This is a genomic window from Prosthecobacter sp. (genome assembly GCF_044232965.1).
GTDB lineage: Bacteria > Verrucomicrobiota > Verrucomicrobiia > Verrucomicrobiales > Verrucomicrobiaceae > Prosthecobacter.
On sequence record NZ_JBIIKX010000012.1, the window covers coordinates 1 to 112148 of the forward strand.

The 112148-nt window shown below is 60.2% G+C and carries 88 protein-coding genes, 4 tRNA genes and 3 pseudogenes; 41 read left to right on the forward strand and 54 right to left on the reverse strand.

All coding sequences use genetic code 11. The features are described from left to right. The 3 genes from ACILSI_RS07265 to ACILSI_RS07275 form a co-directional block, all read left to right on the forward strand. Positions 1-1745: ATP-dependent RecD-like DNA helicase (locus ACILSI_RS07265; RefSeq protein WP_395721198.1), on the forward strand; the 1745-nt coding region annotated here is incomplete at its 5' end. A gap of 57 nt (positions 1746-1802) precedes the next feature. After that, positions 1803-3164 carry a Gfo/Idh/MocA family protein gene (locus tag ACILSI_RS07270; protein WP_395721199.1) on the forward strand — a complete coding sequence of 454 codons (1362 nt, stop codon included), beginning with the start codon at positions 1803-1805 and terminating at the stop codon, positions 3162-3164. 96 nt (positions 3165-3260) lie between these two features. Next, a complete protein-coding gene (locus tag ACILSI_RS07275) occupies positions 3261-3824 on the forward strand; it encodes a YqgE/AlgH family protein (RefSeq protein WP_395721200.1) in 564 nt (187 codons plus the stop codon). Positions 3825-3930: 106 nt separating this feature from the next. On the opposite strand, the gene ACILSI_RS07280 is transcribed toward ACILSI_RS07275, so the two are convergent. From ACILSI_RS07280 to ACILSI_RS07315, 8 genes are all read right to left on the reverse strand, one after another. After that, positions 3931-6414: a hypothetical protein gene (locus ACILSI_RS07280; protein ID WP_395721201.1), complete on the reverse strand. Its 2484-nt coding sequence runs from the start codon at positions 6412-6414 to the stop codon at positions 3931-3933. After that, positions 6411-6983: a hypothetical protein gene (locus tag ACILSI_RS07285; protein ID WP_395721202.1), complete on the reverse strand. Its 573-nt coding sequence runs from the start codon at positions 6981-6983 to the stop codon at positions 6411-6413. Before ACILSI_RS07285 ends, ACILSI_RS07280 begins: the two co-directional genes overlap by 4 nt. A 33-nt stretch (positions 6984-7016) precedes the next feature. After that, complete coding sequence (locus ACILSI_RS07290; RefSeq protein ID WP_395721203.1) at positions 7017-7322, reverse strand: FmdB family zinc ribbon protein; 306 nt, start codon at positions 7320-7322, stop codon at positions 7017-7019. A gap of 102 nt (positions 7323-7424) precedes the next feature. Further along, positions 7425-9155, reverse strand: coding sequence for a putative manganese-dependent inorganic diphosphatase (locus ACILSI_RS07295; RefSeq protein ID WP_395721204.1), 1731 nt, complete (start codon positions 9153-9155; stop codon positions 7425-7427). Between the two features lie 40 nt (positions 9156-9195). Then, entirely contained in the window at positions 9196-9792 is a 597-nt protein-coding gene (gene leuD / locus ACILSI_RS07300; protein WP_395721205.1) for a 3-isopropylmalate dehydratase small subunit, read from the reverse strand. A gap of 47 nt (positions 9793-9839) precedes the next feature. Next, positions 9840-10628, reverse strand: coding sequence for a cyclic nucleotide-binding domain-containing protein (locus ACILSI_RS07305; protein ID WP_395721206.1), 789 nt, complete (start codon positions 10626-10628; stop codon positions 9840-9842). Positions 10629-10681: 53 nt separating this feature from the next. Beyond that, the gene (locus ACILSI_RS07310) at positions 10682-11329 is read right to left on the reverse strand and encodes a family 16 glycoside hydrolase (protein WP_395721207.1); all 648 of its coding nucleotides are present in this window, start codon (positions 11327-11329) and stop codon (positions 10682-10684) included. Further along, positions 11329-12738, reverse strand: a complete 1410-nt coding sequence (locus ACILSI_RS07315) for a PQQ-binding-like beta-propeller repeat protein (protein ID WP_395721208.1) — start codon at positions 12736-12738, stop codon at positions 11329-11331. Before ACILSI_RS07315 ends, ACILSI_RS07310 begins: the two co-directional genes overlap by 1 nt. 136 nt (positions 12739-12874) lie before the next feature. Between ACILSI_RS07315 and ACILSI_RS07320 the strand changes: the two genes are divergently transcribed. Then, positions 12875-13810: a BPSS1187 family protein gene (locus tag ACILSI_RS07320; RefSeq protein ID WP_395721209.1), complete on the forward strand. Its 936-nt coding sequence runs from the start codon at positions 12875-12877 to the stop codon at positions 13808-13810. Between the two features lie 11 nt (positions 13811-13821). Here the strand turns inward: ACILSI_RS07320 and ACILSI_RS07325 are convergent, their stop codons facing one another. From ACILSI_RS07325 to ACILSI_RS07340, 4 genes are all read right to left on the reverse strand, one after another. Beyond that, positions 13822-15390: a TIGR03790 family protein gene (locus ACILSI_RS07325; RefSeq protein WP_395721210.1), complete on the reverse strand. Its 1569-nt coding sequence runs from the start codon at positions 15388-15390 to the stop codon at positions 13822-13824. Then, positions 15387-16163 carry an MBL fold metallo-hydrolase gene (locus ACILSI_RS07330; RefSeq protein ID WP_395721211.1) on the reverse strand — a complete coding sequence of 259 codons (777 nt, stop codon included), beginning with the start codon at positions 16161-16163 and terminating at the stop codon, positions 15387-15389. The genes ACILSI_RS07325 and ACILSI_RS07330 overlap by 4 nt, the downstream gene beginning before the upstream one ends. A 142-nt stretch (positions 16164-16305) precedes the next feature. Further along, positions 16306-17658, reverse strand: coding sequence for a VWA domain-containing protein (locus ACILSI_RS07335; RefSeq protein ID WP_395721212.1), 1353 nt, complete (start codon positions 17656-17658; stop codon positions 16306-16308). 16 nt (positions 17659-17674) lie between these two features. Further along, positions 17675-18124: a thioredoxin family protein gene (locus ACILSI_RS07340; protein WP_395721213.1), complete on the reverse strand. Its 450-nt coding sequence runs from the start codon at positions 18122-18124 to the stop codon at positions 17675-17677. Positions 18125-18409: 285 nt separating this feature from the next. On the opposite strand from ACILSI_RS07340, the gene ACILSI_RS07345 reads away from it, so the two are divergent. The 13 genes and pseudogenes from ACILSI_RS07345 to ACILSI_RS07405 all read left to right on the forward strand — a co-directional run bounded on the left by ACILSI_RS07345 (position 18410) and on the right by ACILSI_RS07405 (position 32276). Then, positions 18410-18484, forward strand: a tRNA-Thr gene (locus ACILSI_RS07345). Positions 18485-18559: 75 nt separating this feature from the next. After that, the gene (gene tuf / locus ACILSI_RS07350) at positions 18560-19744 is read left to right on the forward strand and encodes an elongation factor Tu (protein ID WP_395721214.1); all 1185 of its coding nucleotides are present in this window, start codon (positions 18560-18562) and stop codon (positions 19742-19744) included. Between the two features lie 151 nt (positions 19745-19895). Then, a tRNA-Trp gene (locus tag ACILSI_RS07355) sits at positions 19896-19971 on the forward strand. Between the two features lie 48 nt (positions 19972-20019). Next, positions 20020-20238 carry a preprotein translocase subunit SecE gene (locus tag ACILSI_RS07360; RefSeq protein ID WP_395721215.1) on the forward strand — a complete coding sequence of 73 codons (219 nt, stop codon included), beginning with the start codon at positions 20020-20022 and terminating at the stop codon, positions 20236-20238. A gap of 38 nt (positions 20239-20276) precedes the next feature. After that, the gene (gene nusG / locus ACILSI_RS07365; RefSeq protein WP_395721216.1) at positions 20277-20846 is read left to right on the forward strand and encodes a transcription termination/antitermination protein NusG; all 570 of its coding nucleotides are present in this window, start codon (positions 20277-20279) and stop codon (positions 20844-20846) included. 48 nt (positions 20847-20894) lie between these two features. Continuing rightward, positions 20895-21320, forward strand: a complete 426-nt coding sequence (rplK, locus tag ACILSI_RS07370; RefSeq protein WP_395721217.1) for a 50S ribosomal protein L11 — start codon at positions 20895-20897, stop codon at positions 21318-21320. 51 nt (positions 21321-21371) lie between these two features. Further along, the gene (rplA, locus tag ACILSI_RS07375) at positions 21372-22070 is read left to right on the forward strand and encodes a 50S ribosomal protein L1 (RefSeq protein WP_395721218.1); all 699 of its coding nucleotides are present in this window, start codon (positions 21372-21374) and stop codon (positions 22068-22070) included. Positions 22071-22088: 18 nt separating this feature from the next. Beyond that, positions 22089-22652 (forward strand): 50S ribosomal protein L10, encoded by a 564-nt coding sequence (gene rplJ, locus ACILSI_RS07380; RefSeq protein WP_395721219.1) that lies wholly within the window; start codon positions 22089-22091, stop codon positions 22650-22652. A 134-nt stretch (positions 22653-22786) separates the two neighbouring features. Continuing rightward, complete coding sequence (gene rplL / locus ACILSI_RS07385; protein WP_395721220.1) at positions 22787-23164, forward strand: 50S ribosomal protein L7/L12; 378 nt, start codon at positions 22787-22789, stop codon at positions 23162-23164. Between the two features lie 386 nt (positions 23165-23550). Continuing rightward, on the forward strand, positions 23551-27411 hold the full coding sequence (rpoB, locus tag ACILSI_RS07390) for a DNA-directed RNA polymerase subunit beta (RefSeq protein WP_395721221.1): 3861 nt from the start codon (positions 23551-23553) through the stop codon (positions 27409-27411). A gap of 54 nt (positions 27412-27465) precedes the next feature. Further along, on the forward strand, positions 27466-31605 hold the full coding sequence (gene rpoC / locus ACILSI_RS07395) for a DNA-directed RNA polymerase subunit beta' (RefSeq protein WP_395721222.1): 4140 nt from the start codon (positions 27466-27468) through the stop codon (positions 31603-31605). A gap of 112 nt (positions 31606-31717) precedes the next feature. Beyond that, a complete protein-coding gene (locus ACILSI_RS07400; protein ID WP_395721223.1) occupies positions 31718-31945 on the forward strand; it encodes a DUF433 domain-containing protein in 228 nt (75 codons plus the stop codon). Next, positions 31942-32276: pseudogene (locus tag ACILSI_RS07405) on the forward strand (DUF5615 family PIN-like protein). Before ACILSI_RS07400 ends, ACILSI_RS07405 begins: the two are co-directional and overlap by 4 nt. A 6-nt stretch (positions 32277-32282) precedes the next feature. On the opposite strand, the gene ACILSI_RS07410 reads toward ACILSI_RS07405, so the two are convergent. Beyond that, entirely contained in the window at positions 32283-33356 is a 1074-nt protein-coding gene (locus ACILSI_RS07410) for a M42 family metallopeptidase (RefSeq protein WP_395721224.1), read from the reverse strand. Positions 33357-33680: 324 nt separating this feature from the next. Between ACILSI_RS07410 and ppk1 the strand changes: the two genes are divergently transcribed. Continuing rightward, positions 33681-35828, forward strand: a complete 2148-nt coding sequence (gene ppk1, locus ACILSI_RS07415) for a polyphosphate kinase 1 (protein WP_395721225.1) — start codon at positions 33681-33683, stop codon at positions 35826-35828. A 12-nt stretch (positions 35829-35840) separates the two neighbouring features. Here the strand turns inward: ppk1 and ACILSI_RS07420 are convergent, their stop codons facing one another. From ACILSI_RS07420 to ACILSI_RS07480, 13 genes are all read right to left on the reverse strand, one after another. Continuing rightward, on the reverse strand, positions 35841-39434 hold the full coding sequence (locus ACILSI_RS07420; RefSeq protein WP_395721226.1) for an FAD-dependent oxidoreductase: 3594 nt from the start codon (positions 39432-39434) through the stop codon (positions 35841-35843). 200 nt (positions 39435-39634) lie between these two features. Continuing rightward, the gene (locus tag ACILSI_RS07425; protein WP_395721227.1) at positions 39635-40930 is read right to left on the reverse strand and encodes a G protein-coupled receptor LGR4; all 1296 of its coding nucleotides are present in this window, start codon (positions 40928-40930) and stop codon (positions 39635-39637) included. A gap of 62 nt (positions 40931-40992) precedes the next feature. Beyond that, positions 40993-42279: a hypothetical protein gene (locus ACILSI_RS07430; protein WP_395721228.1), complete on the reverse strand. Its 1287-nt coding sequence runs from the start codon at positions 42277-42279 to the stop codon at positions 40993-40995. Between the two features lie 37 nt (positions 42280-42316). Then, complete coding sequence (locus ACILSI_RS07435) at positions 42317-43540, reverse strand: hypothetical protein (RefSeq protein ID WP_395721229.1); 1224 nt, start codon at positions 43538-43540, stop codon at positions 42317-42319. Between the two features lie 179 nt (positions 43541-43719). Continuing rightward, the gene (locus tag ACILSI_RS07440; RefSeq protein ID WP_395721230.1) at positions 43720-45024 is read right to left on the reverse strand and encodes a hypothetical protein; all 1305 of its coding nucleotides are present in this window, start codon (positions 45022-45024) and stop codon (positions 43720-43722) included. 105 nt (positions 45025-45129) lie between these two features. Further along, a complete protein-coding gene (locus ACILSI_RS07445) occupies positions 45130-46506 on the reverse strand; it encodes a DUF1552 domain-containing protein (protein WP_395721231.1) in 1377 nt (458 codons plus the stop codon). Between the two features lie 86 nt (positions 46507-46592). Continuing rightward, positions 46593-47084, reverse strand: coding sequence for a four helix bundle protein (locus ACILSI_RS07450; protein WP_395721232.1), 492 nt, complete (start codon positions 47082-47084; stop codon positions 46593-46595). A gap of 49 nt (positions 47085-47133) precedes the next feature. Continuing rightward, positions 47134-49581, reverse strand: a complete 2448-nt coding sequence (locus ACILSI_RS07455; protein ID WP_395721233.1) for a DUF1592 domain-containing protein — start codon at positions 49579-49581, stop codon at positions 47134-47136. A 125-nt stretch (positions 49582-49706) separates the two neighbouring features. Then, positions 49707-50528 (reverse strand): exo-alpha-sialidase, encoded by an 822-nt coding sequence (locus ACILSI_RS07460; protein ID WP_395721234.1) that lies wholly within the window; start codon positions 50526-50528, stop codon positions 49707-49709. A gap of 3 nt (positions 50529-50531) precedes the next feature. Then, the gene (locus tag ACILSI_RS07465) at positions 50532-50861 is read right to left on the reverse strand and encodes a hypothetical protein (RefSeq protein WP_395721235.1); all 330 of its coding nucleotides are present in this window, start codon (positions 50859-50861) and stop codon (positions 50532-50534) included. An 83-nt stretch (positions 50862-50944) separates the two neighbouring features. Further along, positions 50945-54406, reverse strand: coding sequence for an FAD-dependent oxidoreductase (locus ACILSI_RS07470; RefSeq protein ID WP_395721236.1), 3462 nt, complete (start codon positions 54404-54406; stop codon positions 50945-50947). 3 nt (positions 54407-54409) lie between these two features. After that, on the reverse strand, positions 54410-56092 hold the full coding sequence (locus tag ACILSI_RS07475; RefSeq protein WP_395721237.1) for an FAD-dependent oxidoreductase: 1683 nt from the start codon (positions 56090-56092) through the stop codon (positions 54410-54412). A gap of 86 nt (positions 56093-56178) precedes the next feature. Then, positions 56179-56433 carry a DUF1232 domain-containing protein gene (locus tag ACILSI_RS07480; RefSeq protein ID WP_395721238.1) on the reverse strand — a complete coding sequence of 85 codons (255 nt, stop codon included), beginning with the start codon at positions 56431-56433 and terminating at the stop codon, positions 56179-56181. Between the two features lie 179 nt (positions 56434-56612). Between ACILSI_RS07480 and ACILSI_RS07485 the strand changes: the two are divergent. Further along, positions 56613-57174: pseudogene (locus ACILSI_RS07485) on the forward strand (DUF4256 domain-containing protein). 98 nt (positions 57175-57272) lie between these two features. Here ACILSI_RS07485 and ACILSI_RS07490 read toward each other — a convergent pair. Next, the gene (locus ACILSI_RS07490) at positions 57273-58973 is read right to left on the reverse strand and encodes a glutamine--tRNA ligase/YqeY domain fusion protein (RefSeq protein ID WP_395721239.1); all 1701 of its coding nucleotides are present in this window, start codon (positions 58971-58973) and stop codon (positions 57273-57275) included. A gap of 104 nt (positions 58974-59077) precedes the next feature. Between ACILSI_RS07490 and ACILSI_RS07495 the strand changes: the two genes are divergently transcribed. The 3 genes from ACILSI_RS07495 to ACILSI_RS07505 all read left to right on the forward strand — a co-directional run bounded on the left by ACILSI_RS07495 (position 59078) and on the right by ACILSI_RS07505 (position 60631). Next, on the forward strand, positions 59078-60388 hold the full coding sequence (locus ACILSI_RS07495) for a phosphoribosylaminoimidazolesuccinocarboxamide synthase (RefSeq protein WP_395721240.1): 1311 nt from the start codon (positions 59078-59080) through the stop codon (positions 60386-60388). Between the two features lie 87 nt (positions 60389-60475). After that, a tRNA-Asn gene (locus ACILSI_RS07500) sits at positions 60476-60550 on the forward strand. A gap of 6 nt (positions 60551-60556) precedes the next feature. Then, a tRNA-Met gene (locus ACILSI_RS07505) sits at positions 60557-60631 on the forward strand. Positions 60632-60729: 98 nt separating this feature from the next. On the opposite strand, the gene ACILSI_RS07510 is transcribed toward ACILSI_RS07505, so the two are convergent. Then, the gene (locus ACILSI_RS07510; protein ID WP_395721241.1) at positions 60730-61638 is read right to left on the reverse strand and encodes a ThuA domain-containing protein; all 909 of its coding nucleotides are present in this window, start codon (positions 61636-61638) and stop codon (positions 60730-60732) included. A gap of 118 nt (positions 61639-61756) precedes the next feature. On the opposite strand from ACILSI_RS07510, the gene ACILSI_RS07515 reads away from it, so the two are divergent. The 4 genes from ACILSI_RS07515 (at position 61757) to ACILSI_RS07530 (ending at position 65545) form a co-directional block, all read left to right on the forward strand. Further along, positions 61757-63019 carry a CNNM domain-containing protein gene (locus ACILSI_RS07515; RefSeq protein WP_395721242.1) on the forward strand — a complete coding sequence of 421 codons (1263 nt, stop codon included), beginning with the start codon at positions 61757-61759 and terminating at the stop codon, positions 63017-63019. A gap of 15 nt (positions 63020-63034) precedes the next feature. After that, positions 63035-63973, forward strand: coding sequence for a CNNM domain-containing protein (locus ACILSI_RS07520; protein ID WP_395721243.1), 939 nt, complete (start codon positions 63035-63037; stop codon positions 63971-63973). Positions 63974-64037: 64 nt separating this feature from the next. Continuing rightward, positions 64038-64634, forward strand: coding sequence for a non-canonical purine NTP pyrophosphatase (locus ACILSI_RS07525; protein ID WP_395721244.1), 597 nt, complete (start codon positions 64038-64040; stop codon positions 64632-64634). 2 nt (positions 64635-64636) lie between these two features. Next, the gene (locus tag ACILSI_RS07530; RefSeq protein WP_395721245.1) at positions 64637-65545 is read left to right on the forward strand and encodes a phosphodiester glycosidase family protein; all 909 of its coding nucleotides are present in this window, start codon (positions 64637-64639) and stop codon (positions 65543-65545) included. 172 nt (positions 65546-65717) lie between these two features. On the opposite strand, the gene ACILSI_RS07535 is transcribed toward ACILSI_RS07530, so the two are convergent. From ACILSI_RS07535 to ACILSI_RS07545, 3 genes are all read right to left on the reverse strand, one after another. Continuing rightward, on the reverse strand, positions 65718-67271 hold the full coding sequence (locus ACILSI_RS07535; RefSeq protein ID WP_395721246.1) for a hypothetical protein: 1554 nt from the start codon (positions 67269-67271) through the stop codon (positions 65718-65720). Positions 67272-67280: 9 nt separating this feature from the next. Next, complete coding sequence (locus tag ACILSI_RS07540; protein ID WP_395721247.1) at positions 67281-68312, reverse strand: ROK family protein; 1032 nt, start codon at positions 68310-68312, stop codon at positions 67281-67283. A 61-nt stretch (positions 68313-68373) separates the two neighbouring features. Next, positions 68374-69141, reverse strand: a complete 768-nt coding sequence (locus ACILSI_RS07545) for a sigma factor (protein ID WP_395721248.1) — start codon at positions 69139-69141, stop codon at positions 68374-68376. Between the two features lie 122 nt (positions 69142-69263). On the opposite strand from ACILSI_RS07545, the gene ACILSI_RS07550 reads away from it, so the two are divergent. Next, positions 69264-72845 carry a protein kinase domain-containing protein gene (locus ACILSI_RS07550; protein WP_395721249.1) on the forward strand — a complete coding sequence of 1194 codons (3582 nt, stop codon included), beginning with the start codon at positions 69264-69266 and terminating at the stop codon, positions 72843-72845. A gap of 350 nt (positions 72846-73195) precedes the next feature. On the opposite strand, the gene ACILSI_RS07555 is transcribed toward ACILSI_RS07550, so the two are convergent. Then, the gene (locus tag ACILSI_RS07555; RefSeq protein ID WP_395721250.1) at positions 73196-74446 is read right to left on the reverse strand and encodes an acetylxylan esterase; all 1251 of its coding nucleotides are present in this window, start codon (positions 74444-74446) and stop codon (positions 73196-73198) included. Positions 74447-74525: 79 nt separating this feature from the next. On the opposite strand from ACILSI_RS07555, the gene ACILSI_RS07560 reads away from it, so the two are divergent. From ACILSI_RS07560 to ACILSI_RS07570, 3 genes are all read left to right on the forward strand, one after another. Then, positions 74526-75884, forward strand: a complete 1359-nt coding sequence (locus ACILSI_RS07560; RefSeq protein ID WP_395721251.1) for a lysostaphin resistance A-like protein — start codon at positions 74526-74528, stop codon at positions 75882-75884. Positions 75885-76171: 287 nt separating this feature from the next. Beyond that, positions 76172-76681 carry a hypothetical protein gene (locus tag ACILSI_RS07565; RefSeq protein WP_395721252.1) on the forward strand — a complete coding sequence of 170 codons (510 nt, stop codon included), beginning with the start codon at positions 76172-76174 and terminating at the stop codon, positions 76679-76681. A gap of 367 nt (positions 76682-77048) precedes the next feature. Then, positions 77049-77624 (forward strand): hypothetical protein, encoded by a 576-nt coding sequence (locus tag ACILSI_RS07570; RefSeq protein WP_395721253.1) that lies wholly within the window; start codon positions 77049-77051, stop codon positions 77622-77624. 174 nt (positions 77625-77798) lie between these two features. Here ACILSI_RS07570 and ACILSI_RS07575 read toward each other — a convergent pair whose 3' ends face one another. Then, the gene (locus ACILSI_RS07575; RefSeq protein ID WP_395721254.1) at positions 77799-78647 is read right to left on the reverse strand and encodes a hypothetical protein; all 849 of its coding nucleotides are present in this window, start codon (positions 78645-78647) and stop codon (positions 77799-77801) included. Between the two features lie 459 nt (positions 78648-79106). On the opposite strand from ACILSI_RS07575, the gene ACILSI_RS07580 reads away from it, so the two are divergent. Continuing rightward, positions 79107-79304: a type II CAAX prenyl endopeptidase Rce1 family protein gene (locus ACILSI_RS07580; protein WP_395721255.1), complete on the forward strand. Its 198-nt coding sequence runs from the start codon at positions 79107-79109 to the stop codon at positions 79302-79304. Here the strand turns inward: ACILSI_RS07580 and ACILSI_RS07585 are convergent. The 5 genes from ACILSI_RS07585 to ACILSI_RS07605 form a co-directional block, all read right to left on the reverse strand. Further along, entirely contained in the window at positions 79273-80082 is an 810-nt protein-coding gene (locus ACILSI_RS07585) for a heme-dependent oxidative N-demethylase subunit alpha family protein (protein ID WP_395721256.1), read from the reverse strand. The two genes, ACILSI_RS07580 and ACILSI_RS07585, sit on opposite strands and share 32 nt — an antisense overlap. Beyond that, positions 80079-83342, reverse strand: coding sequence for an efflux RND transporter permease subunit (locus ACILSI_RS07590; protein ID WP_395721257.1), 3264 nt, complete (start codon positions 83340-83342; stop codon positions 80079-80081). Before ACILSI_RS07590 ends, ACILSI_RS07585 begins: the two co-directional genes overlap by 4 nt. A gap of 179 nt (positions 83343-83521) precedes the next feature. Next, the gene (locus tag ACILSI_RS07595) at positions 83522-85141 is read right to left on the reverse strand and encodes an ammonium transporter (RefSeq protein WP_395721258.1); all 1620 of its coding nucleotides are present in this window, start codon (positions 85139-85141) and stop codon (positions 83522-83524) included. A gap of 198 nt (positions 85142-85339) precedes the next feature. Then, complete coding sequence (locus ACILSI_RS07600) at positions 85340-85864, reverse strand: hypothetical protein (RefSeq protein ID WP_395721259.1); 525 nt, start codon at positions 85862-85864, stop codon at positions 85340-85342. A gap of 25 nt (positions 85865-85889) precedes the next feature. Then, positions 85890-86357, reverse strand: coding sequence for a plastocyanin/azurin family copper-binding protein (locus tag ACILSI_RS07605; protein ID WP_395721260.1), 468 nt, complete (start codon positions 86355-86357; stop codon positions 85890-85892). 140 nt (positions 86358-86497) lie between these two features. On the opposite strand from ACILSI_RS07605, the gene ACILSI_RS07610 reads away from it, so the two are divergent. Continuing rightward, positions 86498-87862, forward strand: coding sequence for a DUF1552 domain-containing protein (locus ACILSI_RS07610; protein ID WP_395721261.1), 1365 nt, complete (start codon positions 86498-86500; stop codon positions 87860-87862). A gap of 26 nt (positions 87863-87888) precedes the next feature. On the opposite strand, the gene ACILSI_RS07615 is transcribed toward ACILSI_RS07610, so the two are convergent. The 3 genes from ACILSI_RS07615 to ACILSI_RS07625 all read right to left on the reverse strand — a co-directional run bounded on the left by ACILSI_RS07615 (position 87889) and on the right by ACILSI_RS07625 (position 91625). Beyond that, positions 87889-89862, reverse strand: coding sequence for a hypothetical protein (locus ACILSI_RS07615; RefSeq protein ID WP_395721262.1), 1974 nt, complete (start codon positions 89860-89862; stop codon positions 87889-87891). A 112-nt stretch (positions 89863-89974) separates the two neighbouring features. Further along, complete coding sequence (locus ACILSI_RS07620; protein WP_395721263.1) at positions 89975-91081, reverse strand: hypothetical protein; 1107 nt, start codon at positions 91079-91081, stop codon at positions 89975-89977. 31 nt (positions 91082-91112) lie between these two features. After that, positions 91113-91625 (reverse strand): hypothetical protein, encoded by a 513-nt coding sequence (locus tag ACILSI_RS07625; protein WP_395721264.1) that lies wholly within the window; start codon positions 91623-91625, stop codon positions 91113-91115. A 306-nt stretch (positions 91626-91931) separates the two neighbouring features. On the opposite strand from ACILSI_RS07625, the gene ACILSI_RS07630 reads away from it, so the two are divergent. Continuing rightward, positions 91932-93620, forward strand: a complete 1689-nt coding sequence (locus ACILSI_RS07630; protein ID WP_395721265.1) for a hypothetical protein — start codon at positions 91932-91934, stop codon at positions 93618-93620. A 110-nt stretch (positions 93621-93730) separates the two neighbouring features. Here the strand turns inward: ACILSI_RS07630 and ACILSI_RS07635 are convergent, their stop codons facing one another. Genes ACILSI_RS07635 through ACILSI_RS07645 form a run of 3 tightly spaced genes read right to left on the reverse strand, consistent with a single transcriptional unit; the run spans position 93731 to position 96367 of the window. Further along, a complete protein-coding gene (locus tag ACILSI_RS07635) occupies positions 93731-94207 on the reverse strand; it encodes a Fur family transcriptional regulator (RefSeq protein WP_395721266.1) in 477 nt (158 codons plus the stop codon). Beyond that, on the reverse strand, positions 94207-95160 hold the full coding sequence (locus ACILSI_RS07640) for a dienelactone hydrolase family protein (protein WP_395721267.1): 954 nt from the start codon (positions 95158-95160) through the stop codon (positions 94207-94209). The genes ACILSI_RS07635 and ACILSI_RS07640 overlap by 1 nt, the downstream gene beginning before the upstream one ends. 55 nt (positions 95161-95215) lie before the next feature. Next, positions 95216-96367, reverse strand: a complete 1152-nt coding sequence (locus ACILSI_RS07645) for a leucine-rich repeat domain-containing protein (RefSeq protein ID WP_395721268.1) — start codon at positions 96365-96367, stop codon at positions 95216-95218. 75 nt (positions 96368-96442) lie between these two features. On the opposite strand from ACILSI_RS07645, the gene ACILSI_RS07650 reads away from it, so the two are divergent. Next, positions 96443-96724 (forward strand): putative quinol monooxygenase, encoded by a 282-nt coding sequence (locus ACILSI_RS07650; protein WP_395721269.1) that lies wholly within the window; start codon positions 96443-96445, stop codon positions 96722-96724. A 65-nt stretch (positions 96725-96789) separates the two neighbouring features. After that, the gene (locus ACILSI_RS07655; protein ID WP_395721270.1) at positions 96790-98268 is read left to right on the forward strand and encodes a hypothetical protein; all 1479 of its coding nucleotides are present in this window, start codon (positions 96790-96792) and stop codon (positions 98266-98268) included. Positions 98269-98276: 8 nt separating this feature from the next. Here ACILSI_RS07655 and ACILSI_RS07660 read toward each other — a convergent pair whose 3' ends face one another. Then, positions 98277-98624, reverse strand: coding sequence for a VOC family protein (locus tag ACILSI_RS07660; protein ID WP_395721271.1), 348 nt, complete (start codon positions 98622-98624; stop codon positions 98277-98279). A gap of 89 nt (positions 98625-98713) precedes the next feature. Here ACILSI_RS07660 and dacB point away from each other — a divergent pair, with 89 nt between their 5' ends. Further along, positions 98714-100171 carry a D-alanyl-D-alanine carboxypeptidase/D-alanyl-D-alanine-endopeptidase gene (gene dacB / locus ACILSI_RS07665; RefSeq protein WP_395721272.1) on the forward strand — a complete coding sequence of 486 codons (1458 nt, stop codon included), beginning with the start codon at positions 98714-98716 and terminating at the stop codon, positions 100169-100171. A 112-nt stretch (positions 100172-100283) separates the two neighbouring features. Here dacB and ACILSI_RS07670 read toward each other — a convergent pair whose 3' ends face one another. After that, positions 100284-100916: a DUF1080 domain-containing protein gene (locus ACILSI_RS07670; protein WP_395721273.1), complete on the reverse strand. Its 633-nt coding sequence runs from the start codon at positions 100914-100916 to the stop codon at positions 100284-100286. Positions 100917-101000: 84 nt separating this feature from the next. Between ACILSI_RS07670 and ACILSI_RS07675 the strand changes: the two genes are divergently transcribed. Next, complete coding sequence (locus tag ACILSI_RS07675; RefSeq protein WP_395721274.1) at positions 101001-101225, forward strand: AbrB family transcriptional regulator; 225 nt, start codon at positions 101001-101003, stop codon at positions 101223-101225. Continuing rightward, a complete protein-coding gene (locus ACILSI_RS07680; RefSeq protein WP_395721275.1) occupies positions 101222-101611 on the forward strand; it encodes a type II toxin-antitoxin system death-on-curing family toxin in 390 nt (129 codons plus the stop codon). The genes ACILSI_RS07675 and ACILSI_RS07680 overlap by 4 nt, the downstream gene beginning before the upstream one ends. Positions 101612-101617: 6 nt before the next feature. Here ACILSI_RS07680 and ACILSI_RS07685 read toward each other — a convergent pair whose 3' ends face one another. After that, complete coding sequence (locus tag ACILSI_RS07685; protein ID WP_395721276.1) at positions 101618-102607, reverse strand: LacI family DNA-binding transcriptional regulator; 990 nt, start codon at positions 102605-102607, stop codon at positions 101618-101620. Between the two features lie 86 nt (positions 102608-102693). Between ACILSI_RS07685 and ACILSI_RS07690 the strand changes: the two genes are divergently transcribed. Further along, complete coding sequence (locus tag ACILSI_RS07690; protein WP_395721277.1) at positions 102694-105015, forward strand: FAD-dependent oxidoreductase; 2322 nt, start codon at positions 102694-102696, stop codon at positions 105013-105015. A gap of 53 nt (positions 105016-105068) precedes the next feature. Here ACILSI_RS07690 and ACILSI_RS07695 read toward each other — a convergent pair whose 3' ends face one another. The 5 genes from ACILSI_RS07695 to ACILSI_RS07715 all read right to left on the reverse strand — a co-directional run bounded on the left by ACILSI_RS07695 (position 105069) and on the right by ACILSI_RS07715 (position 108567). Further along, a complete protein-coding gene (locus ACILSI_RS07695; RefSeq protein ID WP_395721278.1) occupies positions 105069-105917 on the reverse strand; it encodes a metal ABC transporter permease in 849 nt (282 codons plus the stop codon). Between the two features lie 10 nt (positions 105918-105927). Then, positions 105928-106722: a metal ABC transporter ATP-binding protein gene (locus ACILSI_RS07700; RefSeq protein ID WP_395721279.1), complete on the reverse strand. Its 795-nt coding sequence runs from the start codon at positions 106720-106722 to the stop codon at positions 105928-105930. Beyond that, positions 106719-107144, reverse strand: coding sequence for a hypothetical protein (locus ACILSI_RS07705; RefSeq protein ID WP_395721280.1), 426 nt, complete (start codon positions 107142-107144; stop codon positions 106719-106721). The genes ACILSI_RS07700 and ACILSI_RS07705 overlap by 4 nt, the downstream gene beginning before the upstream one ends. A gap of 2 nt (positions 107145-107146) precedes the next feature. Next, positions 107147-108043, reverse strand: coding sequence for a metal ABC transporter substrate-binding protein (locus tag ACILSI_RS07710; protein ID WP_395721281.1), 897 nt, complete (start codon positions 108041-108043; stop codon positions 107147-107149). Positions 108044-108105: 62 nt separating this feature from the next. Beyond that, positions 108106-108567, reverse strand: a complete 462-nt coding sequence (locus ACILSI_RS07715) for a hypothetical protein (protein ID WP_395721282.1) — start codon at positions 108565-108567, stop codon at positions 108106-108108. Between the two features lie 119 nt (positions 108568-108686). Between ACILSI_RS07715 and ACILSI_RS07720 the strand changes: the two genes are divergently transcribed. Both ACILSI_RS07720 and ACILSI_RS07725 read left to right on the forward strand, forming a co-directional pair. Then, positions 108687-110120 (forward strand): YdiU family protein, encoded by a 1434-nt coding sequence (locus ACILSI_RS07720; protein WP_395721283.1) that lies wholly within the window; start codon positions 108687-108689, stop codon positions 110118-110120. Positions 110121-110187: 67 nt separating this feature from the next. After that, positions 110188-110700, forward strand: coding sequence for a protein-tyrosine phosphatase family protein (locus ACILSI_RS07725; RefSeq protein WP_395721284.1), 513 nt, complete (start codon positions 110188-110190; stop codon positions 110698-110700). Here ACILSI_RS07725 and zigA read toward each other — a convergent pair. Beyond that, on the reverse strand, positions 110688-111905 hold the full coding sequence (gene zigA, locus ACILSI_RS07730; RefSeq protein ID WP_395721285.1) for a zinc metallochaperone GTPase ZigA: 1218 nt from the start codon (positions 111903-111905) through the stop codon (positions 110688-110690). The genes ACILSI_RS07725 and zigA overlap by 13 nt on opposite strands. A 17-nt stretch (positions 111906-111922) precedes the next feature. Further along, a pseudogene (locus tag ACILSI_RS07735) lies at positions 111923-112148 on the reverse strand (cobalamin biosynthesis protein CobW); the annotation flags it as partial.

The following is a 112148-nucleotide window of genomic DNA, read 5'->3' on the forward strand; positions in this document are numbered from 1 at the left end:
GCATCGAGATCCGCGAGTCGTGGATGAAGCAGAAGTCGATTCACGCCATCATGCTGTTCCTGCATCAGCACGGCATCAGCTCCTCGCGGGCGCTGCGCATCTACAAGACGTATGGCGACGAGGCGCAGGCGGTGTTGAAGGAGAATCCGTATCGTCTCGCACAGGACATTCGCGGCATCGGCTTCAAGACGGCGGATGACATCGCCTATCAGCTCGGTGTGGCCGAAGACGCGCCGGAGCGCATCAAAGCCGGCATTTCGCATGTGCTCGAAACCGCCGCGCAAAACGGCCACTGCTGTTTCCCCGAGGTCAAAGCGGTTGAAAAGGCGCTGGAGCTGCTCGGGAGCGCGGATGCCCTCATCCGCACCCAAATCGAAGCCCTCACCACCAGCGACCAAATCGAGCGTCACGGCGAGTTCTTGTATCTGCCTTACCTCCGTGCGGCCGAGCAAAGCATCGCCGCGAGTGTGAAATCTCTCGCGGCGGTTCCCGCTGCCTATCCTCCCATCGACGAAGACGCCGCGCTGGCCTGGGTGATGAAGAAAACAGGCAAGGAACTGGCCGAAAGCCAGCAACGGGCCGTGCGTGAGGCTTTGCGGCAGCGATTGCTCATCATCACCGGTGGTCCTGGCGTGGGGAAAACCACCATTCTGCGCAGCATCCTGCTCATTCTGCAAAGCAAGCAGGTCAAACTCGTGCTCGCAGCACCCACCGGCCGCGCGGCGAAGCGTTTGAGCGAAAGTACCGGCTTGGAGGCCAAAACGCTGCACCGCCTGCTTGAATTCCAAGGTGAAGGCCAGTGGGGTCGGCATCGCGGCAAGCCGCTGGTCGGTGATTTGTTCGTCATCGACGAGGCGTCGATGATCGACGCGCCGTTGATGGCCCAATTGCTCTCCGCACTGCCGGAAGGAGCGCATCTGCTGATCGTGGGCGATGCAGATCAGCTCCCATCGGTCGGCCCTGGCATGGTGCTGCACGATTTGATCGCCAGCGGAGCCGTTCCGTGTGTGAAGCTCACCGAAATCTTCCGCCAGGCCGCCAGCAGTCGCATCATCACGAGTGCGCATGCGATCAATCGCGGCCAGGTGCCGGATTTGAAGCCCGCCCGCGGCAGCGACTTCTTTTTCCTCGAAGCCGCCGATGCGGAGGAGATTCGTGAATTGATCGTGCAGCTCGCCCACACGCGTCTTCCGGCGAAGTATGGCTTTGATCCGATCCGCGACATCCAGGTGCTCACGCCGATGAACCGAAACCTGCTCGGCACCGCCTCGCTCAATCACTCGCTGCAACTCGCGCTGAACCCGCCTAACGAGGTCAAATTCGAGATCGAGCGCTTCAATTCGGTCTTCCGCGTCGGCGACAAGGTCATCCAAACACACAACAACTACGACAAGGAAGTCTTCAACGGCGACATCGGCCACATCACCGCCATCGACGCTGATCCGGTGAAAATCCATGTGCGCTACGATGCGGGGCGCCTCGTCGAATACGAGCCGGGCGAACTCGACGAGTTGCAGCCCGCCTACGCGCTGACCATCCACAAAAGCCAGGGCAGCGAGTTCCCCTGCGTCATCATTCCAGTGAGCACGCAGCATTATGTGCTGCTGGAGCGCAGCCTGATCTACACCGCCATCACGCGGGCGAAGAAGTTGTGCGTGCTCGTCGGCGATGAGCGGGCGCTCTCACTCGCCGTGAGCAAACAGGAGAGCCGCAAGCGCTTCACAGGTTTGCGTGGAATGCTCTGAACAAACAATGATCAAAGTCGCGTAGGTTTGAGGCACTCAACCCAAACTCAGAAGAACATGCCTCATTCACGCCGCTCCTTTTTGAAGAATTCCACGCTCGCCTCCGCCGCTGCCGCCTTTCCGGCGTTCGTTCGTGGTCAAAACCTCAACAGCAAGCTGCAAGTCGCCTGCGTCGGCGTGAACGGCATGGGCTACAGCGATCTCCACAATGTGGGAGCGCATGCGGCGGTGAAGTTTGTGGGCTTCTGCGATGTGGACGCGAATCGTTTCGACAAGGCGGATGCCGAGTTTCCAAATGTGAAGCATTTCTCAGACTACCGCGAGATGTTCAGCGCTCTGGGTGATGGCGTGGATGCCGTGACGGTGGGCATTCCTGATCACATGCATGCGCCGGTGGCGGTGGCGGCGATGCAGAATGGCAAGCATGTCTATTGTCAGAAGCCGCTGGCGCACACGGTGTGGGAAGCGCGGCAGATGCGCCTGTGGGCGGACAAGAAGAACCTCACGACGCAGATGGGCAATCAGATCCATTCGTCCATCGAGTATCGCATGGGTACGCGTTTGATCAAAGAAGGCGCGATTGGCAAGATCAAGGAAGTGTATTCCTGGGTTGGAGTGACGGGTAACGAGCGCACGCGCATGTTCCAGCCGCCGCCATCGTCTCCAGTGCCGTCGAATTTAAACTGGGACCTGTGGATCGGTGCCGCGCCGATGCGCGAGTATGCGCAGGCCTATCATCCCTTCATCTGGCGCGACTGGCAGGACTTTGGCGGCGGCGGCCTGGGTGACTTCGGCTGCCACATCATGGACCCCGTCTTCACCGCGCTTGATTTGACCGCGCCGATCAGCGTCCAGGCGAAGAACAGCGGCATCAACAACCAGATCTGGCCCACCCACGAGACCATCAACTACGTTTTCCCCGGCACGCAGTACACCGCGGGCAAGACGATGAAGCTGACTTGGATGGATGGCGGCCTGAAGCCGAGCCACAAGCTGGCGCAGATGCCCGGTGACATTGATCTGCCGGGCAGCGGCAGCATTTTCATCGGTGAAGGCGGCACGATGGTGCTCGCGCATGTGGCGGGGCCGCGGCTTTACCCTCTCGACAAATTCACCGGCTTCAAATACCCCAAAGAAGAAGGCCGCAGCCACTGGCACACCTGGGTGGACGCCTGCCTCGCCGGCAAGAAGACTAGCGACGGCTTCCACTACGCCGGACCGCTGGCTGAAACCGTGCAGCTTGGCAATGTGGCCACGCGCCTGGCGATTCCGAAGATCGATCCGGTCACCGGACGCATGGAGGAGGCGAACAAGGTGCTGGAGTGGGACGCCGCGAATCTGCGCTTCCCGAATGCACCCGAAGCCGACAAGCTGCTGACGAAAACCTATCGCAAAGGCTTCGAAGTGGCGGCGGCGTAAAACGAAGTTTCCTGTGCGCTGGATTTGTGGGGCAACGAGTTGGAAAACTCGTTGTACAATTGAGTGTCTGGCGTAGTTATTGCGTCAGACATCGACATGAATTCGGAACCCACGAACGAATCATCGCCCTCTCTCAGCGGCCAGCTCCTGCTGGCCTCTCCTGCCCTGCATGACCCCAATTTCTCGCGATCTGTGGTCTTCATGGCTGCTCATAACGCGAAGGATGGTGCCTTTGGCTACATCTTGAACCGCCCGCTCGAGCAGCGCGTCTCCGACCTATTGCCAGACCAGGATCTCGGCTCGTTGGGAGAGGTGCCGGTCTTCATGGGCGGCCCCGTCGCCACGGACAAACTCGCTTTTGCCGCGCTGCACTGGAACAAGCGCCGCCGCACGCTGCGCTGCCAGACGCACCTCTCCGTGGCGGACGCGCTGCATGCGCTGAGCTTGGGGCATGATGTGCGCGGTTTCGTCGGTTACTCCGGTTGGAGCGGCGGCCAGCTCGAAAATGAGCTGGAGCTTCGTTCTTGGATCGCCACCCGTGCCCAGCCCCTCGTGCTCAGCGTCGAAACACCCGCCCAGATGTGGAGCGCGATCTTGGAGGAACTGGGGCCCGTGTACAAAGTGATGGCGAAGATGCCGGAGGACGTGGGGCTGAACTGAGCGAGATCGCAGTGTTTCGCCGCCAGTTCATTTTCGGCCCGTCTGGATCAATTTCAGAGGCCGAGGCGATGAGGGGATTTCATGCGTGGGCGTTGCTCTCTGCAGATTACTTCGAGAACTCCTGGTCGATGGCATCGAGGTATTTGGAGATGGGATCGGAGCGCGGAGGGAGCTCTTTTTCGATGAGCCTGGGCAGGTTGAGGAAGTCATCGAATTTGCCGGAGAGGCCGCTGCCCTGGCTGGCCTCAAACCAGTCGAGGTAGTCGCGCACAGCGATGGACTTTTGGTAGGCAATGAGGGTGAATTCGTGCAGCGCGGCGAGACGTTTGTCCATGTCCTTGGTTTTGCCTGCCTGGATGTCGGTGACGGCGGCGAGGTAGCCGGTGACGACAGGTCGGAAGAGGATGCTGACCCGCAGCTCAAGGGCACGCAGGGTGGCGATGTTGTGGTTGAGGATGGCAACGCGGTCCTCACGCTTGAGGATGTGCTGGTATTCTTCCAAGGGCAATTTGACGAGCACCAGGCCGGTTTTGGTCGGGACGGACGGCGGAGTGGGGGTCGGCTTGCTTTTTTTGGCAGCTTCAGCATCGGACTTTGTGGCGCTGGTGGGAGCTTTGGGTTTGGCGCGGGGCTTGGAGCTCTTCTTGGGTTCCGCCGTTTTCGGAGCTTCTTCTTTTTTGACTTCATCGGGCTCAGGCTTGCGACGGAAGAAATTGAAAAACGGTTCGGCGGTCTGGCGTGGGGCGGCGGGGGCGATCCACTGCCAGGCATCAGCCAAGGCGGGGGAGAGCAGACGCGCCACTTCGATGGGAGCTGCTGGCAGTAGTGAAGACTGGTCGCCTTTGACAGGTTTTTCTTCTTTCTTGATCTCGTCGGGCTTTTTGTCTCCTCGGAACCAATTCAGCGGGTTGAGCAAGGAGGGTTTCTTTTCTTCCACAGGCGCGGGGACATCTTTATCGGCGGTCTTGGGCTGTTCGATGGCCGCAGCCTTGGATTTTTCAGCGGGAGCGGCTTTTTCGTCCGGTTTCTTGTCGTCGCCGCCCAAGCCGAACATGCGGCCGATGAAGCCGGGTTTGTCCTCTTCCTTCGTCCCGTCGGATTTTTCAAGGGCTGCGATTTCAGCGGGCTTGTCCTGGGTTTTGGGGTCTTCCTTTGGCTCTTCTCCGGCAGAATCAGGGGGGCCAAGAAAGAGCAGACGCCGCCAGAGACTGCGTTTCGGCGGTTCCGATGTTTCGGCCGTTTCGGAGGAGGAGGGCGGTGCGTCGGCGACGGTTTGGCTTACGGTGCGCTCCTTGGTCCTGGGTGGAGTCTCTGTGGTGGTGCTGTGAGTGGGAAGTGACTCAGGTTTGGGCAGGCTGGAGGCCACGACGAGCGGCGGCGGGAGCACGAATGGGCGCGGCTTGATGTTCTGCGGCACCTCGTCGGCTTTGGCCTCGTAGTGGATGGTGATGGCGTCCTCAACGGCCTTTAGGCTTTCCGCCGGGGTGTATGGTTCGGCGATGCCGGGTTTGGAGAGGGCGGCGAGCTGGAGAGACCACCATTTGTTCAGGCTGGAGGCGGAGGCGGCGAAGCTGGGGAAGGCGGCGTTGAGCAGATCGCGCTCGGATCGTGGATCGCTGGCCAGGGCATTGAGGAATTTGTTGAAGCGCTTGGCACCGTCCGGCTGGTCCACGAGGGCGAGCACGAGGGCGCAGCAGGAGGTCTCGTAAATGGTGCGGGAGAGGCCGTCCATCTCGACCGGGGAGGCGGCGATGATCTCCTCAATGCCGTAGATTTTGCCACTGCGAAAGATGGTGGCGAAGATGGCACTGGGGCGGGCGCTGGCCTTGTAGTCCATGGCGTGCAGCACGCCGGTCATGACCCAGTCCGGGAGCAGTAGTCGGCCTTCAGGTGTGGTGATTTTCTGCTGGTTGCGCAGGACGCGCTCGGCCAGGAGGGCACGAACGACTTCCTTGCGCAGATCTTCCGTTTTCAGGCCGGGGCGCTCATTCACGGTGACCTGAAGGTGAAAACCTCCGTGGGTCATCTCGGTGATGGCGGTGGAGATGGTCGGGCTTTTCGATTTCAGGGCTTCGTCACCGGTGTTCAACAGCACGACGACGGGCAGCACCCAGGGCTCGCTGTCTTTGAGCACACGGCGCAGCTCCTGGGAGATCTCCTCGCAGCGGGAGGACATGGCGCTGCGCGTCTCGAACACCTTCCCATGAACGATGAACTGGCGACTGGTGCTGGTGGAGCTGGTGATGGGGAGCTTGTCCGAAGGCGCGGCGACGCGAGGAGCCTCCTGGACGGAAGACTGCTGCGTGGCGGCCTCCAGTGCCTGCATTTTACTGGGGGATGGAGCTGCTGACTGAGGCGGAGGTGCTGGGGCCGCTGGTGTGGCGGATTCCACTGGTTTCGCTGGCGCAGTGCTCTGCAACTGGCCTGGGAGCGGCGGGGGAGCGAAAGTCTTCGGAGTCTCGACGGCCGCAGCGGCAGCTTTTTGCTCTTTGGTCAGCGGCGGAGCCGGCGGGGCGGCTGTTTGGGCAGCGGCACACGAGAAGACGGTCAGAAAAATGCCCGCTTGGAAGAAGGAACGATGACGGATCATGCGGGTGGGAAGCGTGGGTCGAGCACGAGTTTGTCCTTGGCGATGGTGATCTTGGTCATTTGAAACAGCGCCCGGATTTCAGGATCGAGCGCCTCTGCAACAGCACGCAACACGGGATACAGCGGACGCATCATGCCGCGCGGCATGTCCAGATGGCCGTAAGAGCCGCGCAGCAGCTCGATGTGAAACTTGTCCTCGTCCCGGCTGATGGCGAGATCGACGCTGACGGTGCGGACATGGCCCTTAAGCTTCCAGACGAGAAACAAGCGGGCGCTGCCTTGCTCCAAGTCGAGGCGCGCGCCGTCAAACGCGGCCCAGTCGCCCAGCGGATTGGCAATCCTGGCCGCGAGCGTGGCGGCGAGATGGCGGTTCACCTCCGCCTCGCTGATTTCCATGATCGCCGCCCGTTTGATGGCCGTCTGGCGCAGCATGTCGAGCATGTCGTCGGCCTTCGCGTTGCTGGCCGACGGAGCGGTTGGCATGATGGCGGGGCGATGCGCGACCCAAGCCGCCCCGGCGAGTGCGCTGATCACGAACAGCCGCAGGATGTTGAGCAGGGGACGGATCACAGCGGTGAGGCGTGGGAGAAGTGGAGAGGCAGATCAGGCGGCAGTGCCGGTCTTGGGCGGCGGGGCGCTGGGCGTGCTACTGGTAGAGGCCGCAGTGCTCGTCGATGCGGACGCGCTTTCGGAATCCTTCTTCTTCGCCGCCTTGTAGGAATCACTGCGGTAGTCGGTGATGTAGAAGCCGGTGCCTTTGAAGATGAAACCGGCGCCCGCGCCGATCTTGCGCTTCACCGGGCCGGCGCAGTCCTGCTGCGGGCAGTCGGTGAGGTGCGGGTCTTTCATGGACTGTTTGGCCTCAAACTGGTGGCCACACGTCTGGCATTCGTAATCGTAAGTGGGCATGGGGGATAAAAGTGCGCGAGGGGTTGCGGAAACGCGCAGCGGGGTGGGAGTATGCCGCGCCGCGCCCTCTGCTGCAAAAGGATTTTCCCAGCCCGGCCGGGATCAGGGTGCCTCAAGCTTCGTGACGACGTGGCTCATGTAAGGGAAGAGCTGCTTTTTACGGCTCACCACCCCCGCCATATCATAGACGTGTTCTTTGGCCTGCGGGTAGTCGATGGCGTCGATGACGCGCTGATCACCGGCCACCAGCAGCACGCTGTGATGACGGGTGATGTCGGTGACCATGAGGCAGGCGAAATGCAGGTTGTGTTTCGTGAGCAGGGACTGAAGCGCGCCCTGCAACTCGGCCTCGCGCTTCCAGAACTCATCCAGGCCGAGTTCCTCGATCTGGGAGATGCTGATGTGCCAGCCGTTTTCCTCGAAGACCTTGCGGTCGCTCTCCAAGGCGCGGTCCGGCGTGTGCTCGCGCAGCATGGAGCCAGCGGCGAAGAAGTCCTTCACAAACTGGGCGCTGTCGATGCCGCCGATGCCCGCCAGCCATTCGAGGATTTCTTTGTCCGTGCTCGTCGTGGTGGGGCTGGTGAGATGCAGCGTGTCGGAAATGATGCCGGCGCAGAGGCAGATGGCCGTGGACTTGTCCGGCGCGGCATCACGCATGCGGTACATGATGCCGACGATGGTGGAGGTGCTGCCTACAGGTTCGTTGATGAAGCGGATGGGCTCCTTGGTGCGCAGATTGCCGCTGAGGCGGTGGTGGTCGATGACCTCGATGATCTCCGCCTCGTCCGCGCCCGCCACGGCCTGGGCGAACTCGTTGTGATCCACAAGCACGAGCTTCATGCGCGGCGGGTCGAGCAGGTCGGACTTGGAAAAGACGCCGAGCAGTTTCTGGGTCTCCTCATCGACGACGGCAAACAACGGCTGGCTGGAATGCTGCGCCGCCGGGACGATCTCCCGCAGCGGCGTGCGTGAGCCGAAGGAGAGAAATTCATGTGTCAGCGCCTCGCCGATGGGACGTGAGAAACGCAGGAGCTGCGAGGTGCTGGCCGTGTCATACGGCGAATAAATGATGGCAACACCCTTCTCAGCCGCCTGCGTGAGGATGCTGGCGGCGGCCTTGAACTTGCCGGTGATGATGAGGCAGCGCACGCCCATCTCGACGGCCAGTTCGTGAATCTCCGGACGGTCACCTGTGACGACCACGAGTCGGCTGGCTGGAAACTGCTGCGCACGTTTGCGTGTCGTCTCCATGCTGGACGCGGCAACGACGAGCACAAGATCCTGGATGGCCTCCAGCTCAGGCGCGGTGCCACCGACGATGCCGTCGAGCGCGTTGACGATGTTGAGCAGGCTCGTGCGCACCTCGCGGTTGGCGGCCACGGTTTTCTCATTCGTCTGCGCCGGCAGGAAAAGCTGCGCCAGTTCCTGGATCGCCGGAAGGCCGAGCAGCCGGCCCTCTTCATCGACGATGGGGATGCTGCGGAAGTTGTGATCCATCATCATCCGGTAAACGGAGAGGAAGGTCTGGTGCGCACTGGCGGTGAAGACATCCCGCCGGCAGATGGTGGAGGCGGTGGGGCGCACATCGAGCAGCAGCTTCGGCGCGGACACGCCGGCGGTCTGCAGCACCCAGTTCGTGCGCACGCTGACCTCGCCACAGCACGCGGCCTCGGCCTTCATGCCACGCACATCACGCAAAAACGCCGCGTAGCCGATGGCGGAGCAGATCGCGTCCGTGTCGGGGTTGCGATGGCCGATCACATGGATCGTGTCCGCCGAGGTGGTCTGCTTGGCGGATGACGAGATGCGGATGGTGTTATCAGAGGTCCGCATTCGTCATTCGGATTGCGTCATTCGGCCGTTTTCATCCGGCTCAGGCAAAGCCCAGCGCGGTGATGCGCGCATGCACGGCGTCCTTGTTCTCCAGAAGCTCGGCGATGGGGTCCCACTTGCCGCTGGTGAGCGCCTCGTGGGCCGTCGTGGGCAGGGTGACAGCGATCTCCTGGTCCTCAAAGAACACCTTTCCAGCGGCGACGTCGATGGTGACCTCAAGCTGCGGGTTGCGCTCGATCTCCTTGGCAAGCACCTGGATGTCCGCGCTGCTGGCGCACACGCAGGGGATGCCCAGCGTGGTGCAGTTGCCGAAAAAGATCTCCGCAAAGCTTTCTGCGATCACCGCCCGGATGCCGAAGCGATACAGAGCCTGCGGCGCATGCTCGCGGGAGCTGCCGCAGCCGAAGTTCGTGCCGGAGAGCAGAATGTTGGCGCCTTTGAAACGCGGATCGTCGAGCGGGTGGCCGGTGGGCTTGCCGTCCTTGTCGAAACGCACGTCGTAGAAGGCGAATTCGCCGAGGCCGTCAAAGGTGACACACTTCATGAAGCGTGCGGGGATGATGCGGTCGGTGTCGATGTCCGAGCCGGGCACATAAACGCCGCGACCGGCCACTTGGGTGATTTTTGCGAGAGCCATGAGGGCGGCGATGCTAGCAGCGAATGCGACGGACGCAAGGACGCGGCTTATTGCAGTTCCTCAATGGTGAGCGTGAAGCGGTGCGGGCTGTCGGCGTTGCCGAGGGTGATCTTGTTCTCACCGGTCTGCAACGCGCTGGAAATACAGCCGGCATCAACGGAAACATGCGTTCCGTTCACCCAGCTGCCCAGCTTGCTGCCACGGTCACGCAGGATGAAACGGCCCTGCTCGAAGTCGATCTCGCAGTGGTTGCGGGAAAGCTGGTAGGGGTGCTGTTCCTCAATGGAAAGATCGTTGCGGGCCAGGGAGGAGACTGCGGTGTCAAAGTAAGCGCGACCGATGCGGAAGGGCAGTTTCGTGATGGTTTTGCTGACCGGCTCGTGATTGAGGCCGGTTCCATCGGCCTCGGAGCGCAGTTTCACACGGAAGACGGGTTCCTTGGGCACCGGAGCCGCCTTCGGCTTCACTTGGAGAGGCACGGTGGCGTTGGTGCTCGTGGTGAGTAGCAGGTCGGTCTTGCGGATGCGTTCGAACAACGTGGCGAGATAGACGTGGAGGCGGTCAGGCCGCTGGACGATTTGGTGCTCGAAATCATCCTCGCTGATGACCTCCGCAGTGGTGTTTTCCAGCGCGGTGGCAGTGGCGCTGCGAGGGCGGTCCATGATCATGCCCATCTCGCCAAATATCTCGCCCGCGCCGATCTTGGCGAGGGGCTGCACGCCGTGGGAGGTGTTGATCGTGATCTCGACCAGACCGTTGACGATGAAATAGGCCTCTTGGGACTTGTCACCCTCACGAAAAATGACCTGACCTCGTTGGAAATGTTCGGTTGCCATGTGAGTGGATGGTACCGGGTGGCATTCGGAGGTCAAGCTCCGCGTCTGCAAGACTACAGACGCCGCACCACGACACCTCGGACACGCGCCCAGGTGGCATAGGTGGTAAAGCCGAAGGGGGTGCATTTTTCGATGTCACCGGCCCGTAGGCCGAGCTTACGGCCCTTGGTGCTCACGTTCACGAAGAGTTTATCGTTGATCCAGGCCCGCAGGTCATCATCCCGCACCTCGACGCGCACCTTGTGCCATGCGTTGTTTTTGAAGAAGGCGTTGCCGGTGGTGGCGTTCTCGCTGGCGTCGAGGTCGTCGATGCTGGAGATGCCCACCAGCGTGCCGCCCCAGCCGCCGATGACGAGCGTGACGTGCGAATCGTTGACTGGAAAAGTCACGCTGCCGAAAAAGTCGTTTCCCTCCACGCGCATGGCCTCGTACTCAATGGCGTAGCGCGAGCGCGGCATCCTGACGCGATGCCAGGCTTCAAACCGTGCTCCCGTCATCGGCTGTCCCGCATCCAGAGTGATCTCACCCGCCTTGATCGTGACCCGGCCTTCCTCCTTGATGCCTGCGGCCTGCCAGGATGATTCAAACTCATCCGAAAGCAGCTTCCACTCACCGCGAGGCGGCGGCCCGCATTGTGTGAGCACAAAAAAGAGGCAGAGCCCTGCGGCCCTGCCTCCGAAGCGCTTGAGAGTCTGAATCATCAGTTTTTCACGTCGTAGCAGGAGATGAACTCCTGGTCGCGCAGGTAGAGCTTGCCGCCGGCGACGACTGGATGCGTCCAGATCTTGCCCTTGGGATTGCGCTGAGAGGAGGTGGCCTCAAGTTTGAAGCTGCTTTTCTGCTCCCAGCCTTTTTTTGAGACTTCCACCAGGGCCACGGTGCCGGTGTCTTCGGACAGGCAGTAAAGCATGCCGTCAGCGGAGGTGACGGCGCCTTTGCCGATGCCTTTGTCCTGCCAGACGATCTCGCCGGTTTTGAAGTCCTGGCAGGTCCAGCCGCCCTTGTCCGAATGACCGTACAGCAGACCGTCGATGAGGATCACGCCGCCGTGGTGATTGACCATGTTGGTGTTTGAGTAAAGATCGGTGGCAGTGTTGCCGTCGAGCTTGATCGACTTGCAGCCGACACCATAACCTGCCGCGACGTACACCTGGCCGTCTTTGAAGATGGGAGTCGGAATGACGGCGGTCTTGCCGGGGAAGTCAGACTTCCAGAGCACTTTGCCCTTGGTGGAAACGCCGACAATGCTGTTCATCAGGAGCTGCACATACTGACGCTCACCGCCGTGGTCGATGGGGATGATGGAGGAATACTGCGCGTTTTCAGCGACATCGCTAGTCTGCCATTCCACCTTGCCGGTTTTCGCGCTGAGCGCGGCGATGGCTCCTTTGCCGCCGCCGGGGGTGACGATGACGAGACCGCCATCGACCAGCGGGGATTCGGTGTAACCCCAGCCCTGGAGCTTGCCGCCGAGATCTTTGACGAGGCTCACGGTCCATGACTGCTTGCCGGTTTCCGCGTTGACGCAAACAACGTCACCATTGCCACCGATGGCATACACCATGCCATTGACGACGGTGGGTGTGGTGCGCGGGCCGTCGCCCCAGCCGTTTTTGTAGATCGCGCCCACAGGAGATTCCCAGACTTTTTTTCCGGTGGAGGCGTCGAGGCAGATCACTTTCTCCTCGGCGTCGAACAGACCCATCGTGTAAATCTTGCCGCCTGAGATGGCGAAGCCGGAATAGCCGAGGCCGGCTTCCTCGCTCACCCACGCGCGCTTCGGTCCGGAGTCAGGCCATTTTTTGAGCAGACCGGTCTCCGTGGAGATGTCATCGCGGTTCGGGCCGCGCCACTGCGGCCACTCACCTGCGGCGGCAGCGCCGCCACCCGAGGCTCCGCCGAGCAGCGCCTGGTCCTCTTTGCTAAGGCTGGCCACGGGCAGGGTGATGATGGTGCCGTTCTCGCGCTTCAGGGTGACTTTGCCCGCCTTGACGCCGACGAGTTCGGCCTTGATCTCATGGGTGCCGGTGGCGTCCTTCCAGGTGCGGATTTCAGCCTGCACGGAGAGCGCGAGGCAAAGGGAAAACAATACAAACGTGGTGTTCTTCATGGTGGTGGTGTGATTTGGCAGCTCCGATCAAACGGGTGATGTCGCCTGGCTTTTAGCATGAACTGCCATTTTAGGATACTCGCCATTTTGAACAGGTGGCATTGACTTGGTGGCGGGCGCTTGCTGGAATGGCCGGATGAAGGCACGAACAGCCATTGTCACCCTGGCATTGATCACGCAGGCCGCATGGGCGCAGCAGCCGAACGCAGGCAAACCCATGGCGGTGCTGCCGAGTCTCACGGACCCGGCCATCCAGCAGTTCAACGGTCCGCATTCATGCATCGAGCCGACGGCCGCCCCACGCGGCGAGCTGCTGCTGTTCTTGCCGGGCACGAATGCGGAGAGCGGCAGCGGTGCGCTCGCTTTCCGCCAGACAGCGGCGGCCTGCGGCTACCATGTCATCTCGCTGATGTATCCGTGCGACATTGCCGCGCAGCAGGCCTGTCGAAATGATGAAGACCCGACGTCGTATGGAAGGTTCCGCCTGGAAATCCTCAGCGGCAGGGATTTGTCCCCGCATGTGCAGGTGTCGGTGACGGATTCCGTCTTCAACCGTCTGACGAAAGTTATCCAGCATCTCGCGAAGAAGCGCCCGAGGCAGGGCTGGGGCCAGTATTTGGATGGCGAGACGATTTTGTGGCAGAAGATCGTCGTTTCCGGGCAGTCGCAAGGCGGCGGGCATGCGGCGATGATCGCCAAACAGCACCTCGTGGCACGCGTGATCATGTTTGGATCGCCGAAGGACTACAGCGTGAAACTGCAAGGTCCGGCGAAGTTTTACGGCCCACCACAGAAGACACCGCTGCTGCGTTATTTCGCCTTCAACCATGCGCAGGACAAACAAGGAGCCTGCACGCCTAATCAGCAGTGGGAAATCCTGCGGCTGCTGGGCTTCGATGACTCGAAAAAAGCGGTGGTGGATGGCGCGCAGCCTCCGTTCGGTGGTGCGCAGGTGCTGCTGACGAACAAGCTGCTGCCGGACATGGCGATGCTTAAAATTCACAATGCGGCGCTCACACAGCGTGAGTTTGAGCCGGTGTGGAAATATCTGCTCACGGCTCCGGTGCCGTGAAATGAGGCGGCTTACCCACCCAGCTCCCTGAGCAGGGATTCAGCGGCGGGAAGGGCGGGCTGATTCCTGAAGACGTCATCTTTGAGTAGTTCGCTCAAGATTCGGCGGGCGGTGTCGGCTTCTCCGGCGCGGCGGAGCATTTCGGCGCGGTACAGACGCAGCCGCAGAATCTCGGTGACATCCCGGGCGACGATCGCGGCGTGTTCGAGGAGCTCGATGGCCTCGTGATGGCGTGACTGGAGCGCGGATAGGAGTCCGGTGAGTTCCAGCAGAAGCGGTCGCTGGCGTTTCACGGCGTAGTCGGACAGCGCGGTCTTGACGTGGGCGTCACTCTCGGCGGCCATGCGCTGCACCATGCCTTGATAGAGGGCATAATCACGCTCAGAGCCTTCACCAAGCTTTGCGCCGAGTCCTTTGCCGTAAGGACGATAGAGAGGATCGCCGAGCATGACGTTCATCCATGAGAGGGCGGGCGTGGCGTTCCATGCGGCCTCGGCCACGGTGAATCCTTCGAGCAGGCGCTTGTTGAACACGTCGAAGTGGATGGTGAGCGAGAGATACGGCTCAAACACATTGCCAAAGGTCACTGCCGCCCCTTTGGCGAGCAGCGGGCCTGCCCAAGCCTGACCTGATGAGCGGAGGACACTGGCGCTGAAGGAATGCAGGTGGCAGGCGATGGCCCCGCGCTTGAATCGAAACGTCGGTGAGGCGACCGCCCCGGAGATGCGGTCTGTGTACCAGCCGAAATACAGAATCGTGTCCGGCAGCGGCCAGTCCTCGCGCAGCACGGCCTCGGCGCGGTCGATGAACACGGGAATGCCGGCGCGTTTGTAAATGTCAGCGCTGCGTTTCAGCCAGTCCTCGCCTTCCTGATACACGCCGTTTTTTTGAGCGAGGTCGATCAAAGCACGGCCGCGCAGCCCGTTTTGTTCGGCAAAAAGAGCGTCATCAATCATCCGCCGCACGGTTTCATCATCAGGACCGTCGAGCCTGCCGATGAGCAGCATGCCGCTGGACTGCTGCGATTGTGGGAAGCGCGAGGGCTGGTCGAAATACGGATTGCGCAGGCCGCCTTTGAGCGGCGGCTGGTTCAAGCCGAGCACGGTGAGCTCGGAATCCACGCTCGCTTCGTCCTCCTCGGATTGTTTGGGTTTCTGGAACTCACGGCGCACTTGAAAAGGCACGCCGCGCATCAGCACGAGCACACGCACACGGGCGGGCTGGGGGGACACAGGAGCGCGGGCGCCGTCCTCGGCGGGCGGCAGCTCCGGCAGGGGAGGTTCGGCGATCCACCAGCCCCTGCCTTTGAATGTCTGGAGCAGAGGTTTGCGCAGGAGCGTGTCAAATTCGGTCCGCGACATCGAATCCTCCTGCGGACAGCGCAGGCCGATGAGGCGGTCTTTGGGGATGCCGCGTTTTTGCGCGTAATACTCCGCCAGCGCGGCGGAACCGGGAAAGTCAGGATTGAAAACGACCGCAGTCTCGGCTGCGGCGTCCCACTCGGCCGGTGCCTGCTGCGCATGCAAGCTGAGACCGAGCGCCGTCAGCAGAAGGGAAAGGCATGCGGCACCGGTTTTCATGACCATTCAAGTTTGAGGCCGTCGTAGGCGATGTTCACGCCGGGCGGCAGCTTGGGATCCTCGATCGCGTGCATGATCTCGCACTGGATGTGCGTGAACCAGGTCTGGCGCGGCTGGATTTCGCGCTGCACGGCCAATGACTCTTCGAAATTCATGTGCGTGGGGTGCGGGGTGTGGCGCAGGGCGTCGATGATGAGCGTGTCCACCCCGCGCAGAGCTTCGAGAGCCTCCGGCTGCAGCGTCTTGCAATCCGGGATGTAGGCGCAGAGTTTTTTGCCGCCGCGTGAAAACAGGTAGCCGATGGTTCTGACCTTGCCATGCAGCACGGGCAGGGGAGTGATCGTGGTTTCGCCGAGATGAAACGGGCCGTGGACCGGCTTGGGGAACGGCTTGAGATAGCCGCGGTAGCGATTTTCCCCGTTGAAAGCGTAATCGAACATGCGCTCAAGCACGGCGATGCATTCATGCGTGGCGTAGATGGGCATGAAATGATCTGTCTCGACGGTGAAACGTCGCAGCTCATCGAATCCGGTGAGGTGGTCCATGTGCGGATGCGTGAAGAGGGCCGCGTCGATCTGCCGGATGTTTTCACGCAGGCATTGTGCGCGGAAATCTGGCCCCGTGTCAACCACCCAGGCGGTTTCCGGCGTGCGAATGTAAACCGAGCAGCGCAGCCGCTTGTCATGCGGGTCCAAACTGCGGCACACGGCGCAGTCACAGCCAATCACCGGAATCCCGACCGATGTGCCGGTTCCAAGAAAGGTGAGCTGCATTTCCATGTGAGGTGATGAGTGAACTCTGGAGTGTTAGCCGCGAATCAAGACTTTCACAGGGGTTCTGCCATTCTGGACAGATTTATCCCGGCTTCCGGCCGCGCTCTCACCAGTGGCCACTTTTTTGTCTATAGGCGCGAATTCACGGCGGGATGGTGAAGACGCCGCCGCAGGCATTGGCGATTTGCTGGAGCAGCGAGGGCTGGTCGAGGGATGCGGCGGGTTCTTCGCCGATGCTGATGGTGTGAATGCGGGTTTGAAATTTTTGATGGATGATGCGGGCGAGGTCGAGCACCTGCTCGGGGGTACCGTCGCTGGGTTCGCCATCACTGAGGAAGTAGATGGCGTCGATGTCACCTGAGGGCAGCATTTTCGTCAGCGCGTAGGTGAGGGCCTCGCACATGGGGGTGCCGCCGTCGGCCTGGATGCGCTCGACGAAACGCACGGCCTGCTTGTGGTTTTTTTCGTCATTGGGCTCGATGCCACGGGCTGGGAAGCAGGAATCGACGGTCTCACCGAAGGTGAGGATGCCGTAGCGCAGTTTGCTGGACTTGGTCTGCATGGCGGTGAGCAGGTTGCCCATCTGCGCCTTGAGCTTGTTGATGCGGTCGTCAATCGTCATGCTGCCGCTGACGTCGAGGATGAAGAGGGCGGCCTTGGCGCGGAACTGCACGCCGTAGAACGAGTCCATGTTCATGGCGGGATCGTCATTGAGCGGCTTGAGCAGTTTTTGCAGCTTCAGATAATCGGCGTAATCGGCGGAAGAATGAGTCTGCCAGGGAATGCGGGCGCCTTGCTGCGTGAACCAAGCCTGCCATTTGGCTGTGTCCTCACCGAAGTCCTGGCCGGTGAGGCGGTAGAGCGAGCGGCGGACGTTCGGGCCGATGGCCTCGTCATTCCAATGAGGAAGCAGCGCGTTGAATGCCATCGCGTGATGCATGCCGCCGAGCGCGTCGGCGGCGCAGGCGCGAATGACGTGGGCGTTGGCGGGATCGAGCATGGAGGCGACGCGGGTGACGACGATCTCGGGATTGTCCCGGAAGGCGCCGAGCGCTTTCGCGGCAAGAGCCGCAGATTCGGCTTTTTTGACCTCGGAGAACGGTCCCTTGACTTGATTGAGGATGTTCCAGAAGAACGCGCGTGCTTCGAGCAGGCCGATGGAGGCAAAAAAATGGAGTTCGTCATCTCCGCAGGTGGGATGTTTCAGCAGCCAGTCGGCGAGCGTTTTGCGTCCTTCTCCTGCCTGCCATGAAGCGACGATCTCGGCCAAGCGAAGCTTGATGCCGAAGCCGATTTTTTTATCGCTGACGAGACTGAGCACGGTGTCTCCGGCCAGTTTGCTGGCGTGGAGATCTTTGAGCGGGGCGAGGGCCTCCTGATTGCCGGCACGGATGTTTTTGACGACGCTTTTGAGCAGTGTTTCCGTCTCATCCACCGCAGGCAAGGGAAGGGCAAGTGTTCCCCAGGCCAGGCAACATGACAGAACGCGGCGCATGGCTGGGGAAGGAGAGTTATTTCGCCGACTCTTTGCCAGGGGTCTTGACCTTGTCCTTCAACTCATCCAGCAGCGTGGCTTTGTAGCCGATCCAGCGGGCGGCTTCTTTGCCATCGCTGTCGAGCAGGATGATGGTGGGATAGCCGCTGATGCCATACTTGCTTTTCAGGCTGTCGTTTTGTTCCTTGGTTTTCTTCGGCAGGTTTTTCCCTCGTGGATAGTCGAGTTCGACCAGCACAAGGTTTTCCTTGGCAAACTTTTTGAAAGAGGGCTTGGAGAAGACCTCCTCGTCCAGCTTGATGCAGTAGCCGCACCAGTCGGAGCCGGTGAAGTCGAGCAGAACCATTTTTTGGTCTTCCTTCGCCTTGGTGAGGGATTTTTCATAATCGTCATCCCAGCCAGTCTTGGCCAGGGAGGCTGAGGTGACCGTGAAGAGGGCGAAAACGGAGAGGATGAATGTTTTCATAGGTGGTTGGGCAGGTGTGAGGCTAAAAGCAGCCCTGAATTAAGCCAAGATCAAAATCGTGTGTTTTGGGTGCAGGGTGTGCGAGGTGGCCGTCTGGCTCAAACCAAGTCTTTCGCAAATATTGGGAATAATCTTTGACAGAACCCCCCACCGTCCTACTATCGCGCACTTTTTCGGTCCAAAAGCCGGGGCGTACTGTCTTCAGACACCAGTCTGTGAGATTTGCATTCCCCGGTTTTCTTGTCGAAAGAGGAGGAGGTTTCTCACGAGGCCGCCGCCGGTTACGCTGTTATAGCTCAGTGGTAGAGCACGTCCTTGGTAAGGACGAGGTCGAGGGTTCAAGTCCCTCTAACAGCTCCAGTGGCAAACTGTGGGGATCTTCGAAACACGACAAACGAACCAGTCCCAAGCGCACCCCCTCAACTAACCTACTCCATGGCTAAAGAAGCATTCCAACGCAACAAGCCGCACGTCAACATCGGCACGATTGGCCACGTTGACCACGGCAAAACCACCCTGACCGCCGCCATCACGACCGTCCTTTCCAAGAAGGGATTCGCCCAGGCGAAGGCATATGATCAAATCGACGCGGCTCCTGAAGAAAAAGAGCGCGGCATCACGATCAACACGGCTCATGTGGAGTATGAAACCGACAAGCGCCACTACGCGCACGTCGATTGTCCCGGACACGCCGACTATGTGAAGAACATGATCACCGGCGCCGCCCAGATGGACGGTGGCATTCTCGTTGTTTCCGCCGCTGACGGTCCGATGCCCCAGACCCGTGAGCATATCCTGCTCGCCCGTCAGGTTGGCGTGCCCGCCCTCGTGGTGTTCATGAACAAGGTGGACATGGTGGACGATCCTGAGCTCCTCGACCTCGTGGAGATGGAAATTCGCGATCTCCTTTCCAAGTATGACTTCCCGGGTGACGACATCCCGATCGTGAAGGGCTCCGCCCTCAAGGCGCTCGAAGGTGACGCCGAGCACGAGGCCAACATTCTGAAGCTCATGGATGCCGTGGACAGCTACATCCCGCTGCCAGAGCGTCCGATCGACAAGGACTTCCTCATGCCTGTGGAAGACGTGTTCGCCATTGAAGGTCGCGGTACCGTCTGCACCGGCCGTGTCGAGCGTGGCATCGTCAAGAAGATGTCCGAAGTAGAGATCGTCGGCATCCGTCCGACCGTCAAGACCACCGTCACCGACATCGAAATGTTCCGCAAGCTGCTCGACGAAGGTCGTGCGGGCGACAACGTGGGCCTCCTCCTGCGTGGCACCAAGAAGACCGACATCGAGCGCGGTCAGGTCATCGCCAAGCCCGGCTCCGTGACTCCTCACAAGAAGTTCACTGCTGAAGTGTACGTCCTTTCCAAGGATGAAGGCGGCCGTCACACGCCGTTCTTCAACAATTACCGCCCGCAGTTCTACTTCCGCACCACGGACGTGACCGGCAGCGTGAAGCTTCCTGAAGGTGTCGAAATGGTGATGCCTGGTGACAACGTCTCGATCGAAGTCGAGCTGATCACCCCGATCGCCATGGAAAAGACCATCCGCTTCGCCATCCGCGAGGGTGGTAAGACCGTCGGTGCTGGCCGTGTCGCCACCATCCTCGACTAAAGTCCGCGCAGTTCGTTTGTCTCGAACCCCGCCGGGTCTGGCGCACAGGCCCGGCGGTGGTTTCGTCTCCCACCCGGGACGAAGCGGGGCCGCGAGCTTGCAAACTGTCACTCATCCGTTATTCATTCCGGGAAGCGTTTTCGCTCAATACAGGTCAGTAGCTCAATTGGTAGAGTAGCGGTCTCCAAAACCGTTGGTTGTGGGTTCGAGTCCCTCCTGGCCTGCCAAGCGAAAAACCCCGGGAATCATCTCCGCAGAAAGTTGAAACGCTTCACATGAGCCGCATCCGCAAATACATCAGCGAAGTCGCCCTGGAACTCAAGAAGGCCACCTGGCCCTGGGATCCGAAAGAAAAGGGCTTCGCCAAATACCGCGAACTGAATGAATCCACCGTGGTGGTCTTCATCGCGATGATCCTGCTCGGAGCCTTTGTGGCCGCTTTCGATGTCAGCTTCAAGTGGGCCTTTGAGGCCGCTCAGAAGATTGGCATGTAATTTTCAGTTTCCCCAACCCCTTTTTCACCCGACCTCCTATGGCAGCCATCCCCGCAGCCCGCGACCAGTGGTTTGTTATCCATGTTCGTTCCGGCCTTGAACAGAAGGTCCGTGACAGCATGCTCCGCCGCATTGAGAAAGAGGAGATGGGGGATTATGTCTTCCAAGTGCTCGTGCCGATGGAGCGCGTGGCCGAGGTCAAAAAAGGCAAGCGCTCCGAGAGCAATCGCAAGTTCTTCCCCGGCTACGTCATCGCCAACTGTTACCTTCTCGACGAGCACAACCGCCTCGTGGACAAGACCTGGTACTTTGTCAAGGAAACCGACGGTGTCCTGAACTTTGCCGGTGCCAAGGATCATCCCATCGCCATGCGCGCTAAAGAGGTCGAGGCCATGCTTTCCCAGGTCCGTGACAAGGACGAGGGCGCAGTGCCAAAAATCGCCTTCAATCTGGGCGACACAGTGCGCGTCGCTGACGGTCCGTTCGAAAGTCAGACCGGCACCGTGGAGGAAATCGACCCCGAACGCGGCGTGCTGCGCGTCTCCGTCAACATTTTCGGCCGCTCCACTCCGGTCGATCTCGAATACTGGCAGGTGGAAAAAGCCTAGAGCCGCCAGACTCACTGATCTTCATCTCAAGCAAGGAACACACACAACATGGCCAAGGAAATCATCAAACAAATCAAGCTCCAGATCAAGGCTGGCGCCGCCAACCCCGCACCGCCCATCGGCCCTGCTCTGGGCCAGGCCGGGGTGAACATCATGGCGTTCTGCAAGGAGTTCAACGCCGCCACCGCGAAAGCCGGTGGTGATGTGCTGCCCACCGTCATCACGGTTTACAAGGATAAGAGCTTCACCTTCATCACCAAGCAGCCGCCTGCTTCCAACCTCCTCAAGAAGGTGGCGAACATCGCCTCCGGCTCTGGCGAGGCGAACAAGAAGAAAGTCGCCAAGATCACCAAGGCCCAGCTTCTCGAAGCCACCAAGATGAAACTGGCCGACCTTAACACCACCGACCTCGAACGCGCCTCCCGCATCATGGCAGGCACCGCGCGCCAGATGGGCATCGAAATCGCCGAATAACATCAACCCCAGCAGGAGAACCCCGTCGTTCGTCACCACTGCACACCCACCATGCAAAAGAGAAGCAAACGTTACAAGAAAGCCGCCGAGATGGTTCCGGCAGGAAAAGTGTTCACGCTTGAAGAAGCCGCTGAGCTCCTGCGCAAACTCCCAGGCACCAAGTTCAACCAGACCGTCACCCTGTCGTTCCGCATGGGTGTCGATCCGAAGAAGAGCGACCAGATGGTTCGCGGCACCTGCCCGCTGCCTCATGGTTCTGGCAAGACCGTCCGTGTCGCCGTGTTCGCCCAAGGGGCCGCCGCTGACGCCGCCAAGGCCGCCGGAGCTGACATCGTCGGCAACGAAGACCTCATCGCCAAGGTGAAGGAAGGCTTCACGGATTTCGACGTCGCCATCGCCACTCCGGCCGCGATGAATGAAGTTCGCAAGCTCGGTAAACAGCTCGGCCCTCGTGGTTTGATGCCCAATCCGCGAACCGGCACCGTTACTGACGACACCGCCGCCGCCGTGAAGGCAGTCAAGGCTGGTCGCGCTGACTTCAAGCTCGATAAGAACGGCAACATCGCCTCCTCCGTCGGCAAAGCCTCTTTCGAAGTGGCCCAGCTCGCTGAAAACGCCACCTCGCTCATCGAAGCGGTGGTGCGAGCCAAGCCTGCCTCCGCCCGCGGTCGTTATGTCGAGACTATGACCCTCGCCGCCACCATGTCGCCTGCGCTTCGCATCGACGTGTCGAAATACATCAAACTTTAATCCTCGCAGCACTGACACATGAAAGCTGAAAAGACATTGCTCATTGATGACCTGCTGCGCCGGGTCAATGCCTCCCCCTTCCTTCTGGTGGTCGATTACACCGGCCTCAAAGTCGATAAGTTCGCCGAACTCCGCAAGCGCCTCACCGGCGTGGGCGCTGAGATCCACGTCTTCAAAAACAATCTGGTGAAGAAGGCCGCTGAAAAGGCCGGCTACCCAGGCGAACTGGGCGCCCATCTCACCGGCCAGAGCGCCTATGTGACGGGTGTGAAGGACATCTGCGCCACGGCGAAGATTCTGAAGAATTTCACCGCCGAGTTTGAAAAGCCGGTGATGAAAGTCGGCGTGCTTGAAGGTAGCCTGCTGGATGCCGCGACCATCAAGACGCTGGCCGACCTGCCTTCCCGCGAGGTGCTCCTCTCGCAGCTCCTCGGCGTGCTCCAGGCTCCGGCCTCGGCCCTCGCCCGCGTGCTCAAGGCCAAGGCTGATTTGGACGGCGCTCCGGCGGAAGCCGAAGCCCCGCCAGCCGCCGAAGTAGAAGCCGCACCCGCTGAAGCTGCGGCTGAACCCGCCGCTGCCTAATCCAACCCAAATTTGACCAGATGGCCCGTCAAACGGCCTGAATAGACAAACACCCAATGGTTCCTCGCCGGAGCGAAAGCTTTCGCTCTTAAACCCTCCGATGCTTCGGCAAGCGGCGACACCGACAAACTAATATGGCTGACCTGAATAAAATCGTTGAAGAACTGAGTGGCTTGACCGTGATGGAAGTCGCTGAACTCGTGAAATCCCTCGAAACCAAGTGGGGCGTGAGCGCCGCCGCTCCTGTGGCCGCCGCCGCCGCTGGCGGTGCCGCTGCTGCTGCTCCTGTGGAAGAGAAGACCGAGTTCGATGTCATCCTGACTGAGGCCGGTGCCAATAAGATTGGCGTCATCAAGGAAGTCCGCGGCGTGGTCCCCGGCCTTGGCCTTGCTGAAGCGAAGAAGCTCGTCGAGAGCGCTCCGCAGACCCTCAAGGAAGGCGTCAAGAAGGAAGAAGCGGAAGAAATCAAGAAGAAGATGGAAGCCGCCGGCGCCAAAGTCACGATCAAGTAATCTCTCCAGTTACTCCTGCTCTTTGCCGCGTGGCGGTTGCGTTTCAAAGCATCGCCACGCGGTCTGGAGTCCGCCAAAGCTAGTGTTTCACAATCCCCCGTCAGTTTCGATCCATCGCATGCCCGCATCCGTCCGTGAACCCCAGAACCTCCGTGGCAGTGGCCTCGGTTCCGGGTTTGCTCGCGGTGAGAGGTCTGCTTCAGACAGTTTTCATGGCCTGAGCCTGGGCGTTCGCCCGGTCTCTGGCTGCTTCGTTTTCGCGTTCAATGCGGCTGATGCACGGCTTTCCGCCGTATATCCGCCGCTTTGACCGCAAATGCGGAGTCCCCCCGGCTCCGCAGCTTGTGCCAACCGCCACCGCCCCCTAACCGCCTCCTCTCTGCCTTATGTCCCAGCGCACCAACTTTGGCAAAATCCACGAAGTCGCCGAGCCGCCAAATCTCATCGAGATCCAGCTCCGCTCCTACGAGGAATTTCTCCAGAAGAACATCCTGCCCTCGAAGCGCAAGGACCTCGGCCTGCAGGCCGTGTTTCGCGAAGTTTTCCCCATCACCAGCTATGATGAGAAGATGACGCTCGATTTCGTTATGTACGAAATTGGTGATCCCAAGCTCTCCTCCCTTGAGGCCATCCGCGAGGCTGAAACCTACAGCGCTCCGCTTTACGTCACCTATGAGCTAAAGGACGAGGCCGGAGCCAAGCAAGAGCGTGTATACATGGGCGAAATCCCGCTCATGACCGTGCGCGGCACTTTCGTCATCAATGGCGCTGAGCGTGTCGTCGTTTCCCAGCTTCATCGTTCCCCTGGTATCTGCTTTGAAACCACGCAGCATCTCAATGGACGCTGGCTGCACGGTTTCCGCATCATTCCTGACCGCGGTACCTGGCTGGAAGTGCAGTTCGACACGAACGATCTCCTTTACGTCTATCTCGACCGCCGCCGTCGTCGTCGCAAATTCCTCGCCACCACGCTCCTGCGCGTGATCGGCTATCCGAACGATGAAGACATCCTCAAGCTCTTCTACGAAATCCAGGACTTGAAGCTCAAGGAGGGCATCTCCGAGGAGGACCTTGCTACCAAGATCCTCTTCAAGGACATCCTTGATGGCGAACTGATCGTCGCGCGTGCTTATGAGCCGCTGACCCAGGGTGTCGTGCGCCAGCTCATCCAGCTCGGTCACAAGACCGCCAAAGTCGTCACCGCCTCCCCAGACGACCTGCTCATCACCTCCCTGCGCAAAGATACCGCGCGTGACGAGGACGAGGCTCTCAAGGAAATCTACCGCCGTCTGCGCCCTGGTGATCCTCCCACCACGCCAAACGCGCGTGCTCTCGTTAAGCGTCTGTTCTTCGATCCGAAGCGCTATGACCTCACCCGTGTCGGTCGCTATAAGATCAATCAGAAGCTTTCGCTGAAGATTGACACTGAAATGCGCATCCTCACCGCCGAGGACGTCGTTTCCGCGCTGCATTATCTCTTCCGCCTCCGCGGAGGTGAAGGCCTGCTCGATGATATTGATCATCTTGGCAGCCGCCGTGTGCGCGCCGTGGGCGAGCTTCTCGCCAACCAGTGCCGCGTGGGTCTTTCCCGCACGGAGCGTCTGGTCAAGGAGCGCATGACCCTGTTTGACGTGAACATGGACACCATGACTCCCGCCAAGCTTGTCAATCCGAAGGCGCTCTCCGCCGTCGTGCGTGACTTCTTCGGCCGCAGCCAGCTCAGCCAGTTCATGGACCAGATCAATCCTCTGGCCGAACTGACCCACAAGCGTCGTCTGTCCGCTCTCGGACCTGGCGGTCTGAATCGTGACCGTGCCGGCTTTGAAGTGCGTGACGTTCATCCGTCCCACTACGGCCGTATCTGCCCGATCGAGACTCCTGAAGGTCCGAACATCGGTCTGATTAACTCCCTCGGCTCCTACGCCCGCATCAACGAGTTCGGCTTCATCGAGACGCCGTATCGTCCGTGCAAGGACGCCCATGTGACGGAAAAGATCGAGTATCTCACCGCCGACCAGGAAGAGAACCACTACATCGCCCAGGCCAACAACCCGATCGATGAAAAAGGCCGCTTCAAGGGCGCCAAGATCACCGTGCGTTATCGCGGTGACTTCATGGAAGTCGAGCCGGCCAAGGCCACGCTCATGGACGTGTCGCCCAAGCAGCTCGTCTCCGTTGCCGCCGCGTTGATTCCGTTCCTAGAGCATGATGATGCCAACCGCGCCCTCATGGGTTCGAACATGCAGCGTCAGGGCGTGCCATTGCTCGAAGCTGAGTCGCCGCTCGTCGGCACCGGCATGGAAGGCAAGACGGCGCGTGATTCGCGCGCTGTGATCGTCTCGGACGGTCCTGGCACCGTCGCCGCCGCTACGGCGGACGTGATCATTGTCACCAAGGACGGTGATCTGCCCATCAAGGACGAAAAATTCCTCGAAAACCCGATCAAGTCGGTGGAGACCGACGAGGACAAGGGCATCTACGTCTATCCGTTGCGCAAGTTTGGCCGCAGCAATGCCGGCACCTGCATCAACCAGAAGCCGCTCGTGAAGCGCGGCCAGAAAATCAAGAAGGGTGATGTTATCGCCGACGGTCCTTGCACCGACCAGGGCGAGCTGGCCCTTGGCAAGAACATGCTCGTCGCGTTCATGCCATGGAACGGCTACAACTTCGAAGACGCCATCGTCATCAGTCGCCGCATCGTAAAGGAGGACATCTACACCTCCATCCACATCGAGGACTTTGAAGTCATCGCTCGTGACACGAAGCTCGGGCCTGAAGAAATCACGCGTGACATCCCGAACGTGGGTGATGAGGCGCTGAAGAACCTCGACGCCCAGGGTGTCGTGCGCATCGGCGCTGAAGTGAAGCCTGGCGACATCCTCGTCGGCAAGATCACGCCGAAGTCTGAGACGGAACTCGCTCCTGAAGAGCGCCTGCTCCGTGCCATCTTCGGTGAGAAAGCCGCTGACGTGAAGGACACCTCCCTGCGTGTGCCTTCTGGCTGCGCCGGCATCGTGATGGATGTGCGCGTCGCCCAGCGCGGCGCTGGAGCTGATTCCGACAAGGAAAAGCTCTCCCCGTCCGAGTACAAGCGTCAGATCAAGCAGATCGAAGAGGACTACCGCAAGAAGAAGGAAGACCTCACCGAGCAGCTCACCGAGCGCCTGTCCGACATCCTCCTCAACGAGAAAATCCCGCTCGACATCGTCAACGGCCAGACCGGCGAACCGCTCGTCGGCGCGAACAAGAAGATCACCAAAACGATGCTCCGTCATGTGGCTGAAAGCTACGACACCATCGAGATCGACCCGAGCCCCATCCGCAACAAGATCTTCGACATCATCCAGACCTTCGAGCAGAAGTTCAGTGATGCAGACATGGAGCGTGAGCGCAACCTCGACAAGATCGAGAGCAGCGAGGAAACCGCCGACACGGGCGTGGTGAAACAGGTCCGCGTGTTTGTCGCCTCCAAGCGCAAGCTCTCCGTCGGTGACAAGATGGCCGGTCGTCACGGCAACAAGGGCGTCGTCGCCACCATCGTTCCTGAAGAGGACATGCCCTTCCTTGAGAACGGCACACCGGTGGACATCTGCCTCAACCCCCTCGGCGTGCCTTCACGCATGAACGTGGGCCAGGTGCTTGAGACGCACCTTGGTATCGCTGCCAAGGCGCTCGGCCTGAAGATCGCCACCCCGGTCTTCGATGGTATCCATGAGTCCAAAATCATGGACTTCATCAAGGACGCCAAAAAGGTGCCAGGTTTCGAATGGATGGGCCTCAACGGCAAATCGAAGCTCTATGACGGTCGCACCGGCGACTCGTTCAATCTCGACGTCGTCGTCGGCTACATCTACATGCTGAAGCTGAACCACCTTGTCGCTGACAAGATTCACGCCCGTGCTGTCGGACCTTACTCGCTCGTCACACAGCAGCCGCTGGGTGGCAAGGCCCAGTATGGCGGCCAGCGCTTCGGCGAAATGGAAGTGTGGGCGCTCGAAGCCTATGGCGCGGCCTTCACGCTGCAGGAGCTTCTCACTGTCAAATCCGATGACGTGCAAGGACGCACGCGCATTTACGAGCAGATCGTCAAGGGTGACCACGCCCTTGAGGCCGGCACGCCGGAATCGTTCAACGTTCTCATCAAGGAAATGCAGTCCCTCGGTCTCGACGTCAAAGTTCACAAGCGTTCCAGCGCGAACGCTGATGCGGATGCCCTCGACAGCTTCACCACCGCAGCAGGTGCTTGATCAGTCCTCCCCAGCAACACAGAGCAACAACACACAACGCATCCTCCACACATTATGAATGCTGACGCGAGCTTGAAAGAAATCTTCGGGGAACAAAACCACGGCGAGGAGTTCGACTATGTGTCGATCTGCATCGCCTCGGCTGACCGGGTCCGTTCCTGGTCCTCCGGCGAGGTGAAAAATCCTGAAACCATCAACTACCGCACGTTCAAGCCTGAAAAAGGCGGCTTGTTCTGCGAGCGTATCTTCGGACCCACCCGTGACTGGGAGTGCGCCTGCGGCAAGTACAAGCGCATCAAGCACAAGGGCGTGGTCTGCGACCGCTGCGGCGTCGAGGTGACGCTCTCCCGCGTGCGCCGTGAGCGCATGGGCCACATCGAGCTCGCCGTGCCGGTGACGCACATATGGTTCTACAAATGCATGCCTTCGCGCATCGGCCTCATGCTCGACATGACCGCCCGTTCGTTGGAGCGCGTGATTTATTACGAAGACTACATGGTCGTCGATCCAGGCGGCACTCCGCTTCAGCGCGGCCAGCTTCTCACCGAAGTCGATCTGCGTGAGGCCGAGGAACAGTACGGTGCCGACGCCTTCAAGGTCGGCATGGGCGCCCAGGCCATCCGCGACATCTTCGCTCAGCTCAATCTGGCCGACGTGACCAAGGAACTCGAGGAGGCGATGACCAAGACGCGCTCCAAGCAGATCCGCAAAAAGCTCGCCAAGCGTCTCAAGCTCTGCGCAGGCTTTGCCGAGAGCCACAGCCGTCCTGAGTGGATGATTCTCGAAGTGCTGCCGGTCATCCCGCCGGATCTTCGCCCGCTCGTTCCTCTCGAAGGCGGCCGTTTCGCCACCTCCGACTTGAACGACCTCTATCGTCGCGTCATCAACCGCAACAACCGTCTCAAGAACCTCCTCCAGCTCCGCACGCCGGATGTCATCATCCGCAACGAAAAGCGCATGCTGCAGGAAGCCGTCGATGCGCTCTTCGACAACGGTCGTCATGGCCGCCCGGTCACCGGCGCGGGCAATCGTCCGCTCAAGTCCATGTCCGACATGCTCAAGGGCAAGTCTGGTCGCTTCCGTCAGAACCTGCTCGGCAAGCGCGTGGATTACTCCGGTCGTTCCGTCATCGTCATTGGCCCTGACCTTAATCTGAACCAGTGCGGTCTTCCCAAGAAGATGGCGCTCGTGCTTTTCGAGCCGTTCATCATTCGTCGCTTGAAGGAGATGGGCCTCGTCCATACCGTCCGTAGCGCCAAGAAGATGATCGAGCGTCGCACACCTGAAGTGTGGGACATTCTTGATGAAGTCACCAAGGGGCACCCAGTTCTCCTGAACCGCGCTCCGACGCTTCACCGCCTCTCCATTCAGGCATTCGAGCCTAAACTCATCGAAGGCGATGCCATCCGCGTGCATCCCCTCGTTTGTACGGCTTACAACGCCGACTTCGACGGTGACCAAATGGCCGTTCACGTTCCGCTGTCCATCGAGGCTCAAATGGAAGCTCGCCTGCTTATGCTTGCGCCGAACAACCTGTTCAGCCCTGCCAGCGGCAAACCCGTGATGAATCCTTCCCAGGATATTCCTCTCGGCTGCTACTTCCTCACCTACCTGCGTGAGTTCCCCAGCCATGATCCGAAGGCCAAGAAGAGCGACATTCCTGAGCGTCTGCCGATCTTCAGCGAAGCCTCCGAGGTCGAGTTCGCTATGGCCGAAGGCGGTCTGTCCGTGAATGACAAGATCCGCTTCCTCAATCCCGATTATGGTCTGCCTAAGCGCCCTTACGGCGATCCGACGAAGACCACCATCGAAACCACCGCCGGTCGTGTGTGCTTCAATGAAATCTGGCCTGAAGGCCTGGGTTTCATCAACACCACCATCGGCAAGAAGCAGATTTCCGACATCATCTGGCGCTGCTTCCAGACCGTGGGCCAGAAAGAAACGGTCAATGCCCTCGACCGCCTCAAGCAACTCGGCTTCCGTGAAGCCACTCGCTCTGGTTGTTCCATCGGTATCACCGACATGGTCATTCCAACGGCCAAGGCCGCTGGTCTTGAAAATGCTTACAAGCAGATCGAGGAAATCGAGAAGCAGTATCGTCGTGGTATCATCACGCACGGTGAGCGCTATCAGAAGATCATCGACATCTGGACCCAGGTCGGTGAAATCGTCGCCGACGAGCTTTTCCGCACCCTGGAATACAACGAGGGCAAGAAGCATCACAACCCGCTCTACGTCATGGTGAACTCGGGTGCCCGAGGCAATCGTACGCAGATCAAGCAGCTCGCCGGCATGCGCGGCCTCATGGCCAAGCCCTCCGGTGAGATCATCGAGCTTCCGATCACCTCAAACTTCCGTGAAGGTCTGAGCGTGTCCGAGTACTTCATTTCCACCCACGGTGCTCGCAAAGGCTTGGCTGACACCGCCCTCAAGACCGCTGACTCCGGCTACATGACCCGCAAGCTGGTCGATGTGTCCCAGGACGTCATCGTCACCGAGGAAGACTGCGGCACCGTCAACGGCATCACCCTCGCCTCCATCTACCAGGGTGATGAGGAGATCGTCGATCTCAAGACCCGCATCTACGGCCGCACGAGCTGCGAGACCATCCACGACCCCGTGGACAAGAGCGTCATCATCAAGGCTGGCCAGCTCGCCACCGAGAAGGAGGCCGCCCACCTTGCGAAGATCGGCGTCGAGAAGCTCAAGATCCGCTCCGTCCTCACCTGCGAAAGCAAGCGTGGCTGCTGCGCGAAGTGCTACGGCCTCCACCTCGCCACGCATCGCATGGCGAAGATCGGCGAGGCGGTCGGCATCGTCGCCGCCCAGTCCATCGGCGAGCCCGGAACGCAGCTCACCATGCGTACGTTCCACGTCGGTGGCGCGGCCATGAGCAGCTTCAAGCAGCCCTTCATCAACACCAAGCACGCCGGTACCATCAAGTACACCGACATGCGCGCGGTGACCACCATCGAAGGCACCTGGATCGCCCTCACCAAGAACGGCGTCCTCACCATCCATGACGACGACGGTCGTGAGCTCGAGAGCCACAAGCTCGTCGTCGGCTCCGTCATTTCCGTCGAGGACGGTGGCAAGGTCAAGAAAGGCCAGCAGATCGTCACCTGGGATCCCTACAACGTGCCGATCATCACCGAGAAGGCCGGTAAGCTGGAGTTCCGCGACATGATCTCCGGCATCACCATCACCAAGGAGAAAAACGAGTCCACCGGCAACGAGGAAACCGTCGTCATCGAGCACAAGGAAGACCTTCATCCCCAGGTCGTCGTCGTGAATCCGAAGACGCACGAGGTGCTGGCCAGCTACACCATTCCCGCCGGCGCTCACTTGAGCGTGAAGAACAACGAGAAGGTCGAGGCCGGTACCACCATCGCCAAGACACCGCGTAAGGCCTCCAAGACCAAGGACATCACCGGCGGTCTGCCTCGTGTGGCTGAACTCTTCGAAGCCCGCAAGCCGAAAGACGCCTGCGAAATCGCCCGCATCGACGGCACCGTCGAAATCGGCGGCCTGGTCCGTGGCAAGCGCAAGGTCATCGTCACCGATCAGAAGACCGGCCAGCAGGAAGAGCATCTCATCCCCCGCAGCAAGCACATCTTGCTGTTCAACGGCGACCACGTCGGCAAGGGCGACCAGATCACCGACGGCCCGGTCGTTCCGCACGATCTCCTCGAAATTCTCGGCCCGCAGGCCCTTCGCGAGCATCTCGTCAACGAAGTGCAGGAAGTGTACCGTGCCCAGGGCGTGGAAATCAACGACAAGCACGTTGAGATCATCATCCGCCAGATGCTCCGCAAGGTGAAGATCACCGATCCGGGCGACACCGAGTTCCTCTGGGGCGACCAGATCGACCGCGGCGAGTTCGAGAAGGAAAACAACCGTGTCAGCGAAGAAGGCGGCAAGCCTGCGGAAGCTGAACCAGTCCTCCTCGGCATCACCAAGGCCTCCATCGAGACCGAGTCCTTCATCTCTGCCGCCTCCTTCCAGGACACCACCCGTGTGCTCACCGAGGCCGCCACCCTCGCCAAGTCTGACTTGCTGCGCGGCTTCAAGGAAAACGTCATCATGGGCCACCTCATCCCGGCCGGCACCGGCTTCATCAGCAACCGCAACTTCGACCTCCACGAGACCGAGCGCCCGCAGCTCCCTGCCGCCGTGGAAGAAGACGCCGCGTAAGCTGCCTTCAGCCTCAAATCACACCGCCTCCCTCGGCTCACGCCGTCGGAGGCGGTTTTTTGTGAATGAATCGGGGCTATGCCGTTCTAGATCGGTGTGTTATTTTATAAGCATGAATTACAGCCAGATCATCACTATGGAACCGGGCAAGCGTGGCGGCCGACCCTGTGTGCGTGGCATGCGGATCTCTGTTGGAGATGTTCTAGGCTGGTTGGCGGCCGGGATGAGCGTGGATGACATCAAAGATGATTATCCTGAGATCACCGAGGAGGACATTCGCGCCTGCCTGGCCTTTGCGGCGGACAAGGAAAGCGGCTCTCTCTCGATGCTGGCAGCATGAAACTTCTGCTGGATCAGAATCTGAGCCATAAGCTGTGCGGTTGTCTGTCGGATGTGTTTCCAGATTCAGAACAGGCGCGCTTGATCGGCCTGGACCGCGCCGAGGATTCGGTGTTGTGGCAGCACGCGATTCGTAACAACTTAATTTGGTCACGCAGGACGTGGATTTTGTGAATCTCAGTCTTCTGCGGTGTCATCCGCCCAAGGTGATATGGCTACCTTGTGGCAATCAGCCGACTCGTGTCATTGAAGGAATTCTTCGTTCTCATGCGGCTGACATCCAGGCTTTTGCCGCTGATCCGAAGACCGGATTCATGGAGCTGTTTCGTTGACCCGTTTCACACCTTTACCCGGAACTCATCCTTGGCCTTCACGCTTTCGGCAAAGGCGGTGAGGAGCTGGATGGTGTGCTCGACATCTTCGAGGTGGGCCATTTCGACGACGCTGTGCATGTAGCGCAAGGGCAGGGAGACGAGGGCGCTGGAGATGCCGCTTTGCTGGGTGAAGATGACGTTGGTGTCCGTGCCGGTGGTGCGGGAGGTGGCTTCGTGCTGCACGGGGATCCCGGCTTTGTCGGCGACTTCGATGAGGCGTTGGACGACCTCGACGTGGTTGGCGGCACCGTGGGTGAGCGTAGGACCGCCGCCGAGGAGCACGGTGCCGTGCAGTTTTTGATCGACCTGCGGCGTGTCGGTGGCGTGCGTGACATCGAGCACGATGGCGACATCCGGCATGAGGCGGTGGGCGATCATGCGCGCGCCGTTGCCGCCGATCTCCTCCTGCACCGCGTTCACGGCGTAAACCGTCGATGGCAGGCGTGTTTTGCGCTTGCTGAGCCGTGCCATGACCTCGGCGATGATGAAGCCGCCGATGCGGTTGTCCAAGGCGCGGCCGCAGAGCTTGTCCGTGCCGAGTTCCTCGACGCCGTCGGCATAAACAGCAGGATGCCCGACACGGATGCCAGCCTTGGCAACTTCCTTGTCGCTCGAAGCGCCGATGTCGATGACGAGTTCATGCGCTTTTGGTACTTTCTCATCCTCACGGTCGCGGATGTGCATGGCGATGTTGCCGATGACACCGCGCACGGTGCCCTTGTCGCCAAAGATGTCCACGCGGCGTCCGCGCGCGGTGGCGACATCGCTGCCGCCGATGCGATCAACGTAAATGAAGCCGCTCGGCGAGATGTGCCGGATCATGTAGCCGATTTCGTCGGCATGGGCCTCGAACATGATTCGCCGTCCATGCGTGCCACCATCCAGCGTGGCCCAGGCGTTGCCATAGGCATCGCTTTCCACCCGGTCGGCGAACTTGCGCGTGCAAGCCGCCCACTTGCGCTGGCCGCGTGCTTCAAAGCCGGTGGGGCTCGGCGTGGAGAGCAGGTCGAGGAGGAAGGATTTGGAAGCAGGGGACATGGTGGGAATGACGAAACGGCGGGTTTGGAAGCGGGATTGGAACAACTATCGTCAACCACAGCCAACAACCGTCAACCAACGCAAACGTTCTGTTATAGCGAATAGCAGAACTCATCAATGGGATTGAAGTCCGGGCTGAAGGCGGTCGGAACAACGGCCCCAAGGGATGTCAGCACAGTGTTTTGTCTTTGTGCCAGGAGGCATTGTCGAGCACCAGCACGTGGTCCAGCCCCTGGGCTGGGCCAGTTCGTAACACCATGCCATAGGGCGAACGTCACTTGCGGCCTGCGCTGGCCCTCGCATCATGCGCCAATGTCTTTGAAAGTGAAAATACCCCATTCTGAAGCCCTTCCCACGCCGCCGAAGCTGCGCCTGACCGAGGAGCATTTCATCAACCGCGAGCTGAGCTGGCTGGCCTTCAACTCCCGCGTGCTCGACGAGGCCGCGCGTGCCGATCTGCCCGTGCTGGAGCGTGTGAAGTTCCTGGCCATCACCGCCTCGAATCTTGATGAGTTTTTCATGGTGCGTGTCGGCGGCCTCCAGCTTTTGCGCGAGCAGGGCCTGCGCGCGCGCGACAGCGCCGGACTCACGCCCACGCAGCAGTGGGAGCAGATTCACCAGCACGCTGCCGCCTTCGTGGCGCGGCAGTACGACATCCTCAACCAGCATCTCATGCCGCTGCTGCATGAAAAGGGCATCCGCCGCCTCGTTATCGCCGATCTCACGCCAGCGCAGCGCACGCATCTGCGCGAATACTTTGCTGAGCACATCTTCCCGGTGCTCTCACCCGTCGTTGTCGATGACGCGGGCGCACGCGCGGCCATTCCGGCGCTGAACATCATCCTGCTCTGCACCGTGATCAGCGGGGACAACGGCAGCGCTGAAAAGCGCCACGTCCTGCTGCCGCTGCCGGCCAATCTTCCGCGCCATGTCGTCGTTCCTGATCCAGATAGCGGCCAGCACCTCTATGTGAACCTCGAGGACGTCGTCACCCTCTTCATCAGCGAGTTCTTCCCTTCAGAAAAAGTCTCCGCACCCGCCCGCTTCCGTGTCAGCCGCAACACGGACATCACCGTCGATGACGAAAGCGCCTTCGATCTCGCCAGCGAGATGGAAGAAGTGCTGGAGGCGCGCCTGAAAAGCCCCGCCATTCGCATCGAGATCGAATCCGGTGCCTCGCGCGATCACACGCGCATCATCCGCGATCTCTGCGGCGCTAAAACCGCGCAGGTCTATGACATCCCTGGCGAGCTCGACCTCCGCGCCTGCTTCCAGATCGCCAGCATCTCCGGCTTCGACGAATTGAAGGTTGATGCGTGGGAAAGTCACGCCAGCACTGCCATCACGCCTGGCGAGAGCATTTTCGACGCGATCAAACGCGGCGACATCCTGCTGCATCATCCGTATGAGAGCTTCGATCCCATTCTCGCGCTGGTGGAAGAAGCGGCCGCCGATCCGAACGTCATCGCGATCAAGCAGATCCTCTACCGCACCGCGAAGAACAGTCGCATCATCTCAGCCCTGATCCGTGCCGCGCAGGCTGGCAAGCACGTCACCGTGCTCGTCGAGTTGAAAGCCCGATTCGACGAGGCCCGCAATCTCGAACGTGCCGCTGATCTCATCAACGCGGGTGCCCAAATCATCTACGGCGTCGCCGGTTTGAAGACCCACGCGAAGGTCTGCCTCGTCATGCGCCGTGAATCCGGCCACATGACACGCTACATGCACTTCGGCACCGGTAACTACAACGAGGCCACCTCGAAGCTCTACACCGACATCAGCCTGCTCACCTGCCGCGCGGAGTTCGGCGCGGATGCCTCCGCCTTCTTCAACACCGTCACCGGTCGCTCACGCTTCGTACATTTCAACAAGCTCAGCATGGCTCCCTACGGCCTGCGCGAGCGCCTCGTCTCCATGATCCGCAGCGAGACCGAACGCGCCCGTCAGGGCGAGTCCGCCGAGATCATGCTCAAGATGAACGCGCTCGAGGACCGCCAGATGATCGAGGCGCTCTACGAGGCCTCCCAGGCCGGCGTGAAGATCCGCCTCAACGTGCGCGGCATCTGCTGCCTGCGTCCCGGCATCAAGGGCATTAGCGAAAACATCAGCGTCGTCAGCATCATCGACCGCTACCTGGAGCACGCCCGCATCTTCTGGTTCCGCCAGGGCGGCAAACCGGTCGTCTTCATTGCCAGCGCCGACTTCATGAACCGTAATCTCTCGAAGCGCGTGGAACTGCTGACACCCGTCGAGGACAAAGAGGCCCGCAAACGTCTCCATCACATCCTGGAGACCCACTTCGCCGACACCGCTCGCGGCCGCACCCTCAAAGCCGATGGCACCTGGCACCTCCCCCACGTCACCGCCGCGAAGTCCCGCCGCTCCCAGGAGCAGTTTGCCAAAGAAATGATCAAACGCGCGCGCCAAGCTAATGAGTCACCGGATGTGCTTGTGCCGCACACACCGAAGTGAGCCGCGTCTTTTCTAACGACCGGCCTCAAACTGCTGCTGCAAGCCTTTGCCACGCTCCTCTAGTTTTGCGTCGTAGCCAGGGAAGCTGCCTTTTGTACCAAAATACTGCGCCGCAGGCATCGCGGGATGATCGGCGTGTTTTTGAAGTTCGTTGAAGAAGGTCACGAAGTGCTTGTTCGTCACCAGCGTGCGCACCAGCAGATCAGGATCGAGCTTCCCCGGCGTGGTTTGGTGCTTCTTTGACAGCGCAGCGGCAAAACCAGCGGCTTCGCCGATCTGCATCCAGACGGGTTCGAGACGCACCGAACCCCACGCGACGTGCGTGGCGCTGAGGCAGACGGGGACGAGGAGGTTGTCGATGTCTTTGGGCAGCAGGCAGCGATACGGCACCTGCGCGGGGCGCGATTCCTCGGAGAGGATGAGTTTGCCGTCGTAGTCGTATCCGGGGCGGCGGTCGGTGGTGCAATCGTGCGAGTCCATCGACCAATCGGTGAAGGCGATGCTGTCGGCGTGCACGGGCGGCCGTGTCTGGCCGAGCGCGGGCCTGTTGTCGTGTTCGGTGAAGACGTAGCGGCCCACGATGCGTCGCGCCTCGCGGACGTACATCTCGTAGGGCAGGTTGTGGTTGTCGGAGAACTCGTCGAGCGGCAGGCCGATGCGGCGGAAGCTCTCGCGCTTCGCAGGCGGCACGGATTCGTCGTTCTGCAGGAAATACATCAGGCCGAGTGCGAAGTTCGTGTGCCGCGCGATGATCTGCTCGCGCTCCGGCCACGTCGCCTCGGGATAGGCGTGGTTCTCACCGGGCAGGATGGCGCTGTTGAAGCTGCTCTTGCCGTTCATCGAGCCCGCGCCCATGCCCTTGCGATTGTAGTTCACATACTCGTCGCGATTGTAGCCGGGCGGCTTCTCGGGCAGGCGAAAGTTGCCCGGCTCGTTGGTCAGGCAGAAGCGATGGTTGTAGGCCTGGATCGCCCCATCCGCGCTGTGCGGACTCGTCGGATCGATGCTGTCCTGGACGTGAGCGTAGGTGTGAAGATTCAGCCAGCCTTCCAGCACGTCTTTCGGCCCCTTCTTCGACTCGATGTTGGTGAAAACCTTGCCCGCATGAGGTTCGCCGAACTCCTCGCGGCTCTCACGCCCCACACGAAATGGCACCTTCGCCACCGCGGCGAGATCGCCTTCATAAGTGGCATCGACAAAGGTGCGCCCACTCACGCGGATGTCCTTCGTGTTGCCGTATTCGCGCAAGGTGAGCGTTTTCAGCAACGCACCTTCCCGCGTGACATCCGACGGATAGTGCGAAAGCAGCGTCGTGATGTTCTTCTCCGCCGAAACGAGCTGGTTGAACAAATGCTCGGCCACCGAAGGCTCGAATCGGCTCATTGGGTAATGCGACTGCGTGTAGCGCGCGGCGGCGAACTGCGGCGACTTCTCGCCATAGGTCTCGCGGTAGTAGTCCTCGATCATCTTCGCGTATTCGTTGAACACCGGCGACCTCGGTCCGCCATACAACGCATCCCATTGCATCAGCCCGTTCGTCAACATGCCACCGATGTGCCGGTTGTGCTGCACGAGCAGCACGCTCAGCCCTTCCCGCGCCGCACGCATAGCGCACGCGATGCCTCCCGGCGTGCCACCGACCACCACCACGTCGAACGCCCTGCCATCCACCTCTGCCGCCGTGCTGGAACGCACCGGGACGACCTTGAGCGGCACACGCGCTGCTGATTTGGCCTTTTTCTCTGGCGAGGCCTTCCACATGCTCAGCAGCGCCTCGCCACGCGTGCGCTCGAGTTTCTTCGACTGAGCCGTTTCGGCCTCACGCACGGCTTTGACGAGCTCCATCGGTTTCAGCGTGCCTTCACGCATCGCGGTGAGCCCTTTGCCCCACGCATTGCGGACGTTTTCCGTCAGCGGCTCATCGAGACGGGCGTTGTAGTCGGCAAAGAAGCCCTTCGTGGCAAAATACTGCGCTGCGGCCACTCGCGGATCATCAGACGCCACGTCCACGTCATTGAAGAAACTCAGCATCACATGATTCGCGGCAATTTTGCGCAGCAGCACGTCGGGATCGAGTGCCGCTGGCGTGACGTTGTTTTGAATCGCGAGCGCGGCGGCATGTCCGGCGGATTCGCAGAGGTTCATCCATGTCGGCTCCAGTCGGATCGTGCCCCAGGCGACGTGCGTGCTGCTCAGGCACACGGGCACGAGCAGATTGTCCACTCCCTGCGGCAGAATCGCCCGATACGGCACCTGTCCGGGGAAGGTCTCCACATCGAGCATCATTTTGCCTTCCTCCAGCGCGCCCGGGATGTGGCGCGGTGTGCAGGCGTGCGTGTCGAGATACCATTCCGTCACGCCGATGCTGTCCTCGTGCACCGGCGCGCGCTCCAGACCCTCCGCGAGCATCGCGTCGTGCTGCGTGAAGATGTAGCGGCCTGTGATGCGCCTCGCCTCGCGCACATAAAACTCATGCGGGCGATGGCCGTTGTCGGTAAACTCGTCCTTAGCCAGCCCAAACTCACGCCATGACTTCTGCCGCTCCGGCTCCACCGACGGATCGTTCTGCAAAAAGTAGAGCAGTGCCATCGTCGCGTCCCAAAACTGGTTCATGATCTTCTGTCGCCCCGTCCAATCGGCCTCCACATACTCCGTCTGCATGCCGACGAGCTGCGGACGATTCCAGCCGCGCTTTGAGTTCGGGATCGGCGACACGATGGAGCCGTGTTCGAGAAGCTTGAGTTTCTCAGGATCGTAGTTGGCCGGTTTCTCGATCGGCAGCCGGTTCGCCTGATCGGAGCTGAGGATCGTGCGGTAATTGAATGCCTGCACAAAGCCATCCGCCTCGCCCGTGCTCTCCGGCTGCTGGATGCGCTGAAAACCGCTGAACTTCCGCAACTTGAGCTGGTGATGCAGTTCCGCCGCCCGCGCCATTTCCGGCATCTGCGCCGCCTTCACCGGCGACATGAAGATCACGCCCGCATGAGGCTCGTTGAACTCACTCCGCGCCTCGCGTCCGATACGATACGACACATTCGCCATCGCCGCGAGATCGCCTTCGTAGCTGCAATCCGCGAAGACCTTCGCCCGGACCTCAATGGCTTCCACATTGGCCCACAGACTCATGAAGCTCGCCGATTGAATCAATGCCCCCTCACGCTTCACCGCTCCGAGCACGCGATGCGTGATCACGTGGATGCGTTTCTCCTTCGCGACCAACTCGGTGAGAATCTTCTCCGCCACCTTTGGCTCAAACTTCCCGTTCGTGTGACCACTCTTGCCCGGCAGCGCATCGCGATACTGCTTCGAGTCCTCGCCATAGGTCTTGCGGTAGTGATCAAAGATCGCCTGACGCGCCTCGTCATAAATGGGCGAGCGTTTCCCCTCCCACAGTGTGTCCCACACGCCGAGTCCGTTGGAGAGAATGCCGCCGAGATGATCATTGTGATTCACCAGCACCACCGAGAGTCCTTCCCTCGCTGCCCGCACCGCCATCGCGATGCCGCCGGGCGTGGCTTCATAGACGCAGAGGTCGGCTTGAATCGTTTCCGCACGCAGCCCGAGTCCGGCGAAGAGACTGAGCAGCGCGAAAAGCAGACGTTTCATGGCAAAACTGGGCATGCCCTATCAACGCCTCCCACCTGCTTTGTCTGCTTGATTTATTCGCCTGAGCCTAGGTCTTGATCAGACAGGTTCAGTGAATAGCGAAATGATCCAAGGTCAGCAGAGTCGTCCGTGGTCGAGCTGTCGACCATGCTTCGACCCAGAAGATCGGATGATTCACACCACGCGTGCGCGTGACTGGTTCACTTCACGAATTTAACGTCCACTTTCGGAAGCAGGGCTTTCACCTTGGCCTGGGCTTCCTCGGGATAGCCTTTGCCGTAGAGAACGAGGGTGAGTGACTTGAGGTGGGCGAAGGCTTGCAGGGACTGGTGACGGCTGTCCGGCAAATCGAGGTTCGAGAGGGAGAGTTCACGGACTTGGTTCACAGCCGCGAGGGCGGTGAGATCGGCGTCGGTGAAAGCTTTGGCATCGAGGGAGAGCTTGCGCAGGGTCGGGATGGCTTTGACGGTGGCGATGGCTTCGGCGGCGGGACTGCATACGCCATACTCGAGGGCCACGTATTCCATCGGCAGTTCGCGCAGGTGCTTGATGAGGCCTGCGGTGGCTTTGGCGCAGCTAATTTCGATGCCGGTGAGGTGCTTGAGCTTCTTGAAGTGCTCGGCACCGGCATCGGTGAGCTGCTTGGAGTGCCAGAGCTTGATGAACTCGAGATTCGGGAACTTTTCACACACATGGCCAAGACCTTCGTCATCGAGGCCGTTGCTGTGGAAGTTGATGCGCTTCAGTTTGGTCCAGCCATCGAACTTCGCGAAGAAATGGCCGGCATACCCCGCGCCACGTGGCGTGAAGGACTCCAGGTTCTTGAGGCCTGCGAGCTTTTCCCAACCGGCATCGGTGGCCTTGCCAAAATAGGCGAGTTCGAGGTTGGTGAGATCCGGGCACTCGGTGAGTTGCTGGAGTTGGGCTAGGCTGGCATCCCCCAGTCTGCCAAAGCCGCTCACGCTGAGGCTCTTCAATTTCTTGAGCTTGAGCAGCGGAGCCACCCAGTCGTCCTGAATGCCCGAAGCCTCCAGCTTCACCGACTCCAGCGAGGCAATGTGCCCGAGGTGCTCGATGAACGCGGCGTTGTAGGGATCGGCGTTCTCCTTGCGATGATCGTGCGCTTTGCCGCCCAGGATGTTGGTGCTGACCTGGGTAAGCGTGTCAAAGATCGCGATGTCGCCGCCGGCTGCCTTTTTCAAGGCTTCGGGCGTGGTATTGATCTTCGTGAACGTGCCCGGTGCGCTCTCGATGGTGCGGATGACGGCCTCGACATGCGGATGTTGCTCGGCGGCGGCCAAGATCTGACCAGCATGATCGCTGAGTGCTTGTTTCAACGCGGCATCTGTCGTGGTGGCGATGACAGCATCGAGTTCGGCGCGTGAGGTGACTTTGGAGAGATCGGGCGCGGCAGCATGGAGCGCTGTGAGGGAGGCGAGAAGGAGTGGGGTGAGAAAAGCGGCGCGGATCATGGAGTGGTGGAGTCTTGGAGTCATGAGATGTGGTGCGCTGATTCGCTGGACGCATTTCTCCAACACTCCAGCACTCCACTTCTCCCTCAATACTTCGGGAAGATGTCGGGGCTCGGGAAGCGCTCTTCGAGGTCGCCTTGGAGGTATTCTTCGCGGGGAATCTGGACTTGGGGCCAGCTTGTGGGACGGACACGGACGACGCGGCCGGGGCGGATGCCTTCGATGATGAGGTCGGTCTCGAATTTGATCTGGATGCCGCTGCTGCCGAGCGGGGCGCTGCCGGGTGCCTTGGTGGCGTCGAGGAGGGTGCCGCGTGAGGCCATGTGCGCGGGGCCGTAGGCTCCGTGGGTGTGCTTCAGGGTGTTCTCGACGGCGTTCATCATGGCGGGAGCGTCCTTTTTGAAATCGGCGTAGAGGGAGTCGTCCATGCCGCCAAACAAGGTCGCGGTGATGGTGGCGCGGCCGAACTTGCCATACTCGACAGCATCGATCCACGCGGCCATCCAGCGGCTGCGGATGAAGGCTTTGTGTGTTTCGGTCTGGTTCTTGGCGGCGCGTTGCATGGAGGCGTTGTCGAGCCAGATATCTGAGATGTGAAAGCGGGTGAAGATGCCGTCGGGCGTGGGTTTCCAGGTGACACCGAGCAGCACGGGTTGGCCGCCGAGCGATTTTTTGCCCTCAGCAGGCCAGGCACCTTCGGCGATGAGTTCCTCGATGCTGAGTTGTTCGCGACCGCGCCATAGGCGGGTGGCAGCGTCGAAGGTCATCTTTTCCTCGGTCGCTTTGGCGTCGCCGCCTTGTTTCGGCTCGCGCGTGGCGATGAGGATGCCTTCGTTGTTTTTGATCTCCAGTTCCTTCAGTTTCCAGACGAGTCCCTCGCGCTGGCAGTGGCTGGGCTCGTCTTCGAGGAGCATGACATGGTTTTCAGCGGGTGCGATGCCGGTGCCGCGATTGTGGTTTGCGTCCTTGCTCTTGTTATCGACCGGCAAGACCGGCACAGCGGAGGTTTTTGGGTCCGGCGGAAGGAAAGCGCGGACGTGCATCACGGTGCCGAGCGGGATGTCCCGCAAATCCGCCGGTGCGCCGTGATAACGCACGGTGGCATAAGGCAGCAAGGCGAAGGGATGCGGGTCGTTGCGGAAAAACATGCCCGATCCCTGCACGCGGATGCTGCCACGACGGTTCGCATGATCGACGAAGACGAGTTCGCCGCGATACGAGTGCGCTTTTTCCAACGGCGGGAACTTGCCGGCTTCGGGGCGGAAGGGTTCGTCTGCTGCGTGGGTGAAAGCGGATGAGATGAGGCAACATGCCAGCAACAAGCAGACGCTGGGCATTGGAGTGCTGGAGTGGTGGAGTGATGCGTGGGACATGATCGACAGAAGAATGGGGACAGGAGAATCGAGTATCTCAATAGGTAGGGAAAATCGCGGGCGTGGGGAAGCGCTCGTCGATGCTGGAGGCTCCGTTGCCGAGATACTCTTCGCGGGGCAGGTGGACATCCGGCCAGCTTGCGGGGCGCACTTTGACGATGCGCGTGGGGCGCATGCCTTCGGTTATGAGATCGGTTTCAAAGCGGATCTGGATGCCGCTGCTGCCGAGTGGGGCTTCGCCGGGCAACTTCGTGACATCGAGGAGTTTGCCGCGTGCCGCCATCTGCGTGGGGCCGGCGGTGCCGCCTTCGGTGTGCTTCAAGGTGTTTTCGGCGCCGTTCATCAATGCCGCGATGCCCGCTTTGAAATCAGCGTAGAGCGAGGTGTCCATGCCGCCGAACAAGGTCGCGGTCACGGTAGCGCGGCCGAATTTGCCATACTCGACCGCATCGACCCACGCGGGCATCCAGCGGCTGCGGATGAAGGTTTGGTGCAGTTCGGTTTGATGCTGCGTGGCGTTTTGCATCGCATCATCGTCGAGCCAGATGTCGGAAAGATGAAAGCGACTGAACACACCGCCGAGTGTGGGCCTCCAAGTGATGCCAATCTGCACCGATTGGCCGCCGAGAGACTTTTTTCCTTCCGCAGGCCAGGTGCCCTCGGCGATGAGGTGCTCGATGCGGAGGCATTCGCGACCACGCCACACGCGAGTGGCGGCATCGAAGGTCAGGGTTTCGTCGCCGGGCTTCGTTTTGGCGTTTTGTTTGCCTTCGCGACTCGCGAGGATTGTTCCGGCGCGATCTTTGATTTCCACTTCCTTGAGCTTCCAGACGAATCCTTCGCGCTGGCAGTGGCTGGGCTCGTCTTCGAGGAGCATGATATGGTTTTCAGCGGGTGCGACGCCCAGCGCTCCGGCTTTCGTCTTCTCCCGGTTGTTCACGGGCAAGACGGGCACGGCGGACGTTTTCGGGTCCGGCGGGAGAAAGGCGCGAACATGCAGCATCGTGCCCAGCGGAATGTCGCGCAGATCGGCCGGTGCGCCGTGATAACGCACGAGAGCATACGGCAGCAGGGCAAACGGATGCGGCGCGGTGAAGCGGAAGATGCCCGGAGATGTCACGCGAAGGCTGCCACGACGATTCGCATGATCCACGAAGACGAGTTCGCCGCGGTAGGAGTGTGCTTTTTCCAAAGGCGGGAACTTGCCGGCTTCGGGACGAAAAGGTTCGTCTGCGGCGAAGGCGGAGGTCGCGAGCAACAAGACACCAAGGCACAGCTGGTAAAAGATTTGGGGTAAAAGATTCAGGAACGTATTTTCACTTTTTACCCGAAATCTTTTACCAGCTTCAGCGGCGGGCGAGAGACCAGAGTTTGGATGTGGAGTGATCATTCCGACAGAAGAACGGGGACAGGAGAATGATGAAGGGATAGTGGTGAGGATCAGTATTTCGGAAAGATAGCGGGCGTGGGGAAGCGCTCGTCGATGTTGCTGTTGTCGAACTCTTCGCGGGGCAGTTGCATCTTGGGCCAGATTCCTGGGCGGATGCGGACGACTCGGGTGGGACGGATGCCTTCGATGATGAGGTCGGTCTCGAACTGGATCTGGATGCCGCTGCTGCCCAGCGGGATTTCTCCGCTCGCCTTGGTGACGGCAATGATCTTGCCATTGGAGGCCACATGACCGGGGCCGTAGTGGCCGGCTGCGTGCTTCAAGGTGCTCTCGGTTCCGTTGATCTGTGCCTGGACGTCCTTTTGGAAGTCGGCGTAAAGGGAGGCATCCATCCCGCCGAACAGCGTCGCGGTGACGGTGGCGCGGCCGAACTTGCCATACTCGACGGCATTGACCCAGGCTGGCATCCAGCGGCTGCGGATGAAGGTTTTGTGGGTCTCGGTCTGAAACTGGGCGGCGTTTTCGAGGGCGGCGTCGTCCAGCCAGATGTCCGAGATGTGAAATTGGGTGAAAGCGCCATCCAGCCCATCTCCTGGCGCAGGCCTCCAAGTGATCCCGAGCAGGACGGGTTGCCCACCGAGGCTTTTCTTCCCGCTGACGGGCCACGCTCCTTCGGCCACCAGGTTCGCAACTCCGATGCGCTCGCGTCCGCGCCAGATGCGGGTCCCGGCGTCGAAGGTCAATTTCTCTTCCTCGTAGGCCCTGCCGTCTCCGTCTGCCTTCAACACGCGGCTGGCGATGATCGTCCCCTTGTTGTCCTTGAGGTCCACTTCTTTGAGCTTCCAGGTCTTGCCCACGCGCAGGCAGTGGCTGGGCTCGTCTTCGAGGAGGAGGACGTGGTTTTCGGCGGGGAAGATACCGATGCCGCGATAATGACCGGCGTCCTTCGTCTTGCTATCAATCGGCAAGACCGGCACGACGGAGGTCTTCGGATCCGGTGGGAGAAAGCCACAAGCATGCAGCACAGTGCCGAGCGGAATGTCGCGCAGATCCGCCGGTGCGCCCTGATAACGCACGATGCCATACGGCAGCATGGCGAAGGGATGCGGATCATTGCGGTAAAACTTGCCCGTCCCCGCCACGCGGAGGCTGCCGCGACGATTGGCATGATCCACAAAGACGAGTTCGCCACGGTAGATGTGCGCTTTTTCCAAAGGCGGGAACTTTCCGGCTTCGGGGCGGAAGGGATCGTCGGCGGCGGTTGCGAAGGTCGCGAGTAGGGCAAGGCCCAAGCGCAGCGTCACGATCCATCGGAGCGATGGAGTGGTGGAGTGCTGGAGTATTGGAGGGATCATTCGCGAGAGGATAATGGGGGCGGCGCAGTCGGGGTGTGCTGGTGGACCGGAGTGCTGTGGTATTTCTCCATCACTCCACTTCTCCAACACTCCATCGAAGCCCCGTCAGATCGCGATGACCTTGTTGCTATCTCCAAACTGATCGGTTTCCACACCCATGCGTTGGGCCATGAGGAGGAGGAGGTTGCTCATGTGGGCGTCGGTGTTGACGGGGCGGCTGCAGAGTTGGTAGTGGGCGGAGGTGAGGGTGCCGTCGGGGTCGAGGGAGTAGCCTGCGAAGTCCTTGGCGGCTTTGTTGAAGTCGAGATGGCTGCCGTGCTTCAGGCCGAGGTCGGTGCCGCCGGCGAACACGAGGGGGAGGTTGGCGTTGCCGTGGCTGTGGCCGTAGGACATGCCGCTGCCGAAAAGGGCCATGGTGGAGCCGATGAGGGGCTTGCCATTGAGGTCCTTCGTTTCCGTGAGACGGGTGAGGAAGTGGCCGAACTGCTCGATGGCGAAGGTGTCGTAGTTGGTGAGCTTCTCCATGTAACCGGCATCGCCGCCGTGATGGCTGAGCTGGTGGCGCGATTCGGTGATGCCGATTTCGGGAATGGAAAAGGCATCGCCTTCGCCACCGAGGCTGAAGGTGGCGACGCGGGTCACATCCGTCTGAAAAGCGAGCACCATGAGGTCATAGACGGTGCGGAAGTAATCGCCGGCCATCGTCTGGGCGATGTCGCGGTTGGTGCGCTTGCGGTCGGCGTCGGAAATGGTCGGCAGCGGTGTGTCGAGCCACGCATCGGCGCGGGTCGTGCGGATCTCGGCCTCGCGGACGGAGGTGAGATACTGCTCCATGCGGCCTTTGTCTTCCTTGCCCATCTTCTGCTCGAGCTGGCGCACTTCGGCGAGGTTGGCGTCGAGCACGCTGCCCTTGCGACGCAAGGCACGGCGTTGAGCCTCTTTTCCGCCCTTCGGTTCTTCGAAGAGCGAGGCGAAAATCTCGCTGCAACGACGCAATGCAGGCAATTGCACGCCATCAGCGGTCCAGGCGAGCGAGTTCTGCGTGAGCGCGATCTCCATCGAGGCGACTCGCGTCTGCTGCGCGGTGATTTCGGCCATCTTTTGGTCCACAGAGATCGTGTTGCGATCCGAGGGGCCGAGCTTGCCGCCGGTGAGGAAGATATTGATGCAATTGTGGTGATGACTGAGGCTGCCCGGGTGATGCAAACCGCTGATCGGCGTGATGACCTCGCGGTGCTTCTCCAGCGGCTTCAACGAGCGCGAGAACTTGTAATCCCGGCCCGAGGTCGTGATCTGGTAGTTCAGCGAGTGCACACCATTCGCGAGGTAGATGAAGGCACTGCGCTTCGGACTCGATGCGATTGCCTTTTCCGCCGCCCGCAGCGGCACCATGCACTCCAGCATGGGCAATGAGATGAAGCTGCCGAGCGCTTTCAGGGCGTGACGGCGATTGAGGAGCCAGGATTGGGTTTGGATGTTCATGAAAGGGGCGGGGGAATGGAGAGGTGGAGAGGTGGAGAGGTGGGAGGTGGGAGGTGGAGAATTGGGGGACGTGTTTCATTACTCCGTCACTCCACTGCTCCATTCAGCAGGATACGAAGGTCGTGGGTAACTGCGGGGTCGGTACCGTATTCGATGGGGTCTTCGCGGACGACGAGGGTCTCCGTCCAATCGTTGGCGTCGCGTTTGCGTTCGAGGGACTCGACGAGCTTCAGGAGGCGATTCTCCAATCGGAAAATCAGCGTGTCGATTTGCTCGAAGGTCGATAGTTCGATCTGCCCGTTTCTGGAGTAGGCAATGAAACCCGAGAGGGTTTCACCAAGCGAACCCAGTGCGATATTGAGATGCTGGAGATACTCGCGAACAGTTCGTCGGCAGTAGCCTTCAGCAATGTTGCGATGAACTGAATCACTGGAGGCCAATGACTGAGATGCCAGTTTCTTTTGCTCGAAGGGCCAGCCACGAACAGCGCCAAAAGCGAGCCCATACAGCTCGATAGCATCCTGCCAGACCAGCAACTGCTGGTATCCGCGGTTCTTATTTCGTCGTTCGGCATTCATGTTCAGTCATCACTCCAAAACTCCATCACTCCACTACTCCCGGTTCCCGTCAGCGTTTACGCATCAGTTCCGACATCGCCACAGCGCGGACGATGTCTTTGATGCGGTATTGGCTTTTCTTCGCTTCGGCTTGGATGGCGTTGAGGTCGTCTTGATCGTCAAAGCTGAGGGCGCGGCGAAGGCCGTAGGTGCAAAGGTGGTCGATGAAGGCGCGGGCAAGTTCGTCGCGGTCTTCGAGGAGGCGTTGCTTGAACTCGGTGGAATCCTTGAAGGCACGTCCATCGGGCATTTCACCGGCGGCATTGATGACGGGGTCATTGCCGACACCGGCTACGATCTTCTCATGCGTGCGCCATTGGCCGATGGCGTCGTAGTTGTCCCAGGCAAGGCCAAGAGGATCGAGCTTCGCGTGGCAGGCGGCGCAGTTCGCGTCGTTGCGATGAGCTTCGATTTTTTGGCGCAGGGTCGCTTTGGGGCTCTGCGGCGTTGGGGGCTCGATGGCAGGGACGTTGGCTGGAGGCGGTGGTGGTGTTTTGCCGAGAACGACCTCGCTGAGCCACACGCCGCGATGCACCGGGCGATGGCGTGTGCCGTCGGAAGTGAGGCCAAGCACCGCGCCCATCGTCAGCAGGCCGCCGCGACGATTTTCGGGCTTCAACGAGACACGCTCAAAGGCACCGGTCTTGGACTCCGGCAGTCCGTAGAACTCGCAGAGCCGCGCATTGGCCACGGTCCAATCGGAATGAATGAAACCATCGATGGGCAGGTTTTTGGCGAACATCTCGCGGAAGAACTCCACGGGCTCCGAGCGCATGCTGTCCTCCAGCCAAGCGTCATAGGTGGGGTAAAGCTTCTTGTCCGGCGGGAACATGCCCACGCGGTGCAATTGAAGCCACTGACGCGAGAAATCATCAATGAAGCGGCTCGCTTTGCCATCTGCGAGCATGCGGTCCACTTCCTTCTTCAATCCATCGCCGTTTAGGGTGCCGCCTTTCGCCGCAGTGAAGAGCGTATCGTCCGGCATCGAGCTCCACAGGAAATACGAGAGCCGCGAGGCGAGTTCCGGGTCGTTGAGACGCTCGCGGGCCACGGGATCGCCCTCGACGAGGTAGATGAAGTGCCGCGAGGTCAGCACGCCCTGCAAGGCCACGCGATAGGCATCCGCCAGCTTCTCACCCGCGTCGCGCTCCTCGCGATACGACTTCAAATACTGCTCGATCTCCTCCATTTTGACCGGGCGACGCCACGCACGCTCGGCGAAACGCTGCAAATGCGCCGCCACCACCTCAGGCGTCGCGTCATCCGGCGGCACCACATCCTTGCGACGCGATTTTTCCGCCTCGGACACCAGCGGCCCTTCCCACTCGACCCAATCGAGGATAACCGTGGAGAAGAGACCGTTCCCTTGGCCATCGAACATCTGCGGCGCGTTTGGATTCAGCAGATAAGTCTCGCTGCTGTGCGTGAACATGTAACCACGGCCGCCGAGTGCACCACGGAAGGCCGCGCCTTGTCGCCGGTCCACCACATCCGTGGCCACCACGCAGAAATCGAGCGACGTGGGCATCTCAAGAAACACCTCGAACTCATACACCTGCGGCTTGTCCTCCGGTGCGGTGATGTCGAACTCGATCAGGCCGTCCACCGTTTCCTCGCCCGTGCGCTTGCCGATGCTCAGATGCGCCGTCTGACCACCAATCGGACGAATGCCACTGGCTTGGATGCGAAGCTTGTAGAGCCCGCTGTGCTCCGGCCCCGTCTTCCCGAACCAGTTCGGCGAGAGTGCGTTCTGGACTGTGCCGGGGAACTGCAGCCACCTTAGCGGCCTCTTGATGCCAAATCGATCCAGCACCGCCTGCTGATCCTTGCCGCCGCCGTAGTGGATCTCCGCTGCTGTCTTGCGCACCTTGCGTGCATCGCTTGTCGCCGTCGGAAACGCCCGGTCCAGCACCAGTTCCGCCGCTCGGTAATAGCGATCCACATGCGATGGCGAAAGCGACAGCTCAGACCCGATGCGCTCAAAGCCATGCCACCGCGTGTCCTCATTCAGCTCGCCCGGCTTCGCCGGATCGTAGCGCACGCCGAGCAGGTCATAGACCGTGTTTTGATACTCTGTCCGGCTCAGTCGGTAATGCGCCACCGGTGGCCGCGCCGCCATCCGCGCCGCCTTGCCCTCTTTGATGCGTGCATCGAGACTCGTCACAAACGCCGCGATCTCCGCCTGCGTCGGTTTCTTCTCCTTCTTCGGCGGCATCTCACCCGAGTTCACCTGCTCGATCACCTCCGCCCAATGATGCGTGTCCGCGCCCAGTTTGAAATCACGAGAGAGCTGATCGATGCGCAGATCGCCCTTCTCTTTTTCCGGCCCATGGCAGCGGATGCAGTGTGTCTCTAAAAAAGCGTCATAAGGCTCTGCGGCGTGGATGACACAGGTGTGACTTAGGCAGGCGGAAAACGCAGCGATGAAGAATGGTCGAAGCCGGAGGCAGAAGGACATGATGGGGGGAGGAAATACGCCTCGACGGTGCCATACTTAGCAGGCCAATTCCTCCCAGCAAAAGGGGGGGCAGGCATATGATGCGTGGACTCGACGGTCAGTCCGGCTTCCATGGCGAGGCGAGGCTACTGCGTGACCCACTCCAGATTGAAACGTGCGCAGTCGATGGAGGTCTCAGCTTCATACAAGCAGAGCACCGTGCCATCTGGCAGCACGGAGAGGTCCGAGTAGGCGGCTTTGCCTGAATCGAGCACTTGGTTCACCGGCCAGGTCTTGCCGTCGTCGCGACTAAGCTTGATGCAGAGATTCTCGCGCTTGCCGCGCCCTGCGGGGACGGGTTTGCCTTCCTTGTTGAGCCCGAGCGTGTGTGGACAGGAAAAAAGCAGCGTGCCCGGCTTCGACGGATGCGTCGCGATGCTCGCCATGCAAATCGGCTCCCAGAGATGCTCGTGAAAAACCGGCTTCGTCCACCCCGTGGCTCCATCGGCGCTGGCCGTGATGATTTTGCGGCTCGCTTGCGACACGCTGCGCGAAACGAGCATCACGCGTCCGTCCGACAATTCGGCGATCATCGTTTCATTCGGATTGCCGAGGTCACCCTCGTTCGGCAGGCAGACATCGCCTGCCTTCCAGGTCTTGCCGTGGTCATCGCTGTAGATCGTGGCGGCGGCAGAGGGCTTGTGATCGCCTTCCTTGCCGTAGGCCAGCCAGATCGGCACTACGAGCCGTCCGCTCTTCATCTGAATGCCATGCCCGGGGCCCGTGGCGATGACCTTCCAGTCGTAGCGCTTCCGAAACGGCTCAAACGTCGCCGTGATCTCCACCGGCGAGCTCCACGTCACGCCATCGTCCGTACTGCGCATGGAGAAGCAGCGGGCATAATTGATGCAGTAAAGCATCTCGATGCTCCCCGTCTCGCGATCCACGATGGCGACGGGATTGTTCACCGTCTACTCACGCGCACCGCCATCTTTTTTCTTGTGCGGATTGCCCTCGATGCGCGTGCCGCTGTGGGCGATTTGCTTCGGCTCCTGCCACGTCTTCCCACCATCGGTCGAGCGACGCAGATGCACCTCGATCTCGCCCCAGTCCGCGCTGCTGTTCCGCCGCGCCTCGCTGTAAGCCAGCACCGTGCCCTTCGTCGTGACCACGATGCCAGGAATGCGATACCGCGCGATGCCGTTCATGCCGGGCGGGAAGACAGCGGACTTTTCCAGAAGTGGTTCGGCGGCGTGTAGTTCACCGAGGCAGAAAGCGAGCAAGAGGAAGAGCCTTTTCATGATTGGGGATGGGAGAAGTTTCATCGTGGATTCGACTGGCAGTCGTAGTGGTCTTTGGGGTCGGCTTCGATTGCCAATCGAAGTTATAGATTGCTCCATAGACGCACGAGCGCCTCGCCGCGTGATTCGTTGGTCGCGGGAGATCCTTGAGTTTCTGCGATATGAACCGCTTCAGCCCGCTTTTGAGGGTTGTCGAAGTTTTGCGCCCAAACGGCCGCCACCGCTTCGGTGAGCGGAGCATCAAGTTTGGCATCGTAACTCGCCAAGAAGCCCTTCGTGCCGAAATACTGCGCCGCAGCCACTCGCGGATCATTCGCAGCGACATCGACGTCGTTGAAGAACGAGATCATCACGTGGCTGGTGGCGAGTTGGCGGATCAAGGCATCGGGATTGAGCTTTCCGGGTGTTGTTTTGCCTTTTACGGCGAGCGCGGCGGAGAAACCAGCGCCTTCGCCGAGCTGCATCCAGACGGGTTCGAGGCGGATGCTACCCCAGCCGACGTGCGAGGCGCTGATGGCGACGGGAACGAGGAGGTTTTCGACTTCGTTCGTGAGGATCGATCGATACGGCACCTGCGCGGGCCGTGATTCTTCGCCGAGGAAGAGAATACCGTCCGTGTTGCCGCCGGGTGCCTTGCGCGGCAGGCAGGCGACGGAATCGACCGGCCAGTCTGTCATGGCGATGCTGTCGGGGTGGATGGGTGTGCGGGCGATGCCTGCGGCGACGACGTTGTCCTGCTCTTTGAAGACATAACGCCCCACAAGTCGCCGCGCCTCGCGGACGTAGATTTCATACGGCGCATGGCCGTTGTCGGGGAACTCATCGGCGGCGAGTCCATAGTTCTCGAACTGCTTGCGCTCCTTCTCCGGGGCCTCCGGATCATTCTGGACCCACCAGAGGTGCATGAGCATGGCTTCGAGATAGCGCTTTGAAATCGCTTCGCGCGTGGGCCAATCGGCACCGGGATACTCATTTTGCGGGCCGATGAGGCGTCCGCCATTCCACGCGACCTTCTTGTTTGGCAGATTAGGCACGAACCCACTGCCCGTGGCCGATTTGGCGATGGCGAGATCGAAGTTCGCGGGCTTTTCGACCATGATCCGGTTCGCTGGATCGCGTGTGAGAATGAGGCGGTAGTTGTAGGCCATCACGCTGTTATCCGCCTCGCCACTCTGCGGCCCTTCGACGATGTCGGCGGTGGCATGACTGTTGTAGCGGATGTTCAACGTGCCTTCGTCGGCGGCCTTCGGAAAGCCGCGCTGACCTGGCTCCTTGTGGCGTTCCTGCGTGTAGATGACACCCGCGTGCTTTTCGCCGTATTGCGCACGCGATTCGCGGCCGATTTGAGTCTTCACACCGGCTGCCGCCATCAAATCGCCCTCATACATGCCGTCAGCGAAAACTTTGCCGCGCACCGTGATCGTCTTCTCGCTATGCATCGGCTTGAGCGTCACGCTTTGGATCAAAGCGCCGTCGCGCTCTGCTTTCGTGACGATATGGCCGAGTAGCACTGTGAGCGTCTCCTCCTTCGCGACCATCTCGTTGAAAAGCATCTCCGCGATGCGCGGCTCGATCTTCGGACGATCGATGTGTGCGCGGCTTGTCTTGCTCGGCATCGATGCGATGTGCTGCGGCGAGCCTTCGCCATAGGTCTTCGCGTAATACTGCGCCGCGCCCGTGATCATCTCGCCATAGATCGGCGAGCGCAGACCGTCATACGGTGCCTCCCAGCCGCCCGCACCGCTGGTGACGAAGCCGCCGAGATGCTGCGTGTGATTCACCAGCAGCACGCTGAGTCCCTCACGCGCCGCACGCACCGCGCAAGCGATGCCACCCGGCGTTCCACCGATCACAACAAGGTCATACGACTTGCCATCCACGTCCTGTGGCTTCGCAGCGCTCTTCAAAAGCATCGGCGGCGGGATCTTCACCGGCGTGGCTTTGCTCGTCGTTTTTGCTGCGAAACCCGCGTCGGTTCGCGTGTTGCTTTCCGCGATGGCCTCAGCCTCCGGCACGAGTTGCAGCCCATCGACGACGACATAGCCATCCGCGCCCGCGTTCGAAATCTCGATGCTGCCCGATTTGCCTTTGGCGAAGCCGAACACACCGAGCGAACGCGGAATGCCATCCTCCAGGCACGCTTCGCGCTGATTTTGCGTCACCGTTTTGTCGCCGTCGGCACCTCGAATCGTGATCTGCGCCTTCTGGGCGCGGTTCGTGGCATGGACGTAAAGCAAACGCACCTCGTATTTGCCGTCGCTTGGGATCTCCGGCGTGAACTTGGCCACCGCGACCAACTTCTTCGCTCGGTCATCATGTCGATACGAAGCGCCGACGAGCGCCGGAAGTTTATCGCCAACTTTCCATGCGCCAGTGTATTCCGCCGCATCGTCATCGAGCACGATACCTGCTGATTTGCGTTCCGCGGTGCTCGGCGTCGTCTTTTCTGCCTTGTCCGTCTCCGCGAGCGTGAAACGCGTGCTCACCACCGAGTTCTGCTCGGGACCTTCGCGATACTTGATGTAGGTCGTGGCGACGACCGTGCCATCTGGCAGCAGTTCGAGGCCCGGATAGCCGCAATCACTGGCTTTGTAGCTGTGCAGCAGCTTGATTTTGTATTCGCCGTCCTTCCCGCTGACGATGTCCTCGTAACGACCCACCCACGCGACGAAGTGATTCCTCGTCGGACTTTTCAATCCGGTGTCGCGAAAGGCGATCACGAGCCGCCCATCCTTTGCATACACCGCTTTGTGCCTGTCACCGTGCAACCCGACCGGCAACGCCTTCACCTCCGACCACGTCTTGCCCTCGTCATCGCTCGTGATGAAGTGCGCGGGCTCCGTGCGGATGTTTTCGCGCATCATGCACAGCAGTTGTTTGCCATCCGGCGAACGAATCACCTCCGGCTCGCAGGGCTTCAGATCACCGAGATCCACGAGGATGCGCCACGGGCCCCATGTCAGCCCACCATCGCTCGATTCGCTCTGCGTGACGACATTTGAACGCTTGTCCTTCGTTTCGCCGGGCCGTCGGATGTTCGAGAGGCCGATGAGCTTCTTCCCGCCCTCCACCGGCATGATCGTGCAAAACGGCATCACGCACACGAGCCCGTTGCTCTGCATCGGCGACCACGTTTTGCCTTCATCGGTGGAAACCGACTGCTGCATCATGCCGTCCGGCCCCTGACCCGCATAAACGATCAGCCGCGCCACGCCCTGCGGATCGGTGAGGCGATAGATTGCCGGGCAGTTTTTGACCTTCCACCAGTTCTCCGGCACCGGCAGCTCCTCGCTCCATGTCTCGCCGCCATCATCGCTGCGCTTCAGCGGCCCCGCCGTGCCGCCATGACCATGCGTCCACACGCAGAACATCGTTTTGCCGTCCGGCATCAGCAGCGTCGTCGGATGACCTTGATAAACCTCTGCCGTGCCTTGAGACACGATGACGTGCCGCGCGGTGTCCTGCGACAGATCAACGACAGGGATGGATGCGCCGTTGAGAAGGCCATTGAGCAGCGTCAAGAATAGAAATGAGCGAGAGATCATGGGTTAGCGTTGGGGTGGCCAGGTGAGGACTTGCTTGTGCTGGATCAAGACGGCCTTGAGAGCCTCGTAGTCCACGTCTTGAACGGCTTGATTGGCATCCATGGCGATCACTGCGGCGGCCGCGGCGCTCTGGCTGCTGCACATGAAGACCGGCTCCATGCGGATGCTGGCGAAGGCGACGTGGCTGCTGCTCAGGGCAAAGGTGACAAACAAATTTTCACACTCGCTTCGCTTTGGCACGATGGCGTCGTAACCGACTGCATACGGCGGTGCGCCATCGCGACCACTGGCGATTTTACCTTCACGGGTGACGACGCCGTCCTTCACGATGCGGCGGATTTCGTGCACGTCAGTGCCGTAGCTGCCGAGACCAACGGACTTTGGCACCGCCTGACGACCAAAGGTGTGATGCTCGGTCATCACGAGGTCGCTGATCATGCGACGCGTCTCACGCACATAGATTTGATGCGGCCAGCCGCCGTTGTCGATGAACTCGTCCTTCGGCAAACCGAAGCGCTGCATGTCCTTGCGCACCTTCTCAGGCACACGCGGATCAGTCGCGAGGAAGTGCAGCAGGCCGCGATGGTAGTCCTCATGCTCCTTCGCGATCTTTTCGCGGTCAGTATAACTCGCCTCCGGCCATGCGTGAGATGCGCCGGGCAGATTGCCGCCAAAGGTGGCTGTATTAAAATCCCATTTGTCGTTCGGCAGCGGATCATGCTTCGAGAACCAGCGCAGGTCCATATCATCGCCGATGGCGAGGCAGGCTTCGATGAAGCGTGCGACGATCTCGTAGCGCTTCGGATCGTAATCCGACGGCGGTGTAATCGGGATCATGTTCGCCGGATTCGTCGTGAGGCAAAGTCGGAAGCAGTAGGCCTGCACGCCTGGTGCAGGATCACCATGCTTGCCGGGATCGCCTTCGTTGATGAGCGGTAGCAGTCCGCTTTTCGGATCGCCCTTCACCACATACGGATCGAGCGGGAAGTCGCGATCCCACACGCCCTGACCGCCGGGTACGCGGCCATGCGGCCCCGGTTTGAGGTGATTCGTGCGCGGGATGTATTTCTCCGTGTAGTGAATGCCGTTGAGCGTTTCGCCATACTTCGCATTGCCCTCGCGCATGAGCGTGTAGCTCACGCCAGCCTTCGCCATGAGATCGCCCTCATAACTCGTGTCCATGAACACCTTTGCACGAAACACATCGCCATTCTCCATGACGAGTTCGGTGATGCGCGCGCCGTCTTTTTTCACTGAGGCCAGTCGTGCTCCGAAATGAACCTTCACGCCCGCTTCCTTCGCCATGTCGATGAAGACCTGCTCCGCCTTGTGCGGCTCAATGGCATACGCGCCGCCCGTGGCCGGGCCGCCACCGCCATCGCCTTTGAATGTCTTGTCCCAGGCCAGCGTGACACCCACCGTCGCCGCCAGCTTCGTGAAATACTCACGCGCGATGCCCCCGACGGAGCGCGGATCGCCAATGTCCACCGCGCTCAGGCCACCGCTGGTCATGCCGCCGAGATGTTTGCCCGGTTCGGCAATCACGACCGACTTGCCCATTCGTGCGCCCTGCACCGCAGCCGCCACGCCGCCGCTGGTGCCGCCATAGACGCAGAGATCGGATTCGATCACCGAGGCCAGGCCGGCCGATGAAACAAGAGTGAGCGCGAGGAGGAGTGTCTTCATGGTTGCTTGATGCAGACGAAACAACCCCGCGCTCCTTGCTGGTCAAGAAGCCTGACCAAGCCATTTCACCCATCAAGGAATCGAGCCTAGCTGACGTCGATGTCGTGCGTCTTCGGCGGCGGCTTGGCGGCCTCGTCCTTGCGACGGAAGAGCTGCCCCACATTGAGGCCAAAGTAGGCCAGGCAGTTGATGAGCAGGCCCGTGGCCGCCGCCTCGTCCAGATTGCCAAAGATCGGGATGTTGTCGGGAATGAACTCCGCGACTCCAAAGCTGATGTTCAGCAGGTACAACGCCGAGAGGATGCCCGAGGCGAGCACGACAAGATCGCGAATGAATTTCATGGGAAAATGGGGTGTTGGGAAGCGGCCCCATTCTGCGCAGACTTCCGCCGCCGCGTCAAAACATCCTTGGGCGGAGATTGGAACGCCGGTGTGCCAGCGGAACCGCTCCCAAAACAAGCCGCTTGCCGCAAACCGTCCCGTTCCGCTAAGATCCAACCCACCACAAAAGAGGAAGCCATATGCCAGGTGCTCAAACGAAAAAGGAGTTGTCACCCAAGCAACGCGAAGAGCTGCTCAGGGCATTGAAGGCCCGTTTCGAGCAAAATATGCACCGCCACCCAGGTCTCGATTGGGCTCAAGCCCAGGCCAGGCTGGACGCCAGGACTGAAAAACTGTGGTCACTCCATGAAATGGAAAGCACGGGCGGCGAACCTGATGTCGTGGGTCATGATTCAAAGACGGGCGAACACCTCTTTGTCGATTGTTCCTCGGAAACCCCGAAGGGCCGCGTCAGTGTTTGTTATGACCGCGAAGGACTGGAGTCGCGGAAGGAACACCAACCGAAAAACACGGCCATGGACATGGCGTCGGCCATGGGCATCGAGCTTTTGACGGAAGAACAGTATCTGGAACTGCAGCAGCTTGGGAATTTCGACACGAAGACGTCGAGCTGGCTGAAGGCACCCGTGGAGATTCGAAAACTCGGCGGCGCGCTCTACGGTGAGCGCCGCTACGGCCGGCCACAACGGCGCGCAGTCTTACTATGGCGCCAGAGCGTTCCGTGGCTCGCTGAGAGTCTGAAGTTACGCGTTCGAACTAGCAGTGGGTGCCGGGGGGCGGATTTACACCGCAGGACGTGAATTGATCAAAACTTGATGGCCTGTTGCGGCGCAACAGGACTACTTTTTCACCCACCCGTCCTTCAGCGTCACGGTGCGATTAAACACGGGCGTGCCGGGTTTCGAATCGATCGGGTCCGCGTAGAAGTAAGCGACGCGTTCAAACTGCCAGTGGGTGCCGGGGGCGGCTTCCTTGAGGCTTGGCTCGAGTTTGGCATTCTCAATGACTTCAAGTGATGCGGCGTTGAGGAATTGGGTGAAGTCGCCGTCTTCGCCAGCGTCGGCATCTGGGGTTTCGACGGTGAAGAGCCGATCATACAAGCGCACAGGAGCGTCGATCGCGTGACGGGCGCTGACCCAGTGGATGATGCCTTTGGGCTTGGTGCGGCCTTCGGGCTTTTTGCCATGGCGTGTGGCCTCGTCGTATGTGCAGCGGAGTTCGACGATGTTTCCGGCATCATCCTTGATGACCTCTTGGCAGATGATGCAGAAGGCGAACTTAAGGCGCACCTCACCACCGGGCTTGAGTCGATGGAAGCCTTCGGAGGGGAATTCCATGAAGTCGTCGGACTCGATGTAAAGCTCGCGGCAGAGCGGCACTTGGCGTGTGCCAGCGGCTGGGTCTTCGGGATGGTTGGCGGCTTCAAAGTGCTCGACTTGGTCCTCGGGGTAGTTGGTGAGGACGACTTTGATGGGGCGCAGCACGCCGTAGGCGCGGCGGGAGATTTTGTTCAAGTCTTCGCGGATGGCGTGCTCCAGCAGGGCGATCTCGGTGAGGGAATTGAACTTGGTGAGGCCGATCGTTTTGCAGAAGCTGCGAATGGCGGCGGCGGTGATGCCACGACGGCGCAAACCGCTGATGGTGGGCATGCGCGGATCGTCCCAGCCGTTGACGAGGTTCTCTTTGACGAGGCGGAGCAGCTTACGCTTGCTCATCACGGTGTAGGTGAGGTTCAGGCGGGCGAACTCGCGCTGGTAGGGCTGCCCGGGCAGGCCATCGACGTTATTGATGAGCCACTCATACAGCGGGCGGTGGATCTCGAACTCGAGCGTGCAGAGGCTGTGCGTGATGGACTCCAACGCATCGCTGAGCGGATGCGCGTAGTCATACATGGGGTAGATGCACCAAGCGTCGCCGGTGCGGTGATGATGCGCGTGCAGGATGCGGTAGAGGGCGGGATCGCGCATGTGCATGTTCACCGATGCCATGTCGATCTTCGCACGCAGGACTTTTTCGCCCTCCTTGAACTCCCCAGCACGCATGCGGCGGAAGAGATCGAGGTTTTCCTCGACGCTGCGCTCGGCGTAAACACTGCGCGTGCCCGGCGTGGTGAGCGTGCCGCGATTGAGGCGCATCTCCTCCTGCGTCTGGTCATCGACATAGGCGAGACCTTTGGTGATGAGCTGCTCGGCGAATTGGTAGAGCTTCTCAAAGTAGTCGCTGGCGTAGAAGAGGTGCTCGCCCCAGTCGAAGCCGAGCCATTTCACGTCGGCCATGATGCTATCGACGTATTCGACCTCTTCCTTGGTGGGATTCGTGTCGTCAAAGCGCAGGTGGCAACGGGCGTTTGGCGCGTGTTCCTGCGCGAGGCCGAAATTGAGGCAGATGCTCTTCGCATGGCCGATGTGGAGGTAGCCGTTCGGCTCCGGCGGGAAGCGCGTGACGACCTGACCGCCGTTGCGACCGGCTGCGAGGTCGGCAGCGATCATTTCACGGATGAAATCGAGGGGGGCGGGCGGGTTGGAGGCGGCTTCGGACATGGAGGGCGGAGTTTGGGCCGAAAGTGTGAAGTTTAAAGTTAGAAGTTCGCGGTTCTCTGTTCGCGGTTGCACGGGGGCGGAATCCGTTGTTTTTCACGGGAACCATGTCCCATCCCGCCCCAGCCCCCACGCGCCTCGATCTCTCGAAACTCGGCGAGCCCGTCTATCGCGGCTCCGTGCAGAATCTCTACGCCATGCCGGATCATCCGGGCTTCGTGGTGTGCGAGACCACGCCTGCAGGCTCGGTCTTCGATGTGGGATCGATTTTCAACATTGAGGGCAATGATTTGAACCGCGCCATCTTCCGCCACGCGATGTACTCACGCCTTGGCAAACCTGAGACCTGGCAGCGGGTGAAGGCGGCGATTGAAAAGACACCGATGGATGCCGCCTGGCGCAAGGAATTGCTCAGCGGCCCGATGGAGCAGATGTTGGAGCGCGGCGCGCACACACATCACATCGGCATGGTGGATGCGCAGACGGGCGAGATCGTGCGCGATGGTCTGCCAAAGAACCCAAGCTGCTACAACGTCGTGCGCCGCTTTCCGGTGATGCATCCGCCGCAACGGCATCTGCTGGGCACGCATGTGTTTGATTACGCCCAGTTCCACCAGAGCGCGACGTATGTGGTGCCGCTGGAATACATCGTGCGCTTCGGTGTGACGAGCGGGTCGTCCATTTTGAAGAAGTATCAAAGCCTCAGCGATTCCGCGAAGCGCGCGTATGAGCAGGAACTCGGCCTCTCGAAGCCGATGGGCGTGTGGGAGATGCTGGAGCGGCCGATTTATGACCTGACGAGCAAGTACGAGCCGGAAGACCGTGCCGTGAGCAAGCAGGAGGCGCTCATGATGTCCGGCCTGAGCAGCGAGGACTTCCTGCACACCGTCAAACTGGCCATCCTCGGCGGCTGGGCCGTGCGCGAGCTGCTGGAGAGCGCGGGTCTGCTGCTCTGGGATTTGAAGTGGGAGTTCGCGGTGGATCGCGAGGAACTGCTGTTTGTGGACACCATCGACGCCGACTCCTTCCGTGGCACCACCTTCCTGGAGGTTGAAGGCCGCAAGCTGGTGATTCACTACAACAAACAGGCGATGCGCGACTACTACCGCCTCGTGCATCCCGACTGGTATGCCGGGATCAATCAAGCGAAGGCCCAGGCGCAGAAAATCGGCGTACCGTTCAAGCAGGTGCTCAAGGCCGGCCAGAACGAAGGCCAATGGCCGCAGACACCTGTGGTGGACATCGAATTCCTCGATTTGCAGGCCCGCAAGACCGCGTTGATTCGCCAGCATGTCGCTTCGGAGCGTGATGCGGCGGCCATCCGGGCCGATTTGCAGGCCACCGGCGAGGCGGAGGTCGAATTCTACCGCCAACGTGGTTTGCTGGGCGAGCTTCTGAAGGCAAACGCGGCGGGCTGAAATCACTTCATTTTCAGGCAGACAAAGTGCTTGCGCCGAGAGCGGAAACGCCTATCAATCCCGCCCCTTCTTCGGGAGGGACGTGATTCCTGAGTAGCTCAGCGGTAGAGCGGGTGGCTGTTAACCACTAGGTCGTAGGTTCGAACCCTACCTCAGGAGCCATCAAATGGCAGAGTAGCTCAGGGGTAGAGCAGAGGACTCATAAGCCTTTGGTCGGGAGTTCAAATCTCCCCTCTGCCACCACCTTGATTCAATCCCCGCATGGTGGTGGGCGGACACAAAAAAGCGGCCCGAAGGCCGCTCTCAAACTGAATCTCTTCATGGCGTAATGCCGAGCCCGATCACTTCTTCGGCGCGGGCGACTGCTGTTTGGGGTAGCCTTCCAGCTTCACCACGCTGACGGCGCTTTCGGTGGGAAAATCGGCCGGGACTGCCGCGGTGCGCTCCACGTTGCCGGTGGCGACCCACTCGGTGCCGCGTTGCAGGAGGGTGTAGAAGCCGCGATCCAGCATGGAGTAGTCGGCGTGGCCGAGCGTGGTGTGAAACACGCGGCCCTTGTGGTAGGCGAGCACCAGATTGTTCGGCTCGTTCATTGCGGTGAGGTCGGACACCGCAGTGCTGAGGATCTCCACGTTCTCGCCCGGACCGCGCAGCTTGCTGTAAAGCTCGTCCTTGGCATGCAGCCAGCGTTTGGGCAGGCCGCGCATGATCGGATGGTCCGGGCTTTGGGTTTCGACGACGAACTCATGCTGCGGACCGTGTGCGCCGCCGTTGCCCGCGCTGGTGTCGCGGAAGAGCTTGCCGTCCTTCACATAGAGCCACGGGCCGCTTTTCTCATTGCGACCGCCCCAGCCGCCGACGCCGATCATGTCGTTGTATTCCTTCCAGTCGGGGAAGGAATTGTTCGCCGCATGCACGGAGACGAAGCCACCGCCATCCGCGACATACTTCGTGAAGGCATCGCGTACATTCTGCGGCCAGGGTTCGCCGTTGTAGTTGCTCACCACGGCCTGATAGCCGGTGAATTCCGGCTTCCATGCATGCCAGGCCTCCGCAGGTGATCCCTTCGGCGGTGTCGTGCTTACTTCGACAGTGAAAGCGCCGCTGCTCTCCAGAGCGTCCTTGAGCACGGGCGTGGTGATGTCCCACTTGTGGTTGTTTTGTCCGTCGATGATGAGGACTTTCAGCTTGTCAGCGGCCTGGAGGCTGACGGCGGCAAATACGAGGCATGAGAGGAGGATGGAGCGCATGGTTGGCCTGTTGCTATCAATTCGGCGTGTTCTTGGCAAGAACGAACATCGCCACGGCTCCGTAATTCATCTTGACCCCTGGCTTCGCTCCCCACCACTGTGCGACCTGCCCATCCCGATGTCCCTGCTCCTTGCCGTACTGCTTTACTTGAACCTTCTGCTGATCCTTGCGGTCGTCTCCGCCTCGGAGACCGCGATTCACAGCGCGCGGGATGTGGAGGCACAGCTCCTCGCCGCCGGGGAAGGCGCGGTGGCGACAAAACTCCGCGCCATCACCGCCAACCCCTTCGCGCAGCTTCACCGGGCGCTGCTGCTTTCCGCCGCGCTGAATCTCGCGCTGGCCGCGCTCGGCCTGTGGATCGTCACCGGGCCGCTGCGCTCGCAGGGCTGGAATCCGTGGATCGCATCTTCTGTGCTGTTCTTGGCAACGGTCCTGCTAGGAGACATGGCTCCGAAATTTTTTGCCGCGCGCGCCCCCTCGGTGGTGCTGCTGGGCAGTTTGCGTCTGCTGAATCCGCTGCGTGCCGTGCTTGATCCGCTCGCCACGTTCACCGACCGCACTGCGGACCTCATCCTGGAAAAACTCGTCACCAAGCATGTGAAGGCACGGCTTCCCGTCACCCGCGACGAATTTGAGACCCTGGTCGAAATGCGGCAAGAGCAGGGGCTGCTCGACAGCGACGAGAGCGCGATGATCCACGAGGCGCTCGACATTGAGGCACTCACCGTGCGCGATTGCATGATCCCACGCGTCGATCTCGCGCTCATGAGCAGCGAGGATTCCGAATCCAAGACCACCGCCGTGCTGGAGAAAGCGGCCAGCCGTTTCGTCATCGTTTACGGCGAGACACCGGACTCGGTCGAAGGAGTCATCAACACTGGCGCGTGGAAGCTGGCCAACCGCCCGCCGTGGCGCACTCTGCTGCGCACACCGGCCTTTGTGCCGGAAACCATGCCTGTGCTGGAGGCGCTGGACCATCATTTGCCAAACGACGACGCGCCGGCTCTCATCGCGGATGAGTACGGCGGCCTGGAAGGCATGATCACCCGCCGCGAGGTGGCCGACTGGCTGCTCTATGAAGCCGCGCCGTGGCAGGGCGAGGACGCCGAGATCCGCGACCTCGGCGCTGGACGCTACCTGCTCGATGGCGGCACTCGCCTGGATCATCTCCGCGAGGAGCTGGGCCTCGATTTCGACGCTGGCGGCATCGATACCATCGGCGGCCTCGTCTTCAACCAGCTCGGCCATGTGCCGAAGGCCGGCGAGCGCATCATCATTGAAAATGCCGAGATCAAGGTGCGCCGCGTGGTGCGCGCGCGCATCCAGGAGCTCGAACTCCGCCGCAAAGCCGCTCCGGTGGATGAAGCTGGTGAAATTTAATCTCGTGATTCACTCATGACCTGGCTCCTCCTCCTCACCTGCCTCGCGCTTTCATTCATGCTCTCGGGCCTGGAGAGCGCGGTGCTGGCCGTGAGCCGCGTGCGCGTGCGCCATGCCGCGAGCGAGGGCGATCTGCGCGCGCGCGGCCTGCTGCCGCTGCTGGAGGATCGCGACGCGCTCATCGGCTGCATCACTGTCGCCAATCACCTGACGAACTTGCTCGCCTTCCTGCTCATCGCGCTGCCGGTCATTCGAAATGCCAGCCTGTGGGGCTATGTGCTCGCCTTTCTCGCCTCGCTACCGGTCTTTCTGATCGGGCTCGAAGTGATGCCGAAAAAACTGTTCCGTAACTATCCCTTCCGCTCCCTGCGTGCGGTCTCGCCGCTGGTGCATCTCGTGGGTCTTGCACGCCCTCTGTTCCGCGCCTTCGCGCTGAAAAAATCCGCCGCAGAAAGCGCAGGATCTCCCAGCGAAGCGCACCAAACACGCGGGCGCGATGACTTGAAGGCGCTGGCGCAAGAACTGGCCGCGCAGCATCAACTTTCCCCCACCGCCACTCAACTCATCGAGCGCGTACTCGACTACAAAAAGCTGCGCACGTCTGATCTCATGCAGCCGCTCACGCGCAGCATCGCTCTAGCGGCTGAAATCCCCCTCAACACTGCCTTGATCCTGGCACGTGAGCAGAACTGCACGCTGCTGCCAGTGCTGGGAGACAACGGTGACTTCATCGGCGCGCTCGATACCACCGAGCTCCCCGCCGTGCTTCCGCCTGACCGCCTGGTGCGCCAGCACATGCGCACGCTCGACACCGTCCCCGCCGCCCTCCCTGCTCTGCACACACTGCAACGCATGCGCAAACAGGGCCGCCGTCTCGCCATCGTCATGGACGAGCGCCAGCAGCCCGTGGGATTCGTCACCGAGGCGCGTCTGCTGGAGCCGTTGATGCATTGATGGAGGTTTGCGGTTGTTTGCAGTTGTTGACGGTGGTTTACATGGGGCGGAACCGCCTCACGCCATGCCCAAACTCGTCTTCGCCACCTCGAACGCCCACAAAACGGAAGAAGTCGCCGCCATCCTCGGCGGCGCATGGCAGGTGGAGGATTTGCGTGCGTACCCCGGTGTCACGCTTGATGAGGAAACGGGCGACACCTTTGAGGCCAACGCCATCATCAAGGCCGTCAGCGGCAGTCGAGCCCTGACCGGCCATCTGGTGCTCGCGGATGACTCCGGTCTCGAAGTCGATGCCCTCGAAGGCGCTCCGGGCGTGCGCAGCGCTCGGTACGCGGGTGAAACGGCCAACGCCGCCGACAATCGCGCCAAATTGAAGCAGGAACTCGCCCAACGGCCTCAAACAGCCCCCTTCACCGGTCGTTTTCACTGCTGCATGGTCATTGCCTACGGCGGAGCCGTGCTGCACATCACGCACGGCAGCGTCGAAGGCCGCCTCATCAGCGAAGAACAAGGCGCGGGCGGATTCGGCTACGATCCGCTGTTCATTCCCGACGGTTTCAGCGATACCTTTGGCCTGTTGCCCGCTGAAACGAAAAACCAGCTCAGTCATCGCGCCCGCGCCCTCGCCGCGATGAAAGAAACACTCGCCTCACTGGCCTGAACATGCGCCGCCCGCTTCTCCTCACCGCGTTTGCACTCAGCAGTTGCGTTCAGCCACTGCTGCCGCCTCAGCAAACACCGCCTTCGCAGCCACCTGTTGTGGCTGAGCCTGTTCCAGCGCCACTGGCCCCGACCTATCCCTCTTGGGAGCAAGTCGCCGCACAAGCGCCCGCCCCGGTGGCTACCACCTCGGCTTCATTCGGCTGGCAGCTCGACGCCCCCGCTGAAAGCCAGCCGCTCCATGGCGATGCCACGCTGCACACGCTCTCCGTCAGCAAAAACAGCGACTCGGTCGATCTGCAGTTCGTGTATTTCGACAGTCGCAACCACGGGCTCAAAATCATCGACCAGCCTGACGATGGAGCCGGTGCCGGACAGATCACCACCTGCATGCGACGGGCCGGAGCCATTGCGGGCGTGAACGGCGGCTTCTTCACACCGCAATTCACACCGATGGGCCTCATGATTGCGGAAGGAAACCCCACCGGAACCTGGCAGTCCAACAAATTGCTCACCGGGGCCGTCGTCGTGCGCCATTCGCCTCAACTGCTCTGGAATGCTGAGGTGCGCGAATCCCGCAGCGCCCGGGATTTGATCCAGGCCGGACCACGTTTGGTCGATTCCGGCAAACCGGTCGCCAGCTTGGAGCGCAGCAAGCACGTTCCGCGTACCTTCATCGCCACCGACGGCTCGCATCGCTGGATCTTCGGCCTCGCCCGCCACACCAGCCTCGGAGAACTCGCGGAAATCCTCGCCACCCCCGATCTACTGCCCGCCTTCCGTGTCCATCGCGCCCTCAATCTCGACGGCGGCCGCTCCTCCGCGATTTACTACCGCACCGCCGATGGTCGCGAGCATTCAGATCCCGGCTGGAGCACCGTGAGGAACTACCTCGGCATCGTGCCGCGCTGACAGAACGTTTGCGAAACTGATTTCCGAAAAGCGCTGTGCAAAGAGTCAGTCACCGGCATCCCACTTGAAAGTCCAAGCCGCGCCAAGTTCCTCCTGCGCCGGGCTTAGCAGATGATGCAAATGCATTCAGATGAACCGTGGCCGCTTTGCCACCCAAAAGCCGCATGCGACGCTAGGATTTGGCGAGGAGGATGTCATAACCGTAAATTTCGCGGAAGAGGTCGCACTTGGAGTCGATGGCAATCTGCTCGACGGTGGTGTCGTCAGCTCCCTGAGTGAGCACGATGAGGCGTGAGCCTTCGGGGCGGAGCTGGATGGATTTGATGCGCTGGGCGTGGCTGCGGTCGAGCGAGTCGGCGAGGCGCAGCAGGGCGGCGAGCTTCAGCACAATCATGCGCTCCTCACGCGTGAGGTCGGAGAAATGCGGGTGGTTCGGCTCGGGATTGTAGCGGCGGTGGTAGCGGGCCAGCAGGGCCACCATCTCGCGGTCGCTTGAGCTGAGGCCAAAGATTTCGGTGTTCAGCAGGATGTAGAGGCTGTGCTTGTGGTGCTCACGCGGGCTGATGAACATGCCCACCTCGTGCACCGTGGCGGCGACGCGGAGGATGAGCTCGTACTTGGGATCAAGATTGTGCAGGTGCTGCAGCTCACGGAAAAGCTGGCGGGCAAAGCTGGCGACGTGGTCGGCGTGCTTGCGGTCAGTTTTATAGCGCAAGCCGATCTCGCAGGCGGCCTGCATGACCTCTTCCTGGAAGATGGCGGTGCGGGAGCCGGAGGTCATCAGATCGAGGATCAACTCAAGCTGGAAGTCGCCCTCGGGCACCCAGATGGTTTCATCGCCAAAGCGACGTGCGAGCGCGAGGTTCGTCTGCAAGGCGGGAACGATGCCCTCCGCGCCGGTGTAATGCACATGCAGCTCACGCACGAGCTCGTCGGGGTTCAAACGGGCGAGCTTGTCGGTGAGGCGGGAGAGTTCGTCCTCAATGACGCGATGCGCGCCCTGACGCGCCTTGCCGAGGCGAGGCGCGATGCTTTGAATCTCCGCGCCGATGGCGACGTGATGGTCGATCTTCACACCGGAGTAATCCTGCGCGAGGTGATCGACGACGCCACGGATGTGCTCCTCAAGATGGAGCATTTGCTGCGGTGCCTCATCGTCCGGCGTGGCGACGGCCTCGCGCGCGCGAAAGATGCCGAGGCGGTAGTTGCTGTAGGCGGCGAGGCGGCCCTGCTGAAAATAGATGGCGCGTGTGTTGCCGGGGCCGATGTGGGAGACAAAGGTGTTACCCTTGGCAAGCATGGGGTTTTTCAACAGCAGGCGCTGGGCGATCTGATAGACGAGGCGGGTCATGTTGCCGTCGTCGATGAGGCTGGGGATGACGCCGCTGTGAACCTGGAGGCGGTTGAGGAAAATCTCGTGGTTGGCGGCCTCGGCGAGGATGTTCGACGTGAACAGGCGCAACTGCGAGGAGGGGATGCCGTACTCGCGCATCGTTTGCAGATAATCGCGAAGGATGGCTGCAGCTTGATCCACCGTGCCACGGGTGATGCTGCGGGCGCGGAAGATGTCCCGCGCGACCGGCAGCGGGCGGTCAAGACTCTCGATGCGGGAGAACTGGCCCTGGTCATCCTTGCGGCCGATGACGAGGGTCACGGAGGCCGCGCCGACGTAAATGACGGCGTGTTCGGGCGGGGGGATGGTGGCTGCTGGTGTGGGATCGCTCATCCTCGGGAACTATTTCTTTTCATTGCGCAGCCAGGCCACCGAGCCTGCGGCCACGGCTTGGTCGCCGAGTTTGGCGATGGAGTATTTGATCCCTTTGGCGAGCTCGGGAATGGCGTAGCGCTCGACTTCTTCCTTGAGCAGATTCATGTAGAGGCCGGGCAGCTCCTCCACCAAGCCACCGCCGAGCGTGATGCGGTCGGGAGCGAGCAGATTGACGACCATGGCGACGCCCATGCCGAGGTAGCGGATGGAATTGCGGAAGATGATCATCGCCGCGTCATCACCGCTGCGGAAGGCGTTGGCCAGAGCCTTGCTGCGGATGCTGCGCAGCGCGCCCTCGGTTTTCTTGTCGAGTTCAGGCAACTGGCCGCGATAGCAGGCGATGCCGGCCTGTGAGGCGATGGCAAGACGGCTGGTGAGGTCTTCGAGCGTGACGGTACCAAAGACCGGGCTGCCGATGTGCGTGCCGGGGAGCAGCAGATTGCCGAGTTCCATGGCGGAGATGGATTTGCCCATGACGAGCTGGCCGTTGTAAACAAAGCCGGAGCCGACACCGGTGCCTGGGAAGATGCCGAGCAGCGAGCGCGCTCCTTTGCCCGCGCCGAGGATGTATTCGCCATAGGTTCCGGCATCCACGTCGTTCAAAACGGCCACCGAGCATTTGAACTCGGTTTGCAGGAGCTTGCGCAGCGCCATGTTCGTCCAGCCAAGGTTCGGGGCGAAAACGAGAAGGCCTTTTTCAGGATTCACGAGACCGGGGCAGCCGATGCCGATGCCCTGGATGCCCTTGGGGCTCACACCCGCCGCCTCGATGGCCTCATGGATGGCTTTGACGATCTTGCTGCGACCTTTGGCCGCGCCTTCGGAGCCGTTGGTGGATTTGCGGGCGGAACCGAGCACGTTGTAGTTAGCGTCGAGCACCGAGGCCATCATCTTCGTGCCGCCGAGATCAAAGCCGATCCAAAAGGGCACGTTCTTGAGTTTTTTCGCGGCTTTGGCAGGCTTGTCAGCCTTCTTTTTGGAAGCTTTTTTCGCAGGCATATGCTCGCAAGACACACGGGCTTGGCGGAATCGGCAAGTGACATTCTAAACGGCGGCGAAATCAGCCCTCTCCATACAGACAGAGCAGCGCCCACAGGTCGGCTGTTTCATGCTCTGAAATGCCGGGGTTTGCATGGGCGGCAGTTTCCCCAAAGATCCGCCTCGCTTGTGTTTTGAGTGTGCGGTTGAAGAAAGCCTTCAGCCGCACGGCGGTGGTGCCATGTCTGACAGCCACGTCTTCCTGGCTGGGGGCCGGAGCGGCGGGCCAGCGGTCAGCGAGCAGGTGCGGCAGCAGTTCGCTCACGAGGGCTGCATTCGCGGTTCCGGCGTGTTTGGCACGGAGCTGGTCGCAGGTCATCTCCCACAAGCCGCGTGCGAGCATCAGGTCAAAGGCCGGTTCCATCGGCAGGTTCGTGCCATGGGCCGACTGGTAGCTATGCTCCACGCAGTCCGCATCAAACTCCACAAACGTGCGTCCGCCGCCGCGTTTCATGGTGGCGCTGGCGGCGCGATGGTTGAGTTCCAGATTTTTAAAACACTTCATCAGCCACGAGCTGAAACGCGTGCCGCGCGCGGCATCAAAGCGCTTCAGCAGCCCGTCGCGCACCACCTCCACAAAGAAATCCTGGGTGCGGTCCTGGGCGTCCTCGACGGTGAGGCCCAGCTTCCGGCCAAAGCCATAGATCGCCGGGTAGTAGAGGCTGCAAAACTGCGCGAGCGAGATCTCGCGTGTTTTTGGATCAGCCACCTGAATGTTCTCCAGCAGGGTTTGCGAGGTCAGGGGGAAGAGACGATCTGACGCGGGCGGTGAGGGGACTGTTGACGGCACAAGAGGAGGAACGGTGAACGAAGGTCAATTTATCGTGCGTGGCAGAACCGCCTGGGAAATTTGAGTCGAAGAATGCATGGGTGACTTTCGATAAGAAAGACCGATTGTCTTCGAGCGCATCCATGAATTCCGACAGCTTTTCACGACAGCCTGTGCCAGATCTGCTGAGTGCCTTTGGCTGGGCGGAGCGCTTTGAACTGCTGGACTGCATCGGCTCCGGGGCCATGGGCCAGGTCTGGCGGGCCCGGGAGATCCGTAGCTGCGGGCGCAAGCCCGTGGCGGATGACGTGAGCGCCGCAGCCACGGACCACCGCCTTGCGGCGGCGGCTACGCCGGAAAAAATCGTTGCTCTGAAGATGCTTGATCCCGCGCGTGCCGGAGACGAGCAGACGCTGGCGCGGCTGGACATCGAGGCGGCCACGCTCATGAAGCTGCGGGAGGCGGGCGCTTATGCGAACGTCGTCCCCATCCTCGATTTCAAGCTCACGGAATCCCATGCCTGCTTGGTCATGGAGTTCATTCCGGGCTTGAACCTCAAAAAGTGGTGCGAAGTGCATCGCCTCGACTTGAAGGACCGTGTGCGGCTTATCGCGCAGGTGGCTCATGCCTCCGGCTGGTTCCACGCGCTGGGCATCGTGCATCGGGATCTGAAACCGGCGAACATTCTCGTCAACGCGGTCACGCAGCAGCCGGTCATTGTCGATTTCTCCATCGCCAAGCTGGAAGACAGCCTGCCGCTCACGCTGACCAATGAGGCGCTGGGCACCGCGCCGTATATGGCCCCGGAGCAGCTCGACCGCAGCCGCGGCACCATCACCCCGGCCACGGATGTCTATGCGCTCGGCGCCACGCTCTATGAGCTGCTCACCCATGTGCATCCGCACCCCGGCGAGCTGGCGCAGGTCATCAAGCGCCATCAAAACGAAGACCGCCCCGCACGTCCCTCCTTGCTGAACAAAGATGTGCCGCGTGATCTGGAGAGCATCTGCCTCAAGGCGCTTTCGCATCGCCCTGCCGACCGGTATGTGAACGGCACGGCACTGTCGGAGGATCTGGAGCGCTATCTCGCCGGGCAGCCCGTGGAGGCGCGGCCCATGTCCACCTTCGCTTATGCGGCACGGCAGGCGCGGCGACGCCCTGCGCTGACGGCCGCGCTCGCCGCGTGCCTCGTCATCGGGAGTTTTGCGCTCTGGAATGTCCGGCGGCAGATGGCCCAGCACGAGCGCTTCGATTTGGAAACCCGGCTCACCACCGCCATGCAGCGCGGCACCTGGAGCAGCAGCGGCCTGGAGCAGGCGGAGGTCACACTCACCGCACTGGCCAGGCACAATGCCGCGCTGGCCGGGCAGTTGCGCCAGCAATTTCATGACGATGTGGTGCGGGACATGGAGGCCACGCTCCAGCAGGGCCACCTGCGGGACGAGGACTTCACATGGCTGCGCACGACCGCCGGGTGGCTGGAGCCACGTTCACCCGCGCAGGCCGGGCGGCTGCAAAGCCTCATCGCCGAGCGCCTCGGCCGCTGGCAGACGCAGGCGGAGCTGCGCCCTCCCTTTGCCGACCTACAGGGTCTCTTTGCCAGCTCCAATGTCCGCGTGGAGGGCGGCCTGCTCTACCCGGTCTATGTTTCACCAGCCGGCAAAGTGTCTGCTTTCATGGTCACGCAGTCCGTGTCGGTGCCGATGGAGGCCGCCTGCACGTTTGTGCCTGATGGAGCCTCCTTCCATCACATCGCCCTGAGCTTTTTGCATGAGAACTCGAGCGTGCAGACCGCGCTCTACAAAGCGCGGCATGCTTCCAAAAGCGTGCTGGCCAGTTTCGGCGAATCCCCGCCAGACCCGCAGAGCTATGTGCTCGTCATCACTCACAACGCCACTTTCACGCGTTCCATCCACATCCCTGACACCCACCTGCTCGACCAGCCCTTCCGCCTGACTCTGCGGGTCGAGCGTGAGTGGGCGGAGGCTGACCTCAATGGGCAGTCGCGGCTGCGGGTGGATTCCCCCTTTGCCTTCGGCAGCGTGCAGGCGACGAACTTCTGGCGCATCTCCTGGCCCCAAGACATCGGATTGAAGGAACTCATCCTGCGCACCCGGCGTTCGGACACCGTCAGTCCGCTGGAGCGTGCCGACCTCCTGGCCGCGCAGGAGCAGTGGGCCGAGGCACGCCGCTTGTATGAAGATCTGCGCGGCGATCCGCTGTTTGGCAGCGAGGCCGACTACAAGACCGCCGAATGCCTGCTGCGGCAGCATGACCACGCCGCCGCCTTCGCCATCTGGGAGCGCCTGGCCCAGGGCCAGCCCTCCCGCTGGCGGGATCGCAGCCTCCTCCAGCTCTGGGTGCAGAACGTGCAGCAACGCGGCGGTGTCGCCCCGTCCGCCCGTTATCTCGCCCTGCTGCCCGACCCGCTGCCGCCCGCGATGTTCCAACAGATCGACCCCTGGCTGGCTGGCGATCTCGAGCGAGCCTATGCCCCTGCGGGCATGGGCATCGCCCTGCCGAGGGTGGACGCTGCCGGACTCACCGAGGCCGTCAAAGCCTACCGCCTGCTGAAGTTGCCACCGGTGCAGACGGCCAGTCGCTTCGCCATGGCATATCACTTTGCCCGTCTGGATCAGGCAGCTGATGCACTCTATAGACATGGGCTGCTCGACCCTGCTGCCAGCGGCAGCCATGCGAAGAACCTCCTCGCCGCCACCAACTGCCTCGACCAGTGGTGCCGCATCACGCCCTCGGAGAAAAACACGAAATTGGCCGACGCGCTGGCCCATTGGCAAACAGTGCTGAAGAACGACGCCACCGTGCAGGCCCTCTGGCGCATGGAGCAGGCCCGCCGCGCCGCCCGCGAGCAAAATCTCCGTGCCGCCATCACCTTCATCCGCAAAGCCCGCGAAGTCACGCCAGACAAGCTCGACAACCGGCTCCACACCAGCCTCTGGCTGCTCGAAGGCATGCTCTACCGGCTGCAAGGCGCCGAGGACCGCGCCCAGAGCGCGTGGCGCAAGGCGCTGGCAGTGGCCGGGGCCGTCACGATGAAACATCCCCTGCATCTGTGCGACTGCGTCCTGCTCCACAGCCTCACCCAGAGCTGGGATCTGCGCATTGCGGGGGATGTGCTCACTACCCTGGCCGGTCGGCATCTCAAAAACGCCGAGCGCACCGCCGCCCAGGCCGCCTTCAACCAAACCTTCCTCACCGATCCCGCCTGGCTCACCACCTTCAACGCCGTGCTTCAAAGCGACGAAGGCCGGAAATTCGCGGAGGACTACGTCTTGTGCCGCCAGCCTCCCCGCGAACTCGTCCTGCGCTTCTACCGCCTGCTCTTTGAGCACTACTTCCTCGTAGCCGCGCCCGCCAGGGCGTGGAGTAGCAGCGGACGCGAGCCCGTTGAAAACGAGCGTCCCCAGGCTCCCGAATCCATCCCGGGCCACCGCCTTGCGGCGAAGGCTACCGTAGCTGCGGGCGCAAGCCCGTGGCCGTCTCTCGTCACCCCGGAGCACGCCACCCGCGTCCGCCAGATCGTGGACCAGCTCGTCACCGAGATGAGCCTGAACCCTCAAGGCGAGATCGCCCATCTTTATGCCTACCTCCGCGCCTGGAATGATCCCTCCGCCGCAAAGACTCTTTTCGACACAAGCTACCCCTACACCCCCGCGTTGGTTGAAAACATGAAGTGGCTGTTGAAGCAGCGCCAGGGTGAATAGGTGCAGACGCCAGACAGCGGCAAAAAAAAAGCGCCTGTGCTGTCACCGGAAACGACAAATCCGGTACGGAAGAGAGGACACCTCTCGCGCATGCCTCGTTCTCCTTCTCCCTGCATTCTTCAACCCATGTCCTCGCGCGCCTGTAGCCTGCGCCAGGGCACGGCGGGCGTGGTACATGCACCGCAAAGAAGCCGCAGCGGTCATCAGCCCTTCTGCATGCTGTGCGTCCATTGTACCCAATGCCTGGGCGCCAAGGGAATGGTGCAATGTGACCTGTGTGCCCGGTGTGAGCTATGCTCCATCAACCGGGGCGGCCAGTAACGCGCTTTTCTGCCAGCAGACGTGCGGGCTTACTTCCCCCAATGCCGTGAGGCGAAGTTCAGGTATTGGGTCCAGTCGTAGTCGGTGACGTCGTGTTTGCCGGTGCGGTTGTGGTAGCCGATGAAATCGCCGACGGGGGTGTCGATGGCGGGCTGTTCATCAACAACGACGCCTTTTTTGCCGAAGAGGGCATAAACGGGACTGGCGAATTTGCCGGAGAGGAACTCGCCTTTTTGATCGGCCCAATGATCTTCGGCGGCGCTGGCGATGTAGATCGGACGTGGCGCAGCGAGGGCGATGAACATGTGCATGTCGATGGGACAGGCGGCGGCGTTGCTGGCGTAGCGGGTGTATTTGGGCGTGAACCAGTGCGGGAACGCTTTGGTGATGATGGCGGTGGTTTCGCCGAAGTCGCGACGCATGAGGGCGGCACCGCCTTCGCCGGAGTTGTTGGAGATCACAAAGCCAAAGCGTTCGTCCTGCGCTCCGGCCCACAGCGAGGTTTTGCCTAGACGTGAATGGCCGATGACGGCAAGGTGCTTGGAATCGACCTGCTTATCTGTTTCGAGGTAATCGGCGATGCGGCTGAGTCCCCAGGCCCAAGCGCCAATGGCTCCCCACTCGCCGTCTTTCCAGACGGTGTTCGCACCATCCTTGCTGAATGCGGCGCGGAGTCCTTCCTTCCAGCCGTCGGCGTGGTCGGGTTCGATGTCGCCGTAGTAGGCGGTGGCGACGGCGAAGCCGCGTTTGAGGATCATTTCGAGCGGCCAGCGGCTGCTTTCGGTGCCGCGTGAGGCTTCGGTGGCACGGTGGTTGATGATGTTCTTCTCCTTGTTGTCGCGTTGCCAGCGGGTGTTGAGCGGAACGTCGGTTTCTTGGCTTACGGCGTGATTCCCGCCGAAACTGAGGCCGACGAAGCAGGGTGCGGACTGGGTGGCGTTTGGGGTGTAGAGCATCACGTCCATGCCGGGCCATGCGGGGCGGTTCGGCAGCGAGATGTGGATGAATTTGCGTGTGGCGAGGCCACCGAGGGCATCGGTCTTCGTGGCGGTGACTTCAAACTTGGGCGTGCCGATATCGGAAGGTGTTTTGCCGAAGACGTGGTCTTCAAAGAGCTTAATGATCTCGGGGCGACGAGTTTTTGTCCATTCCTCGGCGGTGGTGAGCTTCAAATCGGGCAGCGGATGGTTGCCGACCTTGGCTTCGTCGTAGTTCACGCCGGGGCGCGGGGTTTGGGCGAGGGCGGTGGTGGCGAGGAGGAGTGCAAAGAGCGTGCGCATGGTTGGAGATGGAACGTGATGGCGGAACAGAATTGTGCGTGCCTTGGCTGGCAAGGTGATGTTTGATCGGCGGAAGACCATGGAATCTGCCGCCTCACCACCGCCGCTGCCGAATGCAATGAACTATCGCTGCTCCAGGCCGGGCCTGGTGCTGGCACTCATCGTGATCGCCGCGTGCGCGGTGTTTGTGGTGCGGGTGCAGACGATGGAGCGCGATGAACCCGCCCCCGAGGTGAGGCCGAATCGCATGCTGGAGCTGCTGGCACGCTATGCGGTGGGCACGAAGGCATTCCTTCAAAGCACGGGGCAATCGACGGCTGAACTCAACGATGCGATGCTGCGGGATGTTCACACGCTCTCTCGCACGGATGAGGACGCGCTGCGAATTTTGATGCTGAAGGGCTGGATGGCAGATCAGCCGCCTGATGCGGCGAAAACGGGAGCTCTTGCGCAGAAGAACGAGGGTTTGAAGGCGGATGTGGAAATGCTGGGAAGGCTGTCATCCATTCCAGATCTGGCTGCGGACGAAGATTGGAAGCTGTTTTTCAAACGGCATGGCTGGATGGCCCAACTGGCGCGCGTGCAGACGCTGGAGGCCAAAGATCCGCTGCGGCAGGCGGTGGTGCAGCAAGGCATGGGCACGGCGATGGTTTTGATCGCTGGCATGATGCTGGGCATGCTGGCGGCGGTCGGCGGGCTGGTGCTCATGATCTGGGGCATCCGGCGCTGGCGTGGCGGGAAGCTGCCATTGACGCTCGGCAGACGCAGTCGTGCGCACGGCGGCGTTTTGATCGAGGGCTTCGCGATTTATCTGCTGCTGTTTTTGCTGATTCCGTGGCTGATGCGCCAGTTGCCGGTTTCATGGCCGCGTTGGGCGGCTTATGTCCCTGCGCTGGCGGCTTTGATTCTCGGCATGTTGTGGCCGCTGCTGCGCGGCATGCAGAAGCCGCTGTGGCGTGAGACGCTGGGGCTGCATCGTGGCGCTGGGTGGTTCAAGGAAATGGGCGCGGGCGTGTTGGGATGGCTGGCGGCGCTGCCGCTGCTGGTTTTGGGAATGATTGCCGCGTCATGGATCACGAAGCTGACGGGGCAGTTTCCCTCTCACCCGATTGTGGAGGTGTTCGCGGGGAATGGCTGGGCAAAGCTGGGCGCGGTCGTGCTGGCGGTGGTGTGGGCGCCGGTTTCGGAGGAGCTGATGTTTCGCGGGCTGTTGTTTCCCGGATTGTCCGCGTGGCTGCGCTGGGTGCCGGGCATGCTCATCAGCGCGTTTGTGTTTGCGGTGATTCATCCGCAGGGCTGGGCCGGCGTGCCGGCGATCATGGCGCTGGCGGCCACGTTTTCCTTCCTGCGGATGTGGCGTCACAGTTTGATCGCCCCGATGATCGCGCACGCGCTGAACAACGGCCTCATGTGCGCGATGATGCTGCTGCTGTGGTAGGAGCCAGAGGACACGGAGTCGGAAAGCTGAGGCACATGCCGCTTAGAAAAAACGAGCCCGCAGGCCGCTGCGGATGATTTCAGGATGCTCGGTCAACACCAATGAGGAACCTGGCTGGTTTGATTCTGCGCGAATTTGACCGTCGGATTTCTTAATAGTGGAACAAACACTGTGTGCACGCCTCGGTCGAACCGCTGTAAAAGTCTCTCAGTCCTAAGGAAGAGGGCCGCTTTGCTGAAACCTCAACTGCATCTTGACGAGTGTGGCTATATGTTAAGTTTTCGAATATGGATGCCGCTACTGACACAGAGACAACCCGCTACGCCGATGCTTTGACCTGGATGGGTGAAAACCACTGCCTCGAATGGCCGGAATGGGCGGATGCCCCTTGGAGGTCATTAAAACTCAATCATCATGCTCTGGACTACAAAGTGTTGGCTCTGTCTGATTATCAGATGCGAGAAGGAGTGAAATGGATGGAATTGAACACAGCACGCAAAGCTTGGCGTCAATGCTATGTCGCCGAAATTATCGCTGACGTGAAGGATGTTTTGTTCATTGTTTTTTGCATGTGGATATCCTGGCAAGCGGCAGACCATATAGTGTGGCACAAAGGCATCCTAATTACGACTGGAGATGCGACTGTTTACATGGTTGCGTGCATTGCAGGCTTCTGCTTTGGATTGCGTTGCTGGCGCAGGGGTGGTTGCACATCCGAGGCAGGGAGGATTAGCCGCGATTTGACAAAGTTTTTGAAAAAGTGCAGGCCTGATTTGGCATCGAAGCACAAGGTCTAAAGAGTGGGTTTGTATGTGGTGCGCACTCTGTTGTCATTATTGTCATACTCGCATTCGGTCTAGCCTGGGTGCGCACAATCCTAAATGAGCTTCGGAAGCACCAAAGTGCCAGCGAGAAATCTAGACTCTCACAAACACCGCCAGATCTAGCTGTGCTGGGATTGTTAAGATTCGCTGAAATGTCCAAGACACCTCATCGCTAATTTCGGCTTCCAGCAAATCCACCAGGCCTGAAAAAATTACCAGGCGCCCCACGACCGTTCGTCTCTTATGCCTCCAAGCCGATATGAGTGTTTTACCCCTCATCTAGAGTTGACTCTACATGCTCTTGCCTTAACGGGGGTATGAGCGAAGTTTTCTTGAAAACATGATCACGACGACGGGCGAACCAAAATTGCACTGGAACTACTTCACTGCACTAGAGAGTGACCTTGAAGTCGCTGCTAGATACATTGAATTTAGTGAAGCCAATTACGACGTTTATTCGATCGAACTTGCCCACCTTCTTTTTGCTGCCGCCTCGGAAGTGGATGTTATTGCTAAAGCGCTGTGCAAACGACTACAGCCTGGCGGTACATTTCGTTGCATTAATAATTATCATTCACCGCTGATGTCAGCTTTCCCCAGTCTTCCCTGCGATGAAGTATTTATTCCGCGTTATGCAATCAGACTGAAACCTTGGGACGAATGGAGCAATCCACCCGACCCGAAACCCCACAATCCGTTCTGGTGGCGTGACTACAATATGGTGAAACACCATCGAAACGACCACTTTCAAAAGGCCAACCTTAAAAACGTTCTCAACGCGATGGGTGGGCTGATGCTGCTTGCGTTTCAATATTACAGTCACGTGTTGTCCACATCAGGCAGGTATGAGACAATGATCGAGCTTATGCCGGAATCCACGCTATTGCGATTTCCACCGAACTGGTATCGCATGTAATTGCTGAGTACACCATGGCGATGACAACTAACCGAGTAAGGTATTCAGTTACCAGTTTTCGCCTTTGCAGCACACGTCCCACGCATCCCCCAACACTAACTATTAACGGGCAATTTTGGCTCATGTTAAAAGTGGTTATTGGAGACCTCGGTAAGTATCGATTGAACGACAACCTCAGTTCATTGCAATCAAGTATTCATAAGCATTTGTTTTGTTGATGAGAATTACCCACGCACGGCCACACATGGCTTTCCAGCATTCAGGACCATTATCTACATAATAGAACTCAGATGTTTCATCCTTAATGATATCGAGCTGCCACAAATCGGCTTCTCCCAGAAAAAGCGGTAGTTGATAGCAATTTTCACCGTCTTCTGCGGTAAGGGACGCTTTATTATTCTCATTAACCAATGAGAGTTTTTTAACAATATGTCCCGGCCAGCATGTGGTTTTTGGCCGGCCAATTGGTTGAAAATGAAATCGCAACTCCGGATAGAAGTTGTGCGGAACATTTGGATTATTGATGTGTCTCCGGTAATCATCATAAGCAGATACATCTTCGGGAACAAAAGGTGGGCTATGATATGGATCCATATACCTAGCCATGAGGATTGCCGTTTCTGGATCGTAAGCTAAGCCCGAAATTCCTGGGCCAACAAGAAATAATCTGGACGTATCAAGTCGCCATACACCAAGCTTTTCAGCCTCAAGCTTGGATATTGCCCGCCCATCATGTTCCATCCAGTCAATAATATTGCGATGCCGCATTAGCTGATCTACGAGCAAATCAGATGCCGGAAGCACTGTCAATGCGAAAGCATCATCCCTAATACTTATTGAGGGAATATCATGCCATACACTATGGCCTGATTCATTTTTTAAAACAGTTCCATCTGGATTTTCTGCAATAACGCTTCCAATTTTGTCTGCTAACTTATAAGCGCCCTCAATAGCATCTGTCTTAGTTCGCCCGATTGAAAATATAATAGTTTTAGCTTCATTGGTCGATATGTAGAATTTCATGGGCTGTTAGGTAATTGCTTTTGAGGTAAGTGCGTCTGGTTTGACAAGGATCGGGAACAAGTGCTGGGCAGGTTCTAGGGAAGCAAGAATATGAGCGCAGAAGGTGAATTGCGGCCCTGAATGGCTATTTCACGCAGGGTTAGATCCGTCTTCGTGTGGCATACACGGGATTTATAACGGAAATTCAACGATCATGAGCATGGCTTTATCGCCCGCTACGCCAAATTTCTTTACAGCAGGCTTCTTTGTTGGTGATGCGGACTTGTGAGGTTTAAACAGATTTATCTCTGCTGCGCCGCCAGCCCTCCCTCTCAACCCCCTTTCGCGAGAAGAGGTGTGTGTTTCATGCCGAAGGCCTTGAGCATGTCTTTGACGAGCTTGGTCACGTCATCGAGCACCACCTAGCACATGGGGACGAGGTAGAGGGTGATGACGGTGGCGTAGAGGCTGCCGTAGCCCATGGCGACGGACATGCTGCTGGCCGCGTTTGTGTTTGCGGTGATTCATCCGCAGGGCTGGGCCGGGGTGCCGGCGATCATGGCGCTGGCGGCCACGTTTTCATTCCTGCGGATGTGGCGGCAGAGTTTGATCGCCCCGATGACAGCGCACGCGCTGAACAATGGCATCATGTGCGCGATGATGCTCCTGCTCTGGTGAGCGCGGCCACGAGCGGTGCGCGGGCGGTTTGCAGGCCTTTGTAGCTCGCAAATTCATCGGACATGGTTGCAAGGATGCGCGCGAGTCGTTGCGCCACTTCAGGATGTGAGGCGACATCGTCAAGGCGGTGATTGGTGACGCGGATGCCAAAGAGAATGGCGTTGGTGATGGGAAGGCGTGCGAGGAACTGGCGTTCGTGGCGCAGCCAGGTGTTTTCCAAGGTGGCGCTGGCATCCATCTGACGAATCGCGAGTGCGGGATGATGATTGAGCGCGGGATCGGCGCTGAGGCCCCAGTTGTCTCGCTCTCGCGGCGCGTTGGGCGTCAAACGACCGAGGAAGGCGCTGATTTGACTGCCGATGGCGGTTTGCAGGCCGGGCACGGGCGCGTGGACTTCATGCATAGGCCGTCCGATCTTTTCTTCGAGCGCCCAACTGGAGGGAAAGATGACCGCGCCGCCGATGACGGGATGCGAGCGCTCTGCATCGCCGGAAAGCACGACCCAGTCCGGCTCCACAGCGGCGGCGGCTTGATCAGGAGAGCAGGCAGGGCGGTGGATGGAGGCCATGATGAAGCCGACGGCCTCACGCACGGCTTCTTCGGCTTCGGGAAGCATGAGCAGGTGGCGCTCGCGATGCGTGGCAAGCCACCGGCGACGTTCAGCGAGCACGTGTTCCGCCTCTTCCGAGTGCTGCCAGAAACGCGGGGCATCGGCAGGCCGCAGGGTCATCTGAAGGCGATGATCGCTGTCAGGGAATAGGCGCAGCCAGTCGATCATGAGGCGGCTTCAGCGGTGGTGTCATCGTTGACTCCCGAGATGTGCAGGAGGCCAAACAGGCGGCGCAGGAACTTCATCAGATCATCCAGCACGAGGTAGCACATCGGCACGAGGTAGAGCGTGATGAGCGTGGCAAACAGACTGCCGTAACCCATGGCGACGGACATGGGCGTGAGGAACTGGGCGCTGGTGGCCTGGGCGCTGCGGTTGTCGCCGAAGATCCATTCGAGCGCCTGCTTGATGACGGGCGGCGAGTGATCGACGAGCGGGCCGAAGTTGAAGATGAGCGGCATCAAACCGACGAAGGTCGTGATTTGCGTCAGGAAGATGGCGCGGAAGCGCGAAGCGCCGCCCTCGGTGGCGGCGTGGGTCATGTCGCCGGTTTCATCCCGCAGCTCGTTGATGCGATCCACGAGCACGAGTGTGTCGTTCACGATGACGCCAGAGCAGGCGAGGATGCCGCAGAGGCTCATGAGGCTGAGCGGCATGCTGTGGAAGACATGGCCCAGCGTGGCGCCGACGACGCCGAAGGGGATGACGAGCAGCACGATGAAGGGCTGCGTGTAGCTCTTGAAGGGAATGGCCATGAGGCCGTAGAGACCGAACAGCACGAGCAGCGATGAGAGCAGCAGCGCCGCCTGGCTCTCACGCTCGGAGCGGGCCTCGCCCTCGTAGCTCCAACTGATGTGCGGATGATCGGCGAGGAGTTTTTCAATGAAGGGCCGCACGGCCTCGCGCACGACCGTGGGGTTGTTGGTCAGCTTGTTGACGTCGGCGGTGATGTTGAGGGCTCGGCGGCGGTCCACGCGCTTGATGGAGGTGAAGCTCTTGCCGACCTTGGCCTCGGCGACGCGGGCGAAGGGGATTTCGAGGCCGGCGGCGGTGCGGACGCGCAGCGTGTCGAGCGTGGCGAGGGATTTGCGGTCGTCCTTCGGGTAGCGGAGCATCACCTTGACCTCGTTGCGCGCGCGCTGGATGCGCTGCACCTCCTCGCCGAAGAACACCGAGCGCACCTGGCGGGCGAGGTCGTTGACGGTGAGGCCAAACTGCTGCGCCTCGGGCTTGAGGCGCAGCTGGATCTCGTTGCGGCCGGAATCGAGGCTGTCGGAGACATCAAACACACCTGCGATGCTGGAGAGATGCGCTTTGATGCGCTCGGACATGGCGAGGAGTTCCTCGGGATTGGTGCCGGTGAGCTGGATGTCGATGGGATCGCCGCTGCGCATGATCTCGGCGCGGAAGGTCATTTCCTCGGCACCGGGGATGCTCTTGCCACCATACGCGGCCTCAATTCGTTTCCGCCATTCAGCGGCCATCTCGACCGTGTTTACCTGGAGGGAGCGCTCCTCGGGGCCGTAGGTTTCCATGGTCACCTCGCCGCGATGGCTGCCCGTGCCGCCAGTGGCTCCGCGTGAGCTGCCGGTCATGCCGGAGTTGGAAAGAATGAGGCGCACGACGGGGATGCCATCCGGCCCGACGTATTCTTTGCGCATCTGCTCGGCGATTTCATAGATGCGCGAGATGTGGCGGTCGGTGACCTCAAAGGGCGTGCCGTCCAGCATGGTGAGGCGGCACTCGATGCGCTCGCTGGCCACACGCGGGAAGAGCGCGGTGGCGATGCGGTCGCTGAAAAACACGGCGAAGAGCACGCCCAGGCCGCCGAACACGGCGGAGAGCACGACGTAGCGATTTTTCAGGCAGAAGCGCAGCGACGGGCGGTAGATCACGTCCACAAAGCGGGCGAGCTGCCGCTCGGAGAAGCGATGGATGGGGTCGAGCGCGTCGGCGGCGCGGCTGATGATCGGCGTGCGGTGCGCGAGATGGCTGGGCAGGATGAGCTTTGTCTCCATCAGCGCCAGCAGCATGACGCAGATGAAAATGATCGAGATCGGCTGGAACATGACGCCGAAGTCGCCAAAGCCGAGCGCCATGGGCAGGAAGGCCACGATGGTGGTGAGCACGCCGAAGGTGATGGGCGCGGCGAGGCGGCGCGTGCCCTCGATGGCCGCATCCAGCGGCGAGAGCCCTTGCTGTCGCATGGTATCCACCTGCTCCGAGGTCACGATGGCATCATCCACGACGATGCCGAGCACCAGGATGAAGCCGAAGACGGAGGAGAGATTGATGGAAAGGCCAAACAGCGGCATGAGCGCGAACGCGCCGAGGAAGGCCATCACCATGCCCACGGCCACCCAAAAGACGGCGTCGAGCCGCAGGAACAGGCCCACGCAGATGAAGACGAGGATGAGGCTGCTGCGGGCGTTTTGCAGCAGCAGGCTGATGCGGCCCTTCACGATTTTTGAGCGGTCGCCCATGAACTCCAGCTCCACGCCGTCCGGGAAGCGCTGGTTCTTCTCCAGGATGTACTCTTTGACCGTCTCGGCGATGTGGATGGCGTTTTGCGTGCCTTCGCGCATGACGGTGATGGAGACGCAGCGCTTGCCGTTGAGGCGGGAGACGAGCGGGTTCTCGTTGAAGCCGTCATTGATGATGCCGATCTCGCCGAGTGTGAGCTTGGTGCCGTCCGGGCGCGTCAGGATGACGATGCGGCTGTAATCATTGCCCGTGTAGGCGCGGCCGCGGGTGCGGATGGAGACATCGCCCGCGTCCGTTTGCACCACACCGGCGGGGAGGTCCAGCGCGCTGCTGCGGATGGCAGTGCTGATTTGATCCAGCGTCAGGCCGTACTTGCGCAGACGTGCCTCGGGGATCTCGATGCTGATCTCGTAATCGCGCACGCCGGTGAGGTTGGCGTGGGAGATGCCGGGCAGGGCGGAGATTTCATCCCGCACCTGCTCGCCGAGGCGGCGCAGATCGCGCTCGGCCATGTCAGCGGAGAGGATCACGCTGATGACGGAGCTCATGAAGTCGTCGTGCTGGATGATGGGCCGCTCGGCCAGCGTGGGGAAGTTCGGGATGGCGTCCACGCGGATCTTCACGTCGTCGATGATCTGGCGGGCCAGGTCGGCGTCCTCGATCTCCATCATCACATTGCCGCCGCTGGAGGAGGCGGTGGAAACGATGCGCTTGATCCCTGCCACCTGCTGGATGGCATCCTCAATGCGCAGCACGATGGTTTCCTCCACCTCCTCCGGAGTCGCGCCAGGGTAGGGGACGTTCACCGAGATGAAGCGGGACGGCATGTCCGGGAAGACTTCAATCGGGATGGTCTCTGAAACGAGCGTCCACGCGCCGAAGCCCATGACGGCGAGCATGAGAAGATTGGCGGCGACACCGTTGCGGGCAAACCAGGCGATCATGGGAGGGAAACCAAGCGGGGAAGGGTGATGGGTGAAGGGTTATGCGTGAATGACGAAACGACTGCGGAGGCCGGAAGATCGCATCCATTGCCACGAATCACGGCAGATGCGCATAAAAAAGCCGGGCTGATGACTCAGCCCGGCTTTGGAGTTAACAGGGGTTTGAAACCCTGAGGGGATTAATGTTCGTAACCGGCTTCACCGTGGTCGGTGAGATCGAGGCCGATGGCTTCCTCTTCAGGAGTCGGACGGAGGCCGACGAGCACCTTGACGATCATGGTGATGACGACGGTGGCGACGACAGAGAGCACGATGGTGATGCCGCAGGCTTTGAGCTGGTTCATCAAGATGCCACCCTGGCCTCCCGCGTCGGCGATCGCCTTGGCGAGATCCGCGTTCACATAGACGTTCGCGGTGGTGAGGTTGCCGTTGATGCTGCTGTTGGCGAAGAGACCGGTGACGATGGCTCCGAGGGTGCCGCCGATGCCGTGGACGCCGAAGGTGTCGAGAGCGTCGTCATACTTGAGCAGAGGCTTGAGCACCATGACGCCAAGGTAAGGAATGACACCGGCAAGGACGCCGATCATCATGGCGGACTTGGCAGTGACGAAACCAGCAGCAGGGGTGATGACGACCAGACCCGCGACCGCGCCGGAGCAGAAGCCGAGGACGGAGGGCTTGCCTTTGTGGATCTTCTCAACCAGCGCCCAGACGAAGCAGGCGGTGGCGGCGGCAAGCGTGGTGGTCATGAAAGCGTTGGCGGCGATGCCGTCAGCGGCAAGGGCGGAACCAGCGTTGAAGCCATACCAGCCAACCCAAAGCATGCCGGTGCCGACCATGACGAGCACCATGCTGTGCGGGGCCATCTTTTCCTTGCCGTAACCAGCGCGTTTGCCGAGCAGGATGCAGAGGACGAGAGCGGACCAGCCGGAGGACATGTGAACCACGGTGCCGCCGGCGAAGTCGATGGCAGGAACGCTTGAACCGGTGTTCCAGACGCCGTTCATGAGACCGTCGAAGCCCCAGACCATGTGGGCGAGAGGGAAGTAAACGAGGAACATCCAGAGGGTAATGAAGAGCATGATGGCGGAGAACTTCATGCGCTCGGCGATGGCACCCACGATGAGGCCGGGGGTGATGATGGCGAACATGAGCTGATACATGCTGAACACGGACTGGCTCGGCCAGCCGGCGTAGTTCGTGTTTGGCGCAGCGCCGACGCCTTCAAGGAAGAAGTACTTGAAGCTGCCGAGGTAGGGAGCCCAGGAGGGGGCGGCCCAGTCTTTCGGAGCACCTTCAGGCGCCAAATGTTCGCCAAAGACAAGCGAGTAACCGACGAAGTACCACAGGATGGTGACCAAGCCAGCGCAGCCGAGGCACTGAGCGAGGACGGAGAGGACGTTCTTGGAGCGAACGAGGCCGCCGTAGAACAGGGCGAGGCCGGGCAGCGTCATGAAGAGCACCAAGGCGGCGCAGATCATCATGAAAGCGTTGTGACCGGGACCAGCGATGCCAGTCAACGAGCCCGCAGGAGCCATGTTGTTGAAGTACTGTTTGATGTCAGCCACATCCTTCGTGACGTCCTCCAGCGTGGGCGCTGCGGCAGCGGGCGCTGGAGCAGGCTCGGCCGGGGCCGGGGCGGGAGCTGCCGCAGGGGCAGCCGGGGCGGGGGCGGCAGCAGGTGCCGGAGCCGCAGTCTGACCTCGGGCGTCGCCGGGGCTGAATGCGAGTGTGGTGAGGGCGACAACCGCAGCAATTGCCATGCCGCGCCAGGTTCGAGTGTGGTTGAGTTTCAGCATAAGTCAGGTGTGTGGAATTAACTCCACTTGATGTTCCAAGCATGGCGCGTGCCAAGTTTTGGCGTGATTTGTTTCCGCCACACTCGAAACGAGCTGTTTTCACGAGGGAAAACAGCTTCTTACGGACGAGATAAAAAAAAGAGGCAGGCGATGATGCCTGCCTCTTCGTGGTGAGTGACTGCTTTGTTCTTGTGAAGATTACTTCACAAACGGGCTGCCGGCCATTTTCTTGAAGCCCTCGGCCAGTTTGGCGATGGCTTCTTTAGGCCCGGCGAGCTTGATGAAGATGTTGGAGTCTTCAGTGGGCACGATGGCGGCCAGCAGCGTGTAGTTTTCACGCGGGGTTTTGGCTCCCATGGGCGGGCCGTCATTGTAAGTGCCGGTGGCGGTCACCAGGGTGATTTTTTTGCCACCCGCGTCGATCTCCTCGGTCTTCGACTCGGGCTTCGAGGCGAACTGGCCGAGCCAGCGGTCCACATTGGCCTGCACGCCGCCACCACCGCCAGGGCCGGGGAAGTGGTAGAAGACGGCCTCGACGGGCTTCTCCGCGCCATCGACCTTGGCGTTGAGCGTGCCGGCACGGAACATGCCGGTGCTTTCGACGGCGGCCCAGGGAGCCTCGACTTTGAAGATGAGGCCGGCGACTTCGAGTTTCCCGTCCTCCGCCTGGACTGCAGAGGAAAGCACGAGGGCTGTGAGAAGAGTGGTGAGGAGATGTTTCATGGGAATGGTCGGGGTGGTGGAACGTTTACTTCGTGACGTGCATCACGCCTTTCATCAGCAGCCAGTGGCCGGGGAAGGTGCAGAGGTAAGGATAGTCTCCAGCCTCGGCAGGAGCGGTGAACTCGATGGTCTCGGTCTGGTTCGGCTGGACGAGCTTGGTGTTGGCGAGGAGGTCGGGCTTGGCGGCCTCAGGGATGTAGCTCTTGGCCATGCCCTGGGGATCCGCGAGCATGGCGTTGGCGAGAGCGCCGACGGCATCTAGCTTGCCGGGCTTGACGAGGAGGAAATTGTGCGGCTGCGGGGCGATGCTGCCGGTGTTGTTGAGCGTGAGCTTCACTTTCTGGCCGGCTTTGACGGTGAGCTCGGTCTTGTCATAGCCAAGCGGGTTCTGGGCGTGCGGCTTGAGCTCGATGGTGGCGACATCCGCGTCCTGGGCAAAGGCGGAGAGCGAGAGGGCGGCAAGGGTGGTGATGAGGAGGCGGGTGTGCTTCATGTTTTTTGTTGTGGGGTTTGCAGAGGGCCGCTAATCGGGCTGTGCCAACCCTGAATTTCAACTACTTTCGCCCGTCGAGGCGTAATGGATGCTGTTCCATGGCACGAAAGTTTCTTCCAACGCTCTCGTAGTTTTCCATCATGAGTGAATTTCGCGAAACCTCCCTAGCCGCCCAATCTGCCAGCCGCCGTCACATCCTGCGCGGCGTGGGCAGCCTGATCACGCTGCCGTTCCTGGAATCGCTGGGTGCGCGTTCCTTTGCCGCCGAGGCACCGAAAGCGGCGGTGAAGCCGCTGCGCGCCGCGTGGCTCTACATCCCGAATGGTGTGAATGTGAACGAGTGGTTTCCCACCGGCGAAGGCGCGGGATACACACTTTCTCCATCGCTCACCGAGCTTGAGAAGAACCGCAACGACTTCACGGTGATTTCCGGCCTGATGCAGGACTGGGCTCATTCCCATGGCAACGGCGGTGGCGACCATGCGCGCGCGGTGGCGACCTTTCTCACAGGTTGCCAGCCCAAGAAGACCGCCGGCTCGGACATTCAGCTCGGCACCTCGGTGGACCAGATCGCGGCGCAGAAGATCGGGCATCTCACGCGTCTGGCTTCGCTGGAGCTGAGCACAGATGGGCAGCGTAGCTCGGGCAAGTGTGATTCCGGCTACTCCTGCGCCTACCAGTTCAATCTGGCATGGAAGAATGAGTCGATGCCGATGGCGCCGGAGATGGACCCGCGTCTGGTGTTTGAGCGCATGTTTGGCATCGGTGCTTCAGCGGGCAGCGGCGCGGATGCGCTGCGTCAGCGGCGTTTGCAGAAAAGCATCCTCGACACGGTGCTGGGAGAGGCCAAATCGCTGCAAAACAAGGTGGGAGCGGCTGACCGGCGCAAGATCGATGAGTATTTTTCCTCTGTGCGTGACATCGAGCAGCGGATTGAGCGCGCCGAGAAATTTCAGGCGCAAATGCCGGATGTGAAAGTCCCCGAGGGTATTCCTGACTCCTATGAGGAGCACATCCGGGTGATGTTTGACCTGCTGGCGCTGGCCTTTCAGACGGACACGACGCGTCTTGCCACGTTCATGCTGGCGCACGACGGCAGCAACCGCAGCTTCCCTGATCTCGGCGTGCCGGACGCGCATCACTACCTCTCACATCACCAAAGTGATCCGCAGAAGCTGGCGAAGATCGCCAAGATCGATCGCTTCTACCTGCGTCAGTTCGGTTACTTCCTGGACAAGATGAAATCGATCAAGGAGGGCGAAGGCACGCTGCTGGACAGCTCGATGATTGTCTTTGGCGGGGCGATTTGCGATGGCAACCGCCACAATCATAACAACCTGCCCATTTTGTTTGCGGGCGGTGGCTGTGGCACACTCAAGCATGGCAAACGTACGGTGCTTCCCACAGACACACCGATGACGAATCTGTATCTCAGCATGCTGGACCGCATGGGCGTGCCAGCGGAACGCGTGGGGGACAGCACGGGCCGTCTTGAACTGGCCTGAGAGAGGCGTAGAACGATCTGAGTTGTCTATCTGCCGGCGGGCAGCGGACGCCGGATCGTTGTTGGCAGATCCGGTGTGGATTTGGAGATGCCCGGTGGCATTTCTTCTGCCGGTTCGGCAAACTTCTGAGCGGTGGAGATGGGCTTGGAAACTGGCAGCGAGTACCAATGCATCTGGGGCATGGCGCTCAACTCCACCCATTGCTGGGAACCAAGTTTTTTCCACTCAAGCTCGACGATGGCCCAGACATGAGTCTCCCAAGGCAGCCGGGCACGCAACTCCTGGGCAAGTGGCGATTCTTTGTCGAGAAAAGCGTAGGCATGGAATGTGTTTGGAGGTGCCGGGCTGATGCGGAAGGCGTCCTTACGATCAAGAGAGGGCACGTTGTCCTCGAAGTAGTGATGGCGGATGATGCCGACGTGAAAACGCGCCGGGGGACCTTCCTGGTAGGTCTGAAGAAACTTCTCAAGCATGCGGTCCTTGAATTCAACAAAAGCGAGCCAGTCCACCTTGAAACCATCCTTCTGCTCTTCCAGCATCACCGGCACCGGAAACTCCCATGTTTTGTTTTCCAAGCTAAAGATGCAGTGCCTTCCAGCTCCCAGCTCGGGATTGGGGTCCATGCGGATGAACTGAATGCGATCCACTCTGACGGGACCGTCTGCCGAATGCTTGTAATAGCGCTCCATGAGCGGCTGCATGTGCTCTGCTCCCAGTGTGTGCTTCAGACGTTCGTTGAGCGATCCTGCAGAGAGGAATTTTTTGAGCGACTCGACGGCTGGCGCGGCCTCTGCGGGACTGTCTTCGGCTATCTCGGGAGTGGTCGGCGCTTGTTCCTGAGGTATTGAGCCTGGTGCTGCCGTTTCTTCCACGGTGGCTGTTCTTGTGGCGGTCATTTCCTGGGGCTGGGCTGTCGTCACCGGAGGTTGCGGCGGTGTGCCTGCCGCAGTCGCATCGGCCTTGAGGGGGCTTTCAGCCACCGGTTCTGTGGGGTCAAATCCTGCTGTTTTTGGCAATGCAGCCGGGCGCGTGGATTCGGTCACCAACGGAACGGCTGTTTTCTCAGCAGCCCCTTGCTGCTTGGGGGCAGAATCCGTCACCGAGGAACCTGCCACCATGGGTGGAGCGGGTATTTTCGGGGGCGCAGGATCGAGAACTGGCGTGGTTTCTTCGGTGTCATCTCGTGCAATGATACCATTGAGCATTCCGGGAAGGTAATCCTTCAGCAGGAAGCCCACGAGGCCGAGGAATCCAAGCATGAACAAAGCTGCAAAAGCCAGCCTGATGAAATTGGTTCCGCGAGGCGTCCGCAACTCTGCGATGTTGCGCGCGGTCGAAGCTGGAAGGGGGGATACGGGGGCCGAAGGATGTGCATTGGCGCTTCCCAGGCTGAGAGAAGGAGCGCCGGGGGCATGGAGATGATGAGTGGCTGGCGAAACTGGAGCCCCTGACACTTCGCGGCCGAGGAGTGATGTTCCGGGCAGCGGAGACATCGCTCCGGCATGCGCAGGCGAGTTGCTGCCATGTGTCATGTTTGGCAGCACCGGCGCACCAGGAATGAGCCGGGACTGATTAGGAAGTGAGCCTGAACTCCCAACTGGCATGTTGAGCGGACCGGGAACTGGCGAAGCCGGAGAAGCGGGTGTTCCCCATTGTGGCGGCGAATTGCTCCCCAGGCTGGCTGTTAGTGGAGGCTGACCTGGAGCGCGTTTGGGCGGTAAGCCAGAACCTGTCATTCCGACGTCCGGAATGCTACCAGCGACACTCGCTGGTGTTGAAGACGCAGGAGGAGGCCATGTCGGCGACTGTGCTGGTGGAATTACTGGTGCTTGCGGCCATTGTGGCACTGCCGCTGCACTTACTGAAGGAGCTGATTGCTGAGGGGAAGTGATTGTCTGGCCGCAATGAGGACACGGACCAGAAATGCCTGCCATGTGGGCAGGCACCGTCAGCACGGTGCGACAAAAATCGCAGTGAAACTGAATGGTTTCTGGATTCATCCCTTCAGGGTATTACGGTCAATTCGAAGAATTATCACTCAAGGATTAGTTTTGACAAATTGAAGTTCTAAAAGTGCTTTGGCGTGATCGGGTTCTAACATCTGACCTGGCGTCAATATCGGATCATACCGCCCCCGCCACCTGTGAAAGCCCCGCCAAGGCGTGGCAATGTTTCATTTTCAGGGAGAATCCAGACACGAGTTAGGTGCTTGGCCTGTTGATTCAGTCGGAACCAGTGTGCGAGAGTGCCAGCCAATCCGACCACAAGCAGTGCGATAGCAGTCCATATGACATGGTTGGTCAAGCTGGTGTTCGTCACACTAGTCCCCGCAGCTTTCTCAGCCAACACCTCGGCCAACACCGACTGTTTCACAGATTTTGCCAAGTTAGGAGCTTCACCCAGTGCCTTTTGCAACCAGAACAGGCGGGTGGAAAGATGGACGGCATAGCGTCTCAATTGGTCATGTTCATCGCTGCTTTGCAGCGCCTCCCGCAGGCAGGCCTGGATCGTTTCACCTAGAAACTCCAGAGAGGTCTGCTCGTGAATGTTTTTGCTGAGAAAAAGACGTGCGCGCCACGGCTCGCTGATGGGAAAGATCAGAAGGCAGGAATCGGCTTTCAAAAGCGCGCCGGAGGCTATGGCATCGAGTGAGGTTCCATCGGAGATTCGCTTGTCATGCGCGATGGCCAGCACATGCAGCTTGATGCGCGCATCACGAGCGTGGAACTCGAGAAAGCGCGTCATGTCCTGTTGATGCACTTCGGACAGCAACTGGTCTGGGTCGATGAGATATTCCCCAGGCAGCGCGAGTTTCGCTCTGGCGAGAAACTCGGGTGTGACCGCCTGCAGGGATGAAAGAGGGGTGGGTCCGCTTCTGCCCGTGATCTGGAGGCTCTCCTGCGTGCCGAGTACCGACTCTGGCAGGAAAAAGCGCATGCCTTCGGATTGCATACGGGGGGAGAGTTCTCCATCTGGGGTGGGGAAGCGGCCATCCAGCCGCGGGCCGCTGGTGATCGGTCCTAGCAGGAGCTCATTAATGTCAGCAGGGGTGGCGGTGCCTGGTGGCAACACACCTATGGAGTTGAGGCTGTCCATGTTTTCGCGGAAGGCTTGGATCTCTTCCTTGCTCCAGCGTGGCAATGGCAGTGGCTCGCCCTCAGTGGCATTTTGCTGCCTTTCCGCACGCACATGCAACGACATGGCAACGATGAGCAGCAAGGGAATGTGCGTTCTAAATCTCATTGATTTGCTAGAAATAGTCGCCAGGAACCCCATTGCGGGCATGTGAGGCAGGGCGGTGACCGCCCCGCAGAGGCTCAAGACCCATGTCTGAGTTCAAAGTGCCATTAGGAGCCCAGGGCGTGCATTGTGCTCGGTTTCGTAATTGTCTGGCGCAACGCATACATGCCACTTCAATGGCTTTACCATAGCGTCGGTCATGTAGATGGGCTCCTGTCTCGCGCAGTATTTTGGAGAGCGCAGGTTCGCTGAAGCATGCTTCAATCGTGTAACCCAGAGTAATGCTGGCGGTGTGGGCGGATGGGTCCACCACCAGAACAATGCCGAAGTCATTGCGCTTTTGAAGGGAAGGCGTGTTGAAAGCACCTTGATTGAGCAACCAGAAGCCGACTTCGGAAGGAGTCAGTTCATTCGGAATTGAACCTAAGTAAGCGGCAAAAAACGCTTGTGGGAAATTTCTCTCAAAATCATCCAAAACAACTTCCACACGCCGGTTGTCTTCTAGGCGCAGACAGTTAGCCACGTCAGTGATACGATCCAGTCTAACCCATTGATTACCAAGATGTGGGTGCAATGAGGATGCGGAGAATCCACAAGCTGTGCAACCCTTTTGAAGAGGGGTGACACGGGCTTGACAGTGTGGACATTTCATATAACTAAAATGTATGGAAATTACAATAAATCAAGAGGTATTTCTTCAGTCCTGACACACAAAAATTATTTACACTCAACAGTATTTGTGGTGTAACTGTCTGTGACTGCTCAATAAAGATTAAGAACACACTGCCTGCACGAGGCACTCAGTTTTTTTGAATTTCACCCACTGATCATGAAGTCTGCATCAACCCTCGCCATTTTAGCCAGCCTATTGGCTGTCAGTTCCTTGCATGCCAAGTGGTCGCGTATTCCAATCATGCAGGAAAAGCCTGTCAATGTGGCTGTTAAAGGGCCGCACTCGGCAGCCACGATTGATAGTTCATCTGGCATTGGACAGGTGGACAATCTGCTGAACGAGGCGGATGCCACAGCGCCAGCCACATTGTCTCCTGGCAACAGTTTCTTTATTGTCAGCTTTGGCAAGCCGGTGATGGTTTCAAACTCATCGCTGGTCAATGATGGCGTGGAAGGAAAAGTCGCTTTGTCAGCCAGCGCGGACAAAAGCGGCTGGGCTGTGCTTGAGGAAAAAGTGTTTTCGGCTGCGGATCGTTCCATCAATTTCAAGTTTGCGGGGATTCAGGCCAAATTCTTGAAATATGAGTTCGTTCTGTCCAAAGGAGGAAGCATACGCGCTCTAAACGTGACTGGGGGGCAGACCGACCGTGGCTATGCGCTTAAACAAGATGCGTCAGGTCAGAAGGGGCAGCCGATGAACTTCGCTGGCGGTCTTGGGGGCGGCCGTCTGGTTTATGCCGCGCCCAAACCCGTCAACGGCATTGATTCTGCCGCCGCGTTCAACAAGTTTGAATTCCCTGAGTCGGATGAGCAATACCGCACGCTGATCTACGACATGGGGCAGGTGCGCATCATGAATGAGTTTTCCTCGGTGCATTCGCCATCTCCTGTGCGCTTTGAGGTATTTGCTTTTGATAAGCTGCCTGAGAAGGAAGACTGGAGAGGTCGCCTTGCCTTTGACCCTGCAGATTTCAACAACGCCAAGCCGGTGGTGGCCTATGAAGACAAGGTGGGGACTGGCAACATCAAGGTAAAGCCTTCCCAGCCAGTCAAAACCAGATATTTGGCCCTGCGTTGGGAACCCGACTTCAACCCACCTGCCTTCTTGATCGAAAGCACGGGTGCTGTTGGGAATGTGACGGTTCTGGGGCCGCAAGTTCGAACGATGACGATCAACGGTCAGCAGGTTCAGGTGACTGTGGACCCAGGGCCAGCTGTTGGAGCTGGCACAACCGAAGGCACTGCGGTGGTCACGGTCAATGTTCTTAACAGTAGTGGTGAGGTTGTGTCTTCCGTGACCTACAGCGGTGCGGGTGTCACGGGCGTGGATCTGTCGGGTGGGTCCATCCAAATTTTGACAGGAAACAATCCTAACAGTGCCCCCAATGATGCGGCGCCGCCGCCTGTGGCAACCGTCACGATCGATTCCAGTGGCTCTGTGACCACCCAGCCCACTGCCGTGGGATTTGTGTTGGGTGTTCAACCCACTGGCACTACAGGCACAGTCACTACTCAGACCGCCCCGCCGGCCACAGGCGACACAACATCCAGCAACCAAAATGCCCAGGAAATCGTGGCCGCTGTTCTTGGCATTGACTCGGCTTCTGCGGAGCAGATCATCGCCGCAGTATCTAGCTCCGGTGGTGATACCCAGACTGCTCAAAACGCCGTTGTAAGCGGCGTGGTCAACGCTGGGGGCGATCCTGCGGCAGCCAATCAGACCTTCAACACAGGTGCCACTACTTCGACTGAAACTGCCAACAACATCCTCAACGGTGCCCTCAATCAAACAGTGACTGGAGGTGGTTTGCAGAATCAGACCAATACTACAACGGGCTCTCCTTGATCCTGTAAGTTAATTCCTTTCCAAAAAACCTCTCACTGCCCGCAGTGAGAGGTTTTTTGTTGGCATTTGGACTCTAACGTTCGAAAAACTGAGGAGTTAGTGAATGCACTCTACACACACTTCGGGCAAAGGCCGTAAAACTCCAATTCATGGTAGAGTTTGCTGAAGCCAGATTGCTTCTCGATCTGCTTTTCCAGAGCTTCCACCGGGCAGGTGATGTCCAACCGCTGGATGCGTCCGCATTGCGTGCAGATGAGGTAGTCATCGTGATGCCCTGGCTGAACCAGGGTGTAATAGGTGCTGCGGTCATGCAATCCTAGGCGGCGGATGAACCCCAGTTCCTCCAGCTTGATGAGAACCCTATAAACGGTGGCCTTGTCTGCCCCACTGGTCAGCTCCGGTGAATCGGCGATGTCTGCCAGTGAAAGCGGTTGGTGGGCATGCACGAGAATGGAAAGAATGTTCTCCAAGGCCTTCGTGCGCCTTAAACCCGCTTCACGAGCGCGTTCCAGCATGGTGGCGGCGAGTTGCTGCGCCGAGTCCGCGTCATGATGGCGGCAGGTGGCGGAATGGTGGTGATGAAGCATCAGTTGGAGGTCAGGCTGGCTTTTTTCTGTTTAAAGATCCACTCGTGCAAGTCGCTGCGTGGGTACACGACACCGGTGATGCCATGCCCTTCGCCAGCAAGCTCTGAGTAATTCATGAGCTCGCCCCCTGCTTTTTTCACCGCTTCCACCATGGTGCGTGAGCGTTCGACGGGCACCATGTCATCCTTGTCGCCGTGGAACACCCAGAACGGGATGTTTTTCAAAATCTCCGCGTTTTTGACGTCGCCACCGCCGCACAACGGCACGGCGGCGGCAAACACCTGCGGATACTTTGCGGCCATAAACCATGTGCCTGAGCCGCCCATGGATGATCCTGTCAGGTAGATGCGGCTGTCATCAATCGGCAAGTGGTCGGCGATGTCGGCAATCAGCGCCAGTAGCTTGTCCGCCACCTCGTTCTTCCAGCCAATGTCACGCGAGGGGCATTGCGGGGCCAGCATGAAACACGGCCCCTGCTTTTGGTGGGCCTCATCCACCCACTGCTTGGGTGAGCCGCCCATTTGCGCCTCATTGTCATCGCCGCTTTGGCCCGCCCCATGCAGCCAGATGACCAGCGGATAACGTTCCGTGGCCTCAAACTTGGGATTGCCCCAGATCTGATAGTTCATGCCTTGTTTGGAAACGCCTTTGGTGAACTGGCCGGTGATTTTCTCCGCGTAAGCGCCATCCTTGAGGCCGACGTCCCGCCGTTTTTCACGCAGCAGACCGTGAATGTAGTCTTGGTCTTCTTTGGAGAGGCGATCCAGAGGCAGGCGGAACTGGTTGAAGTCGCTGCTGCGCCGAATCTTCACCTCCTTGTCGGAAAATTCGACGAGATCTCCCTGAAATTTCGATGTTCCATCGCTGGAGGTCCATTGGCGCGGCGGATTGGCGGCCAGTGCGCTGGAGGAAATCAGCAAAGGTAGAATAAGAAGGCGCAGCAGCTTGTGCATGCCTCATGCTAAACCCTGCGAATGTTCCGCAGCAAGGATTTTGATCTCCTCCCGGCTAGGGGGTGATACGCGCGCCGTCCTTCTTCATCTCCTCGACAAGTTTCTTCGAAGGTTCGTCGATGGGGTTGCCTTCAATGAAGATCTGGCAGTATGGCGCCCATTCACGCGCTCCGTCATTGTCCTTTTTCCACATCCGGTGCAGCGGCGTAAGGTCAGTGATTTTATTGCCCTCCAAAAACAAGAATTGCAGCTCGGTCAGCGGTTCCAATGGCGAGATGTCCGTCACGCCATTGCCTTTGAGAGAGAGCATCGAGAGCCATTTCATGCTGCCGATGCCTTGGAGGTTGGCCACCTGGTTGCCTTCCAGGTAAAGCGTCCACACCTTCGGCAGCTTAAACAGCGGTGTCGCGTCCTTGATCTGATTCCCGGCAAGATAGAGTGACGTGAGCGCCTGGATGCCGCCGAGGGCGGAAACATCCGTCACCTTGTTTCCGGTAAGCTCAATGTATTGCAGCGCCATGCAGGCAGCCAGTGGCGCGAGATCGCTGATTTGATTGTGAGACACATCAAGGAATTGCAGACGCTCCAGGCCTTTGATCGGCGCCAAGTTCGTGATCTGGTTCTCTGGCAGCGTCAGTGAGGCCAGCGCGATGCATTTCTCAAGACCGGTGAGGTCTTTGATGCCCGCCTTCTTGCCTTCGATGATCGAAACCGTCGCCACATCCTCTGCGGTCAGCACCTCCTGGTTGTCGCGCTTGGCGAAGACCTGCTTACGCACCGCTGTTTCGAGAGCCTTGTCAGGAAAAATCGCGACAGGCTTCGGTGGTGGTGGTTTGGCGGCCACAGCAGGCGCGGGTGTCGCAGGCTTTGGTGCTGGAGCCACGAGTTTGGCAGGAGGTGTCGCCGGTTTCGCGGTGGCAGGAGCAGGCGCTGGCGCGGTTTTGGCAGCGGCGGGTGGTGGTGTTGCAGGCTTGGCTGGAGTTGCGGCAGGTTTTGTTTCTGGTTTTGCCTGAGGAGTGGCTGGCGCAGCCGAGGGTTTCGTTTCCACTTTGGCCGGCGCGGCTGGCGCAGGCTTGACCTCCGGTTTGGGTGCCGCAGCAGGTGCTGGTGGCTGCGTGGTAGGCTTTGCAGGCACCGACGCAGGTTTGGCATCCTGGGCATGGAGGCTGAATGCGAGAAGCGCTGATAGAATAAGGCAGTGTTTCATGATGGGCGAATGTTACGGCCATCATACGCAGAACGCAGGTTGCATGTTTAGCAAAAATCGCCTCTCTCTTGCGCCATGGTCAACGTCATCGTCATCCTCGAAATCGAAACGCAGAAAATCGACGAGTTCCTCTCCGTCATCCTCGAAAACGCCGCCGCCTCGCGTCAGGAGCCCGGCTGCCTGCGCTTTGAAGTCAGCCGTGATGCGAACCAGCCCAATCTCTTTGCCCTCAGCGAAAGCTATCGCGACGTGGCCGCCATGGAGGCTCATTACACCACGCCTCACGTCGCGAAATGGCGTGAGAAATCACCGGCTTTCGTGCTCAAGCGCTGGGCCGTGAAGGGGCCGGTGCTGTGATGGTGGTGGTCTTCTTGGGAAGATTGTTCTTTTCGGATGCCGGGCCGGAATGATACACCAGCGTCATGCTTTTTCGCTGGCTCTGCCTCGCCCTGATTCTGCTGTCACTGGTCGTTTTCGCCGCGCCAGAGGACTATTTTGGCATTCATGTCATTGATGAGGCCACGGGACGGGGCGTGCCCCTGATCACGTTGAGAACGACCAACCACATCGCGCACACCACGGACAGCGCGGGCTGGATTGCCTTCAGCGAACCGGGTTTGATGAAGCTCCCGGTCTATTTCAGTGTCGAAGGGCCGGGCTACGCGCTGCCGAAGGACGGCTTTGGCTTCTCGGGCGTGAAACTGACGCCGGTGGCCGGAAAAACGGCTGAGGTCAAAGTGCTGCGCACCAACATCGCCGAGCGTCTGTGCCGGCTCACAGGGCAGGGGATTTACCGCGACAGCACCTTGCTCGGGCACGAGGCGCCGCTGCCTCGCCCGAATCTCTTCGCGGATGTGATGGGACTGGACTCCGTGCAGGTCGTGCCGCGGAAAGGACGCTACTTTTGGATCTTTGGCGACACCCAGCGTCCGAACTACCCGCTGGGCAATTTTCACTCCACCGCCGCGTGGAGCGATCCGCCAGACAAAGGCGGACTCGATCCCGAGCATGGCATCCATTTCGAGTATGTGACTGACAATAACGGCGCGGTCGCCAAAATGCTGCCCGTGGATGATCCGGGCGTCGTCTGGCTCTTTGGCATGCTCACGGTGATGGATGCCGGGCAGAAAGAGCATCTTCTCGCGCATTACTCACGCTGGCGTGATCTCGGCAAACGCTTGGAGCACGGTCTGGCGGAGTATGACGAGGCAGAGGGGCGTTTCCGCCGCATTGCCGTGCTGGGGGACGAGTTTGAGTGGCAGCACCCACGCCACAATGCCGTGCGAGTGAAAGGTGCGGATGGAGACTGGATCTATTTCTCCGCGCCATTTTGCCAGACGCGGGTGAAGGCGGACTACGACTCGGTGCAAAACACCTCAGATTATGAGTCGCTGGCATGGTCGCCGGAGCACGGTGATTACATCTGGCAGAAAGCGCTCGCGCCCACGACGCAGAAGGACGAGGCAAAACTCATCGCGGAGAACAAAATGCCGAAGGACAAAGCGCGCATGCAGGTGGTCGATGCGCAGACGGGCAAACCGGTGAGCCTGCATGCCGGCAGCGTGCATTGGAACAAGCATCGCGGGCGCTGGGTCATGATCGCCGTGCAGGAAAGTGGCGGCGTCTCTTATCTTGGCGAGGTTTGGTATCTGGAGGCCAAACAGAGCGAGGGGCCGTGGCGCAAGGCGGTGAAGATCGCCACGCATCCAAAGTACAGCTTCTACAATCCCAGCCATCATGACTTCTTCGACCAGCTCGACGGTCGTGTGATCTTGTTTCAGGGCACTTACGCCGAGACCTTCTCCGGCAATCCCGTCGCCACACCGCGCTACGATTACAACCAACTCATGTACCGCCTCGATCTGGATGACGAGCGGCTGAAAGCGGCACGCGAGGAGTAGCCGCTCTCTCAGCCAACATACTGCGTCATGAAGACCTCGTTGCCCTCGGCATCACGGAAGACACCGAGCAAGATCGGCTCCCCTTCACGCTGCTGTGGCGATTGCAGGATCGTGGCACCCGCCTTGGCGATCTCTTCCGCCATCGCCAGCACGTCCTCATATTGAAAGCTCAGCCCGGTGGCATTGCGCGAGCCATCATGGCCGCCGTGCAATGCGATGATTGCATCGCCAAAGCGCAGCTCGGTCCAGAAGTCGCTCACAAAGATCTCATCCAGGCCGATGACATCGCGGTAAAAGGCCACCGCGCGTTTCATGTCGGTCGCCATGAGCATGAACTTCACTTTTTCGGGTTTCATGAACGCGAATTAGAACCATTCGAGTCGCTTTGCAATTCACGCCTGCCGCCGTGCTTGGCCCTGCGCTGTTTCTCGTTACAATGGCCCGCATGTTGAAAAACATCCTCATTCTCCTGCTCTCCGCTGCGTTGGCAGCTTTGCTGCTGATGCGTCCCGGCGTTCAGCCGGTTCAAATCGCTGAGTCTGCGCCGGTGCTGCCTGTGCCCGCGCCTTCAGTCCCCGAGCCACCTCCACCGGTTCCCTCTCCGGTGATACCTGAGGCTTCGCCGCCGCCTCATCCGATCACGACGCTGCTGAACGAGGCTCGTGTCAACGCCGCAATGGCCGGTGCTGCGATTGGCTTCTGCCTCATCAATGCCAAGGGAGAGACCGTGCTCGCTGAGGACGCGGACATCGCCTTCATACCCGCCTCCAGCCTCAAAACGCTCACCACTGCCACCGCCCTCGAAATCCTCGGACCCGACTTCCGTTTCACCACCGAGTTGAAATCTACCTCGCCGATCAAAGGCGGGGTTATCCAAGGCGATCTCGTCATCAGCGGCGGTGGTGATCCGATGCTCTCAATAGATGATTTGAAGGCCTGGGCCGCTGATTTGAAGCAGCGCGGGCTTGTTCGTGTTACGGGAGGCATTCGAGCCGATGCCAGTTTGTTTCCTGGCAGCCTCTATGGCGACTTCTGGAACTGGGGAGACATCGGCAACGGCTACGGCAGTGGCGTCGCGGGTCTGAACCTCAATCACAACCGCTACATCATCGTGTTTCGAGCTGGAGCCGCCTTGGGATCGCCCGCCTCAATCCTTGGCACCGATGTGGAAATCCCCGGCGTGGCATGGAACAACGAGGTGACGACCGGAGCGCCTGATTCGGGCGATGGCGTGGTCATTCATGGCGGTGAAACCACCTCGGCGATTCATCTGCGTGGCACCGTGCCGCTGGGCGCTGCCAAGTTTCAAGTCACAGGTGCGGTGCCTGATCCCGCAGGCCTCGCCGCACATCAGTTTCGCCGTGCTTTGCAGGCGGTCGGCATTCAAGTCGGTGTAGGCAGCGCCAGCACGGCTCCGGCAGGGAATTCACTGCTGCAGCATACCTCGCCCCCGTTGATCGAGATCATCACAAGCATCCACGCCAGTTCCGACAATCACGAGACCGAGTGCGTCTTTCGCATGCTCGGGGTGAAGGCCGCTAAACCATCTGCTGAGGTCATTCGCGAGCATTGGAAGCCGCGCGGACTCGAATTCATCGGCCTGCGCATGGAAGACGGCTGCGGTCTCGCCCGCGCCGACTTCATCCGCCCGTTCGATCTCGCCCGCTTGCAGCTTCTCGCCGGAAAAGGCCCGCAGGGACCTGCCTATAAAGCCTCGCTGCTCTCCAGAGACGGCCTGAGATGGAAAGGCGGCGCGATGTCTGGAGTGCGCACCTCCACAGGCTATGTCACAGGCAAGTCCGGCGCGGAATTCTGCTACGCCTTCATGGTGAATCACTACGCCGATGGCAAAGCGGTGTCAGAGCTGAGCAAGCGAGTGATGGATGCGATGCTGGGGCTGTAGCCGGGTCAAGAGGTGAAAGGTCAAGGATGGGTCAAGAGTCGTGCGCAATGTCACTCGCCACCTTCTTGACCTCTTAACGCGAAGCGCTTGACCCCGCCTTGACGCGCAGCCCCTACTTCAACTCCTGAATCCGCAGATTCCGAAACTTGTACGTCTGCCCCTTCTCGCCGTGATGCTGGATAGCGATCACGCCGCTGGCATCGACTTCGTCTTCCATGTCGGTCGTCAGCACGCCATTCACGAAAATTTTCAAACTCTTGCCCCGGCATTCGATGCGGTAGGTGTTCCAGTCGTTGCGTTTGAAGGCGTCGCCCGCACGAGAGCGGAAGGCGGCCTCGCTTTCGGCATTGCCCTTGATCGGGCTGGCGAACCACATGCGACGGCCTTCGTCATACAAACCGCCGCTCCACTTGCGTTTTGGATCACCGTCCACCTCAGCTTGGTAGCCGAAGACCTTGTTCTTCTCCACATGCGCCCGGAACATGAAGCCGCTGTTCGCCGTGCCTTCAGGCAGTAGGATGTCGCCTTCAAAGATGAAGTCGCCGTAGGTCTTCTCGGTCACGACGAAGAATTTCTTCTCGCCCGTGAGGTGAATCTCGCCGTTCACCACCTCGATCTGGCCCCACTCATACGGATTCTTCCAACCGGTCATCGTTTTCCCATCAAACAACGACACCCATTCCTCCGCAAAGGCAGGAATCGAGACAGCAAGGGCGAGAGTGGCGAGAAGGAGGCGAGCTTTCATGGTAGGAGGCCTGACATTGGCAGTTTTGCGCATGCAGACAAGGTTGAGCTTGATGTTATAACATGCGTGACTACACTTCGGATCATGGAACTCAAGCTCCGCAAAATTGGCAACTCTGTCGGTCTCGTCCTGCCGAAGGAGGCTTTGGCTCATCTTCAGGCCGATGAGGGGGACAATCTTACTCTGACCAAAGGAGCTGATGGTCGTCTGCTGCTTTCCACGGAAAAAGCTGCGGTGAGCGAGCAAATGCGCGTCGCCCAGGACATCATGCAACGCTACCGCAACACGCTTCGAGAGCTTGCCAAATGAAGGAGCCTGAATGGGTGCTGCGCGACACCGTATTGCTGCTCCACGAGCAGTCTCTCGCCGAACATGGCGGTTCACCTGGCGTTCGTGATGAAGGACTGTTGGATTCCGCCCTCGGTAAACCGCAGAATCTCTTCAGCTATGGGCATCCCGCCATTTTTGATCTCGCCGCCAGCTACGTTTTCGGTCTCGTAAAAAACCATCCCTTCCTCGATGGCAACAAGCGCACAGGTTTCGTGGTGGGTGTATTATTTCTTCAACTCAACGGTTATTATCTCACCGCCACTGAAGCAGATGCCGCTATTCGCACGCTGGCGCTCGCTGCTGGAGAAATGACCGAGTCTGCTTACGCGGCATGGCTTGAGACGAACTCGAAACGGTTGAAATAATCCGCTTCAGGCCCGCCACACGCCCTCCGTCATCACGATCTTCGGCGCCGAGGGAATCCCACGTTCGTTTTGCTGATACTGCGACACCAGCAGATCGACCGCTGCCGCGCCGAGAACATCTGCCTGCTGGTCGATGCCGATCACTTCAGGAAAATCCGAGCGCCATGCCAGTGTCACCAGCATCGGTCGTTTCGACTCCGGCAAGGCCTTGAGCCACTCCATGACCACATGCCCGCCGTCGATCACCACATCCGGCTTTTCCTTCTTCACCCACGCCAGGAAATCCGCCCGTGACGGTGTCTTCAGCAGCGCCAGCAGCCCGCCCGGCTTCGCCAGCGGGTGATGAGCTAAAAAACTCGCCGACCACGCGCGGAACATTCGCTCATTGATCGTGCTGCCGCAGTAGAAGCCGATGCGCTTATGCCCCTGCTTCTTCAGCATGCGCAGGGCCGTCATCATGCCGAGGAAGTGATGATGATGCACGCGATGCAGTTGTGGTCGCGCGAAGCCGAGGCCGATCACCACACTGCTGAATTTGTCCCACGCCATCGAAACGTGGCCGCGGCTGCGCGAGATCAGCGGCGATAGAATGAAACCCGGAATACCCCGCGCCTCAAGAATGCTCGAAAGCCGCCGCGCCGTCATGCCGCGTGCCGCGAGATGGAATTCTTCGAGCTGGAAGCCGAGCTTCTTCGCCTGCCGGTGCGCACCCAGGACGAGTTGCTGTGACCACGACGAGGGTGCAATCTCCTCCGCCTCACGTTCGGCCCAAATGAAGGCCAGCGTGCGTGGTGCTGCCGACCGCCGCGTGCTCCGCATGTGTGTCATGAGCTTCGCAATGTCCGGATCGGGCCGGTAGCCGAGTTTCTCAGCCGTCCGCACGATCTTCTCTCTCAGTTTCACTCCCACATGCTTCTCGCCACGCAGAGCGCGGGAAACGGTCATTTTTGAAACGCCCAATGTGCGGGCGATGTCGTTTAAAGTGGGACGGGACACGGCTGTTACCGTAACAGAAGCGAATTGATTGCGCCAACGGCCTGTGTTCGTTTATGGCTGCCCGTTCCACCAACCCGCCCATTGTCATGAAAACCGCCCTTCTCGCCTCACTCATCGCTTTATCCGCCGCGCATGCGCAACCGAAGTGGATCGAAGCCGAATCCTTCGCCAATCACGGCGGCTGGGTGCTCGACACGCAGTTCATTGATGTGATGGGATCTCCTTACCTCATGGCGCATGGCATGGGGAAGGTGGTCAAGGACGCCAGTTCGGAAGTTGAGCTGCCAGCGGGCGAATACACAGTCTGGGCACGCACGAAGAATTGGGTGGGGCCGTGGGATGCACCAGGAGCGCCCGGACGCTTCGAGATCAGCGTCAATGGCGAGAAGCTGAATCATGAATTTGGTGCCACTGGCAAGGATTGGCAGTGGGAAAAGGCGGGGCCGGTCAAAGTTTCAGGGAAAACCAAGATCGCGCTGCATGACCTCACGGGTTTTGACGGACGCGTGGACGCCATCGTATTGAGCGATGATCCGGGCTTCACGCCGACGACGGACATGCGCAGAAAGATGCTCGGCCTGCCAGAGAAAGCGCCTGAGACGCCGGAGTATGATCTGGTCGTCGTCGGTGGTGGTTATTCCGGCATGGGCGCGGCGATTTCAGGCGCGCGTCAGGGTTTGAAGGTGGCCTTCATTCAGAATCGTCCGGTGCTCGGTGGCAATGGTTCGAGCGAGATTCAGGTCTGGGCGATGGGTGGCACACGTCGCGGTTTGTATCCGCATCTGGGCGAGATCGTCGAGGAGTTCGCGGATCGTGCGAGCAACAGCCCCGCTGCTTCGCCCGATGAATTCAACGACAAACTCAAGGAAGATACGGTAAAGGCAGAGAAGACCGTCGAGCTCTTCCTTAACACGCACGTTTATGGCGTGGAACTGAGCGCGGACAAAAAGAACATTCGCAGCGTCATTGGTTTGGACACGAAGAGCGGCAAGGAGACGCGTTTTGTCGGCAAGCTGTTCGTCGATTGCACCGGCCACGGCAGTGTGGGCGCGCTGGCAGGAGCGGAATTCATGATGGAAGAAAAAGGCCGCATGGGCATGAGCAACATGTGGGTCATGCAGAACCTCAAGAAGCCCGTCACCTGGCCCGCCACACCCTGGGCGCTGCCTTTGAAGCTGGAAGACTTCCCGGAGCCGAAGGCGATGGCACCTGTCGGCAAAAAGAATGCCGCCAACATGGCAGGCTTCGATCTCGGCTACACGCCGGTGCCAAATCCTGAGGAATATCTGCATGGCGAGTGGTTCTGGGAAAGCGGCTTCGACAAGCACCCGATCAACGACCTCGAACTCATCCGCGATCACAACTTCCGCGCTGTCTATGGAGCAGTCTCCGCGCTGAAGACGAATCTGTCCGAAAAATATGCGCCCTACGATCTCACCTGGCTCGCTTACATCGGCGGACCGCGTGAGAGCCGCCGCATCGTCGGCGATATGATCCTCAACGGCGAGGACATGGTCAAAGGCATCATTCATCCCGACGGCTGCGTGCCGACGACATGGGACCAGGATCTGCATTACCCGAAGGAGCAGTATGCGAAGAACTTCCCTGACAATCCCTTCATCAGCCGTGCCGAATTCGGCAAGCACACCGACCGCAAGAACGGCTATCCCGTACCCTACCGCTGCTTTTACAGCAAGGACATCGGCAATCTCTTCATGGCTGGCCGTACGATCAGCGTGGAGCGTCATGCGCTCGGTTCCACACGAGTCATGCGCACCTGCGGCATGATGGGCGAGGTCGTGGGCAAGGCCGCGTGGATCTGCGTGCGCCACCACACCACGCCGCGCGGTGTTTATGAGCAGTATCTCGACATCCTGAAGGATCTCATGAACAAGCCCGGCGCGATGCGTCGCGACAATCTCGAAGGCGATCTCTACATGCCCGCCAACGCGAAGAAACTCCCTGACATCTCCCTTTCCGCCGACAGCATCGATCCGAAGAAGCTCGAAGGCATCGTCATCGACGACAAAGAAGCTGAGTTGAACGGCAAATGGGCACACGGCGAAGGCCTCAAGCCCTACGTCGGCGAACACTACAGCTATGGCAGCGATAAAGGTGCCAGCGCCCGTTTCGCCTTCAGTGTGAAGCAAAGCGGCAACTATGAGGTGCGCATCTTCTTCCAACCCCATGAAAATCGCGCCAAGACTGCTCCCGTGAGCGTGCTCAGCGCCGATGGCGAAAAAACCGTGACCGTGAACCAAACCAAGGCCGCCCCGCTGCCGCAGGGTGCTTACAGCCTTGGCACCTTCAAGTTCACTGCCGGTGAAGAATCCGCCGTGATCTTCCGCACCGCTGGTGCGGGTGGCAATGTGCATCTCGACGCGGTGCAGGTGCTGCCTGCCAAGTAGTCCAGTTGCTGTGCAACTGGAGAAAGGGGGGCTGTTGCACAGCAACAGGCCAACTATGCAACACCTCTGCGCTTGCTGAACAGTCCGTACTTCGGACTGAAGATGTAGGCGAGGAAGAAGAAGCTGCCGAGGACGACGATGATGGTGGCGCTGACGCTCCAGCCGAGCGGATACGACAGGAAGAAGGCAATCACCGAGCCGACAGCACCCAAAATCCCGCCGCCCCAGAACAAGGTGCGGGCGTTGTTAGTCAGGAGATAAATCGTGGCGGCGGGGGCGACCATGAGGCCGACGCTGAGAATGCAGCCGACGGCCTGCAGCGAGGAAACGAGCACGAGGATGGTGACGGCGAAGGTGGCGTAGTTCAGCAGTCGCACAGGCACGCCGAGGCTGGCGGCGATGTTGGGCTCGAAAAGGTAAATGAGCAGCGGGCGCTGCAAGGCGGTGAGGGTGATGACGGCGATGGCGCTGATGCCAAAGGCGATCCACAGGTCGGAGTCGGCCATGCCGATGATGCTGCCGAAGAGCCATTCATCGAGCTTCTGGCGCACATCGAGGTTTTTGAGGATGAGCAGGCCGGCGGCGAAGGCGGTGGTGTAAAGCACGCCCATGGCGGTGTCTTGATCGAGCCTGGAGGTACGGGAGAGGAAGATGGAGCCGAGGCCGACGATGAGCGCGGCGAAGATCGCCCCGAAGAGAGCGCTCCATTGCGAGAGTCCGGCGATCAACACGGCCACGGCGAGGCCGGGCAGCAAGGAATGCGAGATGGTGCCGATCTTGAGCGCGTCTTTCCGCAGCACGACGAAGGCGCTGACAAAGCCGTTGGAGAAACCAATCATCAAACACGCGAGCAGCGCGCGTTTGGCGATGGGTTCGGCGAGGAAATCGGTGATCGTGGGCATGAGCGAGTTCTCAGTTCTCGGTTCTCAGTTCGCTGTTGTAAGCCGTGGCAATGTTGTCCTGCGTGAAGGACTCGGCTACGGGGCCGAAGGCGATCTGGTGGCGGCGGATGAGCAGGACGTCGTCGAAGTTGCCGGTGACGGTTTGCAGGTCGTGATGGCTGGCGATGAGCAGGCGGCCTTCGGCAGTGAGTTCCTTGAAAAGGCGGCTCAGATTCTCCTGCGCGGGTTTGTCGAGACCGGTGAAGGGTTCGTCGAGCAGCAAGACGTGCGCTTCTTGAGCGAGCGCACGGGCGATGAAGGCGCGCTGTTGCTGACCGCCGGAGAGGGCGCTGATTTGACGGTCCTGGAGATCGCGCAATTCCATGCTGGTGAGGGCGCGTTCGACGATTTCGGCATCGTGGCGCGAGTACTGCCGCCACCAGCCGAGATTCGGGTAGCGGCCCATTTCGACGAGGCCGCGCACGGTGATCGGGAAGTTCCAGTCGATGTCGCCACGCTGCGGTAGGTAGGCGATCTCGTGGCTGCTGCGGGTGAGCGGTTTGCCGCGCCAGAGGATCTTGCCGGTGTCGCCAGGGATGAGTCCGGCCAGAGATTTGAGCAGCGTGCTCTTGCCCGCGCCGTTAGGGCCGATGAGGGCCATGCTGCGGCCGCATTCGGTGGCGAAGCTGATTTTTTCGAGCGCCCGCACTTCCTGATACTGCACGCTGAGATCGACGACTTCGAGCCGGTGGTGCTGCGTGTGCTCACAACCGCCGCCCCAGCAGACGTGCTCCTTGGTTTTGTGTTGGGTGGCCGCCGCGCTCATTTCCAGGAGAAGGTGATGACTTCATCGAGACTGCCTGCGGAGGACCAGCGTGTCTCGCTGCGGGCTTCGAGGCCGTCGGGTTCGATTTCGAGCGTGAGGGCGGTGTCGGGCGTGTTTTCCGGCCAGGTGGCACTCAGGAAGACATCCACGCCGTCTTGGGGGGAAGGTAGCACGGCATGGAGTTCGAGCGGTGAGGCGTCGGCAGACGTGATTAGCTCTTTGTCTGCGATTTTGAGGCTCAGCGTGCTCGGCTTGTGCGCGAAACGCAGGCGGAGCAGCGCTATCATGCTTTTTGCCTCTTTGGCAGCGACTTGGACGACCTTGGCGTTGCTGATGTTTCCGGTCAGATGGCTCAGCGGCACCGCCAACACGATGAACGCGAGGCAGAGCAGGAAAAGCTGGATGGGCGGGAAGCCACGCATGATTATTTCGCGGGAGCGAGAGCAGCGACGAGGGCGCGGACGTTGTGCGCGAGCATTGTTTCAAAGGTGTGCGCGTTCTTGGCGGTGCCATCGGCGATGAGCGGTTCGCCAATCTTCACGCCGGTGCTGCGGGCGATCTCGGCGAGGACTTTGGGATTGGCCTGATCTTCGGGAAAGACGGCCTTGATGCCATGCTCGCGGATTTCGGCAATGGTTTCGGCGACGTGCTTCGAGTCGGCATCATCGCTGCGGCCGACGCCGAGGAGGGAGATGGGTTCAAAGCCGAACTCTTTGCAGAAGTAACCGAACGCGGCATGCGCAGTGACGAGTTTGCGGTCTTTGCGGGAGATCTTGGCGATTTCCTTCTGCGCCCAGACTTTGAGTTCGCCGAAGCGCTTGGAGGCAGCCTTGGCCCCGGCTTCGTAAGCAGCGGCGTTCGCGGGATCGGCGGCGCTGAGTTCGTCCGACACAATGCGGGCGGCACGCTTCATGTTTTCGGCGCTGTGCCACCAGTGTGGGTCGAACTGTCCGTGATGGTGATCGTGCTCAGCCTCGTCGTGGTCGTGATTGCAGACGAAAGGGATGGAGGGGATTTTTTCGCCGACTTCGACGAGCTTGATGCTCGCGCCGAGGCTGTCGCGGAGCTTGTCGAGATAGGTTTCGAGTTCCTTGCCGGAGGCGAGCAACAGTTTGGCCCCACGCATGGCGGCGATGTCTTTCGGCGCTGGTTCGAAGTGATGGATGTCACCGCCTGGCTTCAGGATTTCGATGACTTCGACATTCGCACCGCCCACCTGCCGTGCCAGATCAGCCACGATGGGGTGCAGCGAGGCGACTTTGAGCGGGGCGGCCTGACCGATGGCGAGAGACAGCGCAAAAGCTGCGAGGAAGGTTTTCATGGCGGTGGCTGGGGACAGGAATGAATAGCCGCCACGATCCGTTGCTGCAACTTGATTGCGAATTAGCCTTTGCGCTTGGTCGCCTCGCGCTTTGCGAGCTTGATTCCAGCCTCGACGATCTGGGTGCGTAGTTTTTCGAGGCAGGCTTTCCAGGTAGCGGGGCTGATGGGGAGGTAGCGGTCGGTGCCGTCGGGGAAGCGCTTGGTCTCGAAGATGTTGCTGGGCTGCTGGATGAGGTCGTCGTAGAGGCCGTGGATGAAGAAGGTGCGGGCGTCGGCACCGTCGGGCCAGGGGCTGGGGTGGCCTTCAGCCTCGCGGATGGCGGCTTCGATGGCGCTGAGGATTTCGACGGGGTTGAGCGTGATCTTCAGTGGTGCGCCGGACTTCAGGTAGTCGGCGATGGCGATCTGCACCTTGCCGAGCACGGCCTGGATCTGCCGCAGGTCGGCGGGTGCTTTCTTCGGGTTGAGAGATTTCAATTCAAGCTCGGTGCGCGTGGCTTTTTTGGGGCGTTTCGTGGCCATTCGGCGGCATGTTGCATCGAATGGTCGTCTGGCCAAGCAGCGGAAGGCTTTTTGCGATGAAAATTGGCAACCGTCAGGATGGCAGTAGCGCATGTGTCTGGTAAGTGATCACTCCCTGCATGCCTGACTCTCCTGAATCTCCCCCTTCGCCAGCCGGTTGGCGGCTCGATCACTCGTATGCGCGCCTGCCGAAGGCTTTTCATGTGCGGATCGACCCGACCCCGGTGCCTGAGCCGAAGATGGTGGTGCTGAATCGCCCGCTGGCGGAGGCCCTGGGCCTGAACGCGGACGAACTGACTGATGCGGCGATCTTTGCGGGCAATGAGCTGCCACTAGGAGCGGAATCGCTGGCGCAGGCCTATGCGGGGCATCAATACGCGCATTTCACGATGCTGGGAGATGGACGGGCGATTCTGCTCGGCGAGCAGATCACGCCGAGCGGCGACCGGTTTGACGTTCAGCTCAAAGGACCGGGCCCGACGCCGTTTTCGCGTCGTGGCGATGGTCGAGCGGCGCTGGGGCCGATGCTGCGGGAATACATCATCAGCGAGGCGATGCAGGCGCTGGGCATTCCGACGACGCGAAGCCTGGCGGTGGTGACGACGGGGGAAAAAGTCTGGCGGCAGGATGGAGGCCTGCCTGGCGCGGTGCTGACACGCGTGGCGGCCAGTCACATCCGCGTGGGCACGTTTGAGTATGCGGCGGCACGCGGAGAGAAGGCGGACCTGCAAGCGCTGGCAGACTACACGCGGCAGCGGCACTACCGCGAAGTCGAAGGCGGCTACGCTGCGCTGTTTGAGGCTGTGATGGAGCGGCAGGCAGCACTGATCGCGAAATGGATGCACGTCGGCTTCATCCACGGCGTGATGAACACAGACAACATGGCGCTCAGCGGCGAGACGATCGACTATGGGCCGTGTGCGTTCATGGACGCGTATGATCCGGTCACGGTCTTCAGCTCGATTGATCGCAACGGCCGCTACGCCTACGGCAATCAGCCGCACATTGCGCAATGGAATCTCGCACGTCTGGCCGAGGCGATGCTGCCGCTGTTTCACGATGATGAAAAACAAGCCATCGAGATCGCGAACGGCCTGATTTCACGCTTTGAGGGGCGCTTTAAGCACCACTGGCTCACAGGCATGCGGGCAAAGCTGGGACTCTTCAGTGAGGAGAGTGAGGACAAGGCTTTGATCCAATCCTTGCTCGACTGGATGCAGGAAACGAAGGCCGATTTCACCAACACCTTTCGTGACCTCACGCAGGGGCGTCTGGAACCAGCGGATTGGCATCCGCGCTGGTCCGAGCGGCTCAAACGGCAGCCACAGTCCGCCAGCGAAGTGACCGACCTCATGCGCCGCAGCAATCCGGCCTTCATCCCCCGCAATCACAAGGTCGAGGAGGCGCTGGCCGCCGCCTCAGACCATGGCGATCTGAATCCGCTGCAGCGTCTTCTGACCGCGCTGTCGGTGCCCTTTGATCACACGCAGGACTTGCCCGAGTTCAGCGAGCCTTCTGGCTTGGAGTCGTATCAGACGTTCTGTGGAACCTGAGTCAAAGACACGCTTTGGCACTGGCGCTGCGCCTTGAAATCATGGCGCGGCGGGTGCAGGAAAAAGCATGTCGCAACCGATCCGCCCCTGGTACTGGCCTGAACGAGGACAGCCTGAACGCACCGAACCCTTCACCTGGATCGTGGAGGGTGTCATCGCGGCGTCGTGGTGGCCTGATCCGTATGTTTTCGACATCTATGAGGAGCAAAACATCCGGGCGGTCGTGAACTGCTGCGAGTTCGACAACCGTCGCGATGTGCCGGAGCAGTTTGTGTATCACCACATCAACGTGCCGGACTATGGCGTGCCCACGGATGCCCAAATTGAGCACTTCGTGAGCTTGATGGACAAGCATCACGCGGCACGCGAGGCCGTCGTGGTTCATTGTGTGGCGGGTTGTGGCCGGACGGGGCAGTTCATCGTCGCGTGGTGTGCGAAGGCGGGTTTTATCCCGGCGAAGGCTGATCCCGTGCAGTGGATCCGCGCACGCCGGAAATGCTGTCTGGAAACTCGCGAGCAGAGCGAGTGCGCGAAGCGTTGGATGAAGAAGCACAGCGCAGGGCGTGCTCAGGATGCCTGAGGCTCATTCGGCAGCCACTGCGGGAAGGGATCGGGCAGCTTGCGCCAGGCCTCGGGATCGGTGGCGAACTCAGCATCGGTGAGCAAAGCAGCATCAAATTTCGCGGTGAGCGAAGCTTTGTCCATGTCGCGGCCGATGATGACAAGTTCGGTGCGACGGTCGCCGTAAGGGCCGTCGATATGGTGCCGGATTTCGGTCTGGCTTTGCTCGTCCTGCGGCCATTCGGACTCGCTCACGGCGCTCCAGAAGAATCCAAAAGCTCGCGTATCTCGAAGCACACCCGCTTGTGAAACATAACCCGCAATTTCCATGCGGGTGGCCAGCCAGAACATGCCCTTGGCGCGGATCACGCCCTCCCAGGTGCTGTTGAGCAGCTTTTGAAGGCGCTGCGGATGAAACGGACGCCGTGCCCGATAGACGAAGCTGCTGATGCCATATTCCTCGGTCTCCGGCGTGTGGCTGCCGAGGCTGTCGAGCCAGCCTTTCGACTGCTCGGCCTCGGCCATGGCAAAGAGCCCGGTGTCGAGCACTCGATCGAGCGGCACCTCGCTGCGCTGGGTGAGGTGGACCTTCGCCTTCGGGTTCAAAGCGCGGACGATGCCCTGGATCTCGTCGAGCTCCTCGGCGCTGACGGCATCGGTCTTGTTGATGAGGATGACGTTGGCGAACTCGATTTGATCGGTGAGCAGATTCGCGATGCTGCGGGCGTCTTCGCCGGTGACGCCCATCTCGCGGTCCTGGAGGTCATCGGTGCTGTGGTAGTCGTCGAGGAAGTTCCGCGCATCGACGACGGTGACCATGGTGTCGAGCTGCGCGAGGTCGTTCAGGCTGCGGCCGGAGTCATCGGTGAAGGTGAAGGTCTCCGCCACGGGCATGGGCTCGGACACGCCGGTGGATTCGATCAAGATCGAGTCAAAGCGGCCTTCCTTCGCGAGCGTGGCGACTTCCTGCATCAAATCCTCGCGCAGCGTGCAGCAGATGCAGCCGTTGCTCATCTCGACCATCTTTTCCTCGGTGCGTGAGAGCTTCGCATCGCCGCTTCTGACGAGCTGGGCATCGACATTGACCTCGCTCATGTCATTCACGATCAAGGCGACCTTGCGGCCTTCGCGGTTGCGCAGGATGTGATTGAGGAGCGTGGTCTTTCCAGCGCCGAGGAAGCCGGAAAGCACGGTGACGGGGAGTTGGGAGATTTTCGTGTTCATGGGGAAAGGGTGGTGGCTCACACGCGCAGCAGTGATTTCGGCCAGGGGTCGTCAAAGGTGCCGCCGGAGCGCCAGTGGGTGATTTCTTCGTCGGTGCAGAAGCATGCGTGAAATTCCGGGACGAACACGGCGCGGTCGCTCTTCGGGCCGATGACAGTGAGTTCGCAGCGTCGGTCGCCGAAGACGGGATGAGCGTCTTGAAGCTGCTCCTGAAGCATGGCGATCTCCTCGGGGACGAGTTTG

Coding starts and splice junctions, on each gene's coding strand:
- ACILSI_RS07270 (WP_395721199.1), top strand. CDS start 1,803: ATGCCTCATTCACGCCGCTCCTTTTTGAAGAATTCCACGCTCGCCTCC.
- ACILSI_RS07275 (WP_395721200.1), top strand. CDS start 3,261: ATGAATTCGGAACCCACGAACGAATCATCGCCCTCTCTCAGCGGCCAG.
- ACILSI_RS07280 (WP_395721201.1), bottom strand. CDS start 6,414: ATGATCCGTCATCGTTCCTTCTTCCAAGCGGGCATTTTTCTGACCGTC.
- ACILSI_RS07290 (WP_395721203.1), bottom strand. CDS start 7,322: ATGCCCACTTACGATTACGAATGCCAGACGTGTGGCCACCAGTTTGAG.
- ACILSI_RS07295 (WP_395721204.1), bottom strand. CDS start 9,155: ATGCGGACCTCTGATAACACCATCCGCATCTCGTCATCCGCCAAGCAG.
- leuD (WP_395721205.1), bottom strand. CDS start 9,792: ATGGCTCTCGCAAAAATCACCCAAGTGGCCGGTCGCGGCGTTTATGTG.
- ACILSI_RS07305 (WP_395721206.1), bottom strand. CDS start 10,628: ATGGCAACCGAACATTTCCAACGAGGTCAGGTCATTTTTCGTGAGGGT.
- ACILSI_RS07310 (WP_395721207.1), bottom strand. CDS start 11,329: ATGATTCAGACTCTCAAGCGCTTCGGAGGCAGGGCCGCAGGGCTCTGC.
- ACILSI_RS07315 (WP_395721208.1), bottom strand. CDS start 12,738: ATGAAGAACACCACGTTTGTATTGTTTTCCCTTTGCCTCGCGCTCTCC.
- ACILSI_RS07320 (WP_395721209.1), top strand. CDS start 12,875: ATGAAGGCACGAACAGCCATTGTCACCCTGGCATTGATCACGCAGGCC.
- ACILSI_RS07325 (WP_395721210.1), bottom strand. CDS start 15,390: ATGAAAACCGGTGCCGCATGCCTTTCCCTTCTGCTGACGGCGCTCGGT.
- ACILSI_RS07330 (WP_395721211.1), bottom strand. CDS start 16,163: ATGCAGCTCACCTTTCTTGGAACCGGCACATCGGTCGGGATTCCGGTG.
- ACILSI_RS07335 (WP_395721212.1), bottom strand. CDS start 17,658: ATGCGCCGCGTTCTGTCATGTTGCCTGGCCTGGGGAACACTTGCCCTT.
- ACILSI_RS07340 (WP_395721213.1), bottom strand. CDS start 18,124: ATGAAAACATTCATCCTCTCCGTTTTCGCCCTCTTCACGGTCACCTCA.
- tuf (WP_395721214.1), top strand. CDS start 18,560: ATGGCTAAAGAAGCATTCCAACGCAACAAGCCGCACGTCAACATCGGC.
- ACILSI_RS07360 (WP_395721215.1), top strand. CDS start 20,020: ATGAGCCGCATCCGCAAATACATCAGCGAAGTCGCCCTGGAACTCAAG.
- nusG (WP_395721216.1), top strand. CDS start 20,277: ATGGCAGCCATCCCCGCAGCCCGCGACCAGTGGTTTGTTATCCATGTT.
- rplK (WP_395721217.1), top strand. CDS start 20,895: ATGGCCAAGGAAATCATCAAACAAATCAAGCTCCAGATCAAGGCTGGC.
- rplA (WP_395721218.1), top strand. CDS start 21,372: ATGCAAAAGAGAAGCAAACGTTACAAGAAAGCCGCCGAGATGGTTCCG.
- rplJ (WP_395721219.1), top strand. CDS start 22,089: ATGAAAGCTGAAAAGACATTGCTCATTGATGACCTGCTGCGCCGGGTC.
- rplL (WP_395721220.1), top strand. CDS start 22,787: ATGGCTGACCTGAATAAAATCGTTGAAGAACTGAGTGGCTTGACCGTG.
- rpoB (WP_395721221.1), top strand. CDS start 23,551: ATGTCCCAGCGCACCAACTTTGGCAAAATCCACGAAGTCGCCGAGCCG.
- rpoC (WP_395721222.1), top strand. CDS start 27,466: ATGAATGCTGACGCGAGCTTGAAAGAAATCTTCGGGGAACAAAACCAC.
- ACILSI_RS07400 (WP_395721223.1), top strand. CDS start 31,718: ATGAATTACAGCCAGATCATCACTATGGAACCGGGCAAGCGTGGCGGC.
- ACILSI_RS07410 (WP_395721224.1), bottom strand. CDS start 33,356: ATGTCCCCTGCTTCCAAATCCTTCCTCCTCGACCTGCTCTCCACGCCG.
- ACILSI_RS07420 (WP_395721226.1), bottom strand. CDS start 39,434: ATGAAACGTCTGCTTTTCGCGCTGCTCAGTCTCTTCGCCGGACTCGGG.
- ACILSI_RS07425 (WP_395721227.1), bottom strand. CDS start 40,930: ATGACTCCAAGACTCCACCACTCCATGATCCGCGCCGCTTTTCTCACC.
- ACILSI_RS07430 (WP_395721228.1), bottom strand. CDS start 42,279: ATGTCCCACGCATCACTCCACCACTCCAGCACTCCAATGCCCAGCGTC.
- ACILSI_RS07440 (WP_395721230.1), bottom strand. CDS start 45,024: ATGATCCCTCCAATACTCCAGCACTCCACCACTCCATCGCTCCGATGG.
- ACILSI_RS07445 (WP_395721231.1), bottom strand. CDS start 46,506: ATGAACATCCAAACCCAATCCTGGCTCCTCAATCGCCGTCACGCCCTG.
- ACILSI_RS07450 (WP_395721232.1), bottom strand. CDS start 47,084: ATGAATGCCGAACGACGAAATAAGAACCGCGGATACCAGCAGTTGCTG.
- ACILSI_RS07455 (WP_395721233.1), bottom strand. CDS start 49,581: ATGTCCTTCTGCCTCCGGCTTCGACCATTCTTCATCGCTGCGTTTTCC.
- ACILSI_RS07465 (WP_395721235.1), bottom strand. CDS start 50,861: ATGAAAAGGCTCTTCCTCTTGCTCGCTTTCTGCCTCGGTGAACTACAC.
- ACILSI_RS07470 (WP_395721236.1), bottom strand. CDS start 54,406: ATGATCTCTCGCTCATTTCTATTCTTGACGCTGCTCAATGGCCTTCTC.
- ACILSI_RS07475 (WP_395721237.1), bottom strand. CDS start 56,092: ATGAAGACACTCCTCCTCGCGCTCACTCTTGTTTCATCGGCCGGCCTG.
- ACILSI_RS07480 (WP_395721238.1), bottom strand. CDS start 56,433: ATGAAATTCATTCGCGATCTTGTCGTGCTCGCCTCGGGCATCCTCTCG.
- ACILSI_RS07490 (WP_395721239.1), bottom strand. CDS start 58,973: ATGTCCGAAGCCGCCTCCAACCCGCCCGCCCCCCTCGATTTCATCCGT.
- ACILSI_RS07495 (WP_395721240.1), top strand. CDS start 59,078: ATGTCCCATCCCGCCCCAGCCCCCACGCGCCTCGATCTCTCGAAACTC.
- ACILSI_RS07510 (WP_395721241.1), bottom strand. CDS start 61,638: ATGCGCTCCATCCTCCTCTCATGCCTCGTATTTGCCGCCGTCAGCCTC.
- ACILSI_RS07515 (WP_395721242.1), top strand. CDS start 61,757: ATGTCCCTGCTCCTTGCCGTACTGCTTTACTTGAACCTTCTGCTGATC.
- ACILSI_RS07520 (WP_395721243.1), top strand. CDS start 63,035: ATGACCTGGCTCCTCCTCCTCACCTGCCTCGCGCTTTCATTCATGCTC.
- ACILSI_RS07525 (WP_395721244.1), top strand. CDS start 64,038: ATGCCCAAACTCGTCTTCGCCACCTCGAACGCCCACAAAACGGAAGAA.
- ACILSI_RS07530 (WP_395721245.1), top strand. CDS start 64,637: ATGCGCCGCCCGCTTCTCCTCACCGCGTTTGCACTCAGCAGTTGCGTT.
- ACILSI_RS07535 (WP_395721246.1), bottom strand. CDS start 67,271: ATGAGCGATCCCACACCAGCAGCCACCATCCCCCCGCCCGAACACGCC.
- ACILSI_RS07540 (WP_395721247.1), bottom strand. CDS start 68,312: ATGCCTGCGAAAAAAGCTTCCAAAAAGAAGGCTGACAAGCCTGCCAAA.
- ACILSI_RS07550 (WP_395721249.1), top strand. CDS start 69,264: ATGAATTCCGACAGCTTTTCACGACAGCCTGTGCCAGATCTGCTGAGT.
- ACILSI_RS07555 (WP_395721250.1), bottom strand. CDS start 74,446: ATGCGCACGCTCTTTGCACTCCTCCTCGCCACCACCGCCCTCGCCCAA.
- ACILSI_RS07560 (WP_395721251.1), top strand. CDS start 74,526: ATGGAATCTGCCGCCTCACCACCGCCGCTGCCGAATGCAATGAACTAT.
- ACILSI_RS07565 (WP_395721252.1), top strand. CDS start 76,172: ATGGATGCCGCTACTGACACAGAGACAACCCGCTACGCCGATGCTTTG.
- ACILSI_RS07570 (WP_395721253.1), top strand. CDS start 77,049: ATGATCACGACGACGGGCGAACCAAAATTGCACTGGAACTACTTCACT.
- ACILSI_RS07575 (WP_395721254.1), bottom strand. CDS start 78,647: ATGAAATTCTACATATCGACCAATGAAGCTAAAACTATTATATTTTCA.
- ACILSI_RS07580 (WP_395721255.1), top strand. CDS start 79,107: ATGGCGACGGACATGCTGCTGGCCGCGTTTGTGTTTGCGGTGATTCAT.
- ACILSI_RS07585 (WP_395721256.1), bottom strand. CDS start 80,082: ATGATCGACTGGCTGCGCCTATTCCCTGACAGCGATCATCGCCTTCAG.
- ACILSI_RS07590 (WP_395721257.1), bottom strand. CDS start 83,342: ATGATCGCCTGGTTTGCCCGCAACGGTGTCGCCGCCAATCTTCTCATG.
- ACILSI_RS07595 (WP_395721258.1), bottom strand. CDS start 85,141: ATGCTGAAACTCAACCACACTCGAACCTGGCGCGGCATGGCAATTGCT.
- ACILSI_RS07600 (WP_395721259.1), bottom strand. CDS start 85,864: ATGAAACATCTCCTCACCACTCTTCTCACAGCCCTCGTGCTTTCCTCT.
- ACILSI_RS07605 (WP_395721260.1), bottom strand. CDS start 86,357: ATGAAGCACACCCGCCTCCTCATCACCACCCTTGCCGCCCTCTCGCTC.
- ACILSI_RS07610 (WP_395721261.1), top strand. CDS start 86,498: ATGAGTGAATTTCGCGAAACCTCCCTAGCCGCCCAATCTGCCAGCCGC.
- ACILSI_RS07615 (WP_395721262.1), bottom strand. CDS start 89,862: ATGAATCCAGAAACCATTCAGTTTCACTGCGATTTTTGTCGCACCGTG.
- ACILSI_RS07630 (WP_395721265.1), top strand. CDS start 91,932: ATGAAGTCTGCATCAACCCTCGCCATTTTAGCCAGCCTATTGGCTGTC.
- ACILSI_RS07635 (WP_395721266.1), bottom strand. CDS start 94,207: ATGCTTCATCACCACCATTCCGCCACCTGCCGCCATCATGACGCGGAC.
- ACILSI_RS07640 (WP_395721267.1), bottom strand. CDS start 95,160: ATGCACAAGCTGCTGCGCCTTCTTATTCTACCTTTGCTGATTTCCTCC.
- ACILSI_RS07645 (WP_395721268.1), bottom strand. CDS start 96,367: ATGAAACACTGCCTTATTCTATCAGCGCTTCTCGCATTCAGCCTCCAT.
- ACILSI_RS07650 (WP_395721269.1), top strand. CDS start 96,443: ATGGTCAACGTCATCGTCATCCTCGAAATCGAAACGCAGAAAATCGAC.
- ACILSI_RS07655 (WP_395721270.1), top strand. CDS start 96,790: ATGCTTTTTCGCTGGCTCTGCCTCGCCCTGATTCTGCTGTCACTGGTC.
- ACILSI_RS07660 (WP_395721271.1), bottom strand. CDS start 98,624: ATGAAACCCGAAAAAGTGAAGTTCATGCTCATGGCGACCGACATGAAA.
- dacB (WP_395721272.1), top strand. CDS start 98,714: ATGTTGAAAAACATCCTCATTCTCCTGCTCTCCGCTGCGTTGGCAGCT.
- ACILSI_RS07670 (WP_395721273.1), bottom strand. CDS start 100,916: ATGAAAGCTCGCCTCCTTCTCGCCACTCTCGCCCTTGCTGTCTCGATT.
- ACILSI_RS07675 (WP_395721274.1), top strand. CDS start 101,001: ATGGAACTCAAGCTCCGCAAAATTGGCAACTCTGTCGGTCTCGTCCTG.
- ACILSI_RS07680 (WP_395721275.1), top strand. CDS start 101,222: ATGAAGGAGCCTGAATGGGTGCTGCGCGACACCGTATTGCTGCTCCAC.
- ACILSI_RS07690 (WP_395721277.1), top strand. CDS start 102,694: ATGAAAACCGCCCTTCTCGCCTCACTCATCGCTTTATCCGCCGCGCAT.
- ACILSI_RS07695 (WP_395721278.1), bottom strand. CDS start 105,917: ATGCCCACGATCACCGATTTCCTCGCCGAACCCATCGCCAAACGCGCG.
- ACILSI_RS07700 (WP_395721279.1), bottom strand. CDS start 106,722: ATGAGCGCGGCGGCCACCCAACACAAAACCAAGGAGCACGTCTGCTGG.
- ACILSI_RS07705 (WP_395721280.1), bottom strand. CDS start 107,144: ATGCGTGGCTTCCCGCCCATCCAGCTTTTCCTGCTCTGCCTCGCGTTC.
- ACILSI_RS07710 (WP_395721281.1), bottom strand. CDS start 108,043: ATGAAAACCTTCCTCGCAGCTTTTGCGCTGTCTCTCGCCATCGGTCAG.
- ACILSI_RS07715 (WP_395721282.1), bottom strand. CDS start 108,567: ATGGCCACGAAACGCCCCAAAAAAGCCACGCGCACCGAGCTTGAATTG.
- ACILSI_RS07720 (WP_395721283.1), top strand. CDS start 108,687: ATGCCTGACTCTCCTGAATCTCCCCCTTCGCCAGCCGGTTGGCGGCTC.
- ACILSI_RS07725 (WP_395721284.1), top strand. CDS start 110,188: ATGTCGCAACCGATCCGCCCCTGGTACTGGCCTGAACGAGGACAGCCT.
- zigA (WP_395721285.1), bottom strand. CDS start 111,905: ATGAACACGAAAATCTCCCAACTCCCCGTCACCGTGCTTTCCGGCTTC.